General features: G+C 69.1%; 103 protein-coding genes (2 of these 103 only partly in view). 53 read left to right on the top strand and 50 right to left on the bottom strand.

All coding sequences use genetic code 11. The features are described from left to right. A protein-coding gene (locus ACZ6DL_RS09350) for a MerR family transcriptional regulator (RefSeq protein ID WP_466050086.1) crosses the window boundary here: on the top strand, positions 1-700 show its 3' portion. The gene continues 107 nt to the left of window position 1, outside the view; 700 of the gene's 807 nt are visible here — the last part of the coding sequence; the start codon falls outside the window, past its left edge; it ends in the stop codon at positions 698-700. 256 nt (positions 701-956) lie between these two features. Here ACZ6DL_RS09350 and ACZ6DL_RS09355 read toward each other — a convergent pair whose 3' ends face one another. Continuing rightward, on the bottom strand, positions 957-1,502 hold the full coding sequence (locus ACZ6DL_RS09355; protein WP_466050087.1) for a hypothetical protein: 546 nt from the start codon (positions 1,500-1,502) through the stop codon (positions 957-959). A gap of 101 nt (positions 1,503-1,603) precedes the next feature. Further along, the gene (locus ACZ6DL_RS09360; protein WP_466050088.1) at positions 1,604-1,840 is read right to left on the bottom strand and encodes a hypothetical protein; all 237 of its coding nucleotides are present in this window, start codon (positions 1,838-1,840) and stop codon (positions 1,604-1,606) included. A 730-nt stretch (positions 1,841-2,570) separates the two neighbouring features. On the opposite strand from ACZ6DL_RS09360, the gene ACZ6DL_RS09365 reads away from it, so the two are divergent. From ACZ6DL_RS09365 to ACZ6DL_RS09385, 5 genes are all read left to right on the top strand, one after another. Continuing rightward, complete coding sequence (locus ACZ6DL_RS09365; protein ID WP_466050089.1) at positions 2,571-3,461, top strand: helix-turn-helix domain-containing protein; 891 nt, start codon at positions 2,571-2,573, stop codon at positions 3,459-3,461. After that, positions 3,451-3,657, top strand: a complete 207-nt coding sequence (locus tag ACZ6DL_RS09370; protein ID WP_466050090.1) for a DUF397 domain-containing protein — start codon at positions 3,451-3,453, stop codon at positions 3,655-3,657. The genes ACZ6DL_RS09365 and ACZ6DL_RS09370 overlap by 11 nt, the downstream gene beginning before the upstream one ends. A gap of 332 nt (positions 3,658-3,989) precedes the next feature. Further along, positions 3,990-4,517, top strand: a complete 528-nt coding sequence (locus ACZ6DL_RS09375; RefSeq protein ID WP_466050091.1) for a lipoprotein LpqH — start codon at positions 3,990-3,992, stop codon at positions 4,515-4,517. Between the two features lie 99 nt (positions 4,518-4,616). Continuing rightward, on the top strand, positions 4,617-5,417 hold the full coding sequence (locus tag ACZ6DL_RS09380) for a hypothetical protein (RefSeq protein WP_466050092.1): 801 nt from the start codon (positions 4,617-4,619) through the stop codon (positions 5,415-5,417). 233 nt (positions 5,418-5,650) lie between these two features. Continuing rightward, positions 5,651-7,717, top strand: coding sequence for a PhoX family protein (locus ACZ6DL_RS09385; protein WP_466050093.1), 2,067 nt, complete (start codon positions 5,651-5,653; stop codon positions 7,715-7,717). Positions 7,718-7,822: 105 nt separating this feature from the next. Here ACZ6DL_RS09385 and ACZ6DL_RS09390 read toward each other — a convergent pair whose 3' ends face one another. Together ACZ6DL_RS09390 and ggh are read right to left on the bottom strand one after the other, a co-directional pair. Next, entirely contained in the window at positions 7,823-8,560 is a 738-nt protein-coding gene (locus ACZ6DL_RS09390) for a glycoside hydrolase family 25 protein (RefSeq protein ID WP_466050094.1), read from the bottom strand. 74 nt (positions 8,561-8,634) lie between these two features. Then, on the bottom strand, positions 8,635-9,972 hold the full coding sequence (gene ggh / locus ACZ6DL_RS09395) for a glucosylglycerate hydrolase (protein WP_466050095.1): 1,338 nt from the start codon (positions 9,970-9,972) through the stop codon (positions 8,635-8,637). 228 nt (positions 9,973-10,200) lie between these two features. Between ggh and ACZ6DL_RS09400 the strand changes: the two genes are divergently transcribed. Then, the gene (locus tag ACZ6DL_RS09400) at positions 10,201-10,890 is read left to right on the top strand and encodes an SDR family oxidoreductase (RefSeq protein ID WP_466050096.1); all 690 of its coding nucleotides are present in this window, start codon (positions 10,201-10,203) and stop codon (positions 10,888-10,890) included. Positions 10,891-10,941: 51 nt separating this feature from the next. On the opposite strand, the gene leuS is transcribed toward ACZ6DL_RS09400, so the two are convergent. Then, positions 10,942-13,788: a leucine--tRNA ligase gene (leuS, locus tag ACZ6DL_RS09405; RefSeq protein WP_466050097.1), complete on the bottom strand. Its 2,847-nt coding sequence runs from the start codon at positions 13,786-13,788 to the stop codon at positions 10,942-10,944. Positions 13,789-13,952: 164 nt separating this feature from the next. On the opposite strand from leuS, the gene ACZ6DL_RS09410 reads away from it, so the two are divergent. After that, positions 13,953-14,360, top strand: coding sequence for an SdpI family protein (locus ACZ6DL_RS09410; RefSeq protein WP_466050098.1), 408 nt, complete (start codon positions 13,953-13,955; stop codon positions 14,358-14,360). Between the two features lie 13 nt (positions 14,361-14,373). Here ACZ6DL_RS09410 and ACZ6DL_RS09415 read toward each other — a convergent pair whose 3' ends face one another. Next, entirely contained in the window at positions 14,374-14,739 is a 366-nt protein-coding gene (locus ACZ6DL_RS09415; protein ID WP_466050099.1) for a cupin domain-containing protein, read from the bottom strand. A 166-nt stretch (positions 14,740-14,905) separates the two neighbouring features. Between ACZ6DL_RS09415 and sigJ the strand changes: the two genes are divergently transcribed. Together sigJ and ACZ6DL_RS09425 are read left to right on the top strand one after the other, a co-directional pair. Next, the gene (gene sigJ, locus ACZ6DL_RS09420; RefSeq protein WP_466050100.1) at positions 14,906-15,850 is read left to right on the top strand and encodes an RNA polymerase sigma factor SigJ; all 945 of its coding nucleotides are present in this window, start codon (positions 14,906-14,908) and stop codon (positions 15,848-15,850) included. Between the two features lie 82 nt (positions 15,851-15,932). Continuing rightward, complete coding sequence (locus ACZ6DL_RS09425; RefSeq protein WP_466050101.1) at positions 15,933-17,117, top strand: NAD(P)/FAD-dependent oxidoreductase; 1,185 nt, start codon at positions 15,933-15,935, stop codon at positions 17,115-17,117. A gap of 160 nt (positions 17,118-17,277) precedes the next feature. Here the strand turns inward: ACZ6DL_RS09425 and ACZ6DL_RS09430 are convergent, their stop codons facing one another. The 4 genes from ACZ6DL_RS09430 to ACZ6DL_RS09445 are packed head-to-tail and all read right to left on the bottom strand — an operon-like array spanning position 17,278 to position 21,761. Then, entirely contained in the window at positions 17,278-18,315 is a 1,038-nt protein-coding gene (locus ACZ6DL_RS09430; RefSeq protein WP_466050102.1) for an aminotransferase class I/II-fold pyridoxal phosphate-dependent enzyme, read from the bottom strand. Then, positions 18,312-19,346: a 3-oxoacyl-ACP synthase III family protein gene (locus ACZ6DL_RS09435; RefSeq protein WP_357035253.1), complete on the bottom strand. Its 1,035-nt coding sequence runs from the start codon at positions 19,344-19,346 to the stop codon at positions 18,312-18,314. The genes ACZ6DL_RS09430 and ACZ6DL_RS09435 overlap by 4 nt, the downstream gene beginning before the upstream one ends. An 8-nt stretch (positions 19,347-19,354) precedes the next feature. Then, complete coding sequence (locus ACZ6DL_RS09440; protein WP_466050103.1) at positions 19,355-20,014, bottom strand: SRPBCC family protein; 660 nt, start codon at positions 20,012-20,014, stop codon at positions 19,355-19,357. 58 nt (positions 20,015-20,072) lie between these two features. After that, positions 20,073-21,761 carry a thiamine pyrophosphate-binding protein gene (locus ACZ6DL_RS09445; RefSeq protein ID WP_466050104.1) on the bottom strand — a complete coding sequence of 563 codons (1,689 nt, stop codon included), beginning with the start codon at positions 21,759-21,761 and terminating at the stop codon, positions 20,073-20,075. A 137-nt stretch (positions 21,762-21,898) separates the two neighbouring features. Between ACZ6DL_RS09445 and ACZ6DL_RS09450 the strand changes: the two genes are divergently transcribed. Beyond that, positions 21,899-22,429: an EXLDI protein gene (locus ACZ6DL_RS09450; protein WP_062973098.1), complete on the top strand. Its 531-nt coding sequence runs from the start codon at positions 21,899-21,901 to the stop codon at positions 22,427-22,429. Between the two features lie 58 nt (positions 22,430-22,487). Here ACZ6DL_RS09450 and ACZ6DL_RS09455 read toward each other — a convergent pair whose 3' ends face one another. From ACZ6DL_RS09455 to ACZ6DL_RS09465, 3 genes are all read right to left on the bottom strand, one after another. After that, a complete protein-coding gene (locus tag ACZ6DL_RS09455; RefSeq protein WP_466050105.1) occupies positions 22,488-23,231 on the bottom strand; it encodes an anti-sigma factor family protein in 744 nt (247 codons plus the stop codon). Continuing rightward, the gene (locus ACZ6DL_RS09460) at positions 23,228-23,713 is read right to left on the bottom strand and encodes a sigma-70 family RNA polymerase sigma factor (protein WP_357035453.1); all 486 of its coding nucleotides are present in this window, start codon (positions 23,711-23,713) and stop codon (positions 23,228-23,230) included. Before ACZ6DL_RS09460 ends, ACZ6DL_RS09455 begins: the two co-directional genes overlap by 4 nt. A 183-nt stretch (positions 23,714-23,896) precedes the next feature. After that, positions 23,897-24,541 carry a YqgE/AlgH family protein gene (locus ACZ6DL_RS09465; protein ID WP_040871103.1) on the bottom strand — a complete coding sequence of 215 codons (645 nt, stop codon included), beginning with the start codon at positions 24,539-24,541 and terminating at the stop codon, positions 23,897-23,899. Between the two features lie 136 nt (positions 24,542-24,677). Here ACZ6DL_RS09465 and ACZ6DL_RS09470 point away from each other — a divergent pair, with 136 nt between their 5' ends. Then, the gene (locus ACZ6DL_RS09470; protein WP_466050106.1) at positions 24,678-25,439 is read left to right on the top strand and encodes a lysophospholipid acyltransferase family protein; all 762 of its coding nucleotides are present in this window, start codon (positions 24,678-24,680) and stop codon (positions 25,437-25,439) included. Positions 25,440-25,443: 4 nt separating this feature from the next. Here ACZ6DL_RS09470 and ACZ6DL_RS09475 read toward each other — a convergent pair whose 3' ends face one another. After that, positions 25,444-25,755 (bottom strand): GNAT family N-acetyltransferase, encoded by a 312-nt coding sequence (locus ACZ6DL_RS09475; RefSeq protein ID WP_040871100.1) that lies wholly within the window; start codon positions 25,753-25,755, stop codon positions 25,444-25,446. A gap of 160 nt (positions 25,756-25,915) precedes the next feature. Here ACZ6DL_RS09475 and ACZ6DL_RS09480 point away from each other — a divergent pair, with 160 nt between their 5' ends. Continuing rightward, the gene (locus ACZ6DL_RS09480) at positions 25,916-27,502 is read left to right on the top strand and encodes an alpha/beta hydrolase (RefSeq protein ID WP_466050107.1); all 1,587 of its coding nucleotides are present in this window, start codon (positions 25,916-25,918) and stop codon (positions 27,500-27,502) included. 134 nt (positions 27,503-27,636) lie between these two features. After that, positions 27,637-28,755: a glycerate kinase gene (locus tag ACZ6DL_RS09485; RefSeq protein ID WP_466050108.1), complete on the top strand. Its 1,119-nt coding sequence runs from the start codon at positions 27,637-27,639 to the stop codon at positions 28,753-28,755. A 50-nt stretch (positions 28,756-28,805) separates the two neighbouring features. Here ACZ6DL_RS09485 and ACZ6DL_RS09490 read toward each other — a convergent pair whose 3' ends face one another. Then, complete coding sequence (locus ACZ6DL_RS09490; RefSeq protein ID WP_357123400.1) at positions 28,806-29,162, bottom strand: winged helix-turn-helix transcriptional regulator; 357 nt, start codon at positions 29,160-29,162, stop codon at positions 28,806-28,808. A gap of 138 nt (positions 29,163-29,300) precedes the next feature. Between ACZ6DL_RS09490 and ACZ6DL_RS09495 the strand changes: the two genes are divergently transcribed. Continuing rightward, on the top strand, positions 29,301-30,179 hold the full coding sequence (locus tag ACZ6DL_RS09495; protein ID WP_466050109.1) for an NAD(P)-dependent oxidoreductase: 879 nt from the start codon (positions 29,301-29,303) through the stop codon (positions 30,177-30,179). Positions 30,180-30,488: 309 nt separating this feature from the next. Continuing rightward, on the top strand, positions 30,489-30,935 hold the full coding sequence (locus tag ACZ6DL_RS09500) for a nitroreductase family deazaflavin-dependent oxidoreductase (RefSeq protein ID WP_062973086.1): 447 nt from the start codon (positions 30,489-30,491) through the stop codon (positions 30,933-30,935). 2 nt (positions 30,936-30,937) lie between these two features. Here the strand turns inward: ACZ6DL_RS09500 and aroQ are convergent, their stop codons facing one another. Both aroQ and ACZ6DL_RS09510 read right to left on the bottom strand, forming a co-directional pair. After that, on the bottom strand, positions 30,938-31,387 hold the full coding sequence (gene aroQ, locus ACZ6DL_RS09505; protein WP_466050110.1) for a type II 3-dehydroquinate dehydratase: 450 nt from the start codon (positions 31,385-31,387) through the stop codon (positions 30,938-30,940). Between the two features lie 51 nt (positions 31,388-31,438). Beyond that, on the bottom strand, positions 31,439-32,032 hold the full coding sequence (locus tag ACZ6DL_RS09510; RefSeq protein ID WP_466050111.1) for a hypothetical protein: 594 nt from the start codon (positions 32,030-32,032) through the stop codon (positions 31,439-31,441). 376 nt (positions 32,033-32,408) lie between these two features. Between ACZ6DL_RS09510 and ACZ6DL_RS09515 the strand changes: the two genes are divergently transcribed. Next, positions 32,409-34,088 (top strand): NTF2-like N-terminal transpeptidase domain-containing protein, encoded by a 1,680-nt coding sequence (locus ACZ6DL_RS09515; protein WP_466050112.1) that lies wholly within the window; start codon positions 32,409-32,411, stop codon positions 34,086-34,088. On the opposite strand, the gene ACZ6DL_RS09520 is transcribed toward ACZ6DL_RS09515, so the two are convergent. From ACZ6DL_RS09520 to ACZ6DL_RS09530, 3 genes are read right to left on the bottom strand one after another with little or no spacing between them, the layout of a single operon-like run. Beyond that, positions 34,089-34,448, bottom strand: coding sequence for a DUF3054 domain-containing protein (locus tag ACZ6DL_RS09520; RefSeq protein WP_466050113.1), 360 nt, complete (start codon positions 34,446-34,448; stop codon positions 34,089-34,091). A 49-nt stretch (positions 34,449-34,497) separates the two neighbouring features. Next, positions 34,498-35,586 (bottom strand): lysylphosphatidylglycerol synthase transmembrane domain-containing protein, encoded by a 1,089-nt coding sequence (locus ACZ6DL_RS09525; protein ID WP_466050114.1) that lies wholly within the window; start codon positions 35,584-35,586, stop codon positions 34,498-34,500. Between the two features lie 4 nt (positions 35,587-35,590). Continuing rightward, the gene (locus ACZ6DL_RS09530; protein ID WP_393233135.1) at positions 35,591-37,111 is read right to left on the bottom strand and encodes an adenylate/guanylate cyclase domain-containing protein; all 1,521 of its coding nucleotides are present in this window, start codon (positions 37,109-37,111) and stop codon (positions 35,591-35,593) included. A 211-nt stretch (positions 37,112-37,322) separates the two neighbouring features. Between ACZ6DL_RS09530 and ACZ6DL_RS09535 the strand changes: the two genes are divergently transcribed. From ACZ6DL_RS09535 to ACZ6DL_RS09550, 4 genes are all read left to right on the top strand, one after another. Next, entirely contained in the window at positions 37,323-38,618 is a 1,296-nt protein-coding gene (locus tag ACZ6DL_RS09535; RefSeq protein WP_466050115.1) for an AI-2E family transporter, read from the top strand. Continuing rightward, a complete protein-coding gene (macS, locus tag ACZ6DL_RS09540) occupies positions 38,578-39,771 on the top strand; it encodes a MacS family sensor histidine kinase (protein ID WP_466050116.1) in 1,194 nt (397 codons plus the stop codon). Before ACZ6DL_RS09535 ends, macS begins: the two co-directional genes overlap by 41 nt. A 19-nt stretch (positions 39,772-39,790) precedes the next feature. Continuing rightward, positions 39,791-40,456, top strand: coding sequence for a response regulator (locus ACZ6DL_RS09545; protein ID WP_040871077.1), 666 nt, complete (start codon positions 39,791-39,793; stop codon positions 40,454-40,456). Positions 40,457-40,574: 118 nt separating this feature from the next. Next, on the top strand, positions 40,575-41,210 hold the full coding sequence (locus tag ACZ6DL_RS09550) for a DUF1707 SHOCT-like domain-containing protein (RefSeq protein WP_466050497.1): 636 nt from the start codon (positions 40,575-40,577) through the stop codon (positions 41,208-41,210). 9 nt (positions 41,211-41,219) lie between these two features. Here the strand turns inward: ACZ6DL_RS09550 and ACZ6DL_RS09555 are convergent, their stop codons facing one another. Beyond that, positions 41,220-42,332, bottom strand: a complete 1,113-nt coding sequence (locus tag ACZ6DL_RS09555) for an alkene reductase (RefSeq protein WP_466050117.1) — start codon at positions 42,330-42,332, stop codon at positions 41,220-41,222. Positions 42,333-42,397: 65 nt separating this feature from the next. Between ACZ6DL_RS09555 and ACZ6DL_RS09560 the strand changes: the two genes are divergently transcribed. Next, positions 42,398-42,766 (top strand): MerR family transcriptional regulator, encoded by a 369-nt coding sequence (locus ACZ6DL_RS09560; RefSeq protein WP_040871073.1) that lies wholly within the window; start codon positions 42,398-42,400, stop codon positions 42,764-42,766. On the opposite strand, the gene ACZ6DL_RS09565 is transcribed toward ACZ6DL_RS09560, so the two are convergent. Next, positions 42,763-43,953: a helix-turn-helix domain-containing protein gene (locus ACZ6DL_RS09565; protein ID WP_391461411.1), complete on the bottom strand. Its 1,191-nt coding sequence runs from the start codon at positions 43,951-43,953 to the stop codon at positions 42,763-42,765. The genes ACZ6DL_RS09560 and ACZ6DL_RS09565 overlap by 4 nt on opposite strands. 341 nt (positions 43,954-44,294) lie before the next feature. Here ACZ6DL_RS09565 and ACZ6DL_RS09570 point away from each other — a divergent pair, with 341 nt between their 5' ends. Both ACZ6DL_RS09570 and ACZ6DL_RS09575 read left to right on the top strand, forming a co-directional pair. Continuing rightward, complete coding sequence (locus ACZ6DL_RS09570; protein ID WP_466050118.1) at positions 44,295-44,747, top strand: hypothetical protein; 453 nt, start codon at positions 44,295-44,297, stop codon at positions 44,745-44,747. A gap of 1,010 nt (positions 44,748-45,757) precedes the next feature. Next, a complete protein-coding gene (locus ACZ6DL_RS09575; protein WP_466050119.1) occupies positions 45,758-47,365 on the top strand; it encodes a DUF2339 domain-containing protein in 1,608 nt (535 codons plus the stop codon). A 218-nt stretch (positions 47,366-47,583) separates the two neighbouring features. Here the strand turns inward: ACZ6DL_RS09575 and ACZ6DL_RS09580 are convergent, their stop codons facing one another. From ACZ6DL_RS09580 to ACZ6DL_RS09595, 4 genes are read right to left on the bottom strand one after another with little or no spacing between them, the layout of a single operon-like run. Next, complete coding sequence (locus tag ACZ6DL_RS09580) at positions 47,584-50,616, bottom strand: MMPL family transporter (protein ID WP_466050120.1); 3,033 nt, start codon at positions 50,614-50,616, stop codon at positions 47,584-47,586. Next, entirely contained in the window at positions 50,616-51,344 is a 729-nt protein-coding gene (locus tag ACZ6DL_RS09585; protein ID WP_084499051.1) for an NYN domain-containing protein, read from the bottom strand. Before ACZ6DL_RS09585 ends, ACZ6DL_RS09580 begins: the two co-directional genes overlap by 1 nt. Continuing rightward, positions 51,341-52,153 carry a tRNA (guanosine(46)-N7)-methyltransferase TrmB gene (gene trmB / locus ACZ6DL_RS09590; protein WP_393232088.1) on the bottom strand — a complete coding sequence of 271 codons (813 nt, stop codon included), beginning with the start codon at positions 52,151-52,153 and terminating at the stop codon, positions 51,341-51,343. The genes ACZ6DL_RS09585 and trmB overlap by 4 nt, the downstream gene beginning before the upstream one ends. Positions 52,154-52,212: 59 nt before the next feature. Next, on the bottom strand, positions 52,213-53,559 hold the full coding sequence (locus ACZ6DL_RS09595) for a lipase family protein (protein ID WP_466050121.1): 1,347 nt from the start codon (positions 53,557-53,559) through the stop codon (positions 52,213-52,215). A gap of 151 nt (positions 53,560-53,710) precedes the next feature. Between ACZ6DL_RS09595 and ACZ6DL_RS09600 the strand changes: the two genes are divergently transcribed. The 4 genes from ACZ6DL_RS09600 (at position 53,711) to ACZ6DL_RS09615 (ending at position 59,372) form a co-directional block, all read left to right on the top strand. Further along, positions 53,711-54,493, top strand: coding sequence for an SDR family oxidoreductase (locus tag ACZ6DL_RS09600; RefSeq protein WP_040871059.1), 783 nt, complete (start codon positions 53,711-53,713; stop codon positions 54,491-54,493). A 65-nt stretch (positions 54,494-54,558) separates the two neighbouring features. Beyond that, positions 54,559-55,692, top strand: a complete 1,134-nt coding sequence (locus ACZ6DL_RS09605) for a hypothetical protein (RefSeq protein WP_466050122.1) — start codon at positions 54,559-54,561, stop codon at positions 55,690-55,692. Positions 55,693-55,741: 49 nt separating this feature from the next. Then, a complete protein-coding gene (locus ACZ6DL_RS09610; RefSeq protein WP_466050123.1) occupies positions 55,742-57,322 on the top strand; it encodes a hypothetical protein in 1,581 nt (526 codons plus the stop codon). Between the two features lie 217 nt (positions 57,323-57,539). Continuing rightward, a complete protein-coding gene (locus ACZ6DL_RS09615) occupies positions 57,540-59,372 on the top strand; it encodes a phosphoenolpyruvate carboxykinase (GTP) (protein WP_466050124.1) in 1,833 nt (610 codons plus the stop codon). 112 nt (positions 59,373-59,484) lie between these two features. Here the strand turns inward: ACZ6DL_RS09615 and ACZ6DL_RS09620 are convergent, their stop codons facing one another. Beyond that, positions 59,485-60,237: an HD domain-containing protein gene (locus ACZ6DL_RS09620; RefSeq protein ID WP_466050125.1), complete on the bottom strand. Its 753-nt coding sequence runs from the start codon at positions 60,235-60,237 to the stop codon at positions 59,485-59,487. Between the two features lie 113 nt (positions 60,238-60,350). On the opposite strand from ACZ6DL_RS09620, the gene ACZ6DL_RS09625 reads away from it, so the two are divergent. After that, positions 60,351-61,301 (top strand): GlxA family transcriptional regulator, encoded by a 951-nt coding sequence (locus ACZ6DL_RS09625; protein ID WP_391461430.1) that lies wholly within the window; start codon positions 60,351-60,353, stop codon positions 61,299-61,301. Positions 61,302-61,644: 343 nt separating this feature from the next. Next, positions 61,645-61,848, top strand: coding sequence for a hypothetical protein (locus ACZ6DL_RS09630; protein ID WP_157172932.1), 204 nt, complete (start codon positions 61,645-61,647; stop codon positions 61,846-61,848). Here the strand turns inward: ACZ6DL_RS09630 and ACZ6DL_RS09635 are convergent, their stop codons facing one another. Further along, entirely contained in the window at positions 61,849-63,294 is a 1,446-nt protein-coding gene (locus tag ACZ6DL_RS09635; protein ID WP_466050126.1) for an aldehyde dehydrogenase, read from the bottom strand. Positions 63,295-63,503: 209 nt separating this feature from the next. On the opposite strand from ACZ6DL_RS09635, the gene ACZ6DL_RS09640 reads away from it, so the two are divergent. Next, positions 63,504-63,806, top strand: a complete 303-nt coding sequence (locus ACZ6DL_RS09640; protein ID WP_040871049.1) for a hypothetical protein — start codon at positions 63,504-63,506, stop codon at positions 63,804-63,806. Between the two features lie 5 nt (positions 63,807-63,811). On the opposite strand, the gene ACZ6DL_RS09645 is transcribed toward ACZ6DL_RS09640, so the two are convergent. Beyond that, positions 63,812-64,597, bottom strand: a complete 786-nt coding sequence (locus ACZ6DL_RS09645) for a class I SAM-dependent methyltransferase (protein WP_466050127.1) — start codon at positions 64,595-64,597, stop codon at positions 63,812-63,814. 112 nt (positions 64,598-64,709) lie between these two features. Here ACZ6DL_RS09645 and ACZ6DL_RS09650 point away from each other — a divergent pair, with 112 nt between their 5' ends. Continuing rightward, positions 64,710-65,882, top strand: a complete 1,173-nt coding sequence (locus ACZ6DL_RS09650) for a glycosyltransferase family 4 protein (RefSeq protein WP_393232113.1) — start codon at positions 64,710-64,712, stop codon at positions 65,880-65,882. 91 nt (positions 65,883-65,973) lie between these two features. On the opposite strand, the gene ACZ6DL_RS09655 is transcribed toward ACZ6DL_RS09650, so the two are convergent. Continuing rightward, on the bottom strand, positions 65,974-66,429 hold the full coding sequence (locus ACZ6DL_RS09655) for a hypothetical protein (protein WP_466050128.1): 456 nt from the start codon (positions 66,427-66,429) through the stop codon (positions 65,974-65,976). 40 nt (positions 66,430-66,469) lie between these two features. After that, positions 66,470-67,045, bottom strand: coding sequence for an RBBP9/YdeN family alpha/beta hydrolase (locus ACZ6DL_RS09660; RefSeq protein ID WP_466050129.1), 576 nt, complete (start codon positions 67,043-67,045; stop codon positions 66,470-66,472). 54 nt (positions 67,046-67,099) lie between these two features. On the opposite strand from ACZ6DL_RS09660, the gene ACZ6DL_RS09665 reads away from it, so the two are divergent. Then, on the top strand, positions 67,100-67,447 hold the full coding sequence (locus ACZ6DL_RS09665; RefSeq protein WP_466050130.1) for a MerR family transcriptional regulator: 348 nt from the start codon (positions 67,100-67,102) through the stop codon (positions 67,445-67,447). 112 nt (positions 67,448-67,559) lie between these two features. Here the strand turns inward: ACZ6DL_RS09665 and ACZ6DL_RS09670 are convergent, their stop codons facing one another. After that, positions 67,560-69,470: an MmpA family trehalose lipid delivery protein gene (locus ACZ6DL_RS09670; protein ID WP_466050131.1), complete on the bottom strand. Its 1,911-nt coding sequence runs from the start codon at positions 69,468-69,470 to the stop codon at positions 67,560-67,562. A gap of 585 nt (positions 69,471-70,055) precedes the next feature. Here ACZ6DL_RS09670 and ACZ6DL_RS09675 point away from each other — a divergent pair. Then, positions 70,056-71,297: a polysaccharide biosynthesis protein gene (locus tag ACZ6DL_RS09675; RefSeq protein ID WP_466050132.1), complete on the top strand. Its 1,242-nt coding sequence runs from the start codon at positions 70,056-70,058 to the stop codon at positions 71,295-71,297. Positions 71,298-71,751: 454 nt separating this feature from the next. On the opposite strand, the gene pgfA is transcribed toward ACZ6DL_RS09675, so the two are convergent. After that, a complete protein-coding gene (gene pgfA, locus ACZ6DL_RS09680) occupies positions 71,752-72,912 on the bottom strand; it encodes a cell envelope lipid trafficking protein PgfA (RefSeq protein WP_466050133.1) in 1,161 nt (386 codons plus the stop codon). A 203-nt stretch (positions 72,913-73,115) separates the two neighbouring features. On the opposite strand from pgfA, the gene ACZ6DL_RS09685 reads away from it, so the two are divergent. Next, positions 73,116-74,300 (top strand): acyltransferase family protein, encoded by a 1,185-nt coding sequence (locus tag ACZ6DL_RS09685; protein ID WP_466050134.1) that lies wholly within the window; start codon positions 73,116-73,118, stop codon positions 74,298-74,300. 20 nt (positions 74,301-74,320) lie between these two features. Here the strand turns inward: ACZ6DL_RS09685 and ACZ6DL_RS09690 are convergent, their stop codons facing one another. The 5 genes from ACZ6DL_RS09690 to ACZ6DL_RS09710 form a co-directional block, all read right to left on the bottom strand. Further along, the gene (locus ACZ6DL_RS09690) at positions 74,321-74,821 is read right to left on the bottom strand and encodes a DinB family protein (protein ID WP_466050135.1); all 501 of its coding nucleotides are present in this window, start codon (positions 74,819-74,821) and stop codon (positions 74,321-74,323) included. Between the two features lie 117 nt (positions 74,822-74,938). Further along, positions 74,939-79,339, bottom strand: a complete 4,401-nt coding sequence (locus ACZ6DL_RS09695) for an alpha-(1->3)-arabinofuranosyltransferase domain-containing protein (protein ID WP_466050136.1) — start codon at positions 79,337-79,339, stop codon at positions 74,939-74,941. Then, a complete protein-coding gene (locus ACZ6DL_RS09700; protein WP_083864100.1) occupies positions 79,320-79,490 on the bottom strand; it encodes a DUF2613 domain-containing protein in 171 nt (56 codons plus the stop codon). Before ACZ6DL_RS09700 ends, ACZ6DL_RS09695 begins: the two co-directional genes overlap by 20 nt. A 150-nt stretch (positions 79,491-79,640) precedes the next feature. Next, complete coding sequence (locus ACZ6DL_RS09705) at positions 79,641-80,735, bottom strand: isochorismate synthase (RefSeq protein ID WP_466050137.1); 1,095 nt, start codon at positions 80,733-80,735, stop codon at positions 79,641-79,643. Positions 80,736-80,804: 69 nt separating this feature from the next. Beyond that, entirely contained in the window at positions 80,805-81,278 is a 474-nt protein-coding gene (locus ACZ6DL_RS09710; protein WP_063825382.1) for a universal stress protein, read from the bottom strand. Positions 81,279-81,832: 554 nt separating this feature from the next. Here ACZ6DL_RS09710 and ACZ6DL_RS09715 point away from each other — a divergent pair. The 3 genes from ACZ6DL_RS09715 to ACZ6DL_RS09725 all read left to right on the top strand — a co-directional run bounded on the left by ACZ6DL_RS09715 (position 81,833) and on the right by ACZ6DL_RS09725 (position 85,040). Further along, entirely contained in the window at positions 81,833-82,993 is a 1,161-nt protein-coding gene (locus tag ACZ6DL_RS09715) for a glycoside hydrolase family 3 N-terminal domain-containing protein (protein ID WP_466050138.1), read from the top strand. A 99-nt stretch (positions 82,994-83,092) separates the two neighbouring features. Beyond that, positions 83,093-83,692 carry a TetR/AcrR family transcriptional regulator gene (locus ACZ6DL_RS09720; protein WP_040870930.1) on the top strand — a complete coding sequence of 200 codons (600 nt, stop codon included), beginning with the start codon at positions 83,093-83,095 and terminating at the stop codon, positions 83,690-83,692. A gap of 112 nt (positions 83,693-83,804) precedes the next feature. Beyond that, on the top strand, positions 83,805-85,040 hold the full coding sequence (locus ACZ6DL_RS09725; protein ID WP_466050139.1) for a DUF5685 family protein: 1,236 nt from the start codon (positions 83,805-83,807) through the stop codon (positions 85,038-85,040). A 99-nt stretch (positions 85,041-85,139) separates the two neighbouring features. Here the strand turns inward: ACZ6DL_RS09725 and ACZ6DL_RS09730 are convergent, their stop codons facing one another. Together ACZ6DL_RS09730 and ACZ6DL_RS09735 are read right to left on the bottom strand one after the other, a co-directional pair. Continuing rightward, the gene (locus ACZ6DL_RS09730; protein WP_466050140.1) at positions 85,140-86,027 is read right to left on the bottom strand and encodes a MaoC family dehydratase; all 888 of its coding nucleotides are present in this window, start codon (positions 86,025-86,027) and stop codon (positions 85,140-85,142) included. Beyond that, positions 86,027-87,385: a 3-oxoacyl-ACP reductase gene (locus ACZ6DL_RS09735; RefSeq protein WP_466050141.1), complete on the bottom strand. Its 1,359-nt coding sequence runs from the start codon at positions 87,383-87,385 to the stop codon at positions 86,027-86,029. The genes ACZ6DL_RS09730 and ACZ6DL_RS09735 overlap by 1 nt, the downstream gene beginning before the upstream one ends. 209 nt (positions 87,386-87,594) lie before the next feature. On the opposite strand from ACZ6DL_RS09735, the gene ACZ6DL_RS09740 reads away from it, so the two are divergent. Next, entirely contained in the window at positions 87,595-88,917 is a 1,323-nt protein-coding gene (locus ACZ6DL_RS09740) for an acetyl-CoA C-acetyltransferase (RefSeq protein ID WP_040870928.1), read from the top strand. A gap of 70 nt (positions 88,918-88,987) precedes the next feature. Here the strand turns inward: ACZ6DL_RS09740 and gnd are convergent, their stop codons facing one another. Further along, positions 88,988-90,016, bottom strand: coding sequence for a phosphogluconate dehydrogenase (NAD(+)-dependent, decarboxylating) (gene gnd / locus ACZ6DL_RS09745; protein WP_466050142.1), 1,029 nt, complete (start codon positions 90,014-90,016; stop codon positions 88,988-88,990). A gap of 543 nt (positions 90,017-90,559) precedes the next feature. On the opposite strand from gnd, the gene ACZ6DL_RS09750 reads away from it, so the two are divergent. Continuing rightward, positions 90,560-92,230 carry a VanW family protein gene (locus ACZ6DL_RS09750; RefSeq protein ID WP_466050143.1) on the top strand — a complete coding sequence of 557 codons (1,671 nt, stop codon included), beginning with the start codon at positions 90,560-90,562 and terminating at the stop codon, positions 92,228-92,230. Between the two features lie 71 nt (positions 92,231-92,301). Here ACZ6DL_RS09750 and ACZ6DL_RS09755 read toward each other — a convergent pair whose 3' ends face one another. From ACZ6DL_RS09755 to ACZ6DL_RS09765, 3 genes are all read right to left on the bottom strand, one after another. Further along, positions 92,302-93,387: a DUF4185 domain-containing protein gene (locus ACZ6DL_RS09755; protein WP_466050144.1), complete on the bottom strand. Its 1,086-nt coding sequence runs from the start codon at positions 93,385-93,387 to the stop codon at positions 92,302-92,304. A gap of 37 nt (positions 93,388-93,424) precedes the next feature. Beyond that, positions 93,425-94,177, bottom strand: coding sequence for a helix-turn-helix domain-containing protein (locus ACZ6DL_RS09760; RefSeq protein WP_466050145.1), 753 nt, complete (start codon positions 94,175-94,177; stop codon positions 93,425-93,427). A 188-nt stretch (positions 94,178-94,365) separates the two neighbouring features. After that, positions 94,366-96,201, bottom strand: coding sequence for an acyl-CoA dehydrogenase (locus ACZ6DL_RS09765; protein ID WP_466050146.1), 1,836 nt, complete (start codon positions 96,199-96,201; stop codon positions 94,366-94,368). 961 nt (positions 96,202-97,162) lie between these two features. Here ACZ6DL_RS09765 and ACZ6DL_RS09770 point away from each other — a divergent pair. Further along, complete coding sequence (locus tag ACZ6DL_RS09770; protein ID WP_444543624.1) at positions 97,163-97,762, top strand: alpha/beta hydrolase family protein; 600 nt, start codon at positions 97,163-97,165, stop codon at positions 97,760-97,762. Positions 97,763-97,766: 4 nt separating this feature from the next. On the opposite strand, the gene ACZ6DL_RS09775 is transcribed toward ACZ6DL_RS09770, so the two are convergent. From ACZ6DL_RS09775 to ACZ6DL_RS09790, 4 genes are all read right to left on the bottom strand, one after another. Continuing rightward, positions 97,767-98,441, bottom strand: a complete 675-nt coding sequence (locus tag ACZ6DL_RS09775) for a class I SAM-dependent methyltransferase (protein WP_466050147.1) — start codon at positions 98,439-98,441, stop codon at positions 97,767-97,769. Positions 98,442-98,490: 49 nt separating this feature from the next. Continuing rightward, complete coding sequence (locus ACZ6DL_RS09780) at positions 98,491-99,699, bottom strand: erythromycin esterase family protein (RefSeq protein WP_466050148.1); 1,209 nt, start codon at positions 99,697-99,699, stop codon at positions 98,491-98,493. A 96-nt stretch (positions 99,700-99,795) separates the two neighbouring features. Beyond that, the gene (locus tag ACZ6DL_RS09785) at positions 99,796-100,902 is read right to left on the bottom strand and encodes a DUF4185 domain-containing protein (RefSeq protein ID WP_466050149.1); all 1,107 of its coding nucleotides are present in this window, start codon (positions 100,900-100,902) and stop codon (positions 99,796-99,798) included. Between the two features lie 166 nt (positions 100,903-101,068). After that, positions 101,069-101,812 carry a crotonase/enoyl-CoA hydratase family protein gene (locus tag ACZ6DL_RS09790; protein WP_466050150.1) on the bottom strand — a complete coding sequence of 248 codons (744 nt, stop codon included), beginning with the start codon at positions 101,810-101,812 and terminating at the stop codon, positions 101,069-101,071. 118 nt (positions 101,813-101,930) lie between these two features. Between ACZ6DL_RS09790 and ACZ6DL_RS09795 the strand changes: the two genes are divergently transcribed. Genes ACZ6DL_RS09795 through ACZ6DL_RS09805 form a run of 3 tightly spaced genes read left to right on the top strand, consistent with a single transcriptional unit; the run spans position 101,931 to position 104,865 of the window. Then, on the top strand, positions 101,931-103,460 hold the full coding sequence (locus tag ACZ6DL_RS09795; RefSeq protein ID WP_466050151.1) for an acetyl-CoA acetyltransferase: 1,530 nt from the start codon (positions 101,931-101,933) through the stop codon (positions 103,458-103,460). Beyond that, complete coding sequence (locus tag ACZ6DL_RS09800; protein WP_466050152.1) at positions 103,457-104,221, top strand: crotonase/enoyl-CoA hydratase family protein; 765 nt, start codon at positions 103,457-103,459, stop codon at positions 104,219-104,221. Before ACZ6DL_RS09795 ends, ACZ6DL_RS09800 begins: the two co-directional genes overlap by 4 nt. After that, positions 104,206-104,865: a TetR/AcrR family transcriptional regulator gene (locus ACZ6DL_RS09805; protein WP_466050153.1), complete on the top strand. Its 660-nt coding sequence runs from the start codon at positions 104,206-104,208 to the stop codon at positions 104,863-104,865. Before ACZ6DL_RS09800 ends, ACZ6DL_RS09805 begins: the two co-directional genes overlap by 16 nt. 14 nt (positions 104,866-104,879) lie before the next feature. Here the strand turns inward: ACZ6DL_RS09805 and ACZ6DL_RS09810 are convergent, their stop codons facing one another. After that, on the bottom strand, positions 104,880-105,671 hold the full coding sequence (locus ACZ6DL_RS09810; protein WP_466050154.1) for an alpha/beta fold hydrolase: 792 nt from the start codon (positions 105,669-105,671) through the stop codon (positions 104,880-104,882). Positions 105,672-105,769: 98 nt separating this feature from the next. Between ACZ6DL_RS09810 and ACZ6DL_RS09815 the strand changes: the two genes are divergently transcribed. From ACZ6DL_RS09815 to ACZ6DL_RS09830, 4 genes are all read left to right on the top strand, one after another. Continuing rightward, the gene (locus tag ACZ6DL_RS09815; protein WP_466050155.1) at positions 105,770-105,994 is read left to right on the top strand and encodes a hypothetical protein; all 225 of its coding nucleotides are present in this window, start codon (positions 105,770-105,772) and stop codon (positions 105,992-105,994) included. After that, positions 105,981-106,277: a hypothetical protein gene (locus ACZ6DL_RS09820; RefSeq protein ID WP_040870817.1), complete on the top strand. Its 297-nt coding sequence runs from the start codon at positions 105,981-105,983 to the stop codon at positions 106,275-106,277. The genes ACZ6DL_RS09815 and ACZ6DL_RS09820 overlap by 14 nt, the downstream gene beginning before the upstream one ends. A gap of 141 nt (positions 106,278-106,418) precedes the next feature. Then, the gene (locus tag ACZ6DL_RS09825) at positions 106,419-106,748 is read left to right on the top strand and encodes a hypothetical protein (RefSeq protein ID WP_466050156.1); all 330 of its coding nucleotides are present in this window, start codon (positions 106,419-106,421) and stop codon (positions 106,746-106,748) included. Positions 106,749-106,869: 121 nt separating this feature from the next. Further along, positions 106,870-107,481 carry a hypothetical protein gene (locus tag ACZ6DL_RS09830; protein WP_466050157.1) on the top strand — a complete coding sequence of 204 codons (612 nt, stop codon included), beginning with the start codon at positions 106,870-106,872 and terminating at the stop codon, positions 107,479-107,481. A gap of 31 nt (positions 107,482-107,512) precedes the next feature. Here the strand turns inward: ACZ6DL_RS09830 and ACZ6DL_RS09835 are convergent, their stop codons facing one another. Further along, positions 107,513-107,815 (bottom strand): DUF1905 domain-containing protein, encoded by a 303-nt coding sequence (locus ACZ6DL_RS09835; RefSeq protein ID WP_466050158.1) that lies wholly within the window; start codon positions 107,813-107,815, stop codon positions 107,513-107,515. Between the two features lie 134 nt (positions 107,816-107,949). Here ACZ6DL_RS09835 and ACZ6DL_RS09840 point away from each other — a divergent pair, with 134 nt between their 5' ends. The 5 genes from ACZ6DL_RS09840 to ACZ6DL_RS09860 form a co-directional block, all read left to right on the top strand. Further along, positions 107,950-108,348, top strand: coding sequence for a DUF1048 domain-containing protein (locus ACZ6DL_RS09840; RefSeq protein WP_466050159.1), 399 nt, complete (start codon positions 107,950-107,952; stop codon positions 108,346-108,348). Between the two features lie 9 nt (positions 108,349-108,357). Then, complete coding sequence (locus ACZ6DL_RS09845; protein WP_466050160.1) at positions 108,358-109,167, top strand: ABC transporter ATP-binding protein; 810 nt, start codon at positions 108,358-108,360, stop codon at positions 109,165-109,167. Between the two features lie 9 nt (positions 109,168-109,176). Next, positions 109,177-109,938: an ABC transporter permease gene (locus ACZ6DL_RS09850; RefSeq protein WP_466050161.1), complete on the top strand. Its 762-nt coding sequence runs from the start codon at positions 109,177-109,179 to the stop codon at positions 109,936-109,938. A gap of 294 nt (positions 109,939-110,232) precedes the next feature. Continuing rightward, positions 110,233-111,450 (top strand): acyl-CoA dehydrogenase family protein, encoded by a 1,218-nt coding sequence (locus tag ACZ6DL_RS09855; RefSeq protein WP_466050162.1) that lies wholly within the window; start codon positions 110,233-110,235, stop codon positions 111,448-111,450. After that, positions 111,447-112,304: the 5' portion of an LLM class flavin-dependent oxidoreductase gene (locus ACZ6DL_RS09860; protein WP_466050163.1), read on the top strand. Its footprint extends 576 nt past the window's final position; only the first 858 of its 1,434 coding nucleotides appear in the window; the start codon lies at positions 111,447-111,449; its stop codon lies off the right edge, out of view. The genes ACZ6DL_RS09855 and ACZ6DL_RS09860 overlap by 4 nt, the downstream gene beginning before the upstream one ends.

Below are 112,304 nucleotides of genomic sequence, written 5' to 3' on the forward strand. Positions count from 1 at the left end.
ACCGTCGCTGCGCACGGTCGCCGGATACCGGCTCTACACCGCTGGTGATCTGGAACGCCTGAACCGCATCGTGGTCTACCGTGAGCTCGGTCTCGGCCTGGACGATATCCGGGCCATCTTGGACGGCTCGGCCGCAGACGTGCCCGGCGCACTGCGCGCGCAGCGCACCCAGATCGCCGGACGGATCGACCGCCTCCAGCAACTCAGCGCCGGTCTGGATCGGATGATCGACGCCCACGATCGCGGGCTGCTGCTGACCGTCGAGCAGCAGGCCGCGATCTTCGGCCCCCAGTGGAATCCGGACTGGCCCGCCCAAGCGCGTCAGCGCTATGGAGACACGACGCAATGGCAGCAGTACGCCGAACGCTCGGCCTCTCGCGGTCCAGAGGAATGGCAGACCATCGCCGACGCCATCGCCGACCTCGACCGCGCCTTCAAGGATGCGATGGACGCGGGCGTCACACCCGGTAGCCCAGAAGCGAATCGACTCGTCGAGTGGCACCGCGAAATCTTTGCTTCTTCGTACTTTCCTCTCACCAGGCAGATGCAGGTCTGTCTCGGCCGGATGTACGAGACCGACCCGGGATTCGCCGCCCACTATGACGACATCCGCCCCGGCCTCGCCACATGGTTGCGTCGAATCATCGATGCCAGCGCTCGCGCCCACAGCATCGACCCCGATACCGCGACTTGGCAGTAGAGACTGACGTGCATGCGCAGGGACTCATCGATCCGGCGCATGTCGCCGAGGCAAAGCTGGAGATCGAAGGGCGAATCCTGGCGAGGATCAGCCGTTGCCACCCACCTATGACGGATGGCGCAGGCCAGGCGGTTCGACGCCGTACGGGTAGGTCAAGGCTGCGAAGTATCTCGATCCGTCGCTCGCGAGTCTCGCTGATCATCCCGGTTGCGCCCTGCCGCGAACGTGTCGAAGCCCCGGAGCTGACCGGCCGAGTTCACGGCCCGTCGTACAGTCGCTCGTTCGGCAACCGCCGTAGGCCGGTGGTGTCGCCTGGGATTACCTCTACGGAGTCGACGAAGGGGCGCTGGTGCTGCTCTTGGAGGAACCATAGTGCGGATGTGAGGCAGGCGGCGAAGTTCAGCCGGTGCCCGTCGATCACCACCGCCAGACGCACGTCCGGCTGCTCCGGGTGCGGCGACACCTCCTCTCGGGTGCGGTCGATTGGTTGGTGCGTACGCCGCACGGTGGATCCCGAGCGGGTTGCCTGCATGATCACTCCCTGTCGATGTACCTCGGAAGGACCGGCCGCCGCGTCAACGGCGGTCTCCGATTTCCTGATTCTGTACAGCGCCGCTATGTAGGTGGCGCAGGTCATCGGTGGGCAATCTTGGTGGTGGTGGTAGGCCGTGCGTGCCGCCTCGTAGCTCTGCATCGGCCAGTGCGGGTTGTTGTGGTCCAACCACGAAAGCGTCCGGGCGAGGACGTTCGTGTCGTAGCACGGCTCGCTCGACTCGGCTTCGGCATCGCCGTTGGCGACCATTTGTTCGAACACCTCCCGTGAAAAGGGCGGCGCGGAGCCGCGACAGCACTTCGGAGTTATGGGTGTATTGCCGCCACGCGTCTCGCGGAGCGGCATCGGGGTTACGCCGGAACCGGTTCCGCGCGCACCCACGGATCGCGGCGCGGTTCGGTGAGGTCACACAGGCGCTCGATATCGGCGTCGGAGGGGAGTGATCGGCTCGCGGCCGGCTCCAGATAGAGCTTTTCGGCACGGCTGACGTGGTACTCGAGGATCGCCGTGCTCGCGAAGAAACAGATCGCGAGCCATGAGACGACCCCGAAAGCGATGAGTACGGACGCCATCTCGTTATCGGCCATAGCGCGGAGCCGTAGCAGTCTGCGGCGGAACTTCGGACCATGCCCGTACGGCATCGACGACAGCGAGGCCGGACGGAAGGAGGGCGCTCCGAGCCGGGACAATCCATTGCCGGATGGAGCCGTTCGGGCTAGGGGAGGGAAGTGCGATGACGGCTCCCTCCCGCGCGATGCTCACGTCCTTGCGGAACATCTCAGCGAACAGCTTGACGTCGTCGTCCTCGATGTCGGGACGGACGAGAAAGTCCACCGACCCGAACGCGGATGTCCGACAACAGGTCCGAGGGCGATGCCTTTGCACTGCATGTGCGCTTTCACCGCCTGGCCCAACCTGCTGGGCATCGTCACCGCCCACACCGATCCGGCGCGCATCACGATCCGGCCGAGTTCCGGAGGGTCGATCACGGCATTGAATCCGCAACTCCTGCGATAGAACATGCAGCGGGACCTCGGTGTGTCCCCGAACGCTCCTTCATCCATCGGTACCTCAACTCACATCGAAGGCGGATAGGTGCGCCCGGCCGCGGCCATCCACGCTGGGAGGGAAACCGGCGTCGGTGATCGTGAGCGGAAGATCGCCGTCACCTGCTCACGCCGCCGGGCGCACGGTCAAGGAGACACCCAAAAGCCGGTGCGGAGCGACGATTTCAACGCAAACGTTCGCAAAAATATGGTTCTGTTTTAGTTGTTGCTGCATCCTTGTTCGAGTTGCAACGCACTCCGAAAGGTCGAGATGGCAACAGATTCCACAATCGCCCGGCGCATCCTGGGCATGCAGCTGGAGACGCTGCGTGAGCGCGCCGATATCACGAGAGAGGCCGCAGCTACCGCGATCGCCTCGGCTCGATCAACGATCTGGAAGATGGAGACCGGTCAACCGGTGCGCTTCAACCCGGTCCTGATCGAGCGACTGTGTCAGCTCTACAACGCCACCGAGAAGGAAACTCAGGTTGTCCTGGAACTGGTCAAGGAAACCAAGGGTGCCAAAGGGTGGTGGCAGGCATTCACCGATGACACGATCCCGAAAGACTTCAACCTATTCGTCGGACTGGAAGACGCCGCCAACCGTATTACCTCGTACCAGACGACCTTCTTGCCTGGACTTCTCCACACCGAGGACTACAGGCGGGCGCTGATCTGGGCGGAGTTCCCGAACAAACCTGCCGAAGATGTCGAACGCATGTTGCAGGTCGGCTTGAAGCGTCGATCACGACTCACCGACGAGAGGAACCCTCTCACCTTGGATGTCGTCGTCGATGAGTCAGTCCTACGTCGCACGGCAGGGAACGCCCAAATCATGTCTGCCCAGCTCGAGCATCTCACTGACGTGGGGCAGGTGCCCAACGTTTCGATCCGAGTAGTTCCGCAGTCTGCCGGTGTATACCGCGAGCTTATGGTCGGCACCTTCGTATTTCTGGAGTTTCCGCCCCACCCCACCGCAGATCTAACGATGCCGCCAGTGGTCTACGTGCAAGGTTTCCTCGGCGACTTGTACCTTGAGAGCGTGGACGAGGTCCGGCAGTACCGTCAAGCCTGCGCCGAACTGGACCGTCTGGCGCTGGATGAGGCAGACAGTCGTGCTCTCATCTTCAAGATTGCAAAGGAGTATGACAGTGAGCGTTGACCTATCCTCCGCGAAGTGGTTCAAGAGCAGCCGCAGCACCGGGGCTAAGGATTGCGTTGAGGTCGCGTTTGTTGAAGGCGGTCAGGTCGGCGTTCGAGACTCGAAGAACCCGACCGGCCCCGCACTGGTGTTCACCCCCGGTGAGTGGGACGCGTTCACCGCTGGCGTGAATGACGGCGAGTTCAACCGCCCGTAGCAGTAAGCGATTACTGCGGCCCGGTCCGCTGTCCTGGAAGGGACAGGGACCGGGCCGTTTTCGTTGTGTCTGTCGAGTGAAACGCGGTGGGCCGGTCCAAGCGGACCGGCCTTCTGCATTCCGATGCGGCCTACGAACTGCATGTGTGTCGTTGCGTTCGAGAACCGCAGCCGGTCCCGATCGCGTTGAGTCGCGCGTCCTCTACCTGCGCAAATGCGGAAAACCTGGGATCGGTAGGGCGTGAATCGTTCCTACCTTTTACTCAACGGCCCCACAGGGGGCCGGAGAACAGGACCAGGGGCCCCGCCCCTCGAACGACAAGGACACAGACCATGAACGCCACTTCGCTCCGCATCGCCGCCGCCGCTTTCGCCGCCACCGCCGCCGTCGCGGTTCTCACCGGATGCGGTGACAGCAAGGGCAGCTCCCCGGCCGCGCCCGCGCCGTCCTCGGCCCAGCCCGCCCCGGCGGGTAAGTCGGTCGCTTCGGTCGACGGCAAGGCCTTCGACGCCAAGTTCACCACCACCTGCGCGAAGCAGGGCGGCACCCTGGCGCTGGCGCTGACCGACACGGAGAACTCCGCTTACGGCAACCTCTCGGTGAGCGCGACCATCACCGACGCGAACACCGTGCAGGCGGTCGGGATCGCGGGCAGCAAGGGCGGCGACAACGGCCTGCCCTACGCGGTGGGCTTCGGCAACGGCATGCCGGGCGGCTCCGCCACGGTCGTGAAGGACGGCAACACCTACAAGGTCACCGGCGAGGGCGTGGGCACCCCCGACCTGACCAACCCGCTGGCCGCGCCGAAGACCTCGAAGTTCGACATCACCTTCGCCTGCTCGTCCATCGTCGGCGCCTGATCGCCGCATGCCCCCGATCCGCCCCCGTCATCCCGGCCGACCAGCCGGGATGACGGGGAGCGGCGAACCCCGAAAATTCGCACACTCAAAGGAAATGTCATGAAGAAGATCCGTCTGATCGCCCTCGCCCTCGCCGCCGCCGCGATCGGCTACTACGTCTACCACGCCGTCACCTACGTCCCCACCAGCGAATGGGAGCCCTCCGGAATGGGCTGGCTCGGCTTCGAGATGGCGCTGCCGATCATCGCGCTCACCCTGGTCCCCATGGTCTTCGCGTTCACCGGCGAAGGCATCATGAGCGCGCTGACCGGCCGCAACAGCGCGGAGTTCCGCGACGGGCTCACCGGCCTCGGCACTGTCCGGTCGGTGCGGCAGACCGGCGTCACCGTCAACGACCAACCGCAGGTCCACGTCGAGTTCAGCGTCGAAGGCGCGGACGGCAAGACCTTCCATTCCTCCGCGAAGATGATCGTGCCGTTCACCGAACTGGCGCTGCTGCGCGCCGGTGTGGTGCTCCCGGTGCGCTACCTGCCCGGCCGGACCGACCGGGTCGAGGTCGACCTGTCCGGCGACGCGTCCGCCGCGCAGCGTGCCATGAACGAGTCCCTGATCCGCAAGGGTATGACCACCCGGCACAAGCTCGACATCGCCGAGCGCGGCATCGCCACCCAGGCGGTGGTGCAGTCGCTGTCGGTCACCGGCGCGATCCGCGAGGGGCACTCCGAGGTCCAGCTCGGCCTGGTGGTCACCCGGCCGGACGGGTCGAGCTTCACCACCCGGGTGACGAAGTTCCTCGCACCCGCCAGCGTCGCCCAAGTGCAGGTGGGGCGCATCCTGCGGGCGCACTACCTGCCCGAGAACGAGAGCGAGGTCGTCATCGCCCTGCCGGTCAACGCCTGATGGGCGAGCCGGACGAACTTCGCGCCGGGCCGGCCGGGAACGAGGCAACCGCTCGCGGATACGAATGCCGCGTCGATTCGAGATCATCGAGTCGGCGCGGCATTTCGTTGTTCCCAGATCTGGCGGTCGCGCAATCTCAGGGTTACGTAATTGGGCGGTTGTTCACTTTGTCGTCCCTTCCGGATTGTCCGCATGGTCTACCGTGCGGCCATCGGCCCAACCCAGGAGTCACCGTGAGTCTTCAGCCACTCGCCCTTTTCGTAAAGCACGACGGACAGTCGTCGCGCGCCGCCGTGACCTGTGAATACAAGTGCGCGAACGCGTGCTTCCACGAGGCGCCGAACACCTCCGCGGGGGCCTACTTCGGTGACATCGTCAGCTCGCTGAACCGGCGCGGGCTGATCAAGGGCGGTGCGGCCGCCGTGCTCGCGGTCGGCGCGGGCAGCGTCCTCGCGGCCTGCGGTGACGACAGCGAGCCCACATCCGTGGCGTCGACCTCGCCCGCGGGCCCGCCGGGAACCGGTGTCGACTTCACCGCCGTCGCGCCGAACAAGGAAGACGCCGTGGTGATCCCGGACGGCTACGAGCAGTCCGTCGTGATCCGCTGGGGTGATCCGCTGTTCCCCGACGCGCCCGCCTTCGACTTCGACAAGCAGACCGCCGCCGCGCAGGCCAAGCAGTTCGGCTACAACAACGACTTCGCCGCTCTGCTGCCGATCGAGGGCCAGGCCAACGGCTACCTGTTCGTGGTCAACCACGAGTACACCACCAGCCCGCACATGTTCCGTGGCTACAACAAGGACGCACCGACCGACGAGCAGATCGCGGTCACCATGGCCGCCCACGGACTGACCGTGGTCGAGGTGCACGGCGAATCCGGTTCGGGAAAGCTGGTTCCCGCCTTCGGCAAATACAACCGCAGGATCACCGCGACCACCGAGTTCAAGCTGACCGGTCCCGCCGCGGGCAGCGACTTCGTGAAGACTTCGGCCGATCCGACCGGCACCAAGGTGCTCGGCACGTTCGCCAACTGCTCCGGCGGCCTGACCCCGTGGGGCACCGTGCTGTCGGGCGAGGAGAACTTCCACGGCTACTTCGCCAACGCGGACAAGGTGACCGAGCCGGCCGCCGCCGCGCGGCTGAAGCGCTACGGTTTCGCCGCGGGCAAGACCGTCAACCTGTGGGAGCGCGCGGACAAGCGCTTCGATCTGGCGCAGGAACCCAACGAGGCCAACCGATTCGGGTACGTCATCGAGGTCGATCCGTGGGATCCGAACTCGACGCCGATCAAGCACACCGCGATGGGCCGGGTGAAGCACGAGGCCGCCACCATCTACGTCACGAAGAACGGCGACGTCGTCTCCTACACCGGTGACGACGAGAAGTTCGAATACATGTACAAGTTCGTGTCCTCGCGCAAGATCCAGCCGGGCACCGGTGCGGCGAGCATGCGGCACAACCTGACCATCCTGGACGCGGGCACGCTGTACGTCGCCAAGCTCACCGGCGACCACGCCGACAAGATCGACGGCACCGGCGCCAAGCCGTCGGACAAGGGCTTCACCGGCACCGGCCAGTGGATCCCGCTGCTGGAAACCGGTGCGGACGGCAAGGGCAAGTCGCTGGTCGATGGTATGAGCCCGGAAGAGGTTGCGGTCTTCACCCGCCTGGCCGCCGACAAGGTGGGCGCCACCAAGATGGACCGCCCGGAGGACTTCGAGGCCAACCCTTACACCGGCAAGGTGTACGTGGCGCTGACCAACAACGACAACCGCGGCGCGGAGGGCAAGCAGGGGCCGGACGAGGCGAACCCGCGCAAGCTCAACAAGAACGGTCAGATCCTGGAGATCGACGACAACCACACCGGCACCGACTTCACCTGGTCGCTGCTGCTGGTCTGCGGCGATCCCGCCGCGGCCGACACCTACTTCGCCGGATACGACAAATCCGAGGTCAGCCCGATCTCCTGCCCGGACAACCTGGCCTTCGACCCGTACGGCAACCTGTGGATCGCCACCGATGGCAACGCGTCGAAGTCGAACGACGGCTTGTTCGCTGTGGTGCTCGACGGCCCGAATCGCGGCCAGACCAAGCAGTTCCTGACCGTCCCGCGCGGTGCGGAGACCTGTGGTCCGGTGGTCAGCGAGGCACGGGTCATGGTGTGCGTGCAGCATCCCGGCGAGGCCGACGACGCCACTCCGGAGAACCCGTTGTCGCACTGGCCCGACGGCGGCACCTCCCAGCCTCGCCCCTCGGTCGTGGCGGTCTGGAAGAAGGCCGGCGGCCGCATCGGGGTCTGAGACCACAGCCGCGGCCACCGGCCCCTGCGACCACGGCCGACCACCATCCGCGGCTTTTCCCACGGGTGGAGCCGCTACTCGACTGGGCGAGTAGCGGCTCCGCTCTCAGCTACTGCCGGTGCCGCTGATGTTGGCGTAGCCGGCGAAATCACCCTGGGCGCCGCTGTAGACGTTGAGGTCGACGCGGCCCGCGATGCCTGGGATGGCGCCGCTGTCGGTGGTCTGCCAAAACGTCCAGGTAGACCAACCGCCGGGCACCTCGGGTTGGGCGTTGCCGCGGTAGTCGGCGATCCACAGCGGGTAATCGGCGAACTCGGCGGTGTCGGCCATCGCGGTACGCCAGAAGTTGGGATAGGTGTAGACGATGGGGACGCGGCCGGTGAGCGTTTCCACGGTGTTCAGGTAGCGGCGGGTCCAGTCGATCAACGCCGCCGGGCCGAGACCGCCGGAGTCCTCCAAGTCCAGCACGGGCGGCAGGTCGAGCGGTCCGTTCTGTCCGAGCACCACCGCCGCGTACAGCGCGGCCTGCGGTTCGGGTGGCAGGTTGGGGCGGGCGTAGTGGTATGTGCCCCGAGCCATTCCGGCCGCGCGCATCAGCAGACTGTCGGGCACGAAGTACGGGTTGATGTAACCGATCCCCTCGGTGGCCTTGACCATGGCGAAGTTGTGGCCGGAACGCTTGACCGCGAACCAGTCGATCGGACTGCCGCCGGTGTGCTGCCACGAGGAGACATCCGGACCGGTCGGCGCCGCCGTCGCGGGGAGCGTGGCGCCGAGGACGCCGGACAGTGCGAGCAGCGACAGCGCCGTGCCGCGGCGAGTGGTCGACCTCCAGATACCCATGCCGCACGACGATAGCCATTCGCTCTGACTGTTACCAGTGTGACGAATGGGGTGTCAGAACTGTTCTGTGGCTCTCACCCCAGCCAGTCCAGGACCGACGCCGCCGTCCACGACTGCTGCATGCTGCCGAGCGGTTCGCCGGTGAACGGTTCGTAATACTCGGCGAAGCTGCCGTCGCTGGCCTGCCGCAAGCCCTCGGCGCGCAACATGAACGAGCGCTCGGCCCAGCCGCGCCTGGCGAAGACCCAGGAGAACAGCCAGCTCATCACCGGCCACACCGGGCCGCGCCAGTACTCGCGGGAACGGAAGTCCTTGGACACCGGCGAGGTCGAGGGCGGCAGCGCGTAGCGCAGATCCGGATGGCCGCAGAAGCGCGGGCCCTCGAACAGGCGCAGCAGAGCGCGCTCGGTGTCGCGGGGGAGGCCGCCACACAGCAGCGGCGCGAACATCGAGAGGGTCTCGGTGTTGATCCACCGCTGTAACCGCACGTCGAAGTCGCGGGCCGCGCCGGTGCGGGCATCGGTCGTCGCGACGACGCCGGCGCGGAACCGGTCGGCCCAGGCGTAGAGATCGCGCACGTCCGCGTGCGGCTGCTTGTACTCTTCGCCGATGTTGGCCAGCACCTCGCAGGCCAGCGAGAAGATCCCGGTGACGAACACGTCCTCGACGGCGAAGCTCATGATGGAGGCGAGCTGGTAGTCGTCGTAGCCCGCGCGGCGCATCTGCTCCACCAGCCACAGGTAACGGTCGTACTCGCGGTCGGTGGGCCGCTGGGTCGGATCCGACACCACCAGCACGTCCTCGCGGCGGTAGGGCGGCAGGTCGCCGGGGACCACGTGCTCGTAGGCGCGATCCCAGCGCGGCGAGTTGTCCATCCCGGACTCCCAGCCGTGATACAGGGTGATGCGGCCGGTCTCCTTGGGATCGCGGGCGTGCGCCAGCCAGCGGTGCCAGCGCACCAGATCCGGCCAGCGCCGGTTGAGGAACTCCTCGGCCACGGACCTGGTACTGCGGCCGTGCCTGCGCGAATGATCCAGTATCCGCTGCACCGCGATGGCGTGCACGGGCGGTTGGGTGATCCCGGAGGTGTCCAGGTCGTCCGGGGCGTTGGCCGCCAGTTTGCGGCACTCCCAGCGGGCCGGGCCGGGAAAATAGCCGTCCACGCCGTTGGCGAAGACGATGTGCGGGATCATGCCGTTCTTCCACTGCGCCGAGAGCAGGGTGTCCAGTTCGATCACCGCCCGCTCCACGCTCAGCGGCGCGAGGCCGACCGCGACGAACGCCGCGTCCCAGCTCCACATGTGCGGGTACAGGCGTGGCGCCGCGCTGGTCATCGTGCCCAGATCGTTGCCGCGCAGCAGGTAGGCAGCGCGGGCCGCGAGCTGGGTGGGGGTGAAGCCCGGATGTGCCATCCCCCTATTCTGCGATGTCACCCGCAGATATGCCCGCTCAGCGGTGTCCGTTTCGTCCCCGGCTCCTGGGCCCGTGGCCGGTTGGTGTTCGGCGGTTCTCACTTTCGCATGCCCCGTCCGTGATTCGCTGCTCGAGATTGTCGCCTCGATTCGGTGTGCAGCGCTAGTCGTTCGTCCAGTGCTACGCGTTTCTACGCCTACTTCATCCGGCCGGTTACGGTGGGGCCCATGACTTCCGCCGCGCCCGCGAAACCGACCGCGTTGCTCACCGGCGCCAGCCGTGGCCTGGGCGCCGCGATCGCCCGCGAACTCGCACCCTCGCACGACCTGCTGCTGGGCGCCCGATCCGCGGAGTCGCTACGCGGCATCCTGGCGGAGCTGCCCGCCGCGCAGGGCTGGCCGGTCGAGTTGACCGACTATGCCGCCCTCGCCGAAGCGGTCGCGCCGATCCGGAGCCTGAACGTCCTGGTGCACAACGCGGGCATCGCCGATCTCGGCACGATCGCCGGGTCCACCGTCGAACAGTGGCGGAACACGTTGGAGGCCAACCTCATCGCCGTCGCCGAACTCACCCGGCTGCTGCTGCCCGCGCTGCGGGCGGGCAAGGGGCATGTGGTGCTGATCAACTCGGGTGCGGGGCTGCGCGCCAACGCGGGCTGGGCATCCTACGCGGCGAGCAAGTTCGGCCTGCGCGCTTTCGGTGACGCGTTGCGGCAGGAGGAGCCGGAACTGCGGGTGACCTCGATCCACCCGGGGCGCATCGACACCGACATGCAGCGAGAGATCATCGCGGGCGAGGGGCGCGAGTACCGGGCCGAGGATTTCCTCACCCCCGAGACGGTGGCATACACGGTGCGTTCCGCCATCGACACTCCGCGCGACGCACACCCGACCGAGGTCGTGCTCCGGCCCTACTGATTTCCCTGGTCACGCTCGACGACGTGCTGCTCCCGCCGCGCTGACCAGCCGTCAGGCGACGATGTTCACCAAGCGTCCGGGCACCACGATCAGCTTGCGCGGCGCCGCGCCGTCGAGCAGCTGGGCGATCTTCTCATCGGCCAGCGCTGCCGCCTCGATCGCCGCGTTGTCCGCGTCGGCCGCCACCTGAATCCGGCTGCGCACCTTGCCGTTCACCTGAATCGGGTACTCCACCGACTCCTCGACCAGCAGGGCGGGATCGGCGACCGGGAACGGGCCGTGCGCCAGCGACGTGGTGTGGCCCAGCCGCTCCCACAGCTCCTCGGCGACGTGCGGGGCCAGCGGCGCCAGCATCAGCACCAGCGGCTCCACCACCGAGCGCGGCGCGCCGTCCGGGTAGCTCTTGGTCAGGTGGTTGGTCAGCTCGATCAGCTTGGCGCCCGCGGTGTTGTCGCGCAACGCGGCGAAATCCTCGTCCACGCCCGCGATCGTCTTGTGCAGCAGGCGCAGCGTCTCGCCGGTCGGCTCGGCGTCGGTGACCCGCAGCGCGCCGGACTCCTCGTTCACCACCAGGCGCCAGGCCCGTTGCAGGAACCGGTGCGCGCCGACGACGTCTTTGGTGGCCCACGGCCGCGAGGTGTCCAGCGGACCCATGGCCATCTCGTAGAAGCGGAAGGTGTCGGCGCCGTACAGATCGCACATCTCGTCCGGGGAGATGGCGTTCTTCAGCGACTTGCCGATCTTGCCGTACTCCTGGAACACCCTGATCTCGGTGCCGGTGGCGTCGGTCCAGAAGAACTGGCCGTCGCGTTCGGCCACCTCGGCGGCGGGCACGTACGCGCCGCGCTCGTCGGTATAGGCGTGCGCCTGGATGTAGCCCTGGTTGAACAGTCGCCGGTACGGCTCCGAGCTGCTGACATCGCCCAGGTCGAACAGCACCTTCTGCCAGAACCGCGCGTACAGCAGGTGCAGCACCGCGTGCTCGACACCGCCGACGTACAGGTCCACGCCGCCCGGATCGTCCGGCCCGCCGACCTCGGCGCGCGGTCCGAGCCAGTACGCCTCGTTCTCCCGGGCACAGAACGCCTCGGTGTTCGTCGGATCGGCGTAGCGCAGCTGATACCACGAGCTGCCCGCCCAGTTCGGCATGACGTTGGTGTCGCGGCGGTATTTCCTGGGCCCATCGCCCAGGTCCAGTTCGACATGCACCCAGTCGGTGGCCTTGGCCAGCGGCGGCGACGGTTCGGACGTCGCGTCGTCCGGGTCGAAGGTCACCGGCGCGAAGTCGTCGAGTTCCGGCAGCCGCACCGGCAGCATGGACTCCGGCAGCGCGTGCGGTGCGCCCTGCTCGTCGTAGACGATCGGGAACGGCTCGCCCCAATAGCGCTGCCGGGCGAACAGCCAGTCGCGCAGCTTGTACTGGATGGTGCCGGTGCCGTGGCCGTCGGACTCCAGCCGGGCGATCACCGTGGCCTTGGCGTCTTCGACCGACAGCCCGTCCAGGTAGCCGGAATTCACCAGTTCGCCCTCACCGGAGTGGGCCGAGACGGTGATGTCGCCGCCGGAGATGACCTCTTTGATCGGCAGCCCGAGCGCGGTGGCGAAATCCCAGTCGCGCTGGTCGTGCCCGGGTACCGCCATGATCGCGCCGGTGCCGTATCCGCTGAGCACGTAGTCGGCGATGAAGATCGGCACGGGTGCGCCGTTCACCGGGTTGGTGGCGTAGTTGCCCAGGAAGACGCCGGTCTTCTCCTTGTTCTCCTGACGCTCCAGATCCGATTTGGCCGCGATCGACGTGCGGTAGGCCGCGACGGCGTCCGCCGGGGACGCGGCCCCGCCGTTGGTCCAGCGGGGATCGACGTCGGCGGGCCACGCGGCCGCGGTCAGCTTGTCCACCAGCTCGTGTTCGGGCGCCAGCACGACGTACGTCGCGCCGAACAGGGTGTCTGGCCGGGTGGTGAAAACCTTGATCTGCTCGCCGTCGGCGTCGAACCTCACCTGCGCCCCGCGCGAACGCCCGATCCAGTTGCGCTGCATGGCCTTGACGTTCTCCGGCCAGTCCAGCCGGTCGAGATCGTCGACCAACCGGTCGGCGTAGGAGGTGATGCGCATCATCCACTGCCACAGCCGCTTCCGGAACACCGGGAAGTTCCCGCGCTCACTGCGACCTTCGGCGGTGACCTCTTCGTTGGACAGCACGGTGCCCAGACCCGGGCACCAGTTCACCATCGAATCCGTCTGGTAGACCAAGCGGTAGGAGTCCAGCAGCGCGCCGCGTTCGGCGGGACTCAGCGCGGCCCAGTCCTTCCCGTCCGGGACCGCCCGTGCACCGGAGGCGAACTGGGCCTCCAGCTCGGTGATCGGGCGGGCGCGATCGGCCTCCTGGTCGTACCAGGCGTTGTAGATGCGCAGGAAGATCCACTGGGTCCAGCGGTAGTACTCCGGGTCGGTGGTCGCGAAGGAGCGGCGGCGGTCGTGGCCGAGCCCCAGCCGGTCCAGCTGGCGCTGCATCGTGGCGATGTTCGACTCGGTGGTGTCGCGCGGGTGCGCGCCGGTCTGCACCGCGTACTGCTCGGCGGGCAGGCCGAAGGCGTCGTAGCCGAGGGCGTGCAGCACATTGCGGCCGTGCATGCGGTGGTAGCGGGCGAAGACATCGGTGGCGATATAACCCAGCGGATGTCCGACATGCAGTCCCGCGCCCGAGGGGTAGGGGAACATGTCCTGCACGAACAGCTTGTCCGGCGGCGTCGGGCCCGCCAGCGGTCCCACCGGGTTCGGCGCATGGAAGGTTCCGCGTTCGTCCCACGTCCGCTGCCACCGGCGTTCGATGCGGCCGGCAAGCTCCGCGTTGTACCGATGCTCTGGTACATCGCTTTCGGTTGCGCGTGTGTCTTGCACGGTCCTGCCTTCTTGTGGTCGCCGATCCCCGACAAACTTCGTCTATCAGGGTAGAACGTCACCTCCGCTGGACCGAAAATCGGGCTGGCCTGGACTTTGCCGACGTGTTCTCGGTCGCACCGCCCGTCATCGGCCCGGCGGCACCGATGCGCTAGCCTGCATGGGTGTTCGTCGTCGCTCTCGTCCTGTTCGCGCTGGCTGCCGTAGCCGTCACCACCGGCGCACTCGGGCTGACCGGCCGGTTGCCCCGCAATCGTTTCTTCGGGGTGCACACCGAGGCCGCGTTGTCCACCGGCGAGACGTTCCGCGTCGCCAACCGGGTCGCCGCGCCCACCTCGATCGCGGCCGGGGCGTTGCTGTTCGCCGGTGGTCTCGTCGCGCTGGTCGCCGGCGGATTCGTCGCGCTGGTGGTCGCGGCCTGCACCGCCGTGGTCGCGTTGTTCACCCTCGGCGCGGGCGCGAATGCCGCCGCACAGGCCGCCGACGCCATCGCTCCGCCCCCCGAGACCGGCGGTTGCGGCAGCTCCTGCGGAGCGTGCTCACTTCGCGACGCCTGCCAGCCCGCGAGCTGAGGGCCACCGCGCTTCACTTCGGCGGCGCCACGCTGCGCGACAGCGGGCTGCCGACCGGAGTGACGTAGAGCACGCACAGCAGCACCGGCTCGGTCCCGATATTGCGGGCGACATGCGGGTAGCGCGGCCCGCTCGGTTCGCGGAAGATTCGCCACCGCCGATAGGTGACCGGCGCGCAGTCCGCGCCCGGGTGATCGAGCGTCCCCCGCGCGACGAGGACGAACAGCGTCCCGTCGTGATAGTGCCACCCGCTGGAGCCGCCGGGTTCGATGATCGTCTGGCGCAGGATGAACGCCCGTCGTCCCATGGCGAACCGGAACAGGACCCGACTGGCGGTCCCGTGCGCGGGCGCCGCGTTGGCCTCGAATGCGCGCCACATCCCTCGATCGAATCACTTCCGCTCGACTACTCCAAGCCTCCCCGGGACGCCCGCCCGGACGTCGTCTGTACCGGCTGGGTGGCTCATCGACGTCCACTACTGATCTGTTCCGGGGTGGCGGGTGTAGCGGTTGGCGGAAGTGGGCGGCGGCGGTTAGTTTCGAGCTATGTCGGCTGGTGCGCCTGAGGTCGAGGTATTCGAGAACTGCCGGCCGCGACTGGAGGCGATCGCGTATCGCCTGTTGGGTTCGGTGAGCGATGCCGAGGACGCGGTGCAGGATACGTTCATGCGCTGGCACGCCGCCGACCGCGCGTTCGTCGAGACGCCCGAGGCGTGGCTGACCAAGGTGCTCACCAATATCTGCCTCAACCAGCTCGCTTCGGCACGGGTACGGCGAGAGGCCTATGTAGGCCAGTGGCTGCCCGAGCCGATCTTCGCCGGGGACCGGATGCTCGGCCCGGCCGAGACCGTCGAGCAGCGCGAATCGGTGTCGATCGCGATGCTCACCCTGATGGAACGGCTGTCGGCCAATGAGCGCGTGGTGTATGTGCTTCGCGAGGCATTCGGCTACGCGCACAACGAGATCGCCGAAATCCTCGATATCACCGAGTCCAACTGCTATCAGATCTACCGGCGCGCGAAACAGCGTGTGACCGGCGACCGGACCCGCGTGGAGATCGATGAGGCCGCCGCCCGCAAGATCGTCGACGAGTTTCTCGCTGCCGCGCTGAGCGGCAACACCGACTCGCTGGTGCGGATGTTGACCGACGACGCGATCAGCGCGGGTGACGGTGGCGGCGTGGTCTTCTCGCTACCGGAGCCGATCACCGGCGCGCTGCGGGTGGCGCGGTTCCTGCGCCGCCTGTTCGAGCCCACCGAGGAGAAGTGGGCGATGATCGGTGGTCGCGCCGCTCTGTTCGCCGCCGTGGCCAATGGCGTGCCCGCGCTGGTGATCGTGGTCGGCGATCGGGTCGTCGGTGTCATCTGCCTGGAGGTGACGACCGACGGCATCGCGGCCGTGCACACCCAGGCCAACCCGAGCAAGCTCGTCCGCGCCACGCGTCGCTGGGCGATGTCCGAGCATGGGAACCCCCTGGTCGACGTATGGTGATCTAGATCACACTCTCCTTCTGTCAGGTTCCGCGCCGCTGTCCGGTTCAGGAAGCGAACACCACCCAGACAGGAGTGAGATCATGAAGCATCGCATCGTCGTTCTCGGCGCGGGATACGCCGGAGCCAACGCCGCTGGTCGCCTGGCCAAGCGGCTGCATCCCGCCGATGTCGAGATCGATCTCGTCAACGCCGATCCGGAGTTCGTCGAGCGGGTCCGCATGCACCAGCTCGCCGCAGGTCAGGAGCTGAAGACCCGCGCGCTGGCCGATGTCTTCGCCGACACGGGCGTACGGGTTGTGCCCGCGCGGGTGACCGCGATCGATGTCGACCGAAATGTGGTCGACATCGATGCCGCCGATGGCCGCCGTGAGATCACCTACGACACTCTCGTTTACGCCCTCGGCAGCGCCGCCGCCGACTGCGGTGTGCCCGGTGTGGCCGAGCACGCCTACGACATCGCGGGCAAGCAGTCCGCGCTGCGGGTGCGCGAGCGCCTGGCCGGCTTGGGCTCGGGTGCGACCGTGCTGGTCGTCGGCGCCGGCCTCACCGGCATCGAAGCCGCCACCGAAATCGCTGAGGCCCGACCGGATCTCGCGGTCGCCCTCGTCGCTCGCGGCGGCCTCGGCGACTGGCTGAGCGCGAAGGCCCAACAGCATCTGCGCAAGGCGTTCGACCGGCTCGGCATCACCGTGCACGAGCACACCGACATCGCCCGCGTCGAGCCGACCGGCGCCGTCACCGTCGACGGTCGCACGATCCCGGCCCGAATGACTTTGTGGACAGCCGGTTTCGCCGTGCACCCGATCGCCGCGGCCACCACCCTGCGGGTGTCGGCGACGGGGCAGATCGTCGTCGACGACACGATGCGGTCGGTCTCGCACCCCGACGTCTACGCCGTCGGCGACGCCGCGCTCGCCCCCGGGGCGAACGGCGAGCCGCTGCGCATGTCCTGCGCCTCGGGTGTCCCTTCGGCCTATCACGCCGCCGACGCCATCGCCGCACGTCTGACCGGCCGAAAGATCCCTCCCAATGCGATCGGCTACACCGCCCAGTGCATCAGCCTCGGCCGCCGCGATGCCGTCGTCCAGTGGGTCACCCCCGACGATCAGCCCAAGCCCTCCGCCGTCACCGGCCGGGCGGCCGCGCGAGTCAAGGAGTTCATCTGCAAGAGCGCGGCGTGGAGCATCTCGCACCCGACATCGATGCTCCCGTCTCGCCGTCGTCACATCACCGCCGCCGAGCCGATCCGCGCCCTCACCGCGTGACGGCGCGCTCGGTACGGGCCGTGTCGGACGGGACGATCCGACACGGTCCGCCCTGCCTCCGCCGCAAGGAGACCGGACTCGGCTGGATCATCTCCGCGCCGTCGCGGCTCGAGCGCGCTGCCGACCGGCCCACCTGTGCAAGGAGTCGCCGTCGTACCGGTCACGAAGTGCGCGTCAGAAGCGCTTCCAGAACCGCGTGATCGGCGGAGGGGTCGCCGACGGCGATCCGAGCGCTGCCGTCCGGATAAGGCTTCGCGGCGATCCCCGCGCGACGGAGGGCGGTGACGGTGCCGGGACCGGGGACGAACAGGAAGTTGGCGCGGCTCTCCGGTATCGCGAATCCGCGAGCCATCAGTGCGGCACGGAGCGCGTCTCGTTCCCCGGTGATGCGGAGGGTTCGTGCGGCGAGTTCGGGTTCGGCGGCGTAGGAGGCGGCGACCGCGGCCACCGCCGCCGCGCTCAGCCCGAAGGGCAGTTGCAACTTGCCCACTCGCGCGATCAGTTCGGTGTTGCCGAAGGCGTAGCCGATTCGCAGCCCGGCCAAGCCGTACGCCTTCGAGAAGGTCCGCAGGACGAGCAGGTTGGGGTGTTTCGCGATGAGTGCCAGCGGGTCGACGCACTCGGCCGCACCGAGGAATTCGACGTACGCCTCATCGAGAATCACCGGAACCCGGGCGGGCACGTCGGACAGGAACGCCTTCAGCTCGTCCGCCGGAATCACCGTGCCGGTGGGATTGTGCGGACGGCACACCACGACCAGTGCGGTGCGCCGGTCGATGGCGCGGCGCATCGCCCGCAGATCCTGGTTCCCCGTCGTGTCCAGCGGCACCGGCACGGTGACCAGGCCGGTCATCTCGGCCATGATCGGATACCCGTCGAACGTCGGCGCGCTGTAGACGATCTCCGTGCCCGGCCTGGTCAGCGCCTGCAGGATCTGCAGGGCCACCCCGGTCGCCCCCGAGCCGACCACCACCTGATCCGCCCGCACGTCCACATGCCGGGCGATCAGCGACGGCAGCCGATGCGGCAGGAACTCCGGGTATCGGTTGGCCTGTGCCAGCGTCATGTGCACCGCCCGCAACACCGAAGGCAGCGGCGGGAACGGGTTCTCGCTCAGGGTGAGGTCGAAACGAGGCGGCACCCGGGGCGCCGGGTGTCTGCGGGAGGGCCGGGTGCCGTCGACGACGCGCACGCTCATCGCGCGGCTCCCCAGCGGACGGCGGCCGCGCCCGCGAAGTCGCCCGCGTGCGCGAACCCCGCCAGCAGGACCAGCGAGCCGTTGGCCAGCCGTCCCGCCCGGTTCTCCACGTCCAGGGTCACCGGGATACCGGCGGCGAACAGATTTCCGCAGGAGTCGAAGGTGTCGGGATGCCGCTGCGCCGGAAGTTCCAGCGCGTCGTGCCAGTTGCGCAGGAACAGACGGTTCGGCTGATTGGTGACGAAGGTGTCGACGTCGCGTCCGCGCACGCCGAGCCGATCGCACACCGCGAGGGCGACTTCCGGAACCAGCCGGTTGCCCCTGGCGAACACCTTGGTGACCTTGGACTCGGTGAAGCTGACGCACCCCTGTCCCTCGCCCGGCTCCCAGTACTTGCGCTCGCCGTTGGTGGAGAACTCCATGTCTCCCGCGAATTCGGGATAGGTGCGGCATTCGACGTCGAGGATCGGAGCGCTGTCGTCCTTGCGCAGCAGCCCGACTCCGCAGCCGTCGCCGGGCACCGGAGCCTGGGCCAGCTTACGGATCTCGGTCTGGGTGAACACCGGTCCCGCGCAGTTCTGGCTCGCCGCGATCAGCGCGGTGCGCGCCGAGGTGGTTTGCAGAATCATGCGGGCCATCGCCATCATGTGCACGAACGCCGCGCACCCGCCGTTGTGCAGGTCGTAGACGTACGAGGGACGGATGCCGAGCCGCCGGGCCACCTCGGGGCCGCTGCCGAGCACCGGATTGTCCGGCAGCTGGGTGTGCGTGAGCAGGACGTCGACCTCGGCGATCGCGTCGGCGCCGTTGCGTTCGATCAACGGTGCGACGGCGCGCTCGACCATGTCCACCGCGGTCTCGTCGCGCGCTATGTGGTGGCGGCCCTTGGGCGCGCGGAACATGACGTTCTTGGCCATCCGGTCCGAGCGGGCGAACTGGGTGAAGTATTCGGTGCCGACCGGTTCGCCGGGTAGATACGAGGACACGTCGACAAGGCTGACCGGGGGTAGGCCGGAGGTGTTCTGGTGCATAACGCGTCTCACTTCATCCAGTCGGGCTTGATGGGCAGGCCGTGGGTGGCCCGGTACTCGCAGATGGCCTTGAGGTTGTCCATCTCCAGCTGATGACCCGCCGAGAACAGCTCCCAGAAATCGCCGACCCACACCTCCCGCTTCGGCGGCGCGGTCTCCGGATAGGGGTTCTCGTCGTAGAACGGGTGCTTGCAATTCACCCACAGGACAACCGAACCCGGCTTGTCGAACACCACTTGGGCGTCGACCACGCGCAGCAGGTAGATCATCCACAGGTGCCGTGACTGGTCCCAGGCGCAGTGGTAGTCGACGGTCATGGCGTCGGGGTTCGCGACGGTGCGGGTGAAGATCTTGGTGTCGGCGCCCAGCCGGTCATAGGCCAGCCACAGTCCGGGTTCGTCGGTCTCGGCGAACCCGCGCATGCTGTAGGTCCACTCCTCCAGCGACCTGGTGTCGGCGAGGTATTCGTACACCTCTCGCGGCGGTGCGGCGATATAGCCCTGCACCGGGCAGTATTCGCCGTAGATCTGGTCGTGTGGGTACACCGATCGCAGCATGTCCATGATGATCGGAGTGGCGGCGTCCTTGTCGACGTTCTCGACGCGGAGCACATTCGGCAGACCCTCCTCCGGGATATCGCTGAGGGCGGGCAGGGAAGTCGCGGTCACGGGGTGCTCCTCTCGGCGGGCGCAGGCACGGCGCCCGCACGGGTTGGGCGGTTGTGGGTCATCGGGCCTTCCCGGATTGCTCGACGGTGGTCAGGAAGGGCAGGAACGGGGGGATCTCATCGGGGTCGCATTCGATCGAAAGGAATGACGGACCCTCGGTTTCCATGCAGCGTCGCAGCGCTGCGGCGAGATCACCGACGGTGCGCACCGAGAACGCGGGCAGCTCGGGGAACATCGCGGCGACGCCCGCGCCCAGGTAGGCCGGACGAAATCGGTTGAAGCTGTACCGATCCCGGTAGTACAGCTGCTCCCTGGTCACGCACATGGCGTGGGCGTTGTTGTTCAGCACGACGAAGGTGACCGGCAGCGCGTGCTCGATCGCGGTGTGCAGCTCCATACCGTGCATGTAGAACGAGCCGTCACCGGCGATGACCACCGTCCGCCGCACGCCATCCGCTCGCGCGTGCCGCGCGAACGCGGACCCGATGCCCGCGCCGAACGCGTAACCCATCCCGCCCATGCCGAGGGCGACCACGAACCGGCCGCCCCGTGGGACCCGCAGATGGTGCACGACGGCCGCCCCGGTGTTGCCCGCGTCGGCGAACACGTCGGTGCCTTCGGGCAAGACGGCGTCGATCGTCTCGACCACATCCCGGTAGCGCAGACCTGGACCGGAGGAGGCGGGCACGCGCAGGGAAGTCAGCGGTTGCGCCGCGAGCACGCGTTCGGCTCCGGTACTGCCGTCGTCCAGTTCGTCGGCGAGTTGGGCGAGCGTTCGCGCGAGATCGGTACTGGTCGCGTGGATGGCGGGCAGGTACGGCGGCGCCACGCCGATGCTCGCGACCGCGCGTTCGGCGAGCGCGGTCTCCGAGCCGGCGCGGGCGGGCACCGGCAACCGGGTGCCGACCAGCAGGCACAGGGCCGAGGAGCGAATGGCCGCCGTCAGCTCGGGGTGACCCATGCTGCCCGCGACACCGCGGAAGGCGGGATCGGTGTTGTCGAAGGTGTCCTTCGCGTCCGGCGCGACGCCCACCGCGGCCTCCAGCGCGGTGGCCAAGCGGGCCAACTCGGCGCGCGCGTCGTCGCGCGCGACCTGATCACCCGCGATGATCACGATCTTGCCGGTGTGCCGGGCCGTGGTGAGCGCGGCGCGTACGCGAGCGATTCCGGCGTGGTCGGCCCGGTGCGTCCGCGGGCTCGGCCGAAACGGGGCGACGTTGCCCAGCTCGGCCTGCTGCACGTCTTTGGGCAGCAGCAGTACCGCAGGACCACCGTGCCGGGCGGCTCGCATCGCCCGGTCCAGCTGGTCCGGCACATCCGCAGCCGATTCCACCCGTGCGCAATAGGTGCTGACCGCGCCGAAGAGGCGGACCGCGTCGATGGTCCCGGCGCGTCCGCTGGTGTCCTGGAACGCGCCGTTGCCCTCCAGGGCGGTCGGCGGCTGGCCGACCAGTGCGAGTACCGGCACACGCGACGCGAACGATTCGGCGAGTCCGGCGACGAGGTTCATCGCACCGCCGCCGGAGGTCGCCGCGACGACGCCGAATCCGCCCGTGCTGCGGGCATACCCGTCGGCCATGGTGGCCGCGGAGAACTCGTGTTTGGCGACCACCCCCGTGACGTACTCCGGCGCGTCGAAGATCGCGTCGTACAGATCCTCGATATTGGCGCCGTCCACCCCGAAGATGTGCCGAACACCCAACGCCGACACCGCTCGCACCAGATGGTCCACTACCCGAGTCCGCATCGGCGCTCCTTTCCGCTGACGATGAATCGACTGCGTACAGGAGTGATACGGGCCGGCCCGCCGAACGGTTCAACGCTGCTTCAGGCGAAGGTGAGTGACACCTTGCGTGTACGTATACATCTACGTATAGTCGGGGTATGCCCAACAAGACGATCTACGTTGCCGACGACGACCTTCCGCTGTTCCAGCGTGCGCAAGAGTTGGTCGGCGGCAACCTCTCGGGTGCGGTGGTCACGGCGTTGCGCCGGTTCATCGAACTCGAGGAGGGTCGGCTGGAGGGCTACGACGAGATCGTGGTCAAGGTCGGCCGCGACGGTGTGCGCCAAGTCCGCTTCTCCGGCACTCTGCTGGGGGAGTGGCACGAGGTCAACGATACGCGGATCGAGCACATCCAGGTGTATCGCAGCCGCAAGGGCAAGTACGTGATGCACGCCCAGTATTCGAACTGGGACGAATATCCCGTCGACGCGGGCGCGAACTGGCTCAAGGACTGGCGGGACCCGAAGAGCTGGCGCCGCCTGCTCGGTGTCGGGCAACAGGACTGGGGCGATTTCGTCTTCGTCGTAGTGGATTCCCTGGACGAGTTGAAGGGACAGCTGCCCGACAAGCTCTACCGACGGGTTGCGGACGTGGCCGGGGGGCCGAAGATCGAGGACCTGGACATCTAGCCGCGACCAATACGCGATCCCCCGCGAGGCAGTACCCCGCAGGGGATCGTCCGATCGATCAGACCGCGCCGGTGAGCAGCACTCTCCCCGTGTTCGCCGCGCGGATCTCCACCGAGCGGACCTGATCGGGTGCGCCCTCGATGGTCCGGTCGATGGTCAGCTCGGTACCGGGGCCCGCGGGCCACTCGTCGAGTTTCTGCTGCTGGCCGCTGGTGCTGGTGACGTAAAGCGCGAGATTCGCGCTGTAGCGCAGCTGCTCGCCCGGTGGATAGCTGCAGGACATCACCACGCGTGTCCGGTCGCCCGCCGGGACGAGCTTGAAGTTCGCCGAGACCGGCGTGGGCTCCAGCGGAGTCATCTGGCGTTCGACGAACGCCTGCTCGCTGGTGCCCGGCTCCTGCGAGTCGTTCGATCCGGACACCGAGATCGCGATCGGGACGGCGATCGCCACCGCGGCCGCGGCGGAGGCCACCGCGATGCCGACCGACGTCCACCCGCTGCGGCGGCGGCGTCGCTCGGCCGCGTCGGCGAGCCGGGGTGGCGGTGGGAGTGTCGGCATGGGCGGGGGAGGTGGCACCGCCGCGGACTCGCCGGTTCGCGCGGGCGGCTCGATCATCGCGAGCGCGATGTCGGTCTCCACGAGGGAGAGCATGCCCGGTAGTCCCGCGAGTTCGGCGACGGCGCCCCGGCAGTCGGGGCAGGCGGCGAGGTGGCTCTCGTACTGCAGGCGCTCTTCGCGGGTGAGGGAGCCGAGCACATACGGGGCGTCCCACGTGCTGAAGTCGTCGGTGATGTCCGTCATTGATTCGTCACCCCCATCTCCTGTAGTGCCAGGCGCAACGCGCGCATACCGTAGTGCATCCGGGACTTCACCGTGCCCGGCGGGACATCGAGTTCCTCGGCGATCTGATGTGTGGACAGCCCCCGGTAGTAGGCCCGCACGATCACCTCGCGGTGGTCGGCGCTGAGCTTGCCGAGGGCATCGGCGACCAGCCAGCCGTCCAGCGCACGATCGGAGTGGTCGGGGGCCGCCCGCTCGGGTGGGTTGTCGGTGCGGAACTCGCGCCTGCTGCGGGCGCTGCGGTGCTCATCCACGGCGAGATTGCGCGCCACGGTGAACAGCCACGCCCGCGCCGACGTGGTTGATTGATCCAAGACGTTCGGCCGTTGCCAGGCCCGCAGCAATGTTTCCTGCACGATGTCCTCTGCCCGTCCCCGGTCCCGAACCAAGCCGAGCGTGTACCGCCACAGCGGGGCGGCGTGTTCCTGGTAGAGAGCCCGCATCAATTCGGACTGGTCGTCGGGCGGGCCCGTCTCGCCGCGTACCTTGCGCACAACTGGATACCTCTCCGCTCGAATTGCGGGTCCGGTCGGTGGGCGCACCCGATGCGTCACCCATGCTCTGGCCGGTTCAGTTGTCGTGGCTCATGTCGTGTCTCCTTCGGTCCCTTCGAGGAGTACACGGTCTCAGTTGCGTTCGAGTTCAATCGGGTGTGTCGCGAGCAAGGACAGCGGGAGCGGCTGACGGCGCAGCACGTGCGCCCACAGGTCCGCGCGGCCCGTGCTGATCGGGTCGGACGGCAGGGCCGAGACCACGATCCAGTCGTCGTTCTCCAGTTCGCCCTCGAGCTGGCCGAAGGTCCAGCCCGCGTAGCCCGCGAAGATCCGGATGCCCTCGACAAGCGGGGCCACCCGCTCGGGATCGGCGTCCAGGTCGACGAGGACGACCCGTCCATCGATACGCCTCAGCCCGGGGACGCCCTCGATGCGCGCGCCCACCCGGACGGTGCCCAGGCACAGCGCGGCGTCCCGTTTCACCGGACCGCCGATGAACAGCGTGCGTGGCGCCGCGACCGCGTCCGTCCAGCGCGGCAGCACGTCGTGCACGGCCGTGTCGCTCGGGCGGTTGAGCACCACGCCGAGGCTGCCCGCCTCGTTGTGCTCGATGATGTAGACGACGGTGCGCCGGAAAGTGGGTTCGACCAGTTCGGTGGACGACACCAGCAGCGTCCCGGCACGAACCACCTGCTCGCCGTGCCGGAACTCGCGTCGCCTGCGGTCACCGTGCCCGCCGCGGGTCTTCCGATCGTCCGGGTCTTCTGCGCGTGCCACTCCGACATCATCGCAGCTGTTCGCCCACAATGCGCCTTCTGTGGCCGACTTCTGTGTCCCGGATTCGCCGAACGGGTGGCGGCCCGACGGCGGACGCCCCGTCGCGCCACCGGCGCCACATCGTAGAGTCCAGCTCATGGAACCGCCCGAGGTGCGCCTCGAGAACAGCGACACCGTGTACGACTACTACCGCGATCATCGCCAGAACCGCCTGAAGGCATGGGGGGCCTACGCCGTTCTCGGCCGCCGCTACCACCCGCGCGTCACCTACGCGGAGGGCGCGCGTGCCGCGCTCCGCTCGGTGATCAGGCAGAACAGGCCGCTGCTGATCGCGATCAACCATCTCTCCGAGAGCGACCCCTACACCGTGGCCGCGGCCGCGTGGCGCAGCGGGCTACGGCGGGTGATCGGCCGGGTGCGCGTGCTGGCCAAGGACGAGCTGTTCGTCGATCCCGATCAGCGGCGCAAGATCGACATGATGGGCGGCATCCCGGTGTTCCGCGGCAAGGACCACGGCATCCGCGCGGTGAACGCCGCGGGCCAGCGCATGATGGACGTCTGCGCGGAGCGGATGGCCCGCGGCGACGGCATCGCGGTCTTCCCCGAGGGCACCTGCAACGACGTGGACCCGGCCCGCGTGCAAGCGGTGGGCAGCGGCATCGGGCACATCGCGTTCCGTGCGATGAAGCTCGGCGTCGAGCCCGTGCTGGTGTCGATGGCACTGAGCTACGGTCCGCGCCGGGACCCGGCGGTGCGGCCGACGAACGAGGACGCCAAGGGGGCCAGCTTCCACTTCGGGATTCCCATCCTCGAGTTGCCGCCCCGGCCCGGTGACATCGCCCGGTTGGTGCGTACCGATCTGCAGAAGGCGCTCGACGCCGCCGTCGCGGCCTACTGAGGACCTACTGCGGCAGGTTCAGCCGGTCGCGCGCCCAGTGCGGCACCATCGTGAGGTATTCGGGGCGGGTCTCGATGAAGTGGTGGACCGTCCGGCACATGGGCAGCGCGCCGAGCTTGTCGTCGCGGGTGCTGTTCAGCGCGGTCTCGACCAACAGCCGCGCATAGCCCTGGCCCTCGTAGGACGAGTAGATCTCGGTGTGCACGAACGCGCGCTCGGAAGCCGTGTCCTGGTATTCGGCGTAGCCGGCGATCGCACCGTCGACGTAGATCTCGAAGCGTTCCAGTGCGGTGTTGTTGCTGACCTCGGTCGACATGGCTCGACGCTACTCTGTGCGCCGGTGTCCGGATAAATCACACGCCCGACCGGGCGGAATCCCGCCACCGACTTGTCTGTCCCGGCGGGCCTGCGCAGAATGCTCTTGGTCGGGTCCGTCGTCGCGCGCGAGCGGGCAGGCTCGGGGAGGTACGAAAATGATGAGGACACCGCGGGTTTCGCGGGTCGCGGCCACCGTGGTCGCCGCAGGCCTGCTCGGGGGATCGATCGTCACCGGCGTCGCGGACGCCGCGCCGGGACTCGCCTTCGGCCGGTGTCCGGAGGGTGCGGTGCCCGCCGATCGGGGTGTGCGGTGTGCCGTCGTCAGCGTGCCGATGAATTACGCCGACCCGGATGGGCCCTCGATCGAGCTGACCGTCAGCCGGATCGCCGCCACGGGCGAGCGGGAAGGTGTCCTGTTCGCCAACCCCGGCGGTCCCGGCGCGGACGCGCTGGACTACTGGGCGCGCCGGGTGGAGGTATTCCCCGCCGGGCTCGCCGAGCACTACGACCGGATCGCCGTCCAGCCGCGCGGTCTGCGCTGGGCCACGCCACTGGAATGCGGCACGAGCACCAAGAACGAGCAGGGCCGGCAGGTCTCGCTCGGCGGCGGCAATCGCGACGAGATCAAGAAGGCCTGTGACGCGGCGCAGCCCGGTTACCTGGACGCCATCACCACCGAGAACACCGCCCGCGACATCGACGCCGTGCGCGCCGCGCTCGGGCTGAAGCGGATCGGTTACCTGGGCACGTCCTACGGCACCTACCTCGGCGCGGTGTACGCGGCGCTGTTCGGCGACCGGGTGGACCGGATGGTCCTGGACTCCAACGTCAACCCGGATTGGGTGTGGACCGAGGAGTTCGCCCAGCAGCAGGTCGCGGGCAAACAGCGCCTGGACGACTTGTTCGCCTGGATCGCCGAACACGACGACGAATACCACCTCGGCGATACCGCATTGCAGGTCTATCGCAACTGGGTCCGGTTGGCGGCGGCCCAGGGCGGCGGCTGGTACGCCAACCTGACCCCGCCGCCCGCGAGCGTCGGCGACCTGCCCGGCGCGCTGCCCGAGCCGCTGGCCGAGATCGCCAGGGATGGCTACACCGGCAGCGTCGAGCAGCTCGGCAAGCTGCAGAACCTGTTGCGCACCTTGGTCAGCGGCGGCGTCTCCGCGCAGGTGCCGTTGCTCGGCGCGACCACCGTGGCCACCTATACCCGCACCTTCTGGCCGGTCTTCGCCCGCGCGATGGCCGACGCCGCGGCCGATCCGGCGAACGTGCAGCGCCTGCGGGCCATCGAGGGCGCGACCTCGACCGACCCCACCGGGCGGTTCGTGTTCAGCGCGATCACCTGCAACGAGAACGCCGTGCCCGGCAGGCCGGAACTGCTCGGTGCCGCGGCAGGCACCATAGCCTCCGGCGGCAACGCCATGGACGCGCGCGCCGACCTGGTGCGCTCGGGAATGGCCTGTGGTTCCTGGAAACCCGTGACGAAGCCGGTGCCGATCACCGGTGCGGCGCTGCGCACCCCGCCGCTGGTGTTGCAGAGCCGTCACGACGCGCTGACCAAATACGAAGGCGGCCCGGCCATGGCCGCGGCGCTGAGCGGCACGCTGGTCGTCGTGGAGGGCGGCGACCACGGCACGTTCGGTCGCGGCAATCCGGCGGTGGACGAGGCCGTGCTCACCTACCTGCGCACCGGGAAGGTCGACATCACCCGGGCCGACCAAGCCCCGCTGCCCGCGAGCTGAACGTTGCCGTAGAGCGAGTTCGCCGACTCGCACCAGCGGTATGCGCGTTCTTATCCGGACGTTCCTGAGCGCACGGGCTTCGTGGGCGGAAGTGTCGCCGTGCGGCCGATCCGGTGGCGTCCGAGAATGTGGGGATGACATCCGCTGCGCGAGTGATCCTCGCTCCGGACAAGTTCAAGGGATCGCTGGCCGCGCCGGAGGTGGCGGCGGCCCTTGCGGCGGGATTGCGCCGGAGCGCGCCGGATGCCGAGATCCGGCAGGTGCCGGTCGCCGACGGGGGTGACGGCACGGTCGAGGCGTTCGTCGCGGCGGGTTGGACGCGGGTGGAGTTGACGGCGCCGGGGCCGACCGGGGTACCGCGCCGGACGGCCTATGCCCGGCACGGCAGGACCGCTGTTGTCGAACTGGCCGCCGTGGTCGGTCTGGCGGCCTTGCCAGGGGGACGGCCGGACCCGTTGGGCGCGAGCACATATGGGCTCGGCGTGGTCCTGGCGCATGCCATGGAGCACGGCGCGACCGAGATCGTGCTCGGCCTGGGCGGCAGTGCCTCCACCGACGGCGGCGCGGGCATGTTGCAGGCCCTCGGCGTCTACATCCTGGATACCGGCGGACGGGAATTGCCGCGCGGCGGAGCGGCTTTGGCCCACGCCGCACGGCTGGACCGCTCTGGCCTGCATCCCGGTGTCGTCGGTGCGTCCTTCACGCTGGCCTGCGACGTCGACAATCCGCTGCTCGGGCCGACCGGCGCCGCTGCGGTCTACGGGCCACAGAAGGGTGCCGGACCGGCCGAACTCGACGTCCTCGAATCGGCGCTCACCACCTGGGCCGAACTCGTGGGCCCCGAGTTCGCGCGGCTTCCCGGCGCGGGAGCGGCGGGCGGTACCGGTTTCGGTGCGCTCGCGGTACTGGACGCGCGGGTGCGCAGCGGCATCGAGGTCGTGCTCGAGTTGCTGGATTTTCCCGCCCTGCTCGCCACCGCCACCCTCGTGGTCACCGGTGAGGGATCGCTCGATCAGCAGAGCTTGCACGGCAAGGCGCCGGTCGGCGTCTGCGCGGCCGCTCGCAAGGCGGACGTCCCGGTGGTCGCCGTGGCGGGCCGCACGCTGCTCGCACCCGAGGAGATCCGGGCCGCGGGCTTCGCGGGCTGCTACGCGCTCGCCGATCTGGAACCCGACCCGGACCGCTCGATGGCGGAGGCGGCGGCACTGCTCGAACGGGTCGGCGAGCGGATCGCCGCCGAGTGGCTGGATTAGCTCGCCGATGCCGGAACGCCCGGTGCCGGTCGCTCCTTACCTCGGTGGGATCAGCTCGCCGACGCCAGGAGATTCGCGGACAGCTCGTGCCGGTGCCGGTCGCCCCACTCCTCGAGCGGACGCAGCGCGACGGCCAGCTCCTCGCCGAGCGGCGTGAGCGAGTACTCGACCCGCGGCGGGACCTCGGGATAGACCTCCCGGTGCACGACGCCACTGGACTCCAGGTGCCGCAGGTTCTCGGCGAGAACCTTCTCGCTGACCCCATCGAGCAGCCTGCGGATCTGGCCGAAGCGCTGCGGGCCGGTGCCGAGCACCCACATCAGGTGCATCTTCCACTTGCCGCCGACGACATCGATCGCGACCGTCATGCCACACACTTCGTGATCCGCGTCACTGCTCATGTCCATCGCGCTCCTCTGACCTCGTTTCGGACCTCGAGGTAAGCAACCGCACCTCGACGTTCGGTCTTCCCGACTCTACCTGCGGGAACGACCATGAATCCCGGCGCCGAAGCAAGTAACCGACGAGAACCGAAGGAACACATCATGTCCGAGCAGACCACCGCCCACGCAGTCTCCGTCGTCGGCCTCGGGCCGATGGGGCAGGCGATGGTCCGGGCCTTCCTGGACGCGGGCGTCGAGGTGACGGTGTGGAACCGCAGCCCCGAAAAGGTCGACGCCATGGTCGAACTCGGCGCGAAGCGCGCCGCGACCGTCGCCGACGCGCTCGACGCGAACGAGGTCACCGTGCTCAGCCTCACCCACTACGCGGCCATGTACGACGTGCTGGGCCAGGCGACCGGCCACCTGAAAGGCAAAGTGATCGCGAACCTGTCCTCCGATTCGCCGGAGAAGACGCGCGAGGGCGCGCAGTGGGTTCGCTCGCACGGCGCCCGATTCATCTCCGGCGGCGTCATGTCGGCGGGGGACAACATCACGCACCCGGCGTCCTACATCTTCTACAGCGGCCCGCGTGAGGTGTTCGACGCGCACGCCGAGTTGCTGCGACCGTTGAGCCCGCAGGAGTACCTCGGTGCGGACGACGGCCTCGCGCAGGTCTTTTACCAGGGACTCCTCACCATCTTCCATCCCTGGCTGCTCGCCTTCGACCAGGCCACCGCGATGATCGATCGCTCCGGCCACGACATCGCCGCGTTCGTCCCGTTCGCGATCCGCTCGGCCGCCGCGTTCCCGTACTTCATGGAGGAGTTCTCGGTCGCCAACCAGAACGGCGGCTGGGCCTCCCTGGCCAGTCTGAAGATGATGGACGCGGGCGCACAGCACGTCATCGACGCGAGTGAGGAAGTCGGCGTCGACGCCGTCCTCTCGCACACCGCCCAGGGGCTCTGGCGCAAGGCCGTAGCCGCGAGCGAGCAGGCCGGCAACCCCGTCTCCACCTACGCGCTCCTTCGCGGCGACGCCTGACCCGCGTACACCTGCGCCTCGCAGAGCCGTTTCGCGCATGCCCAGCCATGCGGAGACCTAATCGGCTCTGCGAGGCGTTTCCTGATCAGCGGCACGCAGTGGACCGCGCGAGGTCGAACTGCTCGCCATGCAACGACGCGCCGAAGCGCTGTGGGAGGGGCCTACTCGCGAAATGCCGTGCTCATGTGCCGTTGATCCAGGAACCTCGGGGCGGGCGGGGAGCCATGGAGAGCGGTGCTCTTGACTTGGGGGCACGTTCCGTGGAACACTTCTCTCTATAGAGAGCAGTGCTCACAACAAGGAGAAGTCATGGACCTCAGCACCCGCTACCTCGGCCCCGCCGGATTCGACGCGATCTTCAACCGGTTCGCCAACCTGCTGCCCAAGCTCGGCATCAGTGTGATGGGGTCGCGACTGCTCGCGGTGCGCGGGCGCAAGAGCGGGGAATGGCGCACCACGATGGTCAACCTGATGGTGCGGGAGGACGGTGAGCGCTTTCTCGTCGCGCCGCGCGGGCATACGCAGTGGGTGCGCAACCTGCGCGTGGCGGGCGGGGGCGAGTTGCGGCTCGGCCGCAAGGTGGAGACGTTCACCGCCACCGAGGTGGCCGATGCCGACAAGGTGCCGCTGCTGCGCCTCTACCTGCGGAAGTGGGGCTGGGAGGTCGGCAGGTTCTTCGAGGGCGTCACCAAGGACGCCACCGACGAGGAACTCGCCGCCATCGCGCCCGGATTCCCCGTCTTCCAGCTCCGGTGAGCTCAGGCCGAGCGGGCCAGGAATTCGATGGCGGCGGCGTAACCCTGGATGCCCATCCCCGCGACCACCGCGGTCGCGATGGGAGAGATGTAGGAGTGGTGCCGGAACTCCTCGCGCGCGTGCACATTGCTGATGTGCACCTCGACGATGGGGAGTTCCGGAATCACCAGCGCGTCTCGTAGCGCCACCGAGGTGTGGGTGAGCCCACCGGGATTGATCACGATGCCCGACTCGGCGCCGCGCGCCTGGTGGATGCGATCGATGAGGGCGCCTTCGGAGTTGGACTGGAAGGCGACGACATCCCGGTCGAATCTCGCCGCGGTCCGCCTGCACAACTCCACGACGTCCTCGAGCGTGGCCGATCCGTACACCTCCGGTTGCCTGGTGCCGAGCATGTTGAGGTTCGGGCCGTTCAGAACCAGGATCGGGCCCGGCGTCGCGGTCACAGCCATGCACGGCAAGATACCGCGCCGGACCACGCCGTTCGGACCGGACCCGACCGGCTACAACCCCTGCGGACCTTCCGAGCGCAGGTCGTCGACCTTGCGCATGGCTTCGCGCAGTTCCTCCAGCCACGCTTCCGCGTGCTGGCCCGCCAGCTTCACCGTCCAGGCCAGCGCGTCGGCGCGGGAACGGGCGACACCCGCGTCGACGAGAGTGTCGAGTACCTTGCGCTCCGGCTGGCGCAGCCGGGTCATGACGGGCACGGCCAGATGGGTGAACATGATCCGTTCCCCGTCCACCGACACGCCCCAGGCCACATTGCGCCGGTAGCGGTGCTGCGCCTCGTTCGCGATCTGCATGCGGGCGGGGCGGGTCGACTCGCGGAACCGGGCGACCGCGCCCTCCTTGGTCGCGCGCGGCACTTCTTCGGCCGGGGCGTCGGCGGTCTCCGGCGTCTTCTCCGGTTGCGGGATCGCCAGCTCGCCGATGACGACGATCTCGTCCCGATCGACCTCGATCACCGGCGGGCCGGTGAACCACTCACTTGGCAATCTTCCGGCGAACCAGTCGGGAACGTCCGACGGGTCCGGCAGGTCGGCTTGCTGCCAGCCGCCCGTTCGCCCGAAACCCCGGCCGCGGTGTGCGTTTCTCATGACGAGTCACCTACTTACTATGCTGCGGTGCTTTCACTGATTACAAGATTACGTCGCAAACGGGTCATCGGAGTTCCGCTGTACGCGAACGAGGGTCTGATTGCTTCGTTCCGCACCTTTCGGGGTATTTATTGATTCGAAACGTCGACCGCGGGGGCAACCGCGCGACTTTTCGGGAAGGCCGGTACGGTAGCGGCGCCGGTTGCCGCCGAGCGGCCGGGCGATGATCATGAAAGGCCCCCCGAGATGCAAGATCCCGGGGCACAATTGGGATGCTGAGCATGGGTAACGTCCTCGCTACGGAGGCATCGCGGTCTGGTCTTTTTCGGGTACGGTGGTCTTGTTACTGGAGTGACAAGAGTGAAGAGTGGGCGACATGGACGTGTGGGGATCCCGCCGCTTTCGTGTTCGCGGCGCAATGGCACTCATGGGGGTGGCGGCGCTCGCGCTCGGGATCGGGTCGTGCGGGATACACGAGAAGCAGAACGAAGCCGAAGCGGTCGTGGAGCGCTTCACGGATCTGCTCGACGATCAGGACTACACCAAGGCGGCAGACCTGACGTCGTACCCCACCGCGGCTACAGCAACCCTTAAGCAAATGTTTACCGGGTTGCAGGGCGCGAAGGTCGACTACCGCAAGACCCAGTTCATCGGTCTGGACGCGCAGTCCGCGATCTTCAGCATGGATGTCGAGTGGAACTTCGGCGAGCGGAAGACCTGGAACTACAGCCTCGAGGGCAATGTGCGCAAGCTGGCCATCGGCTGGCGGATCTCCTGGGAGCCCGCGGTCGTGATGCCGCAGCTCGCGCACAACCGAACGGTGCAGCTGGTGCGCACCTACCCGACGCCACCGCCCCGGGTCAACGACATCGCGGGCGCACCGCTGATGACCGAGCAGACCATCAACGTGGTCAAGCTCGATCCCGGCAAGATGCCCGACCCGGTCGCGTCGACCGACGCGCTCGCCAAGGCCATCGAGCCGGTCGCCCCGCTGATCACCGGTCCGTCACTGATGCAGCAGCTGGCCACCTCGCAGGGCAAGCCGATCGTCGCGGTGAACCTGCGCGAGGGTGACTTCGAGATCCTGGAACCGCGGATGGCGCCGATTCCCGGCGTGGTGCTGGAGAAGCAGCCGCGGCTGATCTCCGCCGACCGCCGGGTCTGGTCGCCGATGCTCGACGCGCTGCGCAAAGTGCAGCAGGAAAGCCAGGAGGCGCATTCCGGCTGGGGTGTCCAGCTGTTCGAACAGGACGGCCGGTTCATCACCCAGCTCGCCGGGCAGCAGGGCCCGCCGGGACCCGATATCGCGGGCACCATGGACCAGCGTTTGCAGCGCGCCGCCGAGGACGCGGTGGTCAGCGCGGCCACTCAGGCCTCGATCGTGGCGATCCAGCCGTCCACCGGGGCGGTGGTGGCGGCCGCGCAGAACAGCCAGGCCAGTGAGCACGGCTCGGTGGCATTCACCGGGTTGTATCCGGTGGGCGGCAACATGGAGCTGTTCCGGGCCGTCGCGGCCTCGGCGAAGGGGAAGGCGCCACAGGACGTCTCGGTACAGGACGCGGCAGAGGCGGCGACCGCGCTCGGTGTCGGCATCGACTTCAAGGTGCCCGGCCTCGATGAGGTGACCGGCCGTCTGGCCGTCGCGGGACGCAGCGCCGAGCAGGTACTGCAAGGCGGCGGTTCGGACGCCGTGCTTGCCAGCCCGTTCGGTATGGCCATCGCCGCGGCCGCGATCGTGCGGGGATCGGTGCCGCCGCCGATGATCGAGGCAGGCCGCCCGAGCACCACCGATGCCCCGCTCGACCCGCTGCCGCCGCAGACCGCCGACCGGCTGCGCGTCATGCTGCGCGACGCCACCAACGCGCCGGAGCTGGCCGGCGTGCGCCGCTACCGAGACGTCGACGCGTTCGCCGCGACCGCGGGCCCGGACGGGTGGCTGATCGGGGCGATGGGCGATCTGGTCTTCGCCGTCCACATCAACGATGTGGACAGCAAGGACGCGACCGCCCGGATGGCGGCCAGGATGTTGCAGGCACTGGCGACGCCGGAGCCGTGATCACCGCACGGCTTTGTACACCGCGCGCCAGCCGAGCAGGAACACCGCGAGCACCACGCCGGCCACCAGCACGAAGCTGACCGCCGTGCCCTGACCACCGACCACGCGCAGCAGCATTCCCCCGATCAGGGTGCAAGCCCAGATCACGACCCCGGCGGGCCACAGGGCGGTGATGCCGCCCGCGGCGGCGCGCCACCGGAGCGCCACGACGACGAGCCAGCCCGCGATCAGACCCGTCGCGAACGGCCACACGGTGCGCAGCAGGCCGGTGAGCACCGCCTCGTCGTGGCTGCGCCTGCCGATAGCGCAGAAGACGACGACGAGCAGCGCATCGACCACGAAGGGCAGCAGTTTCCTCACGCGGGCCAGCGTAACGGGGCTTCCGAAGACCAGCGCGCGGGCTGACCTGTCACAGCCGCCGCTGCTCGAATTCCTTCTCGAACTCGTCGTCGTCGGCCTCCCGGGTGCGGAACAGGAACCCGAACACGATCCAGCCGACGATCGCGACCAGGACGAAACTCACCATCCGATAGACGAACGCCGCGGCGACCGCCTGCGCGGCGGGCAGGCCCGCGGCGGCGGTGAGACCGTAGATCAGCGTCGCGTCGACGTAGACGATGCCGCCCGGCGCGAACGGGATGGACCCCACCGCTTTGCCCACGGCGAACGCGAGCAACAGACCGGCGATACGCGGATCGGCGCCCACCGCGTAACAGGCCGCGCCGAGGCAGGCCACGTCGGCGAAACGGTGCATCAGCGCCCAGAGCGCCACCAAGAGGCCGTCGCGCTTGCCGAGGTCAACCGATTCCAGTTGGCCGAGCACGTCCGCGATCTTGTCCGCCCCCTGCCCCGGTGGCCGTTTGCGCACCCGGTTGACCAGTGCGAGCAGCCTGCGTGCCAGCGCCTCGAGCGAACCGGGATCGCGCGATATGTGATTGCCCGCCCACACCAGCGCGACGACGGCGGCCAGCGAGAGAATCAGGTTCAGCGGACCCACTCGCCCGCCGGACAGCAGCGTGCCGCCGACCCCGAGCAGCGCCAGGCCCACTGCCGCGACCACGCCGGAGAACACCAGCTGCCACGAGGCGACGATCGGACTGGCGCCCCAGCGCCTGGTCTGCCGGTAGGTGAACGCGGTGGAGAACACCTGGCCCGCGGGCAAGGTCACCGACATCGCCGTCGCACCGTAGACCACCGCCACGGATTTCCGCTGACTCACCGCGACGCCGCCCGCGTTGAGCAGCTGCTTCTGCACTCGGGCGAAGCCGCTCATCGACACGGCCTGAAGCCAGATCGAGGCGGCCAGCCAACCCCAGTGGATCTCGGTGAGCTTGCGCCAGGACTCGTGCAGGCGCGGCCAGAGGTACACACCCTCGGCGATCAGCAGGGCCAGCAGGGCGGCGCCGAGCACCCACTTCAGCCAGCGGAATCTGCCACGGCGGGAACCCGCCGTGGGCGGCGGCGCAGGATTCCCTGCCAGTTCCCCGTCGGCCGTCACGCGGTCAGCCTAACGAACGCGCCGTTTCGGCATCGGTAGCGTCGGGCGCGTCGGCCTGTTCTCGTGGCCAGGCCAGCAGCGTTTTCCTGCGTCTGCCGCGCAGCTGCACCTCGTCGCCGGTTTCCCACTGGTCCTGCTCGCTTTCCTCGGCGAAATACAGCGCGCTACCCGAGGCCAGCGTTCGGCCGGGACGTTCTTTGGCCAGCTCGGTGAGCCGGGATGCCTCGTTGACCGGATCTCCGATCACCGTGTACTCGAAGCGGTTGGCCGCGCCGATGTTCCCCGCGACGGCCAGTCCGGCCGAGACACCGATACCGATGTCGAGGCCGGGGACTTCCCGGAGGGTTTCGCGCAGTTCGCGTGCGGCGGCGAGCGCGGCGGTCGGCGCGTCCGGGCGGTCCAGCGGCGCGCCGAAGATGGCCAGCGCCGCGTCGCCGACGAATTTGTTCACGAAGCCGTGGTGGCGGTGGATCACGTCGACCACGATGCGGAAGAACTCGTTGAGCAGGCTCACCACCTCGGTGGGCGGCCGCTCGGCCGCGGCGGCGGTGGAGCCGACCATGTCGACGAACAGCACCGCGACGAAGCGGGTCTCGCCGCCGAGTTCGGTGCCGTAGTCCAGCGCCCGCTGCGCCACCTCTTCGCCGACGTGCTGACCGAACAACTCCTGGAGCTGGCGGCGCTTGGCGGCCTCCTCCATCATCCGGTTGAAGCCCACCTGTAGCAGCCCGATCTCACTGCCGTCGAAGACCTCGACCTGCACGTCGCGCGCCCCGGCCTGCACCCGGTCGATGGCTTGGCTGAGCTGGCGCACCGGGTCGGAGATGCTCGAACCGGTGAGCATGGACAGCGCGAGCGCCTGCATGATCACCACGCCACACAGCAGCAGGATGGAGATGGCGAGTGACTGCGCGGAGAACTTCACCTCCGAGGAGATCTGGGTGACGCACAGCAGCACGATCGCGATGGTGGGCGCGAAGGTGCCCATGCCCCAGGTCATCGCCATCCTGGTACCGACGCCCGGGGTCAGGGTGTGGTCGAAGGTGCCCTCGGTCAGCGCCTGGGCCGCGACCGGGCGCAGAATGCGTTCGCCCAGCATGTAGGTGAAACCGAACACGATGGTCGCGGCCATGCACTCGGTGATGATGACCGCGCCTGCCAGCGCGGGAGTGTCCTTGATGATCAGCGTGGCCAGCACCGCGCCGCCGATCAGCCACAGCGCGAGATGCAGGATCGCCTGGCGCAGCGGTGCGTGCAGCGCGGCCATCTGCTCCTGGCGGCTCGGCGGCCCGCCACGCATCTGCCAGCGCATCACCGGGCGCAGCATCAGCGCGGAGGCGGCCATGCTGAGCAGGCCGCCCGCCACGAAGACGACGGCGGGGATCAGCAGGCCGGTGCGCCTGGCACCGGAGGGCTCGCCCTCGGGGACGGGTAGCCCGTACTGGATGAACGCCCACACCAGAACCGCGCCGAAAGCGTTCGCCAGCAGCATCGATGTCAGGTACAGCGGCCAGCGCGTTCGCATGGTCTGTTTGACCGCTTCCAGAGGCGCCGACACGGGGTCCAATCTAGCGTTTCGATCATCTCGGCATGTCCGCGGCGCTGCGCGGCGGTCGCGGCGCCGGTGATCGCGGACAGGGTGCGGCCGAGCCGATTAGGCGTACCTCCGCCTTCGCTCCGGCCATGCGCCGGCTTAAGACGGACTACGTCCGGCAGCAGACATTAGGCTCACGGAGGTGACCGACCCGAAGCCAAGTCCAGAGCGGAAAATCACGCTGTCACGGCACGCCGCGGAGACGGTGCACCCGATCGTCCGGGTGTCGGCGGAGTGGGGCTGGCGGCTGCTGGTGCTGTTCGCGCTGGCGATCGCGGCGGCGGCGATCGTGCAGAAACTGGCGACCGTGGTGATTCCGCTCGCCATCGGGCTGCTGGCGGCGGCTCTGCTCGCACCGCTGGTGGACTGGATGCAGCGCTTGGGCGTGCCGCGCGCGGTGGGCGTCTTCGTGGCGCTGGTCGGGTCGATCGGCGTGGTCGCGGGCATCATGACCTTCGTCGTCGAACAGTTCGTCGCCGGTGTGCCGGAGCTGTCGAACAAGTTCACCGACAGCATCCACCAGATCCAGGATTGGCTGATCAACGGCAGGCTGCACCTGAGCAACGAGCAGATCCGCAACGTGGGCGACGCCGCCGTCAAGGCGATCCAGTCCAATCAGGACAGCCTGACCAGCGGTGCGCTCACCACCGCCACCGTGATCGGCGAGCTGCTGACCGGCACCTTCCTGACGCTGTTCATCCTCATCTTCTTCCTCTACGGCGGCGATCAGATCTGGGAATTCGTCACCAGGATCGTGCCGACCGATCACCGCGAGCGCGTCCGCACCGCCGGGCAGCTCGGGTTCGGCACGCTGGTCGGATTCGTCCGCGCGACCGTGGTGGTCGCCGCGGTGGACGCCATCGGCATCGGCGCCGGACTGGCGATCCTCGGGGTGCCCTTGGCGCTCCCGCTGGCCTCGCTGGTGTTCATCGGCGCGTTCATCCCGATCATCGGCGCGTTCCTGGCCGGGTTCATCGCCGTGTTCATCGCGTTGGTGACCAAAGGCCTGGTCACCGCGCTGATCGTGCTCGGCATCATCATCGCGGTGATGCAGCTCGAGGGGCACGTGCTGCAACCGCTGCTGCTCGGGCGGGCGGTGAGCATCCATCCGCTGGCCGTGGTGCTGGCGATCACGGCGGGCGTGGTGATCGGCGGGATCGCGGGCGGTCTGCTCGCGGTGCCGTTCGTCGCGGTGATGAACACCGCGATCCGGTCGTTGCTCGAGGGTCCGGAGGAGTTGTACGAGGAACTACAGACCGGCGACGACCATCGCGGGCTGTATCAAGCCGAACCCGATCACCCCGATCCCGGCCGGTTCGACGTGGCCGCGACGCTGATGGAGGCGACCCGGAAGCGGGCGGAGGCGATGAAGGCGGCGCGGCAAAAGGTGGAATCCGATGACGGCGCGCAAGCCGGCGACGGCACGGCGCAGGCCTGAGCTGCGCTCGGCCGACGTGGCGACCACCCCGCTGTGGCGGGCCGCGCAGGCGCTGCGGCTGGTCACGCTGCTGTACGCGGTCGGACAGCAGATCGCCTCGGTGCCGTACTACACGAATCAGCGGTTGAGCTGGGTGCTCGTCGCCTTGATGGCGGTGTGGTCGGGTGCTTCGGCGATCATGTTGTCGCAGTGGCATTTTCCCGAGGTGGCCAGGCTGCGTGTCTGGGTGGTGATCGGCGACCACGTTGTCGTGATCGGGCTGATGGCCGCCACTCGCCTGGTCGCCGATTACGGCTGGTATCACGGACATCAGACGCTGCCGACCACGCTGTGGGCGACCAACGCCGTGATCGGGGCGGCGATCCTGCGTGGCCCGTTCGCCGGAGTGCTGTCCGGAGCACTGATCGCCGCGGTGGCACTGACGGTGCGCGACCAGTGGGGTGAGGACGTGTGGACGGACGCGACGGTGCCGGTGCTCGTCTCGGTGGGTCTGGCGCTCGGCTTGGCCGCCAACACCGCCCGCCGCGCCCAGGACCAGCTGGAACAAGCGGTGCGGCTGACCGCGGCGGCCGAGGAGCGCGAACGGCTCTCCCGCGAGGTGCACGACGGGGTGTTGCAAGTACTCAGCTACATCAAGCGCCGCGGCAGCGAGATCGGCGGGCCCACGGAGGAATTGGCGTTGCGAGCCGGTGAGCAGGAGGTGGCGCTGCGCGTGCTGATCACCGAGCAGGCCGATCACCGGGATGCGGGGGGCGCCGAGGTCGACCTGCGGCCCCTGCTGACCGCGCAATCCACCCCCGCGGTGTCGGTGTCCACGCCCGGCGAGCCGGTGCGGGTCGGCCGCTGGATGGCGAACGAGATCGCCTCGGCCGTGGCCACGGCGCTGTCCAATGTGGAACTGCACGCGGGGCCGGACGCGAGAGCCTATGTCCTCCTGGAGGACACCGGCGACGAACTGGTGATCAGTGTGCGCGACGATGGCGTCGGCATCCCGCCGGGCCGGCTGGCCGAGGCGGAAGCCGAAGGGCGCATGGGGGTCTCCCGATCGATCGTCGGCCGGATCGCGGCCCTCGGTGGCAGCGCGGACCTGCTCACCGAGATCGACGGCGGGGTCGGGTTCGGCACCGAATGGGAATTCCGGGTGCCCAGATGAGCGACGACGGGAGGCGCGGATGACGGACCAGGCGGCCGAGTCCATCTCGGTGATGGTGGTGGACGACCACCCGATGTGGCGCGACGGCGTCTCCCGTGATCTCACCGAGGCGGGATTCCAGGTGACGGCCACGGCCGACGGTGTCGCCGCGGCGGGCAGGCGCGCCGCCGCGGTGCGCCCGGACGTGGTGCTGATGGACATGCAACTGCCCGACGGCAACGGGGCGCAGGCCACCGCCGAGGTGCTGCGGGTGTCGCCGCAGAGCCGGGTGCTGGTGCTCTCGGCCTCGGCCGAGCGCGACGACGTACTCGACGCGATCAAGGCGGGCGCCTCGGGCTACCTGGTCAAAAGCGCGTCGGCGGCCGAGCTCGTCGACGCCGTGCGCGCCACCGCGGCCGGTCAAGCGGTATTCACTCCCGGGCTGGCCGGGCTGGTGCTCGGCGAATACCGGCGGATGGCCACCGCGCCCGCGCAACCGGACGAGCCACACCGGCCCGCGCTCACCGAGCGGGAGACCGAGGTGCTGCGGATGGTGGCGAAAGGGTTGTCCGCCAAGCAGATAGCGACGCGGCTCGGACTGAGCCATCGCACCGTGGAGAACCACGTGCAGGCGACGCTGCGCAAATTGCAGCTGGCGAACCGGGTGGAGTTGACCCGCTACGCCATCGAACAGGGGCTCGAGTAGGCCCGGCGCTCCCCCGAATCAGGGATCGCCCTGATGCGGAGGTGGCCGCGCGCTCGGTAACCTCGATCACATGGGTGGGCCCGAATCGGTATCGAAGGCGGTCGGCTCCGGCGGCGCGGTGGGCGACCGGGAACTGCGCGTGTCGGACGCCGAGCGGGAACACGTCGGTCAACTGTTGCAGCGCGCCGTGGGCCTCGGCATGCTCTCGCTCGGCGAGTTCACCGAGCGGATGGACACGGCTCTGGCCGCCAGGACGCGCGGCGAGTTGAACGCCGTCCTCATCGATCTGCCCGGTGTGCGCCTGGTCGGGCAGCCCGCCGCGGCGCCGTCGACGTTCGTGAACACCTCGCCCGCGTTCGCCAGGCAGGCCCCCGGCTCGAATGCCACGGGCAACGTGATCCGTTCGCGGTTGTCCGGGGTGAACCGCCGCGGCTCGTGGCAGGTGCCGCCCACGCTGCATCTGAACAACTGGCTGTCCGGGGTCACCTTGGACTTCACCGCCGCGATCATGTCGACCCAGGTGGTCGAACTGCGTGTCGACGACTTCTTCGGCTCGATCACCCTGATCGTGCCCGCGGAGGCCACCGTCGACCTGAACGGTCTGGAGCTGATCGGGTCCAGCGTGAACAACAAGGTCCGCACCGGCCCACCGATCGGCCCGCTGCACCTGGTGGTGCACGGCAAACTGCGATTCGGATCGGTCACCGCGAAGCATCCGTTCATCGCGCAGTGGCGGCGGTTGATGGGTCGCTGAGCGGCCGGGTCAGTGGGTCGCGGGCGCCATGGCCAGCGTCGGGTAGTCGGTATAGCCCTCCGCGCCGCCCACGTACATGAGGTGCGCGTCGCGGACCGGGTTCAGCGGCGCTCCCGCGCGGAATCGCTCGACCAGGTCGGGGTTGGCCAGGAAGGAACGGCCCAGGGAGATCAGGTCGGCGCCGCCGGCGAGCAGGCGCCGCGCGGCTTGCCCGCCGCCGTCCTCGGGCAGGGGAACGCCCCAGCCCAGGTTCGGGTTGGCGATCAAGATGCCCGCCCACAGCGAACGAATCCGCTGGAACAGCGGCTGATCGGGGTCGGCGAAGACGTAATGCAAGTAGGCGAGGCCGCTTTCCGCCAGTGCCGAGACCAACGCGGGATAGATATCGTCGGTGTCGCCCTCGTCGATGCCGTTGACCGAGACTCCGGGAGAGATTCGCACACCTACGCGCTCGGCGCCGATCGCGTCCGCGACCGCTTCGACCACTTCACGGGTGAAACGGATGCGGTTGGCCACCGACCCGCCGTAGGAGTCGGTGCGCTGATTGGTGTTCTGCGCCAGGAATTGGTGCAGCAGATAACCGTTCGCGCTGTGCATCTCGACCCCCGCGAATCCGGCCGCGATGGCGTTGCGGGCGGCGGACACGAAATCGGCGATGGTGGTTTCGATGTCGGCGGTGGACATCTCCAGCGGGACAACTGCGTCTTGCGCGCCGCTGGGTGTGTGAATCGGTTCGGGCAGCGCGATCGGCGAGGGCGCGATCGGCGACAGCCCGCTGTTGTCCGGGTGACCGACGCGGCCGCCGTGCTGTAGTTGCAGGAACATGCGCCCGCCCGCGGCCGCGACAGCGCCGGTCACCGCGCGCCAGCCCGCGATGTGTCGTTCGGTATAGATCCCGGGGATGTCGGCGTAGGTCTGCCCGACCCGGTTCGGCGTGGTCGCCTCGGCGATGATCAAGCCCGCGCTCGCGCGTTGTGCGTAGTAGGTCGCCATGAGCGGGGACGGCGTGCCGTCGGACGCGGCGCGGTTGCGGGTCATCGGTGCCATCACGAGGCGGTTCGGCAGTGCGAGGGAGCCGATGGCCGCGGGCTGGAAGAGGGCGGGAGCCGCTGTGTTCGTCATGGTAGTACGGTAAAACTTGACACCGATGTGAGATTCAAGCCGGAACGGGAAAAGGCAGGTGGCGGATGCGAATCGGGGAACTCGCGGAGCGGACCGGCGTGAGTGAGCGGTCGCTGCGCTACTACGAGCAGCAAGGCATGCTGGCCTCCGATCGCACACCCGGCGGTCATCGCGACTATCCGGAGCGGGCGGTGGACCGGGTAATCCACATTCAGGAGCTGCTCGCGGCCGGACTCACCAGCAAGAAGATCTCGCGGATCCTGCCCTGCATGCGCGACGCGGACGGCGGTCCCAACGAGTACGCCACGCCCGCGCTGGTCGACGAGCTGCGGACGGAGCGGGAGCGGATCACCCGCACCATCAACGATCTCGTGCGCTCGCGCGAGGTGCTGGACGAGGTGATCGAACGGGCCGGTGAACGGGCGGCGACCTAGGTGTTGACCCCGACCCGGCGGGCGAACGCGCGCAGCGGCACTTTCCGGTCGTGGTCGAGCAGTTCGGACACGATATGACGCGGCAGGGTCTGGTATTTCAGCCAGTCCGCGCCGCCCACCCGTTCCGCGGTGAGCAAGGCGTCCAGCGCGCGCCGGTGCTGCCCGGTGCGCGTCAGCGCGACCGCCGTGTCGGCGAGGTGCCGGGCCCGCGACGCCTGCGGGAGGCTGCCGTTGACAGGCATGTTCTTGGCCGCGGCCAGTGCCTCCGGGTAGCGCTCGGAGGAGACGTTGACATCGACCGTCTGCATGACGACCTGTGAGGGGCCGAAATAGGTCTCGTAGTCCTGCCGGTCCACGCCGATCCGCATGGCGACTTCGCTCGCGGCCTCGACCAGGGACAACGCGTCTTGCACATCCTGCGCCCGGCCCGCGGCGGTCGCGCCCTGCAACACCAGCGAGCCGTAGGCGGACAGGTGCGTCGGCGTGACGTCGCCGGAGGGCTCGAGGGTCGCGGCCGCGTTGAGCGCGACGCCGCGCGATTCGTCGTAGCGGCCCTGCACCAGCAACTGCCAGGCCACCGAACCGCGGATGGTGGCCAGCAGCAGGGGGTCGTTGCCCAGCTCGGCGGCGGTGAGCGCCTGCCGGATCGCCAGGAACGCCGGATCGGTTTGGCCGAGATGTACCAGCGTGCAGCCGGTCACCCAGTACATCCGGGCCAGCAATTCGTTGGCAGGCGCGACCGAACCGTTGCGCGCGGCGTGCACGGTGGCGCGGAGCTGGGTCAATCCGGGCGGGAGGATCGAGGTCAGCAGTTCGTAGCGGCCCGACCAGTAGGCGCCCCAGGCGTAGTCGACCGCCCGACGGCCGTCGTCGAGGCTGACCGCCGCCTCCTCCTTGGTCTCGCCGAGCAGGTCGTCGACCGGTGTCAAGGCGCGGCGGATCGCCACGATGCCCGCGTCCGGATCGGTAGACGGCACACCTTGGCGCTTGCCGATCAGATCGGCGATATCCACGTCCAGGGCACGCGCTATCTTCTGCAAGCTGGCGATGGAGGCGGTCTGGCGGCCGCCCTGCTCGAGCTTGCGCACCAGATCCACGCTGACTCCCGCCTGGTCGGCGAGTTGACGCTGGGTGAGCGCCTTGCCGCGGAACTGGCGGATCCGAACTCCGATCGACGATTCGTCCATACCCAAGTCCTTTGTTAAATCTGGGTTTCAGAGTACGACGCTATGTTATCTGGGACTACCGAAGTGGGACATTGCGTACGACTCGTTCGCCGCTGGTTGGAATACCGTTGCCTTTCTGCAACTTTGACTGCAAAGGGCGGCGGCGATGAAAACCATGCCGAATACCACCGTGCAGGCCGGGCGCGCCGATCCCGCGCCGTGGCCTGGTGCACAGACCACCCGACCGGTGCGCAGCGCTCTTCCCGCGAATCCCAGCACAGGGATGCGCGACCAGCGCGGGTTGCTATCTCGAAAGTCCACCGTTATGACCGAATTCGGCTTCTGTGATGCGGAGTAGGGCGATGTTCGAGAGCTGTCACACTCCGCATGAGGTCGCGCATCTGCTGCGGCATACCTACGGGCTGCCGGTCCAGCTTCTGGCCGGACGCCCGATCATCACCACCGGATCCATCATCGGGGCGATCGTCATGCCGCCGGAACTGGGCCGGAAAGCGCTGGCCCAGTTGGACCGCAACCACACCGCGCCCGTGATCGCCGACCCCGGCGAACGCACCTGGACCTTCCTCGTCACGCCCCCGAGCCCAGCTCGGCCGGTCGAAGTCCCGGTTCGCCGCTGCCTCGCCGGTCACGGCGTCACCGTGGTCCCTGGCGGTCGCATCATCCTGCTGCCCAGCTCCGACACGGCCCTCGGCTGGCACTGGGCGGGCGAACCGGCGCCGGGCGTCCTGCGCATGCCACCGCGCGCCGCGGTGATCGATGCCGTGCACGAGGCCATCGGCTCGCGCGCCTACTGACCACCTGGCGTGACCGGTCCGTATCCGACAGCCCCGGGTGCGGGCCGGTCGGGTAGAACCCGGCTGTCTACCAGGGGTAACTACTCATGCCCGCGCACGTCGCGGAAATCAGCATGAGAGTCATGACTACCTCCATCGATCCGGCGCTGCTCGCGCGGCTCTCCGGCGAGTTCACCACGTTGGGGACGCAGCTGGGCGTGCTCGGCCAGGATCTGCGTCTGCTGCACGAGCAGGTCGCCGCGGATACGGGCGGCGTTCGGGGGGATACCGGCCGATCCGATACGCCGGGCGGTCTCGTCGCCGGAGAGGCTCGCGGGTCTGCGGCTGACACGTCGGGTACGTCCGTGACCGGAGACGCTCGCGGGTGGACGGCCGGTACGCGGGGTGAGTCCGTGGCCGGGGGGACGCCCGGGTGGTCAGCCGACGCGCCCGGTGCGCACGGGGAAAGGGGAGCGCGGCGGTCGACTGCTGACGCGCCGGGTGGGGCCGTGGCCGGAGACGCCGGTGGGTCGGTGGGGGATTCGCCGGTAATGCCAGTGGACGGGTTGTCGGCCGACTCGCGGGGTGTGCGCGTGACCGGAGACGCTCGCAAGTGGACGGCTGACGCGCCCGGTGGATCCGCGGCAGGGGGAGCCCGCGGTCGGACGGCCGACGACGCGAGTGCTCCGGTTCCAAGAAGTTCCATACCGGCCGGGACGGATGACCAGGCGTCCGCCGTGCCCGGTCACACGGCAGCCGATGCGGGCCCGTCGTCCGGTACGGCTCATACGCCCGCCGGTGGTGGGTTCCCGGGACCGGAGCGCGCTCCGTCCGGCGCAGTGCCATTCGGGACGCCGCCGTGGCCGGGCCATTCGCCGACGACCGGTATGCCGGTTCCCCCTCCGCAGCCCCCCTACGCTCCGCGTTTCACTCCGCCGCCCGGTGGCGCGTGGGGTGCTGCTCCGTGGCCGCCGAACGCACACGGTCCGATGCCGCCTCGGCCGCCTGTCCCACCGCGCGCGAAGCCGCCGGTGCCGCACACCCCGTGGTGGCAGCGCGACGGGGTGATCAGCCGGATCCTCGCGCTGGCCGGTGTCGCGGTGACGCTGATCGGCGTCGCGATGCTGCTGGTATTGGCCGCGCAGGCGGGGTTCTTCGGGCCGGTGCCGAGGGTTGTCGCCGGAGCGGCTTTCTCGGCCGCGCTGGTGGGTACCGGCGTGCGCGTCTTCGGGCGGTCCGGCGGGCGGGTCGGCGGTATCGCGTTGGCGGCCACCGGTATCGCGGGTGCTTACCTCGATGTCGTCGCCCTGACCGCCGTCTACCACTGGCTGCATCCGGTGCTCGGGCTCGCCGTCGCCTTCGGTGTCGCCGCCGCGGGCGTCGGGCTGGCGATGCAGTGGCGTTCGCAGCCTTTCGCTGTGCTGGTGGTGCTCGCCGCGGCGGCGCTGTCCCCGGTTCTGACCACGCGGCTGGTCCTGCTCGCGTTCTTGATCGTGTTGCAACTGGCCTGCGTGCCGGTGCAATTGACGCGGAACTGGCCGTATCTGCACGTGGCACGGACTTTGCCGGCTGTATTGGCGACGTTCACGTTCGTCGCGGGGGCGATCCTCGGTACGCCCGCGGCCGAAGAGCGCACCTGGGTGCTCGTCGCCGCGGTGGCGGTCGCGCTGGTCGGGGTCGGCGGGACGCTCGTCGTCGTCCGGCATCGGGCCGCCGATGTCACCGCCTCGCTGACGATGGCGGCGGCGCTCGCGCCGATCCTGGTGGCTCCGGGGATGTTCGAGGAACGGTTCGTCACGGCATCGGTGGCCTCGATCGCCGCCGCAGTGCTTCTGCTCGTCGCGGCGGTGACAATGGTGCCGAAACTCAACGCCTACCTGCGGATTCCGGGACACACCGCGCTCGTGGCCGCTGTCGCGGGCTCGATCGCCTTGCTCGAGGCGTGCGTCGGTGCGACCGGGCCGCGAACGCTCCCCACGGCGCTGCTCCTGGTGGCGCTGACCTTTCTGGGCGTAGCCGGCCAGCGGAGATCACGTCCGGCGGCGGGTCTCGGCACGGCGTTCGCGGTGCTCGGCGGCTTCGCACTGCTGAATGTCGCGAGCCCGGAAATCCTCGCCGCACAGCATCGTTCGGAAGCGGAGCTGGGCATGGCGACGGTGCTCGGCGCGGTACTAGCCCTGGGCGTGGTCGCGGTGGCCCTGTGGTGCGCGCGGCGGGCGCCCGGCCCGGCCGCGGGCACCGAGTGGCAATGGATCACCGCCAGCGTCGCCGGCCTGTACGCCGTCACCGCGACGACGGTCTCCATCGGCGTCGCCACCCGGACGCCGAACGGCTTCCTCGTCGGCCACAGCGCCGCGACCATCCTCTGGATGGCAGCCGCGACCGCCGCCCTCCTGTTCGGCTTGCGCAGGCTCGCCACCGCACCCGCCGTAGCCAAACTCGCCCTGGGCTCAGGACTGTTGGTCACGGCAGCCGCACTGGCCAAACTCTTCCTCTTCGACCTGGCCACCCTGGACGGCCTGGTCCGCGTCGCCGCCTTCCTGGTCGTCGGCATCCTGCTGCTCCTGGCCGGAACGCGCTACGCCCGCGCTTTCGCCGATGCGAAAACCGTCAACCCCGAGGAAACGCCCGTCGACTGAGCCACCTCCGGTGCGCAGCCCTGCTGCCGCGAATCGCGATGATCAACGAACGCGCAACGGTCGACACCGGATGCGAACCGTACATTCCGGATGGCAAGCCGGGATGGTGGTACTACACAGCGCGTCCGTAAACACGGACTGGTAAGGCCGCTGCGTTCTTTCCGGGCGAACTACCCGGCCAGGGCGCGGCGGCGTTTCCGTTTGCGATGCCTACCCGCTCACTCGCGGTCGCGGCGGCGCAGTAGTTCGTTCACGCTCACCGTGCGGCCGTCGCCGCCGTGGTGGCGGCCCTCCTCGGGCCTGCCGACGTGGCGGCGGGAAGAGCGGAGTTCGGCCATCCAGCTCTCGATACTGCTGCGGTTGGTGGTGTCCGGTCCGTTGTACGGCTCCGCGGGCGCTTCGGGCTCGGGCTCGGGTGCGCGGTGAGCGGGGCCGTCGAAAGCGCCAGGGGCGTCGGGCGGCAGGTGCCGTGCCGCACGAGGGGCGCCGGGCTGCTGCGCGAGGTCGAGGGTCGGGTCTTGCGAGATGCCGGACAGCGGAAGGGGTTCCGGTGCGGCGGTCGGGCGCGGTGCGGGCGGGGTGACCGAGGCCACGACGGGTCGCGGGCTGTGCTCGGGGAAAACGACCGACGGCACACCGGCGTGCGGCGCGTTCTGGTCCTGCGGCAGAGCCGTGGGCGGAATCGGTCGCGGCGCTGCGAGGCCTTGCGGGTTCGCGGGCGGCGCCGGTGGCCGCTGCTCCGTCCGGTCCGGTGTCGAGCGCGGAGGGTTCGGCGGCTGCGAGATCCGCCGCGGGCGAATCGGCTCACCCTGCGGAGGGGTGGCATTGCGCGGCGGTTCCGGTCGCTGCCTGCTCGGATCGAGCGGCGGCGGCGCGGGCGTCGCCTGCGGCGACGGCGACGGCGGAACCCGGTCCAGCCGCCTGGTGGGTGCTTCTGCCTCGATCTCGGCGACCGTACGCGGCTTACGCCTGCGCGGCACCTTGTTGGCGTCGGCGACCGCTGGAATCTGCATGGTCACCGGGTCGGTGATCGGCGTGGTCTTGACCAGGTCGACGAGATCGTCACCGCCGACTCGCTCGTCGTCGAGGATCGGCTCACCGAGCCCGACCTTCTCCTGCACCTTCTTCATCCAGGCCGGCGCCCACCAGCAGTCGTCACCGAGGAGCTTCATGGTCGCCGGGACGAGCAGCATGCGCAGCACGGTCGCGTCGATGAACAGCGCGGCGATCATGCCGTAGGCGATGTACTGCATCATCACCAGGTCGGAGAAGGCGAACGCGCCGGTGACGACGAGCAGGATCAGCGCGGCGGCGGTGATGATCCGGCCGGTCTGCGCGGTGCCGATCCGCACGGCCTCGGTGGTGCTCGCGCCCTGGGCACGCGCCTCGACCATGCGCGACATCAGGAAGACTTCGTAGTCGGTCGACAGACCGTAGATGATCGCGATGATCAGCACCAGCACCGGCGACATGATCGGCTGCGGAGTGAAGTTCAACAGGCCCGCGCCGTGGCCATCGATGAAGATCCAGGTGAGGATGCCGAGTGTGGACCCGAGACCGAGGGCGCTCATCAGCGCGGCCTTGATCGGCAGCACCAGCGACCCGAAGGTCAGGAACATCAGCAGGGTCGTCACGAACAGGACCAGCGCGATCATCAGGGGCATCCGGCCCAGCAGGGCGTCGATGCTGTCCTTCTGGATCGTCGGCTGACCGCCGACGAGCAGGGTGACACCGTCAGGCAATTCCAGCGAGCGCAGATACTCGATGGTCGGATCGGCGTCTTCCGAATTGGTCAACGTGACGGACGTGTTGTAAATGGTCTTGTCGTTGGGAGCCGTGCTCGGCGGGTAAGCGAATTCGCCGGCCAACCCGGGCGCTTTGCTCGCCTCCTTCACCACCTTGCCCACCTGGGGAGCGAGGCTGGGATCGTCGACGACGAAGACCAGTTCGATTGGATCCGACTTGCGCAGCGGGAAGATCGTGTCGAACTGCTTCTGCGCCAGCCGGGTCGAATTGTCCGGCGGCAGATACCGCTCGTTGATGCCGCCGAAAGTCAGGTTCTTGACCGGAATGATCAGCAGCAGCAAGACGATGCAGAGTGGAATCGCGATCTTGAGCGGATGCTTCATCACCCAGCGGGTCGACTGCCCCCAGAAGCCGCCCTCCACCTCGTCGGCGGTCTTCGTCTTGCGGAACCGCTTGAGGCCCAGCATGTCGACGCGCTTGCCGAGCACCGCCAGCATCGCGGGCAATACGGTGATCGAGGTCAGTGCCGCCAAGGTGACCGTCGCGATGGCGCCGTAGGCGACCGATTTCAGGAAGCCCTGGGGAAACAGCAGCATGCCGCCGAGGCTGGCGACGATCATCGTGGCGGAGAACACCACGGTGCGGCCCGCGGTCATCACCGATCTGCGGACAGCTGCCTTGGTGCTGTAACCCTCGGCGAGTTCCTCGCGGAATCGGCTCACGATGAACAGGCCGTAGTCGATGGCAAGACCGAGGCCGATCATCGAGACGACCGGCGAGACGAACGAATTCACCTCGGTGAACTCGGTGATGAAGCGGACGATCCCCCAGGCGCCCACCACGGTGAGGCCACCGACGACCAGTGGCAGTGCGGCGGCGACGATTCCGCCGAAGATGAAGAAGAGCAGGAGGGCCACGGCCGGAATGGCGAGAATCTCCATGCGCTTCTGATCGTCGGCCATGGTGTCGTTCAATGTTCCCGCGACGGCCTGCAACCCGGTCACCTGGACGTCGACGCCGGGGATGAAGAAGACGTTCTTCACCTTGCGGTAGTTGCGCACCATATCGGTGTCGTTATCGCCCCTGATGGCGATGGAGGCGAAGGCGTACTTCTTGTCCTTCGACCCGAAAATGCTGGCCTGAGTCGGAATGTTCGCGTCGTTCCGCCAGTACATCCCGTTGATCTTGGTGATCTCGTCCGGATGCTCGCGGGGCAGAGCGGCGAGATTCTCGATGATCTTGCCGCTGAACTCCGGATCGTCGATGGTCTTGCCATCCGGCGCGGTGTACAACACGATGACGTCGGAGTCGTGATTCCGTGCGAAGGCCCCGTCTTTGATCCGCGCCGCGCGCGCCGACTCCGAGGTCGGATCATCCCACCCGCTGGAGCTGAGGTGGTCCTCCAACCCGAGGCCATAGCCACCGAGAGCCAGAAGACCGGCCACGACGACGCCGATGACGGCGAAACGCAGCCGGTATACCAGATCGCCCCAGCGTGTGAACACTAAGCGACTCCTTGGGCGGGGCGAGAGGTGAGCAGTGCCGACAGCGGCCGGAACGGCTGCAGCCAGGCACCCTCGTCGGGCAGCGAGTCGAGGCTCACCCGGGGCAGCGGTTCACGGAACACGCCCGGAATGTCCTCGAGGTCGATGAATTCGAGAGTATCGGATGTGACGGCCCAACTCGCGTGCTCGCGGAAGCCGAGCACCTGGACCGGCACTCCCTTGGCGGCGAGTTCCTCCAGCGGTTCGCGGAACGCCTGGCCGTCGGCCGAGGCGACCATGATGCCCGCCAGGCCCGCGCCGCGACTGCGTAGGGCGATGTGCGCCAGCATGTCGGCGTCGACATCGGAGTCGTCGTCGATCTTGGGTTTGGCGAAGACCGCGTAGCCGACGTTGCGCAGCGCCTCCACCCACGGGCGCACGACGTCGGCGGTGCCCGGCGCGATGTTGGTGAAGACGGTGGCCTCGGGTTCCACGCGGTGCACCGCGCCCACCGACAGTTCGGCGGTCCTGGCCAGCAGCCAGCGGCCGAGCGCGTCGAACCGCGGGCGGTAGGCGGCGGTGGGGCGACCGCCGAGAATGGCGCCGAGGCCCATGTCGAGATTCGGGGCGTCCCAGACCAACAGGACGCGGCGCACGTCCGGCGTCGAGCCGCCCAGACCTTCCGCTCCGCCCCCGTGCACCTCCCCGGCAACATCGACCACTTCGTGGGCCATTTCACTGACGCTCATCGGTCGATCTTCCCCCATATGAGCTCGGTGATGGCGCTACCGGCGCGATGTGCCTTGCCTTCGAATTTCGTGACGGGACGCTCGAAACCGATCGGCGCCGTGCCGCGATGCTCCTCGCTGACCCCGCCCGTGGCCTCGTTCAGGCCCTCGAGCAGGGGCTCTGCCATACCGACGGTGTGGATGTGCTCGGCGTAGTCCGCATGGTCGGTGGCGACGTGCAGCACGCCTCCCGGCTTCAGGCGGCTGGCGATCAACGCGACCGTCGCGGGTTGCAGCAGCCGTCGCTTGTGGTGGCGAGCCTTCGGCCACGGGTCGGGGAAGAACACTCGGACGCCGGTTAGCGACTCGGCAGCAATCATGTTCTCCAGCACGTCGACCGCGTCTCCGCGCAGCAGGCGGATGTTCTCGATCCCTTCGCGCTCGATGCGCTGCACCAGCTGCGCGAGCCCGGGCTGGTAGACCTCGATGCCGATCAGGTTCAGGTGCGGTTCGGCCTGCGCCATGGCGGCCGTCGCGGTGCCGGTGCCGCAGCCGATCTCGATGACCAGCGGTGCGTCGCGGCCGAACCAGGCGGCCGCGTCCAGTGGCTCGTCGGCGACCTCGCGGCCGATCGAGGGCCACATCCGGTCCCAGGATTGCTGCTGGGTCGCGGTCAGCGCGCCCCTGCGCGACCGGAAGCTGGTGACTCGTGGGTACAGGCGGGAGCCGGTCTTGTGCCCGGGCCCGCCCTCGGCCGGAGCCGAAGCTGTGGACGGCGGGCCCGGAACTGACTCGGCAGTATGGTTCGCGGCGTCGTTCACGGCGTCCATTGTCCAGCATCCTGCGATCGGTGCGGTAAGCGGTTGTGTGCGGACCGCTGAGCAGGAGGTCAGGCGGCGCGTGCGGGCGCGATTCTGGTCACCGTGGGCTGTTGCTGGCGCAGCGGCCTGCCCAGCGCGACCTTGGCCGCGGTCACCGCCATCTCCAGCAGGCCACGCACGCCCGAGGGCGATGCCGCGACCGACCACACGGTGGTGTCGCCCACGTCGCGCACCGGCTGCCCGGCCAACCGGTCGGCCAGCCAGTCCAGGCTGATCGGCGTGGACAGCGGCAGCAGCGAGAAGTGCTCACTGAGCCGGTCGCGGACGTAGGTCACCGCGGCGCCGCCACGGCGGTAGCGCGCCACCTGACCGTCGATACCGTCGATGTGGATGATCTGATCGTGGATGGGCTGCACCACCAGCAGTGGGCAGGCGGGGGTCGCGTTGCCGAGCCGCAGGTCGTCGAACATCGCCCGCAGCTGCGGGGTGTCGAGTACCTCGGCGAGCGGGCGGTCGAGGAAGTCGTCCACCTTCTTGTTGGCGAGCCCGAGGATCGCCCCGAACGGTGTCGCGTTCTCCGCGCGGACGACGAACCGGTGGCCGTCGGGGCTCAGTTCGTCATCGATCAGCGAGCTCAACGCCGGATACAGCCTGCGCAGGGCGGCGATGACGATGGCGGGCAGGCCCGCGTAGGGAGTGCCGTTGAGCCGGTCGAAGACCTGGCCCGGGTCGCCGACCGGGGCGCCGAGCACCGCGCCGACGATGTCGAGTTCCGGAGCGTAGGTCGGCGCCATCTCGACCGTCCAGGAGCTGGCCATGCCGCCGCCGGAGTAGCCCCACACCGCGACGCGGGTCCGCGGGCCGAGGCCGAGCGGGCCGAAGCGCAGGGCGGCGCGGATGCCGTCGAGCGCCCGGTAGCCGGGCTCCCGCGGGGCGCCGAAGTTCCCGTGCGGTCCCTCGTGGTCGGCGATGGTCACCGCCCAGCCGCGCCGCAGCGCGTTCGCGACCAGGAGCCATTCGAACTGGGTGACCGATCCGAGCGCCCGCGCGCCGTGGCGAAGGGCGTAGGAGGGCGAGCACTTCTCGGTGACGGCGTCCATCGCGGTCTGGAAGGCCAGCAGGGGGCGATCCTCGTCCGGTTCCGCGTCCAGCGGCAGCAGGACCGTGGTGATCGCCGCTTCCGCCGCCCCGTGCAGATCACAGCTGCGGTACAGTAGCTGCCAGGCCGAGACCTGTTGCGGGACAATTCCGAACAGTGCCACGTCGATCTTCCTGCTGCGCAGGATGGTGCCGGGCGCCTTGGCCGCGAACCCCTTCGGCGGTCGATGGAACGGGTCCACGCTGGGCAGCAAGGGCTTGCGGTCCGCGGGACCGGCGGGCTCCGGGTCCACAGCGCCGATGACATTCGCGGTCATCGCAACCTCCTCATCGTCGAGGTCGGTTGCCGCATGCGAAAGTTGAAGCTGCGCACCGGTTATGGTGCCGACCACTTCTGCAGGGTAAGTGACCGGCGGGCGTCTGGGAACCCCGGAGTACACGGCGTTCCCGGCACTAGACTCCCCGGGCATGAGCAGACCGACAGTATTCATCACCGGCGCGGCGGCCGGTATCGGCCGGGCCACGGCCTTGCTTTTCGCTGCGCAGGGATACCAGGTCGGGGCTTACGACCTCGATGAAGTCGGGCTGACCAGGCTTTCCGGTGATATCACAGCCGCCGGTGGCGCCGCGCACACCGGGGTACTGGATGTGACGAACGCCACGCAGTGGGCGGAGCGGCTCGCGGAGTTCCACGCGGCGACGGGGCGGCTGGACATTTTGGTCAACAACGCGGGCATTCTGCGCGCCGGACCGTTCGAGGCGATCGACCTCGCAGCCCATCGGGCGATCATCGAGGTCAACCTGACCGGTGTGCTCACCGGAACGCACAGCGCGTTCCAGTACCTTCGCGACACCCCGGGCGCCCAGGTGGTGAACCTCTGCTCGGCGTCGGCGATCTACGGCCAAGCCGAACTCGCGAGCTACGGTGCCAGCAAGGCGGCGGTCAAGAGTTTCACCGAGGCGCTCGACCTCGAATGGGAGCGCCACGACATCCGGGTGCTCGCGATCTGGCCGATGTTCGTGGCCACGGCCATGGTGGACGGTGTGACGACCGGGACGACGAAGTCGCTGGGTGTGCGGCTGACCGCAGACGATGTAGCCGCCGGGATCTGGGAGGCCACCCGCAAGCGCGCCCGGCTGCCGAAGGTGCACTACGAGATCGGCGCGCAGGCGAAAGTGCTGGCGACGGTGGCGAAATACGCGCCGAACTGGGCGGTGCGGACCGCGAACAAGTACTTCAGTGGCAGCTGAGCGGTCGAGCCTGTCCCTCGACCGGACTTCTGACAGAATTGCGCACCGTAAAGGGGGTGTGCGGCATGTCGACAGCCACTGATTCCGATGGGCCGCTGCGGGAGCGCGGCGTTCCCACGTCCGCTCACGATCAGCTCGACAAACTGCTCGCCGAGCTGCGCTTCGGCACGGGGCGCGATCCGCAGATCGGATACGCCGCGGCGGCCGCCGTCAGCGCTTGGCGCAAACCGCCGCGCATCCAGGTGGCCGGACGCGCGCACGCGGGGCGGACCACGGTGCTGCACGCGCTCGCGCTGATGTCGGCGGTGGAGACCGATCCGGTGGACCGGCCCGGGGCGCCCGATCCGGAACTCGACGCCGACATCGTCGTCTACGTGTTGTCGGCCGCACCGTCGCCCGCGGATCGCAGGGTGCTGGCCACGCTGCCGCCGCAGCGCACGATCGCGGTGTTGAACAAGGCCGACGCGATCGGCTCCCGCTGGAGCGATGCGGTGGCCGCGGCCCGGCAGTACGGCAGGGAACTGCGGATCCCGGTGGTTCCGGTGGTCGCGTCCCTGGCGACGCGCACCCGGGCGGGCGCGCTGTCCGAGGCCGATGTCGACCTGCTGCGCAAGCTCGCCACCGAAGCCGACCCCGCCCTGATCCTCGCGCCGGACCTGTTCGTCGCAGCCGGGCCGGACGCCGCCGAGCGCGAACAGCTGTTGCAGCGCTGGGACCTGTACGGCGTGGCCTGCGCGTGCGCCGCCCTGCGCCACGATCCTGACCTCGCTCCGCAGCAGCTGTCGCAGATCCTGCACGCGGCCAGCGGCATCGACGCGCTGCACCAGTTGTTGCACCGCCGCTACGAGCAGGTGTCCGCGCTGCGCGGCGGCGAACTGCTCGATGAGCTGGCCCGCCTCGCCGCGCGCGCGGTCCCGGAGGAGGGCGGTCGCGCGCGCGACCTGCTGGAGTCCTATCTCTACAGCGACGACGCCCTCTGGCTCGGGCTCTGCGCGGGCCTGGCCGGACCCGACGTGGCCCACCTGGCCGCGGGATACGCGGCGCCCGCGCCCTCCGACGCCGACGACGCGCTGGCCCGCGCGAGCCGCTGGCGCGCCGTCGTCACCAGCGATATGCCCCCGCCCGCTCGCCGCGCCGCGTTGCGTGTGCACAACGGCTACGTCCGACTATGGGAACGGATGAGCAGTGCCGGTCTCTGAGCCCCCGGAGCCGGTGCGTACGTCGTCCGAGGCGGATCCGGCGTCTCACGTGGGGGCCGATCGAGACCCGATCGGCCGCGCGGGCACGACGGGCCGGGGCGGCGTCGACCTGCCCGCCGACGGCGACGCCGCGCACCCCGTCCGCGCGCTCACCCCCGAGCTCGCGGCCGTGGTGGAGCGTTGGAATCCGCAGGGTATGGCGCTGCTGCGCGCGATGGACGGGCCCGGTGCCGCGGGGGCCGTCACGGTGATCGGTCCGGCCGACGTCAACACGACGTTGTTGCGGACCGAACTCGCGCGATTCGAACCCCGTGTCACGCTGTCGGAGCCGCGCGCCGACGCGGGCGCGCAGACCGCCGCACCCGCCGGGGCGGTCCCTCCCGCGGTGGCGTTGATCCTGCTCGACGCGGGCTCCATCATCGGCGTGGACGTGCTGGAGGTGATCGCCCGGCTGCGCGCGGACGGCACCCGTCTGCTGCTCGCCATGAACGGCATCCACGCCTATCAGGACTGGCGCGTGGTGCGGGAGCGGAACCTGGAATTGCTCGCCGCGCAGGGCTCCGCCGAGCTGGATATCGTGCCGGTCTCCGCCCGGCTCGCGGCCGCCGCGCGCACCGCGGGCGACACCGGACTGCTCGATCGCTCCGGTCTGGGCGCGCTGCACGCGCAACTCACCGCGGCGGCCGCCGCGGGCGGTGACCGGCGGGGCGCGGTCACCGCACGGGTCTTGGCCGACACCCGTCAGCGGGTGGCCGAGCAGGTGGCGGCGTTGCGCTCCGGCGCCGAACCGGCGCGGCTGCGCGAGGAACGTGCCATCCTCCTGGCCGGTCGTGACGGTGGACGCGCCACCGCCATGTCGACCTTGCGCGGGCAGCTGCACTTGGCCCGGGTGGATCTGATGACCGAGATCGGTGCGAGCATCCGGGCGTTGCACACCGCGGTGCGCGCCGAACTGGATCGGCTGCGTCCCGCGGAACTCGCCGATTACCCCGCGCGGTTGCAGCAGGCCGTCACCGAGATGACCGGCGCGCTCGACCACGTCATCGACCTGCGACTGGCCGAATTGAGCGCCCGGATCGAGCGCACGAACGACGCGCCGACGCGCAGGCGCGATCCGGCCCCTCGGGTCGGCCCGGATCCCGAGCCCCGCCATAAAGGTGTCGAAGATCACCTTATGGTCGCGCTCGGCGCGTCGGCCGGTGTCGGCCTGGGTCGCTTGCTGGTTGCTCCGTTCTCGCTGGTACCGGCCCTGGACGTGGCGAGTGTGCCGGTCACGCTGCTGCTCGGCGGCGGCGCTGCGGCATGGGTGGTACGTGCCCGCAGGCAGCTGGCCGATCGAGCGCACATCCGGCAATGGATCGCCGACGCGTTGGTCAACGTAAAAGCCCAGCTCGAGCAGCGGGTGGCGACCGCGCTCGTGGAAGCGGAAGCCGTTTTGGCAGATCACGTGGTCCGAGCAAGCACCGCGCGAATGATCGAGACGGATCGCCGGGTGGCCCGCTTGGAGACCGACTTGCGCCGGATGGCGGCCGAACAGCCGGGACAGCTCGCCGCATGCGAGCGCGATGTCGGGATCCTCGATCGATGGATCTCGCCTGTTGAAACGAACGACCGATTGGGTACACAGTGAGGAACCCGATACCGTACCGGCCGTCACATCGCGTTAACCTCTATTCAGGAACTTGGGCGTCCGCTAAGTCCTGATCTGCCGCCCTCCTGGGTGCGCGTTCGACCGGTCGGAGCGGGCGCCTTCCCGCCAACGGTGGCGCTCGGTGCATTCGCGCTGGTCATGGGCCTAGGGCCAGGCGGCGAAGCAGCGAGTAGCCGCCCATCTCAGGAGAGTTTTCATGACGTCAGCGACCATTCCTGGTCTTCGTGGATCCGACGGCAAGGCGCCGACCGAGCACAGCGAACTACTCGCCTGGGTACAAGAAGTCGCCGAACTCACCCAGCCGGATCGTGTGGTCTGGGCGGACGGCTCCGACGAAGAATGGGAGCGGCTGACCGAGCAGCTCGTGGCAGCGGGGACGTTCAAGCGGCTGGACGAGAAGAAGAAGCCGAACTCCTTCCTCGCCCTCTCCGATCCCTCCGACGTGGCCCGGGTGGAGTCCCGCACGTTCATCTGTTCGAAGTCCGAAGCCGACGCGGGCCCCACCAACAACTGGGTCGATCCCGCCGAGATGCGCGCCACGATGACCGAGCTGTACCGCGGCTCGATGAAGGGCCGCACCATGTACGTGGTGCCGTTCTGCATGGGTCCGCTGGGCGCGGAGGACCCGAAGCTCGGCGTCGAGATCACCGACTCCGAGTACGTCGTGGTGTCGATGCGCGTGATGACCCGCATGGGCGCCGCCGCCCTGGAGAAGCTGGGCGCCGACCGTCCGTTCGTGAAGGCGCTGCACTCCGTGGGCGCGCCCCTGGCCGATGGCCAGGCCGACGTGCCGTGGCCGTGCAACGACACCAAGTACATCACCCACTTCCCCGAGGACCGGGAGATCTGGAGCTACGGCTCCGGTTACGGTGGCAACGCGCTGCTCGGCAAGAAGTGCTACTCGCTGCGGATCGCCTCGGCGATGGCCCACGACGAGGGCTGGCTGGCCGAGCACATGCTGATCCTCAAGCTGATCTCCCCGGAGAACAAGGCGTACTACATCGCCGCCGCGTTCCCGAGCGCCTGTGGCAAGACCAACCTCGCGATGATCCAGCCGACCGTGCCGGGCTGGCGCGCGGAGACCCTGGGCGACGACATCGCCTGGATGCGCTTCGGCAAGGACGGCCGCCTCTACGCGGTGAACCCCGAGTACGGCTTCTTCGGCGTCGCGCCGGGCACCAACCGCAGCTCGAACCCGAACGCCATGGCCACCATGGAGGCGGGCAACACGGTCTACACCAACGTCGCGCAGACCGACAACGGCGACGTGTGGTGGGAGGGCCTGGAAGGCGAGCCCGATCACCTGATCGACTGGAAGGGCAACGACTGGTACCTGCGGGAGACCGAGACGCTGGCGGCCCACCCGAACTCCCGCTACTGCACGCCGATGGCGCAATGCCCGATCCTGGCGCCCGAGTGGGACGACCCCCAGGGCGTGCCGATCTCCGCGATCCTGTTCGGTGGCCGCCGTAAGACCACCGTTCCGCTGGTCACCGAGTCCTTCGACTGGCAGCACGGTGTGTTCATGGGCGCGACGCTGTCCTCCGAGCAGACCGCGGCCGCCGAGGGCAAGGTGGGCACCGTCCGTCGCGACCCGATGGCCATGCTGCCGTTCCTGGGCTACCACGTCGGCGACTACCTGGGCCACTGGATCAACCTCGGCAAGAACGCCGACGCCGCCAAGCTGCCGAAGATCTTCTACGTCAACTGGTTCCGTCGCGGCGACGACGGCCGCTTCCTGTGGCCCGGCTTCGGCGAGAACTCTCGCGTGCTGGAGTGGATCGTCGGCCGCATCGAAGGTTCCGCCGAAGCCGAGGCGACCGCGATCGGTAACGTGCCGACCGCCACGCAGCTCGACCTGGACGGGCTGGACGTCGACCCCAAGGACGTCGACGAGGCGCTCGCGGTGAAAGCCGAGGAGTGGCGCAAGGAGATCCCGCTGATCGAAGAGTGGTTCGAGTTCGTCGGTGACAAGCTGCCTTCCGGCGTGCGCGACGAGTTCGAGGCGCTCAAGGAGCGTCTGGGCTGACACTCCACCCAAAGTAGCACCTCGCCCGCACCATCTGTCGGATGGTGCGGGCGATTTGTTCTGCGCGCCAGACGGTTTGCCGCCCGGACACCGGATCGTTCGAGCAGCGGCGCTATTCGGGGAACGGCGACATCCGGATCATGGCCAGGAAGCCGGCGCGGTTGAGCCAGCGGATCCGGCCGGTCGGCATCGCCTTCGCCTCCGCTCGGAACGCCGCGACGACGTGCCGCTTGAACTCCAGCCGCGGATGACGTCGCAGCAGTTCGGCGACCCAGACCCGGTCCAGCTCGGCCAGCCGTGTTCCGAGCACATCCACCGAGGCTCCCGCGGAGACGAAGCCGCCGGGGTCTCCGAGATCATCGGCGACGCCGGGCGTGATGTGGGCGGCGATGGCCGCGCCGATCGCGTCGGCCCGTTCCGGCGTGGCGCCCGCGTCGAGTGCGACGGCGGCGGCCCGCTCTCCGCCTGCTACCGCGAAACACCTTCCGGGCGTGGGATGTTCGAGCTTCAGATCGTGCAGCAGGCAGGAGACGTAGACGAGTTCGTCGTCATAGGCGGCGCCGTCGAGGTCGGCCAGGACCCGTCCGAAGTAGTAGGTCCGCAGCGAATGGTTCAGTACGTGCGGAGAAAGCGCGTCACGCGCCTCGGTCTCCGCCGCGACGGCGAGCTTCGAATCCGGCAGCCGCAGCCCGGCCAACTCCAGTTTCCCGCGTCCCCGCCGCCCCAGCGCGAGCCGGACCCGGTTGGGCACCATGGCGGGCAGCGTGCGGGCGGTCGCGACGGCCAACCCGCGGCGTTGCTCCGTCGACAACGCGCCCCCGGTGCGGGTGGCCCATGCCCAATCGAGGCCCGTCGGTCCGGCCACTTCGCCCTCCTTCTCCTCGGTACTCGGTGTGCACTCGAGTCAAGTGTGCGACGAGATCCGCGACGAGTGGCGGAAATGACAGTGATACTCGGATTCGTGCCAAACTGGGAGTGATGAAGCGAGTGGTGGCCCTCGCGCTGGACGGCGTGATGGCCTTCGATCTGGCCTGCGCCGTTCAGGCGTTCCGGCACGGACCGGGGAAGACCGGCGAGCCGTCCGGGTTCGAGATGCGCACCTGTGGGGTGCGGCCTGGACCGGTGTGGACGCCCAATGGCTTCGAGCTGCGGGTGGAGCACGGGCTGGAGGCGCTGGAGGAGGCGGACGTCGTCGTCGTGCCGGGTATCGGGATTCCGACGCTTCCGACCCCGCCGGAGGCGCTGATCGCCTTGCGGAGCGCGGCGGCGCGAGGCGCGACGATGGTGAGCGTTTGCGTGGGGGCGTTCGTCCTCGCCGAGGCCGGATTACTGGACGGACGACCGGCGACCACGCACTGGGCCTACTGCGGCGAATTCGCCGAGCTGTATCCGGCGGTGAAACTGGACCCGACGGCGCTGTACGTGGATGACGGTGACGTGCTGACCTCCGCCGGGCTGTCGGCGGGTTTCGACCTGTGCCTGCACCTCGTCCGCCGCGAGCTGGGCGCGCATGCGGCGGCGGAGCTGGCCAGGTGGAATGTGACCGCCCCGCATCGAGAGGGCGGGCAGGCGCAGTACGTTCCGGATCGGCCGGGCGCGGCCGCCCGCGATGGCGGTCTCGCCGCCACCCTGGCCTGGGCGGTCGCCGAACCTGCTGCCGCGGTTGATGTCTCGGCGTTGGCCGCGCACGCGTTGATGAGCGAACGTACTTTCATCCGTCGCTTCAAGGCGGAAGTGGGGACCACGCCGCGGCGATGGCTGGACGCCCAGCGCACCGCGCGTGCCCGCGAACTTCTGGAAACTACGCGTTTGCCAGTGGAAGTGGTCGCGGCCAAGGCCGGTTTCGGCAGCGTCACCGCACTGCGCGTGCATCTGCGAGCGGCGACGGGCGCCACACCCGCTGCGTACCGCCGATCGCTGGGCCGTTGAACGCGGCTGGACAGTTGTCCATCAGCGCGAATGTCATTGTGGAGCAGGTCTTTCGATGGCGCTGACCGAGGTGTGGCCCGAGGGGTCGCACAAGAGAGTGCCGGTGGCGAGCGAGAATTCGCGAATTTTCCACGGCTGAACGGGTTTAGCCCTCGGTAGATCGGGGTAATGATCTTGTTGAGAGATTTCGTGTACTCGTGATTTATGCTTGGCGTGTTCTACCTTCCCCATCACACAGTCGGATTACCAACGGTTAACTGATCCACTGAACTACTTCCCTACCGACATCGGACCCGCGATGCCCGCGGCGTACGTCGAGATCGACGCGAGAGGTGGTTGGAGCATGGCCGATCTGGAGACGGCGACGTCCCTTGCCCCCATGGTTGCCGAATTCGAGTCGGCGACCGCGAGCACTCCGCTGCGCCGGGCCGCAGGGCGGCTGCTGGCGGTGCTGCCGCCAGGGTGGAGCGTCGAAGTCGTCGACGCGCCACCCGGGCGTTACGGCAACCGTGCGCCGCTGCTGCGGGTGGTCATGCCGCCCGACTGATCACCCGGTCCAGCCGAGTGGCATGAGCAGCGATTTCTGCTCGCAGAACGCATCGAGACCCTCCGGGCCGTTCTCGCGTCCGAGCCCGGAGGACTTGTAGCCGCCGAACGGCGAAGTCGGGTCGAAGGCGTACCAGTTGATCGCGTAGGTGCCGGTGCGCACCCGCGCCGCGATCTCGGCTCCGTGCTCGATGTCGGTCGTCCACACCGAGCCCGCGAGGCCGTAGACCGAGTCGTTGGCGATGGCGACGGCCTCGTCCTCGGTCTCGTACGGGATGACCGACAGCACCGGCCCGAAGATCTCCTCCTGGGCGATGGTCGACTTGTTGTCCACGTCGGCGAAGATCGTCGGCTCGACGAACCAGCCCCGGTCCAGCCCCTCCGGGCGGCCGCCGCCGAGCACGAGTCGCGCGCCCCCGGTCTTGCCCTCGGCGATGTAGCCCTCGACCCGGTCGCGCTGGCGCTCGGAGATCAGCGGGCCGAGCAGCACGCTCGGGTCGTTCGGGTCGCCCACCTTCATCGTCTTCACATGGTCGACCAGCGCGTCGAGGATCTCGTCGTACCGGCTGCGCGGGGCGAGGATGCGGGTCTGCGCGACACAGCCCTGACCGCTGTTCATCAGGCCGGAGAACGCGAGCACCGGAATATTGGCCGCGAGGTCCATGTCGGGCAACAGGATCGCCGCCGACTTGCCGCCGAGTTCCAGCGAGACGCTCTTGAGCTGACCGGTGGCGATGGCCCCGATCTTCCGGCCGACGGCGGTGCTTCCGGTGAAGGTCACCTTGTCCACGCCGGGATGTGAGACGAGATACTCGGCCGCGTCGGGCTCGGCGGGCAGCACCGACAGCACGCCTTCGGGCAACCCGGCCTCGGTGAAGATGTCGGCGACCATGTTGGCCGTGATCGGCGTCAACGGGGCGGGCTTCAGCACCACGGTGCAACCGGCCAGCAGGGCCGGGGCGAGCTTGTTGACCGCGAGGAACAGCGGGACGTTCCACGCGGTGACCGCCGCGACGACACCGCGCGGCTCGCGGGTGACCCGCGTGGTGCCGAATCCGCCGACCCGGGTCTCCCGCCAGGGGAAGGACTCGGCCAGGGCGGCGTAGGTGTCCAGCGCGGCGACCGCGGGGATCTGATTCAGCGTCATCCCCATCATCTGCGGCACGCCGACCTCGGCGGTCAGCGCGGCGAGCAGGTCCGCGGAGCGCTGCTCGATCAGCCGGGCCGCGCGGGTGAGCACCTCGGCGCGCTCCTTCGGCGGTGTCGCGGGCCACGGGCCGTGGTCGAAAGCGTGCCTGGCCGCGGCGACCGCGGCGTCGACGTCGGCCCGGCTCACCGCCGGGACGCTGCCCACCGGCTCGACCGTGGCCGGCGAGATGACCTGGATGCGCTCGGCGGTGGCTGGCGCGGTCCAGCGGCCGCCGATGAACAAGCTGTCGTAATGCATGAGAACACGTTACAGTTTTGCTCTGCCATTGTCTGTAACCTGTTCCAGTTTTGCGCCACGGCAGCGCTCTGGCCAGTGTGAATCCCGACCTCTCGGTTCGCTTTTCGCAGAACGCACTATTGCGTTCTGTTGCTGGACGGGGGATGCTGTATCGACATATCAGCTCGCTCCATTACCGAACCGTTACCGCAAACTGGGGAGTCCGAGTCATGGCGGTGCAAGTGATCGGCCGGTCGCTGATGACCAGCGATCAAACCGAGCATCAGGCTAAGTGTGTCGGCCACGGCGGGTGGGTGGTCTCCTTCCTACCCGGCCGTACCCTGACGATCGAGCAGGCGACCGCGGCTATGCAGGCCGCGGAGGCGGTCGCCGCCGTAGGGATGCTGGCCGATCTGGTCGGCCTCACCACGCTCGAGACCGTCGGACTGGCCATGCGGGAATCGCCGTGGAGCGAGCCCGTGCACGCGCCCTGCGGTAAGCGGCACTGGCGCCGCGGGTGGCTGGAGGCTTAGCTCGGCTAACTTTTGGTTGCCACCACGACCAGATTGCTCACAAGTAACTCACGCACCATCGGCACCCGGACCAACCACCACGCCCAGCGGGGGTGATAACGCGGGAAGACGGTGTGCACCTCCGCCGGAGTGCCTGCCGCCCAGCGCAATCCGTCCGCGGCCCGCACCGCGAACAGTGAGGTGCCGAACCTGTTCTTGGGTTCGCGCCCGTGCTTGCGCCGGTACCGGCGCGCGGCGTACTCGCCACCGAGGTAGTGCCAGGGTCCGGTCTCGTGCCCGCCGAACGGGCCGTGCCACACCGTGTAGGAGAGCACGATCAACCCGCCCGGCCTGGTCACCCGCACCATCTCGTCGGCCATCACCCACGGCTTCGAGACGTGCTCGGCGACGTTCGACGAGAAGCAGATGTCGACGGCGTCGTCACGGAACGGCAGCGCCATCCCGGATCCGCGGACCGCGCCCGCCACCGAGAGCCCCGCGGCGTGCATCTCCCTCGGGTCGGGCTCCACCGGGATGTAGCTCGCCCCCGTTCGGGCGAACTCGTCGGCGAAGTAGCCCGGCCCCCCACCCACGTCGAGGATCGTCGCACCGTCCAGTGACCGGCCGGTGAGGTCGTTGTAGAAATCGGCGATCATCGCCGAGGTATCGGCGGCCAGACCCCCGTAGAACAGCGCCGGATCGGTCTGCTCGAACCGGAAACTGCCGAGCAGCCGCAGCGACCGGCGCAGGGTCGCCCGGCGGGCGAACCGGGGCGAGTCGCTGCGCGTCGGCGTCGTTTCGGCTTCGAGCACGGCGCCGAGTCTCGCACAACCCCGATGCTCGGCATCTCGGGCGGGTGCTCGGGTTAGGGTGTAGCGCGACATCCGACGTTCCCACCACCTACCGACCGAGAGAAGCTCCACCGTGCGCGAAGTCCTCCTGCTCTGCTGGCGTGACACCGGGCACCCGCAGGGCGGCGGCAGCGAGCGGTACCTCGAGCAGGTCGGCGCGCAGCTCGCCGCACGCGGGGTCAAGGTCACCCTGCGCACTGCCCGCTACCCGGGGGCGCCGCGGCGGGAGCGCCTCGACGGCATCGATATCAGCCGCGCGGGCGGCCGCTACACGGTGTATCCCCGAGCGCTGGCCGCGCTGCTGCTCGGCAGGATCGGTCTCGGCCCCTTGCGCGGCTTGCGGCCGGACGCGGTGATCGACACCCAGAACGGCATCCCGTTCTTCGCCACCGCCGTCACCACGGCGCCGTCGGTGGTGCTCGTACACCACGGCCACCGTGAACAGTGGCCGGTGGCGGGCCGGCTGGTCGGCCGTATCGGCTGGTGGATCGAGTCGCGGCTGTCTCCGCGCGTGCACCGGCACAACCAATATCTGACCGTTTCGCTCCCGTCGGCGGAGGAATTGGCCACGCTCGGTGTGGACCGCACGCGAATCGCGGTGGTCCGCAACGGAGCTGAACCTGTTCCAGTCGACGCGCCCACCGGCGCCGCGGAAACCCGTACTCCCGCACCCACTGTCGTGGTGCTCTCTCGTCTGGTGCCGCACAAGCAGATCGAGGACGCGCTCGCGGCCGTGGCCCGGCTGCGCGACCGCGTTCCCGGCCTGCGCATGGACGTGATCGGCGACGGCTGGTGGGCGGACAACCTGCGGGACAACGCCCGTGAACTCGGCATCGCCGACGCCGTCACCTTCCACGGGCACGTGGACGAGCGTCGCAAGCACGAACTCCTCGCGCGCGCATGGGTGCATGTGCTGCCGTCCCGCAAAGAAGGGTGGGGGCTCGCGGTGATCGAAGCCGCCCAGCACGGCGTGCCGACGGTCGGCTACCGGAGTTCGCGCGGCCTCACCGATTCCATCGTCGACGGCGCCACCGGAATCCTGGTCGACGACGTCGCCCAGTTGGCCGATGCCGTCGGTGATCTGCTGGACGATCCCGGTGCGCGCACGGTGATGGGTGAGAAGGCCCGCGCCCGCGCTCGCGAATTCTCCTGGGAGCAGACCGGGAACGGCGTCTACGAAGTGCTGGCCGCGGCCGCCAGGGGCGAGCACACGAGCGGGTTGCTCGCGCCCCGCACGGTCGACTGAACCGTCGCCGTGCCGACTCCGACGCCTCGGTGGTCGGCGTCCTCATGCCGATGAGCGCGCGGTCGGTGATCATGTCGGCCGTGCGCACCGATCACCACGCCGGCCGCGGATCGCGTTTGTCTTCCGGAGTCTGCGAAAGCGAGTTCCCGTCGCGGTCGGTCCGCACGAGAATGCCTGGGTCGGGCGGGTACTCGTCGGTCGGTGGAGCCGGTGGACGATATCGCCGAGTACGAGGGAGTTCGATCTCGACCAACTTCCCGTCGTGGAGCATCCACAAGCCGAAACAGTCGTCTTCCTCGTCGTGGATCAATACCTGGACGCTCTCCGGGTAAGGCCACGGAAGCGACTCGAGATGTGCGAGGAGCCCGGCCCGGGTACGCATGCGATCGAACTCCGTGGCCCAGCCGATGCCGAAAGAGGCGCCCCACTGGCTTTCGATCGGCACGAACCGGCCTTTCCAACCGCGGCTCGCATCGTCACGAGTCAGCGGTTCCATGACCTGGTGGGCTTCCAGTGCCAGCACGACGACTTCCGCGAATCTGCTCATGGTTCGGCAGCAGAGCACGAAACTGCCGGGTGGACAACCGCTACGGCCAGGCGACCTGTAGTGCGTCGACGACCTCGGGCAGTTCGGTGATTCCGTCGTCGGCGAGGAAGTGGCCCGCGCCGGGAATCACTCGCGCGGGGACGTCGAGGAGGGCGGCCAGGCGATCGGTGTGCGAAGTGGGGACGTACTCGTCGTTGTCGGACCGGAAGATGGTCAGGCGGTCGACGTGAGCGGGGATTTCCCGAACGTCGCAACCGGATTCGACGTAGGCGTCCAGCTCGGGGATGGCCGGGAGCGGGTCGAGGAAACCCGAGACCAATACCAGGTGGCCGAGCCGCCACGCGCCCGGAAGTGCCGTGAGGTAGCGCAGGACGGTAAGGCAGCCGAGGCTGTGGGCGATCACGGCGGTGCCCTGGTCGGGAGTGTCGACGGCCTTCGCCGTGGCGGTGAGCCAGGCGTGCGGATCGGGTCGGCCGGGGTCGGGGAGGGCGGGGACATCGGTCGGGATGCCCGCGGCTTCGATGCGGTCGGCGAGCCAGGGGAACCAGTGGTCGCCGGGGGTGGCGTGATAGCCGTGGATGACGACGGCGCGGGTGGGCGTTGGTCGTGAGGTCACGGCGACCGACGGTAGGGGTTCACGTCGGCGTGAAGGTCAAGCCGAGGAGGATATGTGCTGATCGGGGAACTCGCGAAGCGCACCGGGGTGAGTGCGCGTGCCTTGCGGCACTACGAGGAGAAGGGGCTGCTGGAGCCGGGGCGCGATGCGAACGGGTACCGGCTCTACGACGAGTCGGCTGTCGCCGTGGTCGCGCAGATCAAGGTCATGCTCGGTGCCGGGTTGAACGCCGCGGCCATCCGGCGGTACCTGGATTGCGTGCGTATCGGCGAGCGCGGCATCACTGCCGACCTGTGCCCCGCTCTGCGGGAAGAACTCGACCGCATCGCCGCGCGACTCGCCGCGCAGCAGGCGGCGGCGGAGTCGACGCGGCGTCGGCTGGACGCGCTCAGGAGCGCATGACGGCGGTCTGTGTCGATGTGCCCTTCCTGCCATGCCGGAGCAATCACCACTCGACCGGGCCGCGGAGAGCCTGCGGCAGACGCAACGGCGGGCCGTCGACCCGACAGCCCTGTCAGGACCTCGTTTCCCGGGGTGTGAGTCGGTTCCGCGGTCTCGTATGGGATCGTGCGGGCGCGCCGAGGGCGACGAGTGGGCCCGCGACGAGCAACGCTACCCAGAGCACGTGGGCCGCGGCGGCGACCGAGCGGTGTGCGGTTGTCGATCGACCGCGCTCGATGACGCCGGGCACCCGATACAGCGCGAGGTCGGTGTCCTCGTAGACCCGCTCCAGGCGGGTGAGGGTCGATGCCGAATCGCCGAGCGGTCCGGGGGTGGTGCGTTCGACGAGGACCCAGCCCACTCCGAGGCGGGCCAGTTCCGCGACCGAGCCGCCGTGGAGCAGGAGGGTTTCCACTTCTCCGGCGCGGGCGCCTTCGCCGGACACCGTACGCCCGCGCACGGGCAGCTCGCCGGTCTGTAGGACGTCATTGGGCAGCATGCGCGGCGACGGGTCGAGCACGGGTGCGGCGCCGCTGTAGCGGAACTTGCGGAACATCCCGCCCGGCAGCACCGCGACGTCGCCGGGACCGTCGATTCGTTCGGCGACCTGCCGCCAACCGGTGGGGTAGTGCACCGGACGGACGGCTCCACCGACACCCCAGGCGAGGTCGAACAACGGCAACACCAGCAGCGCGACGAATACCGCCGCGACCGTGGACGTTACGGCAGGATGCGTCGTCGCGGGCCGCTCCGCTGCCGCGCCGCGGTTCGCGGACGCAAGGCGCCGGGCCGTCACCGCGCATCCGGCCGCCGCGCACAGGGCGTAGGCGGGCATGGCCAGCGCCGCGTACTTCTGGGTGTCCCGTAGCAGGCCTGCACCGGGCACGTGGGCAACCAGCCACTCCAGTGCTGCCATGCCCCAGGCCGTCGCGCCGAGCGCGGGAAGCAGGATCGCGACCGCCGCGAGCAGTAGCAACGCGCGGCGGACGCGACGGTTGTCGGGGTCGGCGCCGCCGGTGGCCACGAAGCGCGCACCCAGCGCGACGATCGCCAGCAGCGCCAGGGTGCCGATCGTGGCCAGCGGTGTGGTGCGCGAATCGGGCACCGCGTCGGCATTCCAGATCCCGCCCAAACCGGCCAGGCTGCCGAGCGTGCCGAGGCCGGGTTCGGCCCGCGCGGCGAAGGCCGCGATACCCGCGGGATCGGACGGTTCGCCGCCCGCACCCGACAGCGCGGTCGCGACGAGCCAGGGCGCGGAGACCGCGAGCCAGAGGACGAGTACTGCGGGGAGTTGTCGCCGATGGACCAGCACGAAGGCGGTTACGCCTGCCAACAGCGCACCGGTGGGGGTGACCCCGGCGGCGGCGAGTGATCCGGCCAGTGCCGCCCAGGCGGACACCGCTCTGCGGTTCGCGTGCTGTGCCGCAGCGAAGACGGGCAGACGGGCCTTCTCGGAGCGTTCGTCTTCCCGCCGTGCGGCCGGCGCGATCGAGCCGTCCGGGGACTGTGCCGGTGCGTTCGACAGAATCCGCCTGCGCCGTTTCGCGGTGAACGTGGATCGGAGGCGGTACCCGGCCAGCGCCGTCCACGGCAGCGCGGCGTATCCGGCCAGCAGGCTCCAATGCCCTTGCAGCAGGCGCTCGGCCACGTACGGGTTCCACAACGCGACCGTCGCGGCCACCAGCTGCGGGCCGAGCGACACGCGCAGCAGTTCGCGCGCGAGCGCCGCCGCCCCGTACGCCGCGGCCCACAGCGCGACGACGAGAATCGCTTTGACCAGCAGCCCGCCGTCGACGAACACCGACAGCACGGCCAGCAGCGCATCCTGCGGCACCGCCCGGGGCGCGGCGTCGCCGAGGCCGAGCGCCGAGTCGGTCGGATAGCTGCGCGGGGTGCTCACCGCGTCGCGTAAGAGCAGGTATCCCGGCCGCAGCAAGGGTGCGGTAACCAGCAGCGCCCCGGCCGCGCTGTATCCAGCAGCCACCGCTCGGTCTCGACCGCTCCCATTCACGCCTGAGCACTGTACGTCTCGCCGTCTTCCGTCGCCGAGTCAGCGGGGCTCCCGGGTCGGTGTCCGGCTCGGGGGATTGATGCTGGTCGGCGCTGTCCAGCAGCACCTCGGCGGAGTTCGCGCGCAGTTCTGGCTTCGGTAGGACGCGCCGCGAGCGGATCGCGAGTCCGTCCGGCCAGGCGAGTCGCGCAGCGCCCCACCGTCGACCGCGCTGTCGTCGATTCGCGTACCGGTGACGCCGAACGTCTCCGCCCCGCTTGTACGCCATGACAGGCTGTCGCGACGCTGTCGGTTTGCACGACGGCCCGGCGGCACCCGGTCCGGCGATTGTGCTTGTGCTCCGAGGTGGCGATCCCTCGCCACCCCGGTTCGTGCCGTACTCCGCGAGTCGCGGGCCGCCGTTTTCGGCGACCGTCCGGCGCGCGCGGCGGATCGCGGAGTCCTCTGCGGCGCGGTCCATGACCGGTCGACCCGGTCGTCCCGGACTGCCTGATCCATGGCGAGCGCCGTTCGCACTGCGGCGGGGCGGGACGGGCAACGGCCTGCGCGGGTGGGACGATGGGCCACGTGTCTGCTGTCCGTCGGTTTCCTGTGGTGGCGGATCTGACGTGGGTGACGGCGGGTGCGATGACCGCGAACGTCGCCGGATATCTGTTGCAGCTGCTGGCCGGGCGGTGGCTGGGAGTCACCGGCTACAGCGAGTTCGCGAGTCTGCTCGCCGTGCAGCTGCTGTGCGCGGTTCCGGCGCTGGCATTGCAGAACGTGGTGGCGAGGGAACTAGTGCGCGGCGCGGGGACGGCTGCGCTGCGCGGGCTCCAGTGGCGGTGCGCGGTGATCGTGGCCTTGGCGGCCGCGGCGCTGGTGCCGCTGGTCGCCGTCACGCTGAACGTGGGGGTGGCCGCCACCGCGGCGGCGCTCGGTGCGGCGCCCGCGCTGGTGCTGTTGTCCGGTGAGCAGGGAATGTTGCAGGGCGGCAGGCGGTTTCGGTCGTTGGGAACGGTGCTCGGCGCCGCCGGTATCGCCCGGGTCGCGCCCGCGCTGGTGATCCTCGCGCTCGGCGGCGGCGCGACGCTCGCCCTGTGGGGCGCGGCCTGCGGGGTGGCGGTGGCGGCGCTGCTGGCCAGGATCGTCGCCGGTGCGCCGTCCGCGCGCGTCCGCGCCCTGGAGCCGGGTGAGGTCGCCGCGGCTCCCGGCGTGCTGCCGGTGCTGCGGGCCGCCCAGGTGCAGGCGGCGATGATGGCGCTGTCGTCGGCGGATCTCATCGTGGTGCGGATCGTGCTCGACGACGTGGACGCCAGCCGCTACGCACTCGGCACCATCGCCACCAAGATCGCATTCTGGCTGCCGCAGGCGGTCGGTGTCGTGCTCTACCCGCGGATGGCCCAGCCGACGTACTCGGCGAGCGCGATCCGGGCGGCATTGGCGGTGCTCAGCGGGATCGGCCTCGTCGCGGTGCTCGGCGCCGCGCTCGCCGCGCCGCTCGCTCCGTTGCTGGCCGGCGAGGACTACGCCCCGATCCAGGGCTTGCTGTGGGTGTTCGCGCTGCACGGCGCGCTGCTGGCCGTGCTGCAAGGTGCGGTGCTCTCGGCCATCGCCGTGGACCGCACTTCGCTCGCGATGGTCGCCTGGCTGGGGCTGGCCGTCGAAGTCACCCTGATGCTGTCGCTGGCCCGCTCGGTTCCGGCGCTGATCATCACAGCTGTGTCGGTGGCCGCGACCACCACCTTCGTGGTCGCCGTCATCGTTTTGCGCGCGGCAGACCACCCGACGCGCCCCGAACCGCTTCGCCCCGTGGGCTGACCCCACCGCCTACGATCGTCCATGATCGCCGCGGTGCACACCCTGGTCTACGCGGACGATCCCGACGCGGCCCGCGCGTTCTTCCGCGATGTCCTGCGCTGGCCGCACCTCGACGCCCACGACGGCTGGCTGTTGTTCGCTCCAGGCCCGAGTGAACTCGGCGTACATCCCACCGAAGGCACGCCGTGCCACGAGATCTCGCTGATGTGCGACGACCTGGACCGGACGACGGCCGAGCCGGCCGCCCGTGGAGCGCGGTTCGAGGGGGAGGCCACCGAGCGGGGTTTCGGCCGGTGCGTGGACCTGTGTGTTCCCGGCGCGGGCACGATGTTGCGGTATCAGCCACGGCCCGGTCGCCTATCCGCTCGGCCGCACCGAGCCCTAGGAACCCCGCCAACGAATTCGGCTCCCCAGCCGGTAGGCGGGGGAGCCGAATTCGATGGCGCTCAGCCGGTCAGGGCTGTTTGTCGATCCGAATCTGCTCCGTCGGCGCGTCGTCGGCGCCACGGTTGGCACGCGGTGCGGGGGCGGCCGGAGCCGCGCCGCTCGGACGCTGACCCGGGAAGCCGCCCGCCCGCGCGGGCGTCGGGGCGGAGCCGCCGCGGATGCCGAGCACCACACCGGCGATCAGCGCGATCACACCGAGGACGCCCAGGATGATCGGCATCACCCGGCCGTACAGCGACAGCTTGTCGATGTTCTCCTTGGCCACCGACAGCTGCGACTCGATCGTGTTCTCGTCGAACACGATGTGCGACTTCAGCGCGGTGACCTCCGGCTTGTCCGCGGTGCGCGAGTAATAGAGGTGCAGCGCCTCGCCGCCCTTGACGACCGTGCCGGTCTTCGGCTCCACCCACAGGTCACGGGTGTTGGTGTAGTAGCGGGTCATGGTCACCGGGGCGTCGCCGCCCTCCACGCCCCACTTGGCGGCGGGCAGGCTCAGCCGGTTGGTCGGCGCCTGCACGACGTCCCACAGGCTGGTGGCGGGCACCGACATCTGGAAGTGGTAGACCTTGGTGCCGTTGATCTCGGTCTCTTCGAGGAAGTTGGCGTCGAAGGTCTTGCGGACGTTGAGATCGAAGTACGGGTAGGTCTTCTTCTCGGTGCCGATCGGGAACCGGTACTGCAGACCGGTGTGCTGCACCGGCTCGGCGAGGCTCTGGCCCTCGAGGTTCGCGGTCACCGCGATCGAGCCGTTGGGCTCGGTGCCGACCGGCTCACCGGTCACCCGGTCGATGGTCACCCGATCGACGGTCGCGGTGAGCAGGCCGGTGTCGCCCTGCTTGTCGATGCGCCGCAGTGTCTGGCCCGCCTGCACGGTCATCTGCTCGGCGTCGGCCGGGTCCTCGACGGTGAGGAAGCGCTGCGAGACCAGCGGGACATTGGTGTCGACCTTCGCCGCGCCCTCCGGCGCGGTCAGTGACTTGGAGTCGAGCACCAGGCTGTCCTCACCCGGCTGGTTCGTGGCGATCGTGGTGATCTCCAGATCGAGGGGAGTTTTGGCCAGCTTGTCGACGGTGTAGGTCGGGATCATGATTGCGGCGACGATCAGCAACGCGCCGAGACCCACGAGCAGGCAGGCCACCGTCCTTCTGGTACCGGCACTCAGTGCCATGCAAACTCTCCTCGTCGTAGAACACAGGTCGCTCCGGCGAGCACTGCGGGCAGGCCGCGGCACTCGTGAGCCCCGACACTAACAGTCCGATGTCGTACCATGCGGCGTCGAGGCCGAAACGGCCGAGAAATCGCCCGAGTCTAGCGCGAAATCTGAAACGCCGGGTTATCAACTGTGGATTCGCCGAGGCAGACTGGAGCCCGATGACAGCGACCCTGCCCACCGCCGCGCCCGCGACCGAACGGGTGCGCCCGCGCGCCTTCGTGCCTGCCTTGGAAGGCATGCGCGGAATGGCCGCGCTCGGCGTGCTGCTGACCCACGTCGCCTTCCAGACCGGCGCCGCGGGCACACCGGTCGTCGGCCGGGTGTGGGGTCGGTTCGACATGGCGGTGGCGGTGTTCTTCGCCCTGTCCGGGTTCCTGCTCTGGCGTCCGCACGCCGCGGCCGCGCGCGGGCTGGACACCGCCCCGCCGGTCGGCTACTACCTGAGACATCGTGCCGCTCGCATCCTGCCCGCCTACTGGGTCGTGGTGTGCGCGGTTCTGGTGCTGCTGCCCAGCGCCGCCGGGACGGCGGGTCTGCGGGTGTGGGTTTCGAACCTGGCACTGTTGCAGGTATTCGTGCCGCTGACGCTCACCGACGGCCTCACCCAGATGTGGAGCCTCTCGGTGGAGGTCGCCTTCTATCTCGTGCTGCCCGTGCTGGCGTTCGCGCTGGTGCGCCTGCGCGGCCCCGCGGCACGGCGGCGGGTGCCGGTGCTGCTCGCGCTCGCTCTGCTCAGCCTGAGCTGGAACTTCATTCCGGTGCCGACGCCCGACGCGATCCACGCGGACAACTGGCTGCCCGGTTATCTGCCCTGGTTCGCCGCGGGCATGATCCTCGCCGAGCTCGCCGAACATAGCGTCCGGCTATCACGGTGGTGGAAAGTCGGGGCGAATCAGCCACTGATGTGGACCGTCGCGGCGTGCGCCTTCCTGCTCGCGGCGACCGATCTGGCCGGTCCCGCCGGGCTGAACCGGGCCGAACCCTGGCAGTACGTGGTGAAGATGGGGCTCGGCGCGATCATCGGGTTCGCGCTGCTCGCGCCGCTGGTGCTGCGCGACCCGGCGGCGCGCGCGAACCGCTGGCTGGAGTCGCCGGTGGCCGCGACGCTCGGCCGCTGGTCCTACGGCATCTTCATCTGGCACCTCGCGGTGCTGTCGATCGTGTTCCCGGTCTTCGGCATCCTGCCCTTCCAGGGGGACTTCGGTTACGTCCTGGCCCTCACGATCGCCGTCACCCTTCCGGTCGCCGCGGCCAGTTACGCGCTCATCGAGGAACCGGTGCGGCGCTGGGCCCGCCGCCGAGATCGGGTGCGGCGCAACCCCGAACCCGAGCCCGCGCCCTGACTCGACCGTCCGCGCGCGGGTCAGCCGTCGAGTTGCCGGTGCATGTCCAGCAGGTGGTGGCGCAGCTCGTGCAGGGTGTGCACGGCGAGCCAGCGCAGGGAACGATCCGCGGGTTCGGGGTAGGGGAAGCCCAGGGTCCGCTCCCAGTCGTCGTCGCCGAGTCGCTCCAGCACGTTCGCGAACAGCAGGGCGGCGTCGCGGATCTGGCGAGCGACGTCCGCGGGGTTCTGCTCGACGTAACCGTCGTGCTCGACGCGCTCGTCCCGGCCCATCGCGGTAGCGGGCGGGTTGTCCGAACGGCGCGCGGCCAGCACGCGCTCGCGTTGGGCGAGCAGTACGTCCCGCACGTGGCAGGCGTACTCCAGCGGTGACCACACGTCCGGCTTGCCCCGCCGGCGTAACTTGCCGCTGTCGGCGCCGAGCAGATCGGCGTATTCCACTGCGTGCTCCCGCGCCAGCGACGGCACATCGGCCGCCGAAGCCAAGTCGTAGACGAAACCGCATTCGGCACAGGTGTTCACGCCGGGTCACGTTAGCAACGAGTGCGCTTGCGGCGCACGGCGAATGCGCGCCTCGTCGAGCGGAACGCCTCGCGTGCGCGCTGACAGGGGCGGTCGGTTGTCGATCGGTGTGGACCGTCAGTCCCCGACCGTCGGGGGACGCGGCTCCTCCGACCCGCTCGCACCAGCCCGATCGGCGTGCTTCGGCCGAGGCAGCGCCGCGATGCCCACCGCGATGATCGCGAGCAGCGCGGGCAGCTGCACCAGCACGGAGCCGCCCATATAACCGTCCGGCGAGCGCCACGGGCCCGTGGACAGCGCGGCGGCGGAGAGCATGGTGCCCGCGCCCGCCACGACGACGAGCGAACGCGGGGTGACGTACCGCGTGAAACGGGTTGCGGCCAAGGCGATCACCGTGGCGGCAGCTCCCACCGGACCAGCGATCACGGTAGCCGCACCGGTGAGCCCGATCGCGCCCATCCAGCGTCGGCCCCAGGTACCGCTAGCATCGGCGTTCGCATCCGGACGCTCGGCGGGCACCTCCGATTCCGCTCTGCCCGCCTCGGTCCGGGTGGGGCCCGGCCGCGCGCGGCGGGGGAAGGCCAGGACCGCGAGCGGCAGGAGCAGCAGCAGGCCGCCGAAGATGCCGAGGCGATACCACCGGTCGTCCGGGAAAGCGATCGTCACCGGGCCGGTGGCCTCGGCGGGCAGCAGCCAGGCTTGCTGCCAGCCGTCCACCACCACCGGTTCGAGCACATGCCCGTCCGCGCTGGTCGCCCGCCATCCGACGTTGGTGCTCAGCGGCAGCACGAGCAGTCGCCTGCCCGCGTCCACCGCGGCGGGTTCCGTCCCGCTTCGGTGCAAGCGCAGCCGATCCACGAAGAACAGGTCGGTCGGCCCGACCGCCACGTCGGCCCGGCCCCGCGGCAGCGCGAACTCGCTCGGTGTCCCGGCCTCCGGCTCGCCCGAATCGCCGGTGCACACCCGGGCGGGAACGGGTGCGCCGGAGCGCAATTCGCCGACGGTGGCGGTGACCGACGTGCGCAGCGTCCGACCGCCCGCATCGATCGTCGGCCCCAGCGCGCACGGCACGGTGATCTCACGGTCCAGTGCGGCGGCCGGAGGGTAGTCCGGTCCCAGCACCGTCACCTCCGCCAGTCCGGGCGGCTGGGTCTGCACGAACCCGAGCGCGGTCCGGTCCAGCACCGGCCGCCAGGTTCGCATGCTGAGTTCGACGCGGTCGGTCACGGTGGGATGCAGGGAGATTCGGATGGGTGCGCCCGAGCCGTCGTCCTCGAGTTCACGCACCTGCGGACCGTCCCCGAGATTCACCGTCACCGAGGTGGGCGTCGCGGGCAAGCCGCCGAGCGAGGGGGTCAGCTCGAGGCCGGTCACCAGCGTGGGCTCGGGCAGTTCGAGGGTGAGCGTCGGCCTGCCGCCGGTCGGCTCGCGCACCGAGGCCTCGGGCGCGGTCCAGCTCGTGCGCGGATCGCCGTCGGTCGCGGCGAACCCGGCCCCGCGCAAGTCGCCGACGTCGGCCTTGCCCCGGGCCACCGGCCGGGCTCGGTCGGTGAGCAGCGCCTCCAGGGCCGGACCCTGCCTGGTGCGGACGGTCAGTTCCGGGGCGACCGACATCGGTTCCGGGACGGTCAGCGTGCGCTGGAACGTGCCGGGTTCCTCCGGGGCCAAAGCGAGACCTTTGCTGCAACGCACCCGGTCGGGCGCATCGAAACACGCGCTGCGGCCGGGAAATTCCTGACCGAGATCCCAGCCGCGCAGTTGCGCGCCCGCTGGAGCGGACGGAACCACGGTCCGATGCCTGATGTCGACGCGGACCGGCGCGTTACGCACCGAGTAGTCGTCCAGCGCGAGTTCGCTGATGCCGAATTGCCCACCACCCGAGCCGCCTTCGGTGCGGATGGCGGTGATCGTCAGCCACTCCGTGCGGCCGGCGGGAAGCGAAACCGAGACCGGCGCACCGGGTTCGGGCACCCGGACCGAGACGGTGCCGTTCGCGGTGCGCACCTCGATCCACTTGACCGGGTCGCCGATGGCGGCCGAACTGGTGGTCAGTTTCAGCTGCCCGGTTTGGATCGGATGGTCGAGATCGAGTCGCAGCCACTGCCCCAGCGCGCGTTCGATGCCGTTGCTGATCCACGCGGTGGCCGGATCACCGTCGACGACGGCCGCGGTAGAGCTTCCCGGCGCCGCGCCGCCGAGCTGCGTGGCGTCCGCGGCCGAACTGGACGCGGTGATGGTGGCGCCGGACCATTCGCCGCGCACCAGTTCCGTGCCGGGCACTGGATAGTCGGGCACCAGGTTGTGCGTGCGGCGCGCGTCGTCGGGGGCGCGCAACGCCGAGTTGTGGTTGTCCACCCGGCCGAAATCGGCCTCGCGATCCATCGGCGTGTCGGTGACCGTCACCGGGCCGATCGGCAACCCGGCGCCGGTCGCGTCGGCGGCGAGCAAGCCGGGCGTCCGGGCGGCGGCAGGGTCGCGGCGCATCCGCTCGAACACTTCGGGTCCGCCCTGGACCACCGGAACATCGCCCAGCGGGACGGTATACGCGCCGGGGAACGCATCCGGCGCACCGGTACCGCCGCGCACCTCGGCGGGCGTGCCCAGCGCCGGTGCGTCGACCCGGTAGATCTCGACCGCCGGATACGGCGGGCGCAGGTCGCCATCGGCCACCAAGCCGTCGGCGAGCACCACCGATTCGATCGGGTTGCCGAACTCGGCCACCTTGCGCAGACCGGGCGACTCGTCGAGCGCCTGGTGGGCCAGCATCGGCCGGGTCGAGCGGGAGGTCTCCGGGTCGAGATCGTTGCGCAGGACGACGACGCCGATGCCCTGAGCGCTCAGGGTCGCGGCCAGGCCCGCCGAGGGCCTGCCGTCGGCGATGAGCCGCTGCACCGAATCCATCGCGCGGATGGTGCCGGGCGGGTTCAGCGGCACCGCGTCACGGATCGCCCACGGCGTTCGGGCCAGCGCTTGCAGCGGTTCGTCGCGCGTGAGTCCCCAGATCTGGCTGCCGAAGGGGGCGCCGGGCACCACCAGGGCGCGGGTGTCGGAGGCATTGTCGGCGAGCCAGTCCGCGGTCTGCTGCCAATAGGCGGGGACCCGGTCGTAGGCGCCGCGCGGCGCGAGCTTGCCGGTCCAGGCCAGTGAGCTGGACAGGGCGAGCGCGGTGAGGATCAGCGCTGCCACCGCGACCGCGCGGTCCCGCTCCGGGTGCGCGAACGCGCCGCGCCAAACCCGGAAAGGAACGGAGGCGGGCAGCGGAACCCGGGCGAGCAACTGCGCCAACCCCAGCACGAGCGGGATGCGGATCAGCGGCTCCAGCTTGTGCACGTTGCGCAGCGGAGCGCCCCCGGAGTCGAGGAAGACGCGTACCGACTCGGCGAACGGGCCGCTCAGCTCACCGACGAATCCGGCGCAGATGCCGACCAGCCCGACACACAGGATCAGGACGAGCCTGCCCCGGTACGGCATGGATCGCAGGGCCAGGCCGGCCATGCCCGCCGCCGCGACCAGCCCGGTCGCGAGCACCGCCGCAGGTTGCGTCACCAATACCGCGCCCGCGATACGTTCCGGCGAGACGAACGGGGTCCAGCTGTCGGTGCCGCGCAGCACCTCGCCCAGCGAGGCCCACTGCGTCGTCACGCCCGAGGACTCGATGTAATCCAGGAACGGCGGACTCACCTTGCCCAGCAGCAGCAGCGGGACCGCCCACCAGAACGTGGCCAGCACCAGCAGCGGAATCCACGCCGCGGTGAAACGCCACCAACGGCGATCCGGCCGATGGGAGCCGCGTCGCGCGGGGGCGAGCGCAGGCGAGGCAGCCGCCCACCACAGCAGCGCGGGCAGGAAGGCGGCCACTGTCGCGACCGCGTTGACCGAGCCCATCAGGGCGAGCGCCAGCGCACTGCCCGCGGGCGACTCCGCTCCGCCACGCCGCCGGGCGCGCCCGGCGACGCCGAGGGCGGCGGGTGCGAGCAGCACCCACGGCGCCAGCATCATCGGCAGCGTCTCCGAGGAGATCGACCCGACGGTGGTCAGGACCCGAGGCGACAGCGCGAACGCGAGCGCGGCGACGACCCGCGACCCGCGCGTCCCGATGCCGAGCGCCTCGCACAGGCGCACGATCCCCCAGAAGCCGGCGAGCAGCAGCAGCGCCCACCAGACCCGCTGCGTCACCCAGGCGGGCACGCCCAGCAGATGGCCGAGCGAGAAGAACGCGCCGTGTGGGAAGAAGTATCCGTAGGCCTGGTTCTGCACCTGGCCCATCGGCGCCTGGCTACTCCACAGATGTGCGGCGCGCGCGAGAAAGCCGAGCGGATTCTGCGCCAGGTCGTATTTCGTGTCGGCGACCGTGAGCCCCGGCGCCTGCACGAAGGTCAGCAGGAACGCCGCGAGGACGGTCGCGGCGAACCAACGTCTGCCCAGCGGCGCGGTGCTGTGCTGCCCCGGCGCCGCGGAAGATCCGAACGAATTCGCGGTTGAAGCGGAGGTCAGCGGGTCAGCGGCTGCCGTACTCAACGTTGTTCAGCAGCGAGGAGTCCTTGTCGCCGCTGCGGTCGATTTCCGGGCGCGAGTTCTGCTGCACCGCGAGGGTGATGAGGAAGACACTGAGCACGCCCAGCACGGCGCCCGCGACAGCACTCGCAACACCCGGGACAGCAAACTTCATCGCGGCACTCCAATACGTCGATGCAGGCACGTTCCCGGTCAACCTAGCAGGACGTCCGGTATTTGTATGCGTTCAGGCCGGGGAATCTCCGGTGAGCACGCGTCGGCCTGCCCGGTAGACCGCGCGCCGGACCACTCCGAAGCGGGTGCGTCAGTGGCTGGGGAGAGCGCAGTGCAGCGCGCCGAGCAGGGTGCGCAGTTTGGCGGTGGTCTCGTCGAGTTCCGCCTGCGGGTCGGAGGCCGCGACGATGCCGCCGCCCGCGTACGCCCGCACGGTACGACCGTCGGCCGAGAGTTCCGCGCAGCGAATGGCGACCACCCAGGCGCCGTCGCCGTTCGCGGCGCACCAGCCGACGGCGCCTCCGTAGAAACCGCGGTCGTCCTCGATGTGTGTGATGGTGTCCAGTGCCAGATCGGTGGGAGTGCCGCAGACCGCGGGCGTGGGGTGCAGCAGCAACGCCAGGTCCAGCGCGGTGATCGTGGTGTCGCGCAGGCGCCCGGTGATCGGCGTCGCCAGATGCCACACCTCGGGGGTGCTGACCAGTTCCGGGCTCTCCGGAATCGACAGGTCGGCGCAGAGCGGGCCGAGCCGCTCCCTGATCCAGTCGATCACGAACGCGTGCTCGTCGCGATTCTTGGCGCTGGCCAGCAGTTCTCGGGCCTGCGCGGCATCGGCGCCTTGATTGAGCAGCCGTGGCGCGGTGCCGGCCAGCGGGCGCAAGGTCACCAGGTCGCCTTGCCGGGCGATCAGCACTTCGGGCGTCGCGCCCACCAGCGTGGCGCCGGGGCGTCCGGCGGGAGTGAGATCGACCGCGAAGACGTTCGCGTGCGGGTGCCTGGTCAGCAGGTGCCCCGCGACGACCTCCGGGTCGAGCGCGGACTGTGCCTCGGCCAGCACCGAACGCGCCGCGACCACCTTGCGCAACGGTTGCGCGGGATCGTTGAGCTGCTCGACCAATTTGGTCACCCGGGCCACATGCTCCGCCCGGCTCGGTATCTCGGTCACCACGCGTACCGCGGGCAGGTCGGGCAGTGCGGCGGGCCGCCATGGACCCGCGGTGTGCACGGCGCGCTCCGGCACGCTCAGCGCCGCGGGCTTGCGTGGATCGAAGGGCAGCGCACCGACCACCAGCGGCGCCCGGCCGTCCCGCAGCGCGATCCGCGCTCGTTGCGCGTCGTCGAAGAAGACCCGGCTCCCATGACCCCGAACAACCCCGTCGGCCCGAGCAAGCAGGAACCCATCCATGACCCCAACGTAGCCCCGTCGCCGCGCCCCATCGCGGTGGAGCGATCCAGATCTCACGCCGGGCGGGGGTCAGGAATTCTTGCCGGGCGGGACGAGCAGGACCGGGCGGTGGCAATGCCTGAGGACGGCGTCGGCGACGCTGCTGTGCAGCAGCGCGCGGATCCCGGTGGCGCCACGGGTGCCCGCGACGATGATGTCGACGTCCAGTTCGTCGGCGCAATCGACGATGGCGTTCCAGATGGTGGTGGTGCATTCCGCGGTGCGCGCCTCGGCGTTCAGGCCCGCCATTTCGGCCAGCCGCACACCCTCGGCATTGGTGGCGCGCGCGTCGACGTAGGCGATGTCCTCGATCTCGTCGTCCGGCACCCATTCCGGTTGCATGACACCCGACAGCCCGGACAGGCGAGCGGCTTGACGCACCATGGGCTCCCAGGCGGTCAGCACGACGGCGCGGTTCGCGCTGAGGAATCGCCCGGCGTATTCGACGGCCCGCTTGGCGTTCTCGGAGCCGTCGTAGGCGATGAGCATCAGATCGCAGGGCACGATGACCTCCTGAGGGAGACATACGGCGACACCTCCGAGATTACCCCGCGCAGGCCCGGGCGAACCGGCTTGTCAAGCGGTGTGACCTGCGTAAACGTCGACCCGAGTTGCCCATCGCGCGGATGGCCGTGCCGGGTCGGCGCCGCGGGGCGAGCCGCTGCGTCCGACCCGATCGCGCCGCTGGGATTACCGGCCGTCGGGCCGCGGTCCGCTGTGTCCGACTCGACTGCGCGCTGGAAACCATCGGCCGGGCGAGACTGGGCCGCCGCGTCGGACTCGGTTGTGCCGCTGGAGACCACCGGGCGAGCGCGCCGCGTCGGCGGGTACGACAAGCGACCGTGATCCACGCGAAGTGTCCCGGGCGGCTGGCTCGCATGCGACGGCGGGTGTGGCGGGCGCCGACCGCCGAAATCACGATGCGGACAAGGTGGTGATCCATCGGTCCGGTATGGCCGAGTGCGTGACAACGATTCGGTACCGGTGCGTGAGTTACCCGTCCGGTAGGGACGTAGCGACTGCGGTCGCGCACGTCACCACGAGTACGGTTGACCTCTATGCGGAAGACGCCTCTGCTCGTCCTCACCGTTCTCGCCGCCGTCGCGACCGCTTGCTCGAACGGCGGCTCCACCGAGTCGGCGTCATCGAGCACCACCACGCCCGAAGCGACCACCGCGGCGATTCCCGTCACCAGCGCGGCGCCGCCGGACTGCAACGCCGGGTATCTCGCACAGTTCACCACCCGCGCGAAACTCGCGCAGTTGCTGACGGTCGGCGTCACCGGCGCCGACGACGCCACGACCGTGGTGCGCGACGAGCAGGTCGGCGGCATCTTCGTGGGCGGATGGACCGACCAGGCGCTGCTCTCCTCCGGCCGGATCGCCCAGGTGAAGCAGGCCGCCAAGGTGCCCCTGATGGTGACCATCGACGAGGAAGGCGGCCGAGTCTCGCGGGTGCGCGACCTGATCGGCGCGGCTCCGTCGGCGCGGGAAACGGCGCAGACCATGACCCCCGAGCAGTTCTACGACGCGACGGTGACCAGAGGCCGTGCGCTGAAGGATCTCGGCGTGACGGTGGACTTCGCCCCCGACGTCGACGTCAGTTCCCAGCCGGACGACTCGGTCATCGGCGACCGCTCCTTCTCCGACGACCCGAACGTCGTCACCCGCTACGCTGACGCCTACATCCGCGCGATGCGCGAGGTCGGCGTCGGCACCGTGATGAAGCACTTCCCCGGCCACGGCTCCGGATCCGGCGACTCGCACACCGGCGCGGTGCGCACCCCGCCGCTGGACCAGATGCAGCAGGTGGACCTGATGCCGTTCCGCAACCTGATCGGCTCGGGCGCGGCCGTGATGGTCGGTCACCTGGACGTGCCCGGTCTGACCACACCGGATGTCCCGGCCAGTATCAGCCCGGAGGCGATGCGGTTGCTGCGCGACGGCAGCGGCTACGGCGCCGCGCCGTTCCAGGGCCCGATCTTCACCGACGACCTCGGCGGCATGGCGGCGATCACCAGCCGGATGTCGATCGAAGACGCCGTGGAAGCCGCGCTGGTCGCCGGTGCGGACAGCGCCCTGTGGATCACCACCGACGCCGTGCCGCAGGTGCTCGACCGGCTGGAGCAGGCGGTGTCGAGCGGACGGCTGCCGATGGCGCAGGTGGACGCGTCGGTGTTGCGTGTGGCCGCGTTCAAGGGTGCGTTGCCGCGCTGCTGAGGCGCGCCGCACGGCCGAGTCGGGCGACCGGTGAGCAAATCGGACCGCCGGAACTTACCTTGGAGTAATATATGAGATTCACCTGTGGTAGGAGTGTGGATGGCGGGCGGTACGAAGCGGCTTCCGCGGGCGGTACGCGAGCAGCAGATGCTCGACGCCGCCGTGGAGGTCTTCTCGCGTAAAGGCTTCCACGACACGTCGATGGACGCGATCGCCGCCGAGGCGAAGATCTCCAAACCGATGCTGTATCTGTACTACGGCTCCAAGGACGAACTGTTCCGTGCCTGCATCCAGCGAGAAGGGTTGCGCTTCATCGAATCCGTCGCGCCCGCGGGCAACCCGCTGCTCACCCCGCACGAGCAGGTGCGCACCGCGCTGGAGGGCTTCCTCGGCTTCGTCGACCGCAACCGGCGCTCCTGGCAGGTGCTCTACCGGCAGGCCATCGGCCAGCAGGCGTTCGCCTCGGAGATCGAGAACGCGCGCGAACGCGTCATCGAGCTGACCGCCAAACTGCTGGAATCCAGCGCCAAGCACGCCGAGCCCGGGACGAACTTCGACGTCGTCGCGGTCGCCGTGATCGGCGCGGGCGAGGCCATCGCCGACCGGTTGGCCAGCGGCCGGATCGAGGTCGCCGAGGCCGTCGACCTACTCGACGATCTGGCCTGGCGCGGTCTGGCCGGCCGGAAGAAAACCGAGTAGCCCGCCTTTTGCCCGTTTCGGTTGCTTCGGCGCCGCCCTCCTGCCACAGTGCGTGAGTTCGCAAAACAGCGGGCCGGCTCACGCGATCGAGCCGGGGAGAAACGGGGCGGAAGTGTTCGGGTTGCTCAGGCCGTGTGCGCACGGCGCTCAGAAGTATGGAATCGATGCGGCCGAGTGGCAGGCGCATCTGTGCGGTTTGTGTCTCGGGCTGCGGGACGGGCACGGTCAGCTCGCTCGCGCCACCACCAACAAAGACGCGCTGGTGCTGAGCATGCTCACCGAGGCGCAGTCCGGTTCCGCGGCACGCACCACCGCGGCGCCGTGTCCGCTGCGCGGGATGCGCCGGGCGTCGGTGGTCACCGCCGACTCGCCCGGCGTCCAGCTCGCCACCACCGCGTCACTGCTGCTGGCATCGGCCAAGATTCGCGATCACGTGGACGACGGTGACGTCTCCGCGATCGCCCGCGGGCCGCTGGCGAAAGCCGCGACGCGATGGAACCGGGAGGCGCGCGCGAGTGCGGCGCGGATCGGCCTGGACGTCGAGCCGCTCGTCGCCGCGCTCGCCGCTCAGGTGCGCTTGGAGCAGGAAGCGAAAGAGCTGGTCACCGCAGGTGGTTCGGGCGCGGGATCGGTGCCGGAATCGCTTGCCGCTTCGCCACACTGGCGCTCGGCGATGGCGCCGTCGGCCGATCCGCTGGATCGCTTGACCGCGCCGACCCAGCTGTGCGCGTCGGCGTTCTTCGCGCATACCGCCGTGCTGGCCGATCGCTCGGACAATATCGACGCGTTGCGCGAGGCGGGCTGGCAGTTCGGGCGGATCGCGCATCTGGCCGACGCCGTCGCCGACTACGACGACGACGCCACCCATGACCGCTTCAACCCCCTCGCGGCCACCGGCACCACCGTGCCCGAGGCTTACGAACTGCTCCGGCAATCGAATTCGAGTCTGCGCGCCGCCGTGGCGGCGGCCGAGCTCAGCCGGGTGCCCACCGTCCGCTGGATGCTGCTCGACCCGCTGACCGCGGTGCTGCGCCGGCTCGGCGGCGGGCTCGGCGCACTCGCCGCCCACACGTGCTCGGTCTCGCCCGACGCCGAGGTCCGCGCCCACGCCCGCAGAACCGGCCACCGTCCGCCGACTCGTCGCCCGGGTATCGGCGAATCCCTCACGCTCGTCCTGGGCGGCTACTGCACCGGCTACGCGTGCTGCGCCGACCACACGCAACCGTGCACCGGTGAACGCAAGGACGCGTGGATCAAGAACTGCGATTGCGGCGATTGCGGCGAGTGTGACTGCGGCTGCTGCGATTGCGGCGATTGCAACTGCTGCGACTGCGGATGCGACTGCTGATCGGTGCCCGACGGACGCGCGGCAGCAGGCCGGCCGATGTCACCGGAAAGCGCGAAGCCGCATCCCGATTCACGCGAATCGGAATGCGGCTCCGGTTGTTCAGCGCAGGGTCGCCGTCAGATGCGGGTAACCCTTCTTCGGATGGCGCAGCGCCAGGTCCCAACCGCCTTCGGCCTGATCGGCATACAGGTTGACGGTGGAGGGCAGCAGAATCGGCTTACCGAACTTGACCGAGTACGTGGTCTGCTCCGGAATGCGGCCCTCGACCGCGCCGAGCACGGTCGCCGCCGACCACATGCCATGAGCGATCGACCGGGGGAAGCCGAACGCCTTCGCGCCCAACGCCGAGGTGTGGATCGGGTTGTGGTCTCCGGACGCGGCCGCGTACCGGGTGATCGTCTTCTGATCCACCCGCAGCGTGCGCAGCGGAGGCGGCGGAACCTCGTCCGGCTTGGGCTCCTGCTTCGGCCCGCCCGACAACGAGGTGCGCTGCTGGTGCAGGAACGTGGTGACCTGGTGCCACACCAGCTCGCGACCCACCTTCACATCGCTGATCGCGTCCACGAGCAGGCCCTTCGGGTGCTCGCGCAGGTTCTCGATGTGTGTGCGGATGTCCAGCGGCTCGCTCACCGAGATGTCCCGGGTCCGCTCGATGACGTTCTGCGCGTGCACCGCGCCCACCGCGACGAACGGGAAGTCCCGCGCCACCACCAGCTGCATGGCCAGCGGGAAGGTGAGGATGAACGGATAGGTCAGCGGCAGCGCGTCGCCGAACCGCAAACCGGTCGCGCGGCAGTAGGCGGCCAGGTGATCGGGGTCCACCCGCAGCCCGTCGAGCTGAACCGCCCGGTCCGGCAGCGCCGGCTTGCGCGCCGACAGCAGCGGCACCGCACCGAACGCCGCCTTGACGAACAGGCGGCTGTTCTTCGGCGGTTCGGTGAGGGTGATCACCTGGGTCTTCTCCTTGCCTGCCGGAGCCTGGGTCATCATGCTCCGATCAGGCTCTGCCCGCAGACCCGGACGATGTTGCCGGTCACCGCGTTCGACGCCGGGCTCGCGAAGTAGGCGATGGTCTCGGCGACGTCGACGGTCTGGCCGCCCTGCAGCAGCGAACTCATCAGTCGTCCCGCTTCCCGGGTGGCCAACGGGATGGCGGCGGTCATCGCGGTCTCGATGAAACCGGGCGCGACGGCGTTGATGGTGATGTTCTTCTCCGCCAGCTTCGGCGCCTCGGCGTTCACCATGCCGATGACACCCGCCTTGGAGGCGCCGTAGTTGGTCTGGCCGCGGTTGCCCGCGATGCCCGCGATCGAGGACACGTCGATCACGCGGCCGCCCTCCTTCAGCGCGCCCCTGGCCACCAGGCCCTCGGTGATCCGGTGCGGCGCGGCGAGATTCACGTTGATGACCGAGTTCCAGCGGCCCTCGTCCATGTTCGCCAGCAGCTTGTCCCTGGTGATGCCCGCGTTGTGCACGATGATGTCGATGCCGCCGAACCGCTCGGTGGCGAATTCGGCCAGCTTCTCCGCCGCGTCGGGCGCGGTCACGTCGAGCGCGAGCGCGGTGCCGCCCACCTTGTTCGCGGTCTGCGACAGCGCCTCGCCCGCGGCCGGGATGTCGGCCACGATCACCTGGGCCCCATCGCGGGCGAACACCTCGGCGATGGTCGCGCCGATGCCGCGCGCCGCACCGGTCACCACGGCGACCTTGCCCGCCAGCGGACGGCCCCAATCGGCGGGTGCGCTCGCGTCGTCCTTGCCGACCCGGATGACCTGGCCGTCGACGAACGCGGACTTCGCCGAGAGCAGGAAGCGCAGGGTCGATTCCAGGCCGGTCGCCGCGGCGGACGCCTCGGGGTGCAGGTAGACCAGCTGAGCGGTCGAGCCGCGCAGCAATTCCTTGGCCACCGAGCGGGTGAAGCCCTCCAGCGCGCGCTGCGCGATCTGCTCGTCCACGCCGCCCGCCAGTTCGGGCGTGGTGCCGATGACCACGATGCGCCCGGACGCGGTGAGGCTGCGCAGGGCGGGCTGGAAGAACTCGAACAGCTGGGAGAGGTCCTCGATGGAGCCGATGCCGGTGGCGTCGAACACCAGGGCGCCGTACTTGGTGCCCTGGCTCGGCGCGTCGGCGAAGTCGTAGTCCGACAGCAGGGCGCGCACCGGTTCGGCGACCCGGCCCTTACCGCCGATCAGCACCGGGCCCGACAGCGGCGGCTCACCCTTGACGTAGCGGCGCAGTGTCTCCGGCTTCGGAAGGCCGAGCTTGCTGGCCAGGAACGCGCCAGGTGCGGAGTGTACGAACGATCCATAGAGGTTGGGAGCACCCTTGCTCTTGCTGGCTGCCACTATTCCTACCTTTTCTGAGTTCTGTCTCTCGGGTCTGGGGTCGCCCCGGCATGGTCGGCTGGCGCACTTTTGCGGGGGTACGTATCGACATTAAACTTACTCCAGAGTAAGTTTAATGTAAACAACCGCGACGGGGCGCCGAGCAGTGCGGAATGTCCGCGCTCGACCGGGCCGCCGGGACATCCATCCACGAGACCTTGGAGACTCGAGTGACAAGCAAAGCCCGTTCGGCGAAGAGCACCGCCAAGACCGGTAAGACCACCCGTCCGGTCGCGATCGTGGGTGGCAACCGGATTCCGTTCGCTCGCTCCGACAAGGCGTACGCCCGCGCCTCCAACCAGGACATGTTCACCGCCGCGCTGGACGGGCTGGTCAGCCGTTTCGGCCTGCAGGGCGAGCGGCTCGGCATGGTCGTCGGCGGCGCCGTGCTGAAGCGGGTCGGCGAGCACGGCCTGATCCGGGAGAGCGTGCTCGGCAGCAAGCTGAGCCCGTACACCCCGGCGCACGACCTGCAACTGGCCTGCGGCACCGGACTGCAGGCGATCGTCACCGTCGGTGACGCGATCGCCGCGGGACGGATCGAAGCCGGTGTCGGCGGCGGCACCGACACCACCTCCGACGCTCCGATCGGGGTGAGCGAGGGCATGCGCGAGTGGATGCTCGACGCCAACCGCGCCAAGACCGGCAAAGACCGCCTCAAGCTGGTCGGCCAGCTGCGCCCGAGCATGCTCGGCATCGAGATCCCGCGCAACGCCGAGCCGCGCACCGGCTTGTCCATGGGTGAGCACGCCGCCATCACCGCCAAGGAGTTCGGTGTCCCGCGCGAGGCGCAGGACGAGCTGGCATACCTGTCGCACAAGAACATGGCGGCCGCCTACGACCGCGGTTTCTTCGACGATCTGATCACGCCGTTCCTCGGCCTCACCCGGGACGACAACCTGCGCCCGAACTCCTCGATCGAGAAGCTGGCGACGCTGAAGCCGGTCTTCGGGGTCAAGGCGGGCGACGCGACCATGACCGCGGGCAACTCCACCCCGCTGACCGACGGCGCCTCCGCGGTGCTGCTGTCCAGCGAGGAGTGGGCCGCCGAGCACAAGCTGCCCGTGCTGGCTCACCTGGTCGACAGCGAGGTCGCCGCGGTCGACTACATCCACGGCCCCGACGGCCTGCTGATGGCGCCGACCTACGCGGTGCCGCGCCTGCTCGCGCGTAACGGCCTGACCCTGCAGGACTTCGACTACTACGAGATCCACGAGGCGTTCGCCTCGGTGGTGCTGGCCACCCTGGCCGCGTGGGAGTCCGACGCCTACTGCAAGGAGCGCCTCGGCCTCGACGGCGCGCTCGGGTCGATCGATCGCAGCAAGCTCAACGTCAACGGCTCCTCGCTGGCCGCGGGCCACCCCTTCGCCGCGACCGGCGGCCGTATCGTCGCCTCCACCGCGAAAATGCTGGCCGAGAAGGGCTCCGGCCGCGCGCTGATCTCCATCTGCGCCGCGGGCGGCCAGGGCGTGGTCGCCATCCTGGAGCGCTGACGGCGGGCATAGTCGCACACCACGAAGGTGGTCCGATCGGATTTCCGGCCGGACCACCTTCGCGTTTCGCCTACTCGCCGGGCAGTTCGAGATGCCCGCCGAAGGCTTTGCGCATCGCCGAGAGCACCTTGTCCGCGTACAGCGCTTCGCCCCGCGAGGAGAATCGCGCGAACAGGGCGGACGACAGCACGGGCACGGGTACGCCGGTGTCGATGGCGGCATCGATCGTCCAGCGGCCCTCGCCGGAATCGGACACCCGGCCGCTGTAGGAGTCCAGGTTCGGGTCCGCGTGCAGTGCGGCGGCGGTGAGATCGAGCAACCAGGACGCGACCACCGACCCGCGCCGCCACACCTCGGTGATCTCCGGTACGTCGAGGTCGTACTGGTAGTACTCGGGGTGCTCCAGCGGCGTCTCCTCCGCGGAGAACTCGCCCGTGTGCTCGGCCCCGTAGTTGGCTCGCCGCAGCACGTTCAATCCTTCGGCGTAGGCGGCCATCGCGCCGTACTCGATGCCGTTGTGCACCATCTTCACGAAGTGACCCGCCCCCACCGGCCCGCAGTGCAGGTAACCGAGTTCGGCCGTGGACGGTTCGCCGGTGCGTCCCGGCGTCCGCTCCGCCGCCCCGATGCCCGGCGCGATGGATTTCAGCAGCGGGTCCAGGTGCTTCACCGGCTCGGACTCGCCGCCGATCATCAGGCAGAAGCCGCGGGTGCGGCCGAACACCCCGCCCGAGGTGCCGATGTCCACGTAGTGGATGCCCTTGGGACGCAGCTTCGCGGCGCGCTCGAGGTCCTCGTGGTAGCGGCTGTTGCCGCCGTCGATGACGATGTCACCCGGCTCGAGCAGTTCGGCGACCTGCCCGATCACCGCCCCGGTCGCGCCGGCCGGGATCATCACCCAGACCACGCGCGGGGTCTCCAGCATGCCCACGAACTCGGTGAGATCGGTGCTGCCCCGGAAGCCGTCACCGAGCTCAGCGCGCAGTTCGTCGATGTGGGCGGAGCGCCGTTCGTATCCGACCGCGGTGTGCCCGTCCTCGACGACGCGGCGCACGATGTTCGCGCCCATCCGGCCGAGGCCGATCATTCCCAGCTGCATGCCATCCATCTCCCTTGCGTATGCGAAGTGTTGCGGCGGGATCGTCCTGTTCGATTCTCCCGCGTGGGATCGATCACGGTCGGGCTCGCGGGTGTAACGCCGCCCGCGACGGTCCGATAAACAGGTCGGCTCCGCGCAGTTGCCAGACCCCCGACCCGGCAACTGCGCGGTGCCTCTTCGTGTGGTGTACCCGGTTCTTTGCGCGGGATGTGCGCTATGTCCGTGCTGTGCTGATCGCTGTCGGCAGGACCACTATCGTGATGGGGACTCGCATCGGTGCGGGTCCACAATTCAATCGAACGGGGAGGACGGTTCGTGACGAGCCAGCCGAGCACCGGAGGACGCGGCCCACATCCTGGTGGCGAAGTCGGATGGCGCCAGCTCCTCGGGGCGGAACGGCCTCCGGAATCGGACCGGTCGGTCGCATGGAGCGGCGACGCGCAGCCCACGCAGCCCCTGCAAACTACCCCGCGCCGTCCCGCGCCCCCGGCACCCCGCCGTGCGTCCGCGCGTCGTCCCATCTCCACCCCGCCGCCGAAGCGCTTGGACAGCGCGCTCGTGCGCCGGGTGGGTATCGCGGTCGGCGCCGTATTGGCGGTCGCGGGGCTCGGCTACGTGGTCGACCTGATGCTTTCCTCGGGCGAGGTACCGCGCGGCACCGTCGTCGCGGGTGTCGACGTGGGCGGCATGGACACCTCCGCCGCCGACGCCCGCCTGCGCGCCGAACTCGACCCGAGGGCGGCCAGGGAGCTGCCGCTGCGCATCGGCGACGTGCAGACCCGCATCGTGCCGAGCGCCGCCGGACTGGCCGTGGACTGGGACGCCACCTGGTCGCGGATCGGCTCGCAGCCGCTCAACCCGTTCACCCGGCTCGCATCCGTCTTCACCACGCGTGAGGTGTCGATCGTCAGCGCGATCGACGAACCGGCGCTGGATCGTCAGCTCACCGAGTTGCGGGTGCACGACCGGGCCTCGGTCGACGGCACCATCACCTTCGACAAGGCCGTACCCGTCGCGGTGCCTCCTGTCCCGGGGCGGGTCCTCGACATCGCCGCCGCGCGTACGGAATTGGCCGACCGGTGGATCACCGGGACTACGGTGGACCTGCCCGTTGTCCCCGCGCCGTTGCAGGTGCGTCCGGAAGCGGTGGACAAAGCCCTGCGCGAGATCGCTCAGCCCGCTGTACGGACGCCCATCGTGTTCGCGGGCAAAGGTGGTGCGGCGCGGCTCGATCCCCAGCAGATCGCGTCCGTCCTTGCCTTCGGTCCGGACGGGCAGGGCGGTCTCGCCGTCTCGGTGAATCAGGACGCCGCGATCGGTCTGCTCGCGCCGCAGCTGGCCACCACCGAAGTCGAGCCGAAGGACGCGACGTTCGCGGTGTCGGGCGGCAAGCCGTCGGTCGTACCCGCCGTGGTCGGAGACAAGATCAACTGGCCGAAGACCTTCGAACAGTTCACCGCGCTGCTGACCGCACCGGGCGAGCGGACCGCGCAGGTGGTCTACGAGCGGATCGAACCGAAACTGACCACCGAGGCCGCCCAGGGCCTCGGCGTGATCGAGACCGTCGGATCGTTCACCACCAGCGGGTTCAGCGGTCCCTCCGGGGTCAATATCCGCACCGTGGCCAGGAAGGTCGACGGCGCGATCGTGAAGCCGGGAGACACGTTCTCGCTCAACGATTTCACCGGCCCGCGCGGTACCGCCGAGGGATACGTCGAATCCGGCATCATCGACCACGGCCGTCCCAGCACCGCGGTCGGCGGCGGCATCAGCCAGTTCGCCACCACGCTCTACAACGCGGCGTATTTCGCCGGTCTCGAGGACGCGGGCCACACCGAGCACAGCTACTACATCTCCCGTTACCCCGCCGCCCGCGAAGCCACCGTCTTCGACGGCGCGATCGACCTGAAATTCCGCAACAACACCCAAACCGGCATCTACATCGAGACGTTCGCGACCGACTCCGACATCACCGTCCGCCTGTGGGGGACCAAGACGGTCGACGTCGAATCCATCACGGGTGAGAAGACCAAACCGACCGAACCCACCACCGTCACCTTGCCCAAGGGCAAGGACTGCATCGCTTCCGAAGGCGCCCCCGGCTTCACCATCTCCGACACCCGCGTCATCACCGACCGCAAAACGGGCCGCGAAGTCTCCCGCAAGACCCGCACGGTGAAGTACGACCCGATCCCGGTGGTGAAGTGCGAGTGAGCGAACAGCCGCTGACCCACGATGAGCGAGTCCGTCCTCTCACGCGTTGAACAGGACGGATTCCCGCTTCCTCACAACGGCGTTCGCATCAGCAGAACGTTGTACTGGGTGTGCTGGGTGACCAGGAAGTAGAGATCGCGGCCGGTCTGGTAAGGGAAGATCATGGGTGCGTAGGCGGTGGGAAGGGAACGGGCGTCGATGAGGACGCGGGGTTCGCTCCACGGCCCTTCGGGAGCGGGCGCGGTGCGCAGGACGACGCTGTTGGCCGGGTCGGTGGTCAGCATGACGTACTGACCCAGGTATTCGTTCCACATCACCGACAGTTCGGCGACGCCACCGACGATCGGGGCCGCGGTCTTGGCGTCGGTGGGCTTCCACTCCTTGCCGTCCCAGTATTCGTAGGCATCGATATTCGCGATATCGGATTCCTTCGCGCGGGAGACGAATCCGGGATTGTTTCGTCCCGCGGGCGTGCCGTAGCGGTAGACGTAGCCGCCCGCTTTCAGGAAGGCGTTCTGCTGGAAGTTCTCGTGGCCGTCGACGTTGGCGCGGCGCGTGTGGGTGAGCTGCGTCCAGGTGCTGCCGCCGTCACCGGAGGAGGCCAGGGTGGAGAAGTTGGTGTGCCACTTCCCGTGATCACCCCATTCGCGCACCGACATCATGCTCATGTACTGCACTCCGCCCACCGAGATGCCCGCCGTGGGGATGAGGCTGATCTCGATGCCGGGAATCTTGGGGCTGGGCAACGGGTTCGGGACCACATCGTCGAAGACGATGCCCGCGGCCGGGTCGTGTGTGGAGCTGCGGAACAGCACGTTGCTGGTCCAGGCCCAGATGCTGCCCGCGAGGAGGTTGGGTACGCCGATGCCGGCGCTGTCGCCGAAGGCGGTGATCATCCGGCCGTTGCCGTCGTCCCACATGATGCCGAGGTCGGTGCCGAGCACGTTGACGCTCTGCGTGCGATTCGGGCTGTCCATGCCGGTCACCTGGAACACCGCTTCGGTCGGTCCGGGCAGCTCGGGCAGGCCGTGAATGCCGTTGAGCGCCGGGATGGGGATGACGTTGTTCGGGTCGGCTCCGGCGGGCGCGGCCACGGCCAGCGCGAGGATCGCGGCGAGGGCGCCGGTTCGGGCGAGGGTGGACAGCGATCGGGTCATGCTGGCTCATTCTGCCCGCCGGCCGCCATGCTGTCGCCTACATCGACGCGTGTGCTCCGCGCGTTCGGCCGATCGTCACCAGCCGGTAGAGCCACCACGGCCGTTCCGGGAGTTCGGGGCTGTAGACCCGCATGCTCATCGAGCGGATCCGGCGCGTGGCGAGGTCACGCACCTGCAAGCTGCGGCGGGGAATGTCCGCGGCGCGCACTTCGGTGGTCCACATGCGGTCCCAATCGGGGGAGCGGCGGCAGCGTTCGGCGATCTGCTCCACGCGCTCGCGCGGGGCGAGCGGGGAAAGGATGCGGAAGGCGTCGACGAGCAGGTGCGCCTCCACGGCCCACTCCACCATCACTCGCCGAGCCGCCGCGTCGAGGAACATCCACTCCAGTACGTTTCCCCGGGCGACCGCCCCCGGGAAGGCGCGTTCGTAGGCGGAGTTGGCCTCCACCAGATCCTGCGTGGGCATCCGCTGGTAACAGGCCGGGTCGGGGAGGCTGTGCAGGTCGGCGAGGTCGTCCGGAGTCGGCGCGTCGGGACCGGGGCCGTAGGCGGCCGTGAAAAAGCTCGGCAGGGTCAGCACGACGATGTGCTTGCGGTACCAGATCGGCACCTCGAGCGCGTCGAACAGCTGCTGGAGCAAGGCGTGATCCGGTGCCACCGCACCTGTTTCGACCTGCTCCAGCACCGCTTCGGTAAGGCCCGCGCGCTGGGCGAGATGGGCGGGCGGGAGCCCCGCGGCGAGGCGTCGCTCGCGCAGATATGCGCCGATGCCAGTTGCGTTGCGCGTCACCTCGGGCACCTCTGCCGACAATTCTCGTGTCGAACCGTGTGAAGCGGGAGGTTCCTGCTGCCTCCCGGGAGCACGCAATCTACCGGAGAGGATCGGCGTCGAGCGGTGATCGAACGTCACGAAACGACAAATCTAGACGACAACGGCCCGGAGATGATCTCCGGGCCGTTGTGCCGTGTCGCAAAGCGTCAGAACGCGGCTTCGTCCAGCTCCATGATGTCGTTGTCCAGGTTCGACAGCACCGCGCGGGTGGCGGTGAGTTCCGGCAGGACGTTGCGGGCGAAGAACTGCGCGACCGCGATCTTGCCGTTGTAGAACGCCTCGTCGGCGCCGGTCGCGCCGTTGTCGAGGGCCGCGATGGCGACCTCGGCCTGGCGCAGCAGCTGCCAGCCGATCAGCAGGTCGCCGACGGAGAGCAGGAAGCGCACCGAACCGAGCCCGACCTTGTACAGCTCGCTCGGCTGCTCCTGGGCGCCCATCAGGTGGCCGGTGAGCGTGGCGGCCATGGCCTGCACGTCCTCCAGCGCGGTGGCCAGCAGCTTGCGCTCGCCCTTCAGGCGGCCGTTGCCGGCCTCGGCGTCGATGAACTTCTGCACCTGACCGGCCACGTGGGCCAGTGCGACGCCACGGTCGCGAGCGATCTTGCGGAAGAAGAAGTCCTGCGCCTGGATGGCGGTGGTGCCTTCGTAGAGCGAGTCGATCTTCGCGTCGCGGATGTACTGCTCGATCGGGTAGTCCTGCAGGAAGCCGGAACCGCCGAGGGTCTGCAGCGACTCGGTCAGGTACTGGTAGGCCCGCTCCGAGCCGACCCCCTTGACGATCGGCAGCAGCAGGTCGTTGACCCGCGCGGCCAGATCCGCGTCGGCGCCGGAGACCAGCTGGGCCACATCGGCGTTCTGGTGGGCGGCGGTGTAGAGGTACACCGCGCGCAGGCCCTCGGCGTACGCCTTCTGGGTGGCCAGCGAACGACGGACGTCCGGGTGGTGGGTGATGGACACGCGGGGCGCGGCCTTGTCGGTCATCTTGGTCAGGTCGGCGCCCTGGACCCGCTCCTTGGCGTAGTCCCGCGCGTTCAGGTAACCGGTCGACAAGGTCGCGATGGCCTTGGTGCCCACCATCATCCGAGCGTGCTCGATGACCTCGAACATCTGCGCGATGCCGTTGTGCACCTCGCCGACCAGCCAGCCCTTCGCCGGGATGCCGTGGCCGCCGAAGGTGACCTCACAGGTGGCCGAGACCTTCAGGCCCATCTTGTGCTCGACATTGGTGACGAAGACACCGTTGCGCTCGCCCAGTTCGCCGGTCTCGTGGTCGAAGTGGAACTTCGGTACGAAGAACAGCGACAGGCCCTTGGTGCCCGGTCCGGCGCCCTCGGGGCGGGCCAGCACCAGGTGCATGATGTTCGGGAACAGGTCATCGGAGTCGGCGGAGGTGATGAATCGCTTGACGCCCTCGATGTGCCAGGTGCCGTCTTCCTGCTTGATCGCCTTGGTCCGGCCCGCGCCGACGTCGGAACCGGCGTCGGGCTCGGTCAGCACCATGGTGGCGCCCCAGCCCTGCTCGGCGGCGATCTTCGCCCAGCCCTTCTGCTCTTCGGTGGCGTTGTTGTAGAAGATGTTCGCGAAGCCGGGGCCCGCGGCGTACATGAAGGCGGCGGGCTGCGCGCCCAGGATCAGCTCGGCGACGGCCCAGTAGGCCGCGCGCGGGATCGGCAGGCCGCCCAGCTCCTCGGCGATGCCCAGCCGGTCCCAGCCGCCGTCCTGCAGGGTGCGGTAGCTCTTCTTGAAGGACTCGGGCAGTGCGACGGTGTGGGTCGCGGGATCGAAGACCGGCGGGTTGCGGTCGGCGTCGGCGAACGATTCACCGAGCGGACCCTCGGCCAGGCGACGCACCTCGTTCAGCATCTCCTTCACGGTGTCCGCGTCGAGATCGCCGTAGGCGCCGCTGTCCAGGATCGACCCGAGGCCGAGGACCTCGAAGAGGTTGAACTCCAGGTCGCGGACGTTGCTCTTGTAGTGACCCATTGTCAGTACTCACTCTCCGTTGAGTTGGTGCGGTCGGTATGGTTGCCGTTCCCGCCCGTTGTTCGCTCCACCGGGGTAGTCGTGCCGGTTTTCCGCATGCTACTCGCGGGTAACTTAGGTGCCATATTACCGGCCGGTAATGAATGCGCAAAGAGCTGAGCAGGCAATGTGACGAGTTTTACAGTGTTTGATCGCCGCGCCTTCGGCGCGGCGTGTTCGCGGCCCCTTCATGGCTCGCGTCCGAGCGACCGCCGCTTGCTCCTTCGTCGCCTACGCGTCGGCCACTCGGACGCGAGCCGGGCCGCGAACGGCGCATGCTCGGTCTCGCTTCGCTCGAAACCGGGAGTTGAGGTGCGCCGGGCGCGTGCGGATCAGCTCTCGGGACTCGGTGCGCGTGACATGGTGGGTCGAGTCGAGGGGGTGCACCGCCTCGTTACCGCGGGCGGCGGACATCTCATCGGCCACGCGAGGTGGGCGAGGATCCGGATCCGGCCGCGGGATCTGTGGTCCGTTTGAGGGCGGGCCGCGCTCGGTTGTGGCCTTGCCGCGAAAGGGTCATGCATGGGTGTGCTCGAAGCTGGAATGGGTTACTCGGAGCGTGAACGCGGGCTGGCCGGACTTGGTGTACCCGGTCTCCGGGGCTCATGGCTCGCCGAGCGCTGGCACCGCTGAGCAGGGCCTTCCGCGTGCGGGCGATGCCGAGCCGGCCGGTGGTTCGTAATTCTGCACTGATGGTGCCTCCGCGACTGATGGTGCTGTCGCTGCGAGCTGTCGCGAATGCACTGTGCGGTTTCGGTGCGCGGGAGGACACGTGCCGGGTCTGGTCGTGTCTGGTGGCACACGGGAGGGCTCTCGGGTTCCGGCCGGAGGGCACGACAGTGCGCAGGACGGTCCGGCGGTCGGGACGGGCGCGGGGAGTGACGCCACAGCCTCCCTGGTGTCGAGGAACCGGCGGGGCAGAATGAGCACGATGCTGATCGAGACGAGTGCCGGGCCGGCCGAGGTCGAGCTCGAACAGCCGCGCAGGCCCGCGTTCCTGCTGCTGCTCACGCATGGCGCGGGCGGTGGGGTGGAGGCGAAGGACTTGCTCGCGGTGCGGGATGCCGCGCTGCGGCTGGGGGGTGGGGTCGCGCGGGTGGTGCAGCCGTATCGGGTCGCTGGGCGGCGTGCGCCGGGGTCGGCGGTCAAGCAGGACGAGGCTTGGCTCGAGGTCGTCGCTCGGTTGCGTGGTCGCAAACGCATTCCGCTGATCCAAGGTGGGCGGAGCAACGGGGCGCGGGTCGCCTGTAGAACGGCGGTCGCGGCGCGGGCCCGCGGCGTGCTCGCGTTGTCGTTCCCGCTGCATCCGCCGGGCAAACCGGAGAACTCGCGCCGGGACGAGCTGCTCGCGCCGGGTGACATCGAAGTGGTGGTCGTCAACGGCGCCAACGATCCGTTCGGGATACCCGATCCCGCCGACGCCGCCGAAGTCCGCGTCATCCCGGGCCAGCCGCACGCCTTCCGCGCGGGCTTCGACCTGATCGCCGAGACCGTGACCCCCTGGCTGGAGCGCTGGTCCTGAACCCCTAGTCGGCCGGCCGGGTGGCGATGACCAGGGCGTCGATGGCGTCGCCGGTCTCGGTCGGCCGGTAGACGCGGTCGGCGATGCGCACCCGAATTCGCCCGGCCGCCGCCATGGGACCGAGGTCGGCGACGACGTCGTCGGGCGTGAAGAGGATGGAAGGGTCCTGCGGACCACCGCAGCCGTCGGTGATGTTGGTGGTGTCGTGGCCGAGCACGAGCAGGGTGCCTTCCGGAGCCAGCAGGCCGGCCGCCTTGCGGACCAGCGCGCCGCGCTGCTCGGCGGGCAAGTGCAGGAAGACCATCAAGACCAGCTCGAACGGGCCGGTGATCTCCGCCTCGTCCAGGTCGGTGACGTCGGCGCACTGCCAGCTGATGCGGTGGCGCACCGAACGGGACAGGCGCGAGGCCACGGTGCGGCCTTTGTCGATGCCCACCTGGGAATAGTCGACGGCATGCACCTGCCAGCCGTGCGTGGCGAGCCAGAGGGCGTTGCGGCCCTCACCGCACGCCAGATCGAGGGCACGGGGGAGCTCCGGCGCCTCCCCCTCGGGTGTGGCGGCCTGGAGTGGCGCACGGCGTTCCAACCCGTAGACGTGTTCCACCACGGTGTTGTTCGGCGGTGCGCCCCAGACCAATTCCGTTTGCGCATAGCGCTCATCCCAGTCGGCCGCATCCATATTCCGAGTCTATTGATCGCGCGGCCCGCGCCCCCGAGGGTTGCTCGAGTCAGTCCGATACCTGCGAGAGCCAATGCACCGGCGTGGTCTCGCGCACGTGGATCAGCACGTCGAACGCGGCGGCGAGCGAGGAGAGCCGGATGTTCGCGGTGGCGTCGGCGGCCGGGTCGTAGACGCCGCTGATGGTGCGCAGCTTCACCGGGCCGGTCAGCCAGTCACGCACCGGTTCCGGCGCCGTGGCGCGCAGGTCCAGGTAGTAGGCGGGCAGCTCTACCTCGCCCAGTGCGGCATCGACCAGGTCCGGCGACGGGGCGGGCGCCACGGCCATACCGAGGTCGCCGTGATGGAACCCGATGCCGACGGACACGTATCCCTCGCCCAGATGATCACGCAAATGGCTTCCGGCGCCGCGGAATTCGGCCGTGTCGTAAACGATCGGAAGGCTGGTCGTGTGCGCGAGCCCGTCCCAGTAGACGATCTTGGCGCCGGTGGAGCGCTGCCGGCGCAGCACCGTCTCGGCCGAGGGCCGTTCGTCCCGGGCGAATCCTTGACTCGCGACGCTGGACCGGTGGAAGTCGAGGATCAGTCGGGCATGGGCGAGTGCGGTGGCGCGCTCGTTCGTTTCCGGCGACTCGGCCAGCAGCGCGAGGGCGTCTTCGGCGTGTTCGGCGAACGGGCGGCCCGGGTGGATGCCCTGGTGGCGCTGAACGTGCTCATCGACCTGATGGGCGGTGCGGATCGGCGCGAGGTGCGCCTCGATCGCGGCGAACCGGTCTGGAGCCGCACGGCGCACGTAGTCGAGCACCGCGTCGTAGTCGCTCGGCTCGGCGCGGGGCGGTTCGACGCCGAAGATCCGCACCGGGTCTTCCGGATGCGCCAGGTTCCACGCGCGGATCCAGCGCAGTGTGGCCACCGATTCCTCGGTACGCCACGGGCGCCAGGCGCCGGCGAGCACCGTTTCCGGATCGCCCTCGCCCGCGGTGACGAACCGGTCCCAGCGCGCGCCGGAACGCGCGCTGTCCTGAATCGCCAACGCGCGGAAACCATGCCGTTCGACGAGTCCGCGGAACAACCGCTCACGCACACCGAAGGTCTGCCGGGAGAACCGCGTGGACTCGCCCAGCCCCACCACCGTGGCGGCACCGAGCCGAGCGATCAGAGCGTCGAGGTCCGAACCGGAGGAGCTGGGGTCGGAGCTGTCGATGGCGACGGCGTTGTCGCGCAGCCAAGCGCGGACGTCGACGGTGGTGCTGAGCATGATGCCTCCCGGAAGCGTGAACGATCCAACGCGAAGCAGCCTCATATATGAACCATTGTTGAGGTCAAGCTCCGCGCCGGATCGCCGGTCCGCGAGCTACAGCGTCGTGCGCATCAGCACGACGTTGTACTGGCTGTGCACCGTCGTCAGGAAGTACAGATCGCGCCCGGTCTGGTACGGGAAGATCGCGGGTGCGTACGCGGTGGGCAATTCGCGCGTATCGATCAGCACTTCGGGATCGCTCCACGGGCCGACCGGGGCGGGCGCGCGCCGCATCACCACGGAGTTGAATTGGTCGGTGGTGAGCGAGATGTACTGCCCGAGATAGGCGTTGTACATCACCGAGAGTTCGCCGACACCCCACATGATCGGCGCGGCGGCGTTCACGTCGTTCTTTCGCCAGGCGCCGCCGTCCCAGTATTCGTACTCGGCGAGGTTCCCGATGTCCTGCGCGTGTACGCGAGCGACGTGAGCGGTGTGATTGCGCCCGGATCGAGTGCCGTATTCGTAGATGTATCCGCCGTCGGCGAGGAAGGCGTTCATCTGGAAGTTGGCGTTTCCGCCCTCGTTGTTGCGCCGCGTTTCCGGCAGTTCGGCCCAGTTCTCGCCGTTGTCCCCGGAGGTGGCGAGGCCGGAGAAATTGGTGCTCCACTGACCGACGTCGTCCCAGGTCTTCACCGACATCAGGCTCATGTACTGCACGCCGTTGACCGAGATGCCCGCGGTGGGGATCCGGCTGATCTCCAGGAACGGAATCTTCGGGCTCGGGATCAGATCGCGGGCCTGGCCGAAGATATCGCGTACCGCGCTGTCGAAGAAGATGCCTTCGGCCGGATTCGTGGTGTGGCTGCGCAGCAGGATATTGCTGCGCCAGGCCCACATGCTGCCCGCGAGCAGATTCGGGAAGCCGACGCCGGCGGTGTCGCCGAACGCGGTGAGCATTTCACCCTGCCCGTTGTCCCACATGATGCCGAGATCGGTGCCGAGGACGTTATAGGTCTGGGTGTTGTTCGGGCTGGCCATGCCGGTCACCTGGAACACCGCTTTGGTGCGGCCGAGCAGGTTCGGCAATCCCGTCGTGCCGTTGAGTACCGGAATCGGATTGATGGCGTTCGGGTTGGCGATGGCGGGGGTGGTCGCCGTGAAGAGCAGGGCCGAGACACCCGCCAGCGCCGAGAGTAGGAAGGATGCGGTCTTGATCACTGTCTGTGAGCCCTCCGGTTTCTTCCCGAGAGCGGTGCGAACCATGGACGTCCCGCGATACACAGACCCTTCGCAGCGTGCCGCGCACCACTAGTCGACTGGCTGGCAAATCGTGCAAATGGTAGCAGCGGAACCAGTCAGCGGGGCGCTTCTAGCGAATTTGCAGCTATCTACCGAGTGCTTTGCGGAGGATCAGTGGGAGTTGGGCCGCGCGCTCGACGCCGAAGGTTCGCCGGGGGGATGCTTGCCATGACTTGTCGAACAGTCTCTTGGCGGAGGCGACCGCATGCGGTGACCGCGTCGCGATCCGGTCGGCCAGTTTCTCGGCCTCCGCGACCGGGTCCGCGGCCAGCTCGGTGACCAAGCCGATCTCGGCGGCGTAGGCGGCATCCACGGTGTCCGCGGTCATCGTGAGCAGGAGGGCTTTGTCGATGCCGATCAGCCTGGACAGCGTTGCCGCCCCGGTCATGTCCGGGACCAGGCCGTGCTTGGTCTCCATGACGGAGAACTCGGCGTCGGGGGTGGCGAAACGGACGTCCGCCGCGAGCGCGAGCTGGAGTCCGCCGCCGAAGCAGCGCCCGTGCACCGCGGCGATCACCGGCACGGGCAGGCGGCGCCAAGCCCAGCACGCCTCTTGGAAGGCGTTGGTGCCGCGCCAGGGCGGCGGAACGAAGTTCCGGATGATTGCCAGGGGATCGCTAGTGGCTGCAGCGATGTCCAGGCCGCTGCTGAAGCTTGGGCCGTTCCCGGACAGGATGACCGCTCGCACGTCGCCACGGCGGGCCACCAGCTTCGCACTGGCAACCAGATCGCGAAGCATGTCTATGGTCAGGCCGTTGTGCTTGTCCGGCCGATCGAGCGTGACGTACGCGCGGTGGTCGTCGAACCGCACTGCGATGTTGCTGCCCATCCACCGATCTTACTCACCGGTCAGTTGTTGCCGCCCGCGCTGTTGCCCGCCCGCGCGGGCTCTGTTCTAATCGGACTCGAATTACCGTCAATGTTGACGGTTATGGAGCGGAGGACGCATGCTGCCAGCCGGAATGGACCCGAGGACGCCGGTGCTCGTCGGCGCCGGGCAGGTCGTACACCGACCGGGTGAGCCGGGTCTGCCCGGCCCGGTCGAACTCGCCGCGGAGTCCCTGCGCCGCGCGGGCGCCGACAGCGGAGTCGGTGACCGTCTGCTGCGGTCGGCCGACTTGATCGCCGCCGTCGCCCCGGTCAGCCGCCCCTACGGCGATCTGGGCGCGCTCGTCGCCGCCGATCTCGGCGCCACTCCGAGACGGACCGTGCAGTCGGTGCGTTTCGGCGGCGACGCACCGCAGCGGCTGCTCAACACGGTCGCGCAGGCCATCGCCGACGGCCGCTCGGACGTCGCGCTGCTCACCGGGTCCGAAGCGGTGCACTCCGGGAACGCGGCCACCCGCACCGGCACGGCGGTGGACTGGCCGGAGCAGCCGGAGGACGTGGGTCCCGACGAGGTCATCGGCTCCGATCGCGGGCCGAACTCGGACATGGAAACCGCCGCGGGCCTGTGGGGTCCGGTGTACTTCTACGCGCTCATGGAGACGGCGCTACGCCACCGCCTCGGGTCGAGTGAAGCCGCGCACCGCGAGCGGATCGGCGCACTGTGGTCGCGGCTGTCGGAGATCGCGGCGCGCAATCCGTACGCGTGGCAGCCGACCGTGCATGCCGCCGCCGACCTGGTGACACCCGCGCCCGACAATCGGATGGTGTCGACGCCGTACCCCAAGCTGATGATCGCGAACCTCACCGTCGATCTGGGCGCCGGGCTCATCCTGTGCAGCGCGGCGGCGGCCGACGCCGCCGGTGTGCCCCGGGACCGGTGGGTGTTCCCGCACGCGGGCGCCACCGCGACCGACGAGTGGTTCGTCTCCGAGCGCGCGGACATGTCCCGCTCACCCGCCATCGCCGCGGCGGGGAAAGCGGCGCTGGCTGCGGCGGGGATCGGGATAGACGATGTCGCGCACATCGACCTCTACTCCTGTTTCCCGGTCGCGGTGCAGATCGCCGCCGAGGAACTCGGCCTGCCGATCGACGATCCGTCCCGGCCGCTGTCGGTGACCGGCGGTCTCACCTTCGCGGGCGGGCCGGGCAACAACTACACGACGCATTCGATCGCGACGCTGTCCGGCATGCTGCGCGCGGACCCGGGCGCCTACGGCCTGGCGACGGCACTCGGCTGGTACAGCACCAAGCACGGTGTCGGTGTGTATTCGGCCAAGCCGCCCGAGCGGCTGTTCCGTGCGATCGAGGCTCAGGTGCCCGCGGCGCGGCGCGAACCTGCGCCCGGGTACACCGGTCCCGCCTCCGTCGAGGCGTACACCGTCGCCTATCGCAAGGGCCCGGCGCCGGACCGCGCCGACGAGCCGGAAGCCGTTGTGGTGAGCGCACTGACACCCGAGGGGACCCGCATACTGGTCCGGGCGTCGGATGCCGACACCCTCGCGGCGTTCACCGCGGGCGATCCGCTCGGCGCGGACGCCGAGATCGCCGCGGACACCTTCACCCTGCTCACCGAGAGGAGCGCCCGATGACGGATCCCGTCCTTATCGAGCGGCGCGACGCGATCACCGTGCTGACGGTCAACCGTCCCGAAGCGCGCAACGCGATCAACCTGGCCGCCGCGCAGGCCATCGAGGCCGCCGTCGACGAGTTCGAAGCCGACGACGCCGCGCGCGTGCTCGTGCTCACCGGTGCGGGCGGAACCTTCAGCGCCGGAATGGATCTCGTCGCCGCGTCGAAAGGCGAGATGCCGATGACGCAACGCCGCGGCCCGCTCGGCATCACGGCGAAGCCCCCGGCCAAGCCGATGATCTCCGCCGTCGAAGGCTTCGCGCTGGCGGGTGGTTTCGAGCTGGCGCTCGCGGGCGATCTCATCGTCGCCGCGCGCGACGCGCAGTTCGGCATCCCCGAGGTCAAGCGCGGTCTGGTGGCCGCGGGCGGTGGCGTGCTTCGCCTGACCCAGCGGTTGCCGCGCAGCACCGCCGCCGAACTCGCGCTCACCGGCGGCCGTATCGGCGCCGAGCGGCTCCACCAGCTCGGTTTGGTCAATCGGGTCACCGAGCCGGGGGCGGCGCTGTCGGTCGCGCTCGACCTCGCGGCCGAGATCGCCGCCGCCGCTCCGCTCGCGGTGGCCGCGAGCAAGCGCATCATCGACGAGTCGCCGGATTGGACGGTCGCCGAGGCGTTCGCGAAGCAGGGCGAGATCGCCCTGCCCGCACTGTTGTCCAAGGACGCCGCCGAAGGGGCGCTGGCGTTCGCGCAGAAGCGCGAGCCACAGTGGCAGGGCCGCTGACGGGCGCGGGACACGTCCGGCAGCCGCAGGCGCAGCGCAGGCAACGCATGCGCACGCGGCTGCTGGACGCGGCGGTGGAGAGCCTGGTCGAGGTCGGTTACGCGGGCACCACCACGCTCGAGGTGCAGAAACGGGCGGATGTGCCGCGGGGGACGTTGCAGCATTACTTCCCCACCCGGGCCGACCTGCTCGCCGGTGCCGTGGAGCACGTGGCGCGGCGTCGATTCGACCAGCTGACAAGCGAATTCGAGGCCATTCCGGACGGCGCGGACCGGCTGGAGACGGCCGTCGAGCTGACCATGCGGATGCTCAGCGGCCCGTCGTTCTGGGCGGCGCTGGAGATGTGGGTCGGCGCGCGGACCGATCCGGAACTGCGAGCGGCGTTCCTGCCGCTGGAGGTCCGCCTGTTCGAACTGATGCACACCAGCATCCGCGACAGCTTCCGGCGCGAATTTCCGGACGATCCCCGGGTTCCGACGATCACCGAGTTCACCATCGAGATCATGACCGGCCAGGCCTTGCGCGTGCTGCTCACCGGCGACCTGTCCCGCAACCGGCTGCTCCGGCACCGATGGGGGAACGCCGTGCGCGTCCTGCTCGGCACGGCGGCCGCGGAGACGTTGCTGGATCCGCCCGCGGACTGAACCGGCCGGACGGCCTACCGCACGCGGGTGATCGTCTCGAGCAGGACCTGTGCGCAGCCGGCCGGGTCGTCGAAGAACGGCGTGTGCCCACTGCCGTGCAGCGTGACGTGCTCGGCGTTCGGCAGCACGCCGCGCGCCTTGCGGCTCTGCGTCGCGTAGGTGAGCAGGATGTCGCGGCTGCCCCAGGCGATCGTCACCGGAATGTCGGCGAGCGCGCCGATTTCGGGTAGCCGGACGTCGGTGAACGAGGCGAGCGCCTCGTCGAATCCGGCCGAGTCCGCCGCGCCGAGCGCGGTCTCCAGCGCCACCTTCGCATCCAGCGCCCACGGCTTGCCGAAGACCAGCGAGAGGAATACGGTGCGGCCCGCGGCGGTGCTCAGCACGGACGGCAGCGCGGGACGCAGCCGGCGCGCGAGTGCCCGTGACTTGCCCAGCGACTGCTGGCACCACACCCGGCCCGCGGTGTCCCAGAACCCGATCGGCGAGTAGGCGGTCACCGACCGAGCCAGCCCGCGGGCGCCCAGTTCCAGCGTGATCAGCCCGCCCATCGAATTGCCCGCGAGATGCGGCCGATCGATCCCCTGCGCGGCGAGGAACTCGGCGAGCGCCTCGGTCAGGTTGGGCACCGTGGTGTGTGCGAGCGGGTGCGTCGATCCGCCGAAGCCGGGCAGGTCGACGGCGATGACCTCGTACGACGCGGCCAGCGTGTCGATGATCGGCTCCCACACCTGCCACCGGCTCCCGACCCCGTGTACCAGCACGAGTGGCTCGCCCGCGCCGACGCGATGATGGTGCAAGGTCGTCATGCGCCAACACTAACAGCAGTCACCTGTCATCAGATGGGATGTCGCGGACGACCATCAAGCGCTGGTCCATGCCCCGCGGTGTGGGTACGATAATTGGTATGGCAACGCGTAAGGTCACCCTTTCGCTGGACGAAGCCGCCTGGTCATTCGCGGAACAGGCGGCCGCTCGGGCGGGAATGTCGCCGTCGGCTTGGATTTCGAAGGCCGCGCGACGGGAGGCCGTCCGCATGGGTGTCGGTCCGGTGTCGGATGTGACCGCCGAGGCCGCCGCGGACGCGGCCGAGTTGGCGGCCGCGGAGGAGGAGATGCGTGCGTCGGGGTGAACTGTGGATCTACAACCCGCATGGTTCGCCGCGCCGCCGAACGGTCGTGCTCATCAGCAGTGACGGCATCAACGAATCGCCGCGTCCCTGGCTGATAGCGGCCGAGGTGATCGAGGACGATCCGCAGGACATCCTCGCGGTTCCGGTCAAGGAACACGGCTGGGTGCATGCCGGAAACATCGGGCGGATCTTTCGCGGTTGGCTGGCCGAGCGGGTGGACGCGGTGGACAGCGACACCCTGGAGCGGCTCGACACCGCGTTGCGCGCGGCGATGGACCTCTGAGATTTCGCACGTAGCCCGTTGAAGGGCAACGCATCCCGTATTCGCCGTGGCAGACGACTACCGCTGGACGCCGCACGGCATTATGGTGGCCACGCCACCGACAGTGGTCAGTCGAGGAAGAGGAGTCAGGTGCGGATCTGCATGATCGCCGCGGCGCTGATCGCGCTGCCGGTGCTCGCGGCATGCGGCAGCGACAAGGACACGGCGGCGCCCACGGTGACCCAGGCCGATCTGTCCAAGTCGTTGCAGGACAAGGGCCTCAAGAACAAGCAGCTGGCCGATTGCGCCGCGAAGGTGTTCGTCGATCAGGGGATTTCGCAGGACGGACTGCGAATCATGATCAGCGACGAGTACGACACCAAGGCTCCCGACCAGGAAACGCTGGGGATGAGCAAGGAAGACGCGGACAAGGCGCGCGCCGCCAGCGGTCGCATCGCGAGCGAGTGCATGTCGGCGGCCCAACCGCGCTGATCATCGGTGGTCGGAGACCGTTGTCACGGTGGGCGGACGCTTCGTGTAGCGATGCGGTAGGGCAGACCGTACGCTGTCGCTACGTCGACGAGGGTGTCGACCGGAAGCCGAGGATCCGACCGTGTCACAGCCGCCTTTTCCGACGTCGCCGAATTCGCTGGGATCGCCGGTCATCACCCCGTCCGCTCGCTGGTTCGCGCTGGGTGGCGCGCTGATCGCCCTCGGCGTCATCGGCGGGATCGCCCTCGGTGCTTTCGGTTTCCTGCAGACCTCGGGACGCATCGATGACTTCCAGCGCGTCGGGGTGCCCGGCTCCGGTGTGGTGAACCTCGCGGAGTCCGGCGGGTACACCGTGTACTTCGAGTACGCGGGGGCATCGTCCGAGGGCGCCCCCGGCACGGTCGATCTGCGGGTGCTCGACCCGCACGGCAAGCATGTGGAGCTGCGGAAGTACGACGCGAGCATCACCTATTCCTTCGGCAGCCATGAGGGCCGGGCCGGATTCTCCTTCGAGGCCGCCGAGCCGGGCGGCTATCGGGTGACGACCGCCGGTAGTTCCGAAGTGACGGTTGCCATCGGCCAAGGCCTCGGCTCTTCCTTCGTCGGCACGCTGCTCGGCGCGCTCGCCCTCGGTTTCGGTGGGGTGGTGCTCGGCGTGCTCGTGATCGTGGTGGTGGCCGTCAAGCGAAATGCGAGCAAGCGCAATGCCGCTGTGGGAGGGCTCGGGTACTGAGCGCTCGGGTCGCCGCACCGGATTTCGTGGCCTACAGCGCGACCGTCAGTTCGATGTGCGCGGCCGACCCCGCCTCCAGTGCCTCCGCGAGGCGCACCGCTTTCTTCATCGGCAGCACATAGGTCGCCCGTGACTTGTCCGGGAACAGCGAAGTAGACCACCGGGTGCCGCCGACGACCACGTGCACTCGCACCGCGCCGAACCCGCCGGAGCGATGCGCGTAGCGCTCCTCGATCTCATCGGCCACGTCCTCGGGCAGCGACACGAAATGCCAGGCGGCATCGCCCGGTAATTCCCATACTTCCGCCGTGAACGAGTACCGCGAATCAGCCACGCCGCGACTGTAACGGCGAGTACCGACAGGGTTTCGCATCGACCGCGCGGCGGTTCCTAACGCCCGGCTTGCATCTACGTATATGTCTACTTATAGTTAGGCCAGGACGTGTACGTATACATCTACTTATATCCATGGGCGGCTCGAACCGCCCCTCGATGAAGGAGGCGGATGCCATGGGCATCTCGGATCTCACCTCGAAGTTGGTCGGCGACATCGGCGACAAGCGGCGGTGGCGGCAGTACAAGACGCGGGCGGGGCAGCTTCCCGCGGGTTATCGCACAGCGGTCGATGGTTTCGAGCGGTACCTGATGTACACCGGCTCGGGAGGCGGCGTTTCGATGTTCGAGGACCTCGCCGAGCTGTTCGAGCGGAGCGCGGCCGATGGATCCCCGATACGCGAAGTCGTCGGGGAGGACCCCGTGGCGTTCATCGAGACGTTCGCGCGGAACTACCAGGAAGATTCCTGGATCAACCGGGAACGGGCACGGTTGAACAGCGCCATCGAGCGCGCCGCCGGAGAAGGAAAGTAGGGGCGTTCGATGACGACACAGCAAGCTCCGGCGATCCATGTGCGGGGTCTGGAGAAGTCCTACGACAAACTGGAGGTGCTGCGCGGCGTCGATTTCGAAGTCGAGCGGGGCAGCATCTTCGCCCTGCTCGGCTCGAACGGAGCGGGCAAGACCACTGTCGTGAAAATCCTGTCCACGCTGCTCAAAGCCGACGCGGGGACAGCAAGGGTCAACGGCTTCGACGTCGCCACGCAACCGGGCGACGTGCGGGAGTCCATCAGCCTCACAGGGCAGTTCGCCGCCGTCGACGAAATCCTCAGCGGGCGGGAGAATCTCGTGCTCATCGCCAAGTTGCGGCACCTGAAGAACGCGGAAACGGTGGCCGACGACCTGCTCGAGCGTTTCTCGCTGACCGACGCGGCCGCGCGGAAGGTGTCGACGTACTCCGGTGGCATGCGCCGCCGCCTCGACATCGCCATGAGTCTCATCGGGAATCCGCCGGTCATCTTCCTCGACGAGCCGACCACCGGGCTCGACCCTCAGGCGCGCGTCGAGGTGTGGCGGGCGGTGCAGGAACTCGCCGAGCACGGCACGACAGTGCTGCTCACGACGCAATATCTGGACGAGGCCGAACAACTCGCCGATCGGATCGCGATCCTGCACAAGGGCCGGATCATCGTCAACGGCACCCTCGCCGAGCTCGAGCAGCTGCTCCCGCCCGCCGAGGTCGAATACGTCGAGAAGAAGCCGAGCCTGGAGGACGTCTTCTTCGCCCTGGTCGGTGACGAAGGCGACGAGGGCGCTCCAGACAGTGACCGCAGCGCGGTACGGACGAAGTAAGGAACAACGATGACCACGCATTTCTTCGCCGACACCACGCTGCTGCTGGGACGATCCCTGCGCCACATCACGCGCAGCGTGGACACCATCATCACGACCACGATCATGCCGATCGCATTCATGCTGCTGTTCGTCTACGTCTTCGGCGGCGCGATCGACTCGGGGTCGGACTCCTACGTGCAGTACCTGCTGCCCGGAATCCTGCTCATCACCATCGCTTCGGGCATCTCCTACACCGCGTTCCGGCTGTTCCTGGATATGAAGAGCGGCATCTTCGAGCGATTCCAATCCATGCCCATCGCCCGGTCATCAGTCCTGTGGGCGCACGTGCTGACCTCGCTGGTCGCCAACGTGATCTCGCTTGTGGTGGTGGTGCTCGTCGCCCTGCTCATGGGCTTCCGCTCAGGGGCCGGAATATCGGCCTGGCTCGCGGTCGCGGGCATCCTGATCCTGTTCACCCTCGCGCTGACCTGGATCGCGGTCATCCCCGGTCTGTCCGCGAAGACCCCGGACGGCGCGAGTGCCTTCTCCTACCCCCTGATCTTCCTGCCCTTCATCAGCTCGGCCTTCGTACCCACCGACACCATGCCCGGCCCGCTCCGGGCCTTCGCCGAACACCAGCCGGTGACCTCCATCATCGACGCCATTCGTCACCTGTTCACGCAGCAGCCCGTCGGCACCGACATCTGGATCGCCCTCGCTTGGTGCGTCGGCATCCTCATCGTCGCCTACCTGTTCGCCATGAACACCTACCGCCGCAAGATCTCCTGAGCGGCATCGGCCGAGCCTGTCGCTAGTCGGCTCGACCCCCTGGACCGGCTGCCGGGCCGGTCCGATGATCCGGGGGCGGCCTGCTCCGGCTGCCGCGGCGGCTTGTAGGAGAGTCAGGGCGGTGAGCACGCTCAGTGCCGGTGCACAGCCGCTTGTTCGGGTGTGCAGAATGCCGAGGAGGCCGGGCTCGCAGCCACCCGCTCAGTAGCTCGACCGATGATGGCCGGGCGCCGCATTTCGATCGCGCTGCGCGCAACCCGTGAGCACCCGGCCGTGGTGCGCGATCGTGAGCTGATGACGACCACCGAGGCGAAATCCACTACCGACTCCGAACTGGATGCGATCTTCGGCCCGATATTCGACCGGATCGCCCAGGGCGCCGTAGCGCGAGAAATCGATCGCACCCTGCCCTACGACGAGGTCGGCGAGCTGCGTGCGGCGAAATTCGGCGCGCTGCGCGTTCCGGTCGAGTCCGGCGGATACGGCGTCACCGTCCGGCAGCTGTTCCGGTTGCTCATCGAACTCGCCGCCGCCGAATCGAACCTGCCGCAGGCGCTGCGGGTGCACTTCTCGTTCGTCGAGGACCAACTGCTGGCCGACCAGGGTCCCGAGCGGGAACGCTGGTTGCGTGCGGTGGCCGAGGGCACGCTGGTGGGCAACGCGATCACCGAACCGGGCGTCGGCGCGGTGGACCGCTACCGCACCACGCTCACCGAAGACGGCGGACGGTGGCTGCTCAACGGTGTGAAGTACTACAGCACGGGATCGCTGTACGCGGACTACATCCTGGCCGCCGCCGACCGCGACGGTGAGCGCGTCGGCGTCCTGGTGGACGCGCACGCCGAGGGAGTGCGTCAGCACGACGACTGGGACGGCTTCGGCCAGCGGCTGACGGCCAGCGGCACCACCGAATTCACCGACGTGGTGGTGACCGAGGATCGGATTCTCGGTCCCGGCTACGGCGCGCCCGGCCCGACCTACGCGACCTCCTATCTGCAACTGGTCCAGCTCGCGGTGCTCGCGGGCATCGCCAAGCGCGCCGAGCGCGACATCCGGGAGTGGGTCGCGGCGCGAACCCGCGGCTACACGCACTCCACCGCCGACCTGCCCAGGCGCGACCCCCTGGTGCAGCAGGTGATCGGGCGCCTCTCGGCGGCCGCGTTCGCCGCCGAAGCCAGTGTGCTCGCCGTCGCCGACGTGCTCGACGAGGTGCTGGCGGGCGGCGCGAAGGACGAGAGCGCCCTGGTGGCGGCCGAACTCGCCGCGGCCCGGGCGCAGCTGGCCGTCATCGACCTGGTGCTGCCCGCCACGTCGCTGCTGTTCGAAGTGGGCGGTGCTTCGGTGGTCGCCGAACGGCTGCGGTTGGATCGGCACTGGCGCAACGCCCGCACCATCTCGGTGCACAACCCCGCGATCCAGAAGGCGCGGGCCATCGGCGATCATCTGCTCAACGGCGCCGACCTGCCGTTCGCGTGGAGCGCGGGGGAGCGCACCGGGGGAGCGGCGCAGTGACCCGCCGCATCCGGTTCAACGCTTTCGACATGAACTGTGTCGCCCATCAGTCACCCGGGCTGTGGCGGCATCCCGCCGACCAGTCGTACCGCTACAAGGAGCTGGGCTACTGGACCGAGCTGGCGAAGCTGCTGGAACGCGGCCGTTTCGACGGCATCTTCATCGCCGACGTGCTGGGCACCTACGACGTATACGGCGGCAACGACATCGCCGCGCTGCGCCAAGGCGCGCAGATTCCGGTGGCCGACCCGCTGCTGCTGGTCTCCGCCATGGCCGCGGTGACCGAGCATCTCGGGTTCGGCATCACCACCGGCACCGGCTTCGAGCACCCGTACCCGTTCGCGCGGCGGTTGTCGACGCTCGACCATCTCACCGGCGGCAGGCTCGGCTGGAATGTGGTGACCGGCTATCTGCCCTCGGCGGCGCGCAACTTCGGCGCCGCCGACCAGCTCGACCACGACGAGCGCTACAACCAGGCCGACGAGTACCTCGAGGTGCTGTACAAGCTGTGGGAAGGCTCATGGGAGGACGACGCGGTGGTCCGCGACGCGACCGCGGGCGTCTACGTCGACCCGGCCAAGGTGCACCACATCGGTCATCGCGGCACGCACTACACCGTGCCGGGCATTCATCTCTCGGAGCCGTCGCCGCAACGGACGCCGGTGATCTACCAGGCGGGAGCCTCGCCGCGCGGCGTGCGTTTCGCGGCGGAGAACGCGGAAGCCATCTTCATCGCCGGTCCATCGAAACGGGTGCTGGCGCAGACGGTCGCCCGGATCAGGGACGCGCTGGAAGCGGCAGGCCGTGCCCGGGACGCGGCGCGCGTCTACGCCCTCGCGACGATCATCACCGAC

Source organism: Nocardia sp. NPDC041819 (assembly GCF_055590505.1).

Excerpts from the sequence above, each read along its gene's own strand:
- ACZ6DL_RS09375 (WP_466050091.1), top strand. The coding sequence starts at position 3,990 with ATGAACGCCACTTCGCTCCGCATCGCCGCCGCCGCTTTCGCCGCCACC.
- ACZ6DL_RS09485 (WP_466050108.1), top strand. The coding sequence starts at position 27,637 with ATGACATCCGCTGCGCGAGTGATCCTCGCTCCGGACAAGTTCAAGGGA.
- ACZ6DL_RS09815 (WP_466050155.1), top strand. The coding sequence starts at position 105,770 with ATGGCAACGCGTAAGGTCACCCTTTCGCTGGACGAAGCCGCCTGGTCA.
- ACZ6DL_RS09545 (WP_040871077.1), top strand. The coding sequence starts at position 39,791 with ATGACGGACCAGGCGGCCGAGTCCATCTCGGTGATGGTGGTGGACGAC.
- ACZ6DL_RS09770 (WP_444543624.1), top strand. The coding sequence starts at position 97,163 with ATGAGCACGATGCTGATCGAGACGAGTGCCGGGCCGGCCGAGGTCGAG.
- macS (WP_466050116.1), top strand. The coding sequence starts at position 38,578 with ATGACGGCGCGCAAGCCGGCGACGGCACGGCGCAGGCCTGAGCTGCGC.
- ACZ6DL_RS09470 (WP_466050106.1), top strand. The coding sequence starts at position 24,678 with ATGGAACCGCCCGAGGTGCGCCTCGAGAACAGCGACACCGTGTACGAC.
- ACZ6DL_RS09730 (WP_466050140.1), bottom strand. The coding sequence starts at position 86,027 with ATGACCCAGGCTCCGGCAGGCAAGGAGAAGACCCAGGTGATCACCCTC.
- ACZ6DL_RS09565 (WP_391461411.1), bottom strand. The coding sequence starts at position 43,953 with ATGGACGAATCGTCGATCGGAGTTCGGATCCGCCAGTTCCGCGGCAAG.
- ACZ6DL_RS09530 (WP_393233135.1), bottom strand. The coding sequence starts at position 37,111 with ATGCGAACGCGCTGGCCGCTGTACCTGACATCGATGCTGCTGGCGAAC.
- ACZ6DL_RS09625 (WP_391461430.1), top strand. The coding sequence starts at position 60,351 with ATGAAGCGAGTGGTGGCCCTCGCGCTGGACGGCGTGATGGCCTTCGAT.
- ACZ6DL_RS09400 (WP_466050096.1), top strand. The coding sequence starts at position 10,201 with ATGACTTCCGCCGCGCCCGCGAAACCGACCGCGTTGCTCACCGGCGCC.
- ACZ6DL_RS09800 (WP_466050152.1), top strand. The coding sequence starts at position 103,457 with ATGACGGATCCCGTCCTTATCGAGCGGCGCGACGCGATCACCGTGCTG.
- ACZ6DL_RS09720 (WP_040870930.1), top strand. The coding sequence starts at position 83,093 with ATGGCGGGCGGTACGAAGCGGCTTCCGCGGGCGGTACGCGAGCAGCAG.
- ACZ6DL_RS09795 (WP_466050151.1), top strand. The coding sequence starts at position 101,931 with ATGCTGCCAGCCGGAATGGACCCGAGGACGCCGGTGCTCGTCGGCGCC.
- ACZ6DL_RS09435 (WP_357035253.1), bottom strand. The coding sequence starts at position 19,346 with ATGCACCAGAACACCTCCGGCCTACCCCCGGTCAGCCTTGTCGACGTG.
- ACZ6DL_RS09515 (WP_466050112.1), top strand. The coding sequence starts at position 32,409 with ATGGACGTGTGGGGATCCCGCCGCTTTCGTGTTCGCGGCGCAATGGCA.
- ACZ6DL_RS09850 (WP_466050161.1), top strand. The coding sequence starts at position 109,177 with ATGACCACGCATTTCTTCGCCGACACCACGCTGCTGCTGGGACGATCC.
- ACZ6DL_RS09455 (WP_466050105.1), bottom strand. The coding sequence starts at position 23,231 with ATGACGGACATCACCGACGACTTCAGCACGTGGGACGCCCCGTATGTG.
- ACZ6DL_RS09635 (WP_466050126.1), bottom strand. The coding sequence starts at position 63,294 with ATGCATTACGACAGCTTGTTCATCGGCGGCCGCTGGACCGCGCCAGCC.
- ACZ6DL_RS09715 (WP_466050138.1), top strand. The coding sequence starts at position 81,833 with ATGCGGAAGACGCCTCTGCTCGTCCTCACCGTTCTCGCCGCCGTCGCG.
- ACZ6DL_RS09675 (WP_466050132.1), top strand. The coding sequence starts at position 70,056 with ATGGGCCACGTGTCTGCTGTCCGTCGGTTTCCTGTGGTGGCGGATCTG.
- ACZ6DL_RS09775 (WP_466050147.1), bottom strand. The coding sequence starts at position 98,441 with ATGGATGCGGCCGACTGGGATGAGCGCTATGCGCAAACGGAATTGGTC.
- ACZ6DL_RS09595 (WP_466050121.1), bottom strand. The coding sequence starts at position 53,559 with ATGACCGCGAATGTCATCGGCGCTGTGGACCCGGAGCCCGCCGGTCCC.
- ACZ6DL_RS09365 (WP_466050089.1), top strand. The coding sequence starts at position 2,571 with ATGGCAACAGATTCCACAATCGCCCGGCGCATCCTGGGCATGCAGCTG.
- ACZ6DL_RS09600 (WP_040871059.1), top strand. The coding sequence starts at position 53,711 with ATGAGCAGACCGACAGTATTCATCACCGGCGCGGCGGCCGGTATCGGC.
- ACZ6DL_RS09570 (WP_466050118.1), top strand. The coding sequence starts at position 44,295 with ATGTTCGAGAGCTGTCACACTCCGCATGAGGTCGCGCATCTGCTGCGG.
- ACZ6DL_RS09560 (WP_040871073.1), top strand. The coding sequence starts at position 42,398 with ATGCGAATCGGGGAACTCGCGGAGCGGACCGGCGTGAGTGAGCGGTCG.
- ACZ6DL_RS09755 (WP_466050144.1), bottom strand. The coding sequence starts at position 93,387 with ATGACCCGATCGCTGTCCACCCTCGCCCGAACCGGCGCCCTCGCCGCG.
- ACZ6DL_RS09415 (WP_466050099.1), bottom strand. The coding sequence starts at position 14,739 with ATGTGGCGCGCATTCGAGGCCAACGCGGCGCCCGCGCACGGGACCGCC.
- ACZ6DL_RS09845 (WP_466050160.1), top strand. The coding sequence starts at position 108,358 with ATGACGACACAGCAAGCTCCGGCGATCCATGTGCGGGGTCTGGAGAAG.
- pgfA (WP_466050133.1), bottom strand. The coding sequence starts at position 72,912 with ATGGCACTGAGTGCCGGTACCAGAAGGACGGTGGCCTGCCTGCTCGTG.
- ACZ6DL_RS09480 (WP_466050107.1), top strand. The coding sequence starts at position 25,916 with ATGAGGACACCGCGGGTTTCGCGGGTCGCGGCCACCGTGGTCGCCGCA.
- ACZ6DL_RS09840 (WP_466050159.1), top strand. The coding sequence starts at position 107,950 with ATGGGCGGCTCGAACCGCCCCTCGATGAAGGAGGCGGATGCCATGGGC.
- trmB (WP_393232088.1), bottom strand. The coding sequence starts at position 52,153 with ATGGACGCCGTGAACGACGCCGCGAACCATACTGCCGAGTCAGTTCCG.
- ACZ6DL_RS09585 (WP_084499051.1), bottom strand. The coding sequence starts at position 51,344 with ATGAGCGTCAGTGAAATGGCCCACGAAGTGGTCGATGTTGCCGGGGAG.
- ACZ6DL_RS09780 (WP_466050148.1), bottom strand. The coding sequence starts at position 99,699 with ATGCTCAGCACCACCGTCGACGTCCGCGCTTGGCTGCGCGACAACGCC.
- ACZ6DL_RS09355 (WP_466050087.1), bottom strand. The coding sequence starts at position 1,502 with ATGGTCGCCAACGGCGATGCCGAAGCCGAGTCGAGCGAGCCGTGCTAC.
- ACZ6DL_RS09825 (WP_466050156.1), top strand. The coding sequence starts at position 106,419 with ATGATCGCCGCGGCGCTGATCGCGCTGCCGGTGCTCGCGGCATGCGGC.
- ACZ6DL_RS09430 (WP_466050102.1), bottom strand. The coding sequence starts at position 18,315 with ATGAGCGTGCGCGTCGTCGACGGCACCCGGCCCTCCCGCAGACACCCG.
- ACZ6DL_RS09490 (WP_357123400.1), bottom strand. The coding sequence starts at position 29,162 with ATGGACATGAGCAGTGACGCGGATCACGAAGTGTGTGGCATGACGGTC.
- ACZ6DL_RS09445 (WP_466050104.1), bottom strand. The coding sequence starts at position 21,761 with ATGCGGACTCGGGTAGTGGACCATCTGGTGCGAGCGGTGTCGGCGTTG.
- ACZ6DL_RS09500 (WP_062973086.1), top strand. The coding sequence starts at position 30,489 with ATGGACCTCAGCACCCGCTACCTCGGCCCCGCCGGATTCGACGCGATC.
- ACZ6DL_RS09475 (WP_040871100.1), bottom strand. The coding sequence starts at position 25,755 with ATGTCGACCGAGGTCAGCAACAACACCGCACTGGAACGCTTCGAGATC.
- ACZ6DL_RS09495 (WP_466050109.1), top strand. The coding sequence starts at position 29,301 with ATGTCCGAGCAGACCACCGCCCACGCAGTCTCCGTCGTCGGCCTCGGG.
- ggh (WP_466050095.1), bottom strand. The coding sequence starts at position 9,972 with ATGGCACATCCGGGCTTCACCCCCACCCAGCTCGCGGCCCGCGCTGCC.
- ACZ6DL_RS09685 (WP_466050134.1), top strand. The coding sequence starts at position 73,116 with ATGACAGCGACCCTGCCCACCGCCGCGCCCGCGACCGAACGGGTGCGC.
- ACZ6DL_RS09450 (WP_062973098.1), top strand. The coding sequence starts at position 21,899 with ATGCCCAACAAGACGATCTACGTTGCCGACGACGACCTTCCGCTGTTC.
- ACZ6DL_RS09810 (WP_466050154.1), bottom strand. The coding sequence starts at position 105,671 with ATGACGACCTTGCACCATCATCGCGTCGGCGCGGGCGAGCCACTCGTG.
- aroQ (WP_466050110.1), bottom strand. The coding sequence starts at position 31,387 with ATGGCTGTGACCGCGACGCCGGGCCCGATCCTGGTTCTGAACGGCCCG.
- ACZ6DL_RS09510 (WP_466050111.1), bottom strand. The coding sequence starts at position 32,032 with ATGAGAAACGCACACCGCGGCCGGGGTTTCGGGCGAACGGGCGGCTGG.
- ACZ6DL_RS09765 (WP_466050146.1), bottom strand. The coding sequence starts at position 96,201 with ATGGGTCACTACAAGAGCAACGTCCGCGACCTGGAGTTCAACCTCTTC.
- ACZ6DL_RS09700 (WP_083864100.1), bottom strand. The coding sequence starts at position 79,490 with ATGAAGTTTGCTGTCCCGGGTGTTGCGAGTGCTGTCGCGGGCGCCGTG.
- ACZ6DL_RS09615 (WP_466050124.1), top strand. The coding sequence starts at position 57,540 with ATGACGTCAGCGACCATTCCTGGTCTTCGTGGATCCGACGGCAAGGCG.
- ACZ6DL_RS09605 (WP_466050122.1), top strand. The coding sequence starts at position 54,559 with ATGTCGACAGCCACTGATTCCGATGGGCCGCTGCGGGAGCGCGGCGTT.
- ACZ6DL_RS09555 (WP_466050117.1), bottom strand. The coding sequence starts at position 42,332 with ATGACGAACACAGCGGCTCCCGCCCTCTTCCAGCCCGCGGCCATCGGC.
- ACZ6DL_RS09655 (WP_466050128.1), bottom strand. The coding sequence starts at position 66,429 with ATGAGCAGATTCGCGGAAGTCGTCGTGCTGGCACTGGAAGCCCACCAG.
- ACZ6DL_RS09425 (WP_466050101.1), top strand. The coding sequence starts at position 15,933 with ATGAAGCATCGCATCGTCGTTCTCGGCGCGGGATACGCCGGAGCCAAC.
- ACZ6DL_RS09790 (WP_466050150.1), bottom strand. The coding sequence starts at position 101,812 with ATGGGCAGCAACATCGCAGTGCGGTTCGACGACCACCGCGCGTACGTC.
- ACZ6DL_RS09630 (WP_157172932.1), top strand. The coding sequence starts at position 61,645 with ATGGCCGATCTGGAGACGGCGACGTCCCTTGCCCCCATGGTTGCCGAA.
- ACZ6DL_RS09855 (WP_466050162.1), top strand. The coding sequence starts at position 110,233 with ATGACGACCACCGAGGCGAAATCCACTACCGACTCCGAACTGGATGCG.
- sigJ (WP_466050100.1), top strand. The coding sequence starts at position 14,906 with ATGTCGGCTGGTGCGCCTGAGGTCGAGGTATTCGAGAACTGCCGGCCG.
- ACZ6DL_RS09705 (WP_466050137.1), bottom strand. The coding sequence starts at position 80,735 with ATGGATGGGTTCCTGCTTGCTCGGGCCGACGGGGTTGTTCGGGGTCAT.
- ACZ6DL_RS09390 (WP_466050094.1), bottom strand. The coding sequence starts at position 8,560 with ATGGGTATCTGGAGGTCGACCACTCGCCGCGGCACGGCGCTGTCGCTG.
- gnd (WP_466050142.1), bottom strand. The coding sequence starts at position 90,016 with ATGCAGCTGGGAATGATCGGCCTCGGCCGGATGGGCGCGAACATCGTG.
- ACZ6DL_RS09460 (WP_357035453.1), bottom strand. The coding sequence starts at position 23,713 with ATGCGGGCTCTCTACCAGGAACACGCCGCCCCGCTGTGGCGGTACACG.
- ACZ6DL_RS09380 (WP_466050092.1), top strand. The coding sequence starts at position 4,617 with ATGAAGAAGATCCGTCTGATCGCCCTCGCCCTCGCCGCCGCCGCGATC.
- ACZ6DL_RS09360 (WP_466050088.1), bottom strand. The coding sequence starts at position 1,840 with ATGGCCGATAACGAGATGGCGTCCGTACTCATCGCTTTCGGGGTCGTC.
- ACZ6DL_RS09640 (WP_040871049.1), top strand. The coding sequence starts at position 63,504 with ATGGCGGTGCAAGTGATCGGCCGGTCGCTGATGACCAGCGATCAAACC.